This window comes from Saccharothrix sp. NRRL B-16348, assembly GCF_001280085.1.
Lineage (GTDB): Bacteria > Actinomycetota > Actinomycetes > Mycobacteriales > Pseudonocardiaceae > Actinosynnema.
Genome location: NZ_LGED01000232.1, coordinates 56,798 through 172,140, shown reverse-complemented (window position 1 = coordinate 172,140; position 115,343 = coordinate 56,798). Strand labels below are relative to the sequence as shown.

Sequence of the window (115,343 nt, the reverse complement as noted above, 5' to 3'; positions counted from 1 at the left end):
CGAGGCGTACATGCGGCAGCTGTGGCTGCGCAACGGTGAACTGCTCTCGGACGGGCGGATCGAGGAGTTGGTCAAACTGCGCAAAGCCCGCCAACAAGTCGTCACCAAGCGCGATGCCCCCATGATCCGCGCGGTCATCCACGAGTTCGCGTTGCGCCTCCCCGTCGGCGGACCGGCGATCATGCGCGAACAACTCCAGGTCTTGGCGGCTGCCTGCGAGCTGCCGAACGTGGAGATCCAGGTCCAGCCGATCGCCGATGGAGCGTTCCCCGGCATGGATTCGACGTTCTTCCTGCTCCGCTTCCCGGTCGGCGCAACGGGTGATGTCGTGCAGGTCTATGGCCAGACAGAGTCGTTCTACCGCGACCGCCGCGCGGTAACCGAGCCTTATAGGGTCGCCTGGGACCGCCGTAGGGTCGCAGCGCTGGACTTGCAGTCGTCCCGTGCCCTAATACTTGATGCTGCGGCTGACTTCGGCCGGGATGCAGCCCGGTAATCCCACTAGTCATGCGAGATGAGCGATGACCCAGCACCTGACGTGGCGCAAGAGCAGCTTCAGCACCGGCGAGGGCAGCGGAGGCGAGTGTGTCGAGCTGGCGGCGCTGCCTGACGGCGGCGTGGCCATGCGCAACTCCACGCTCGGCGACGCCGGCCCGGTCGTGACCTACACCAAGGCCGAGCTGAAGGCCTTCCTGCTCGGTGTGAAGGCCGGGGAGTTCGACGACCTGGCCTGATCTGATCACCGGCACTCGGCTCCGGACGCCGGAACCGAGTGCCGGGACGCCCAGCCCTACCCCAACACCTCGCGCAGCCGGACCGCGAACCGGTCCGGGTCGTCGGCGAAGCCGATGTGACCGCCCGGGAACCTGGTCGGCTCGATCCCGAGACCCTCGGCGAGCGCCTCCGACGTGCGCTCGCACAGCTCGCCGCCCGAGTCCTCGCCGATGCCGACCACGATCCGGCTCGACGCCGCCCGCAGCGCGTTCAGGTCGGGCACCCACCGCACGGTCGGCCGCAGCATGTGCTCGTACTGGAACCGTTCGTCGGCGAGGTCCTGCGGCGAGCGCTCCCCGCCGAACATGTGCTCAATCACCTCGTCGGGCAGGTGGATGTTCGCGATGGCCATGAACTGCCGCCATGCGCCCAGCGAGTCGCCCGCCAGGTAGGTGGCGATCATCTCGTCGGTCCGCCGGAGCAGGTCTTCCCGGTCCTCCACGAGCTGGTCGAGCGGCGGTTCGTGGGCGATCACGGTGTGCGCCAGCTCGGGGTGCGCCTGCGCGAGCGCCAGCACGCTGACCGCGCCGCCGCTGGAACCCAGCACGGCCGCCGGGCCCACGTCCAGGTGCCGGATCAGCCTGGCCAGGTCGTCGGCACGCAGTTCGGGCGTCGCGTCGCGGTCCGGGTCGTCGACCTTGCTGCGGTTGATGCCGCGCGGGTCCGTGGTGAGCACGGTGTGGTCGGCGGCGAGCAGGTCGGCCAGCGGCTCGAACGACCTGGCGTCCATCGGCGCGGCGGCGAGCACGACCAGCGGTCCCCGGCCGCGCACCTCGTAGTGCAGCAGCGCGTCGGGCACCCGCAGGGTGTCGGTAATGGCGGTCTTGGTCATCGCGGTCCTCCTGGAACGGCCTCTGAAGTGCTCGATCGCCGGTAGTGACTCCGCGGGTGGGGCAGAATCGTCGCTCGTGAGCGAAGTTTCTCCGGCGAGTTCCGCGACGGGCGTCGAGGAGCCCGACCTGGCGCGGGCCCGCGAGGGCGACGGCGAGGCGTTCACCCGCCTGGTCGAGCCGCTGCGCCGGGAGCTGCACGCGCACTGCTACCGCATGCTCGGCTCCACCCACGACGCCGACGACGCCCTCCAGGACGCCCTGCTGCGGGCGTGGCGCGGGCTCGGCCGCTTCGAAGGGCGCAGCTCACTGCGCTCCTGGCTGTACAAGGTGGCCACCCGCACGTGCCTCGACGCGGTGGAGAGCCGGGGTCGGCGGGCGCTGCCGGTGGACCTGGGGCCGGCCAGCGAACGCGCGGTGATCGACAACCCGCCCCGGACGGACGTCGCCTGGCTCGGGCCGTACCCGGACGAGGGCTTGAGCGACAGCTGCCCGGCCGGGCGCTACGCGCAGCGCGAAGCCGTCGAGCTGGCGTTCGTCGCCGCCCTGCAACACCTGCCCGGCAACCAGCGGGCGGCGTTGCTGCTGTTCGAGGTGCTCGGGTTCTCGGCGGCCGAGATCGCCGCCATGATGAGCACCTCGGCCACGTCGGTGAACTCCGCGCTGGCCCGTGCCCGCCGGGTGGTCGCGGAGAAGGTGCCCGCACGCACCCAGCAGCAGACGTTGCGGCTGCTCGGCGACGCGCGCCTGCGGCAGGTCGTGGCCGACTACGCCGGCGCGCTGGAACGCGGCGACGCCGACACCATGGTCGCGCTGCTGACCGAGGACGTCACCTGGTCCATGCCGCCGCTGCCGCACTGGTACCGCGGCATCGAGGCGGTCGCCGACTTCGTCACGCGGGTGCCGTTGGGCGACTGCCCGCCGTGGCGGCACCTGGTGACCAGCGCCAACGGCCAGCCCGCCGTCGCCTGCTACCTGTGGGACGACGGCGCGGGCGCGTACCCGGCGTGGGCGGTCAACGTGCTGACGCTGCGCGGCGACCGGATCCGCGACGTCACGTCGTTCGTCGGCGCGGAGCACTTCCCGGCGTTCGGCCTGCCCGCCTCACTGCCGTGACGTCACGTCACCAGCCGGCGGCGCGGACGACCTCGTGCGCGATCTCCTCGACCGACCTGCCGTCCGTCGCGATCCGGACGGTGCCGGGCGGGGCGTCCGCGTCCAGCAGGCGGGCCATCGCCAGGCTCCGCTCGATGTGCGGCGCGAGCTGCGAGCCGATCTCACGGCGGGCGAGGCGTTCCCGGACGGTCGCCTCCTCGGCGGTGAGCAGCACGCACGTCGAGCGGACGTCCCCCTCGCCCATGGCACGCCGGATCATCGGCTCCTCCAGCACGCTCACCGTGTTCGTGTAGACCAGCCGCGACTGGCCGAGCGCGGCGTAGTTGGCCCACACGGCGGCCAGGTTGCGCTCGGTGATCCCGGTGCGGTGCGGGTCGTCGGCGGGCGCCGGGTGGATCTGGTCCAGGAAGTCGCCCTCCACCAGGCAGTGCGCCGTGCCCCTCCCTTGGAGCACCTGGGAGACCTCCCAGCCGACGCTCGACTTGCCCACCCCGGCGCCGCCGCCGATCAACATCAGCTCACGCGTGATCACGGCGGTCAGACTGCCACGATCCAGCCTCCCGTGACACCGGGTTCCGGCCTGCTCCACGTACCGTCATGTGGCACGATCACGCACGTGACCAGCACCTCCGCCGCGACGCAGCACCTGCGCGACCTGGCCCTGCTGCGCCGGGTCCGCGACCGGATGGACCGCGAGTTCGCGCAGCCGCTGGACGTCGAGGCGCTCGCCCGCGGGGTGAACATGTCGGCCGGGCACCTCAGCCGCCAGTTCCGGCGCGCCTACGGCGAGTCACCGTACTCGTACCTGATGACGCGGCGCATCGAGCGCGCGATGGCGTTGCTGCGGCGGGGCGACCTGAGCGTCACCGAGGTCTGCTTCACGGTCGGCTGCTCGTCGCTCGGCACGTTCAGCACCCGGTTCACCGAGCTGGTCGGCGTGCCGCCGAGCGAGTACCGGCGCCACGCGACCGGCGCGACGGTCGGCATGCCCGCGTGCGTGGCGAAGCAGGTCACCAGACCGGTCAGGAATCGAGAAGCGCCCACTTCGGGCCTCACCTAGCGTGACCGTCATGGACATCAGCATTCACCAGACGTTCCTCCCGCAGGACGACCCGGACGCCGCGCTCGCCTTCTACCGCGACACCCTCGGCTTCGAGGTCCGCAACGACGTCGGCTACGAGGGGATGCGCTGGATCACGGTCGGTCCCGCGGGGCAGCCCGGCACGTCCATCGTGCTGCACCCGCCGGCCGCCGACCCCGGCGTCACCGAGGAGGAGCGCCGCACCATCGTCGAGATGATGGCCAAGGGCACCTACGCCGGGATCAACCTCGCCACCAAGGACCTCGACGGCACGTTCGACCAGCTCCAGGCCGGTGGCGCCGAAGTCGTCCAGGAACCGACCGAGCACCCGTACGGCATCCGCGACTGCGCGTTCCGCGACCCCGCGGGCAACCTGATCCGCATCCAGCAGCTGCGCTGAACCGCACCCCACCGCGAGCCGCCCCGCTCCGACGTCCGCAGGAGCGGGGCGACCGCGCACCCGCGAACGCGCCCAGCCCAACCCAGATGGAGACACGATGAGCAAGGCCACCAGGACGGACGCGCAGTCGCCCGAGCCGCACCTCGCCGACCGCCACGACCTGATCCGCGTGCAGGGCGCGCGCGTGAACAACCTCAAGGACATCAGCGTCGAGATCCCGAAACGCCGGCTGACGGTGTTCACCGGCGTGTCCGGCTCGGGCAAGAGCTCCCTGGTGTTCGGCACGATCGCCGCCGAGTCGCAGCGGATGATCAACGAGACGTACAGCGCGTTCGTGCAGGGCTTCATGCCGACGTTGGCGCGGCCCGAGGTCGACGTGCTCGACGGGCTGACGACCGCGATCATCGTCGACCAGGAGCGGCTCGGCGCCAACCCGCGTTCGACGGTGGGCACCGTCACCGACGCCAACGCCATGCTGCGCATCCTGTTCAGCCGGCTCGGCACGCCGCACATCGGCCCGCCCAACGCGTACGCGTTCAACGTGCCGTCGGTGAAGGCCAGCGGCGCGATCACGGTCGAGCGCGGCGGCAAGACCAAGGCCGAGAAGGCGACGTTCAACCGGCTGGGCGGCATGTGCCCGCGCTGCGAGGGCATGGGCTCGGTCAACGACTTCGACCTGACCGCGCTGTACGACGACAGCAAGTCGCTCAACGACGGCGCGCTCACCATCCCCGGCTACAGCATGGACGGCTGGTACGGCCGCATCTACCGCGGCTGCGGCTTCTTCGACCCGGACAAGCCGATCCGCAAGTACAACAAGCGGGAGCTGCACGACCTGCTCTACAAGGAGCCGACGAAGATCAAGGTCGACGGGGTCAACCTGACCTACTCGGGCCTGATCCCGCAGATCCAGAAGTCGTACCTGTCCAAGGACGTCGACGCGATGCAGCCGCACATCCGCGCGTTCGTGGAGCGGGCGGTGACGTTCACGACCTGCCCCGAGTGCGACGGCACGCGCCTGGCGCAGGAAGCGCTGGCGTCGAAGATCAAGGGCAAGAACATCGCGGACCTGTGCAAGATGCAGATCAGCGACCTGGCCGACTGGGTGCGCGACCTCGACGAGCCGTCGGTGGCGCCGCTGCTGGTGAACCTGCGGAGGGCCCTCGACTCGTTCGTGGACATCGGGCTGGGCTACCTCTCGCTCGACCGCCCGTCGGGCACGCTGTCCGGCGGCGAGGCGCAGCGCACCAAGATGATCCGCCACCTCGGCTCGTCCCTCACCGACGTCACCTACGTCTTCGACGAGCCCACCATCGGCCTGCACCCGCACGACATCGAGCGGATGAACGCCCTGCTGCTCCAGTTGCGGGACAAGGGCAACACCGTGCTCGTGGTCGAGCACAAGCCCGAGGTGATCGCGATCGCCGACCACGTGGTCGACCTCGGCCCCAAGGCGGGCACGGGCGGCGGCGAGGTGGTGTTCGAGGGCACCCTCGAAGGGCTGCGCGCGGCCGACACGCTCACCGGGCGGCACCTGGACGACCGGGCGTCGTTGAAGGAGACCGTGCGGACGCCGTCGGGTGCGCTGGAGGTGCGCGGCGCCGACACCCACAACCTGCGTGACGTGGACGTCGACATCCCGCTCGGCGTGCTGTGCGTGCTCACGGGTGTCGCCGGGTCCGGCAAGAGCTCGCTGGTGCACGGCTCGGTGGCCGGCCGCGAGGGCGTGGTGGTGATCGACCAGGGCGCGATCCGCGGCTCGCGGCGCAGCAACCCGGCGACGTACACGGGCCTGCTCGAACCGATCCGCAAGGCGTTCGCCAAGGCCAACGGCGTGAAGCCCGCGTTGTTCAGCTCGAACTCCGAGGGCGCCTGCCCCACGTGCAACGGCGCCGGCGTCATCTACACCGAGCTGGGCGTGATGGCGACCGTCGAGTCCACGTGCGAGGACTGCGAGGGCAAGCGGTTCCAGGCGTCCGTGCTGGAGTACACGTTGGGCGGCAAGGACATCGCCGAGGTGCTCGCGATGTCCGCGGTCGAGGCGGAGGCGTTCTTCGAGACCGGTGACGGTCGGGTGCCGGCCGCGCACAAGATCCTCGACCGGCTCGTGGACGTCGGTCTCGGCTACCTGTCGCTGGGGCAGCCGCTGACCACGCTGTCCGGCGGTGAGCGGCAGCGGCTGAAGCTGGCGACCCAGATGGCCGAGAAGGGCGAGGTTTACATCCTCGACGAGCCGACCACGGGCCTGCACCTGGCCGACGTCGAGCAGCTGCTCGGCCTGCTGGACCGGCTGGTCGACTCGGGCAAGTCGGTCATCGTCATCGAGCACCACCAGGCGGTCATGGCGCACGCGGACTGGATCATCGACCTCGGCCCCGGCGCGGGCCACGACGGCGGCCGGATCGTCTTCGAGGGCACCCCGGCCGACCTCGTCGCCAAGCAGTCCACCCTGACCGGCGAACACCTCGCCGCCTACGTCTCCTGACCAACCCGCGAGAGTCCTACGTCCAGCACGCGAGAGTCCTACGTTCACGACCCCTGAATTCAACGCTCAGCACGCGGAGCCAGGTGAGGCGCCCGCTGCGAACGTTGAATTCAGGGTGTCCGAACGTAGGACTCTCGCGACGTGAACGTAGGACTCTCGAAGGTTAGGAGGTGGGGGTGAGGCGCACGGCGGTCCAGGAGACGGGTGGCAGGACGACGTGCAGGTCGCCGTCGGCGATGGTGGCGGTCTGCGGTTGCGGCACGACGCGGTCCGGGTCGGATTCGGTGTTGGTGGCCGAGCCGTCCGGGTCGTGCACGGTCCACGCCTCGGCGACCTCCACGTCGCCGAACGCGGCCAGCGCGACCCGCAGGTCGACCGGCTCCGAGCGGTGGCGGTTGACCACGAACACCACCGTGTCGCCGGTCTCCTCGTCGTGCGTGGCGACCGAGTCGACCACCGGGACGTCACCGAAGCGCTTGGTCGAGTAGGTCGGCGAGGTGGTCTCCACCCGCAGCACCTTCCCCCGCGCCAGCCGCGACGTCAGCGCGAACGGGTGGAACGTCGTCTGCCGCCACGCCGGGCCGCCCGGCTCGCTGCGGATCGGCGCGATCACGTTCACCAGCTGCGCCTGGCACGCCACCGCCACCCGGTCGCTGTGGCGCAGCAGCGAGATCAGCAGGTTGCCGACGACCACGGCGTCGGTGACGTCGTACTGGTCCTCGATGACCCGCGGCGCGACCTCCCACTCCGTGCGCGCCTCGGCCTGGAACCGCTTCATGTACCAGACGTTCCACTCGTCGAACGAGAGCGTGATCTTCTTCTTGCTCTTGAGCCGCGCGCCGACCGCGTCCGCGGTGGCCACCACGCTGTCGATGAAGTGGTCCATGTCCGCGGCGGAGGCCAGGAAGCTGTCCACGTCGCCGTCGAGCACCTCGTAGTAGGCGTGCAGCGAGATGTGGTCCACCTCCTCGTACGCCAGCTCCAGCACGGTGGACTCCCACTCGCCGAACGTCGGCATGGACGAGCTGGAGCTGCCGCACGCCACCAGTTCCAGGTCCGGCTCCGCCTGCCGCAACGCGCGAGCCGTCTCGGCGGCCAGCCGACCGTACTCGTGCGCGGTCTTGTGGCCGAGCTGCCACGGGCCGTCCAGCTCGTTGCCCAGGCACCACAGCTTCACGCCGTGCGGCTTCTCGGAGCCGTTCTCGCGGCGCAGGTCGGACAGCTGCGTGCCGCCTTCGTGGTTCATGTACTCGTGCACGTCGAGCGCCTCGGCCACACCGCGCGTGCCGAGGTTCACCGCGTACATGACCTCGACGTCGGCCTTGCGCGCCCAGCGGACGAACTCGTCGACGCCGACCTCGTTGGTCTCCAGGCTGTGCCACGCGAGCTCACGGCGCACGGGCCGCTGCGCGACGGGCCCGACGCCGTCCTCCCAGCGGTAGCCGGAGACGAAGTTGCCGCCGGGGTAGCGGACCAGCTCGACCCCCATCTCACGGGTCAGCTCCAGCACGTCACCCCGGAACCCGTCCTCGTCGGCGGTCGGGTGGCCGGGTTCGTAGATGCCGGTGTAGACGCAGCGGCCCATGTGCTCGACGAACGACCCGAAGAGGCGGCGTCGCACGGGCGCGATGACGTAGTCGGGGTTGAGGGAAAGGGAGGCGTTGAGCACGATGCTCCTACTTCAGGGCACCCGCGGCCGCACCGCTGCGCCAGAAGCGCTGCAGCAGGACGAAGGCGACGATGAGCGGGACGATGGCCAGCAGTGAGCCGGTCACCACGAGGTTGAACAGCATTCGGGTGCCTGCCTCCTGCTGGGCGGTGTTGAACCAGGTGGTCAGGCCCACGGTGAGGGGGTACAGGTCGGCGTCGCTGAGCATCACCAGCGGCAGGAAGTAGTTGTTCCAGGTCGCGACCAAGGTGAACAGGAAGACGGTGACGAGGGCGGGCCGCATCATCGGCACCACGATCTGCCAGAAGATGCGCAGCTCCCCCGCCCGGTCGATGCGGGCGGAGTCGATCAGCTCCACCGGCACGCTCTCGTCCACGTAGACGCGGATCAGGTACGCGCCGAACGGGCTGAGCAGCGACGGCAGGATGACCGCCCACATCGTGTCCACGAGTTCCACTTCGGACAGGATAAGGTAGGTCGGCAGCACGAGCGCGGTGGCGGGCACCATGATCATGCCGAGCAGCGCCGTCTCGAACAGCCTCTTGCCGGGGAACCGGAACCGGGCCAGGCCGTAGCCCGCGGCCGCCGCCAGGGCCGTCGCGCCCACGGCGCTCAGCCCCGAGTACAACGCCGTGTTGACCAGCCACTTGCCGTACGCGCCGTCGTCCTCGCGGAACAGCTGCCCGATGTTCTCGACCAGGTTGAACTCGGCGAACCACAGCGCCGGGCTGTCGAGCAGGTCCGGCTGGCTCTTGGTGGCCGCGACGAGCACCCACAGCAGCGGGACGAGGAAGTACAGGATGCCCACGCCCATCAGCAGGTGCGGGAGCCGGGTGTTCACCTTGGGCCGGTTGTCGGCTTTGCCGAGGGTCATGCGCGCTTCCCCCGCCTGCGGTTGTTGACGAACACAAACACGTAGGCCACCACGAAGACGAGGAAGCCGAGCGCGAACGAGATCGCCGCGGAGTAGTGGAAGTCCGAGTAGGCGAACGCCTGGTTGTAGGCGTAGAGGTTCGGCGTGTACCCGGCCGAGATCTGCGGCGCGAACCGGGCCATGATCTGCGGCTCGGTGAAGAACTGCATGGTGCCGATGACGGTGAAGATCGCGGCCAGCGAGATCGCCTGCTTGATCGCGGGCACCTTGACCCGCAACGCGATCTGCACCGGCGACGCGCCGTCGATCATCGCGGCCTCGTACATCTCCCGCGGCACGCCCTGCAACGCCGAGTACAGGATGATCATGTTGTAGCCGGTCCACGCCCACGTGACGATGTTGCCCAGCGACACCAGCAGCAACGAGACGCTGAAGAAGTCGATCGGCTCGCCGCCGACCAGCGTCGGCAGGTCGGCGAACGGCCCGAACGTGCGGCTGTAGAGGAAGCCCCACATGAGCGCGCCGACGACGGCGGGCACGGCGTAGGGCATGAACGCGACGAGCCGGAACGCCAGGGCGAACTTCGTCGTCACGGCGTCCAGCGTGAGCGCGCCGGCCAGCGCGATGCCGAGCATGACCGGGATCTGCACGAGTCCGAAGAGGACGACCCGCAGCAGGCCGTCCAGCAGCAACGGGTCGGTGAACGCGCGCACGTAGTTGTCGATGCCGCTGAACCGCGTGCCGACGGCGAGGCTCTTGCTGGACAGGCTGAGCCAGAACGCGTACCCCAGCGGCACGATCAGGAACGCGACGACGACGAGGAAGAACGGCAGGACGAACAGCATCCCGGCCACGGGACGGGCGGTGACCCGGCGCGACCGCCGCCGCGCGCTGGACTCGACCGGTGCGGCCGGCGGGTCGTCGGCCTCGGGCGCCGTGATCGACGGGGACCGCGTCACGGTGGACCTCCTGACTTGGCCTGGGCGAGGGCTGACTGGGGACCGCGGGCCCGCCGCGCGCTCGACGCGGCGGGCCGGCGGGCGTTACTTGCCGACCTTGAAGCCCTGCTGCTCGGCGTACGCGACGACGTTCTCCTGCGTCTGCTCCAGCACCGTGCTCCACGGCCTGCTGCCCGACATCGCCTCGGCGCTGCGGTCGTTCAGCTCGCTGTACACGAAGTCCTGGAACGGCGTGAACTGGAAGTCGCCCAGCTTCTCCGACACCGGCACGAAGATCTCGTTCACCTTCTGGCCGTTGAAGAAGTCGTAGGCCTTGCCGGTGAACGCCGGGTCCGCCGCGACGTCCTTGACCAGCGGGTAGAGGAACGCCTTGTCCAGGCCGATCTGCCAGGCCGCGTCGGACTTGCCGAACAGCTCGCGCGCCACGGTGGTGGCGGCCTTCGGGTTCTTGGCCTGCTTGGTCACGGTGAACGTGGAGCCGCCCCAGTCGCCCTGCTCGTCCGCGCCCGCGGTCCACTGCGGCATCGGCGCGACCGCCCACTTGCCCGCGGTGTTCTTCAGCGAGCCCGCCAGGTAGCCGGGCGTCCAGCCGGCCGCGGCCCACGTCCAGTACTTGCCGGAGTCCAGCGCGGCGGTGGCGTCGGCGGTGAAGAACGGGTCCTTGGCCATGAGGCCCTTGTCGACCAGGTCGCCGACCAGGTCGACCACCCGCTCGCACTCGGGCGCGGTGAGGTTGATCTTCACCTGGTCCTTGGCGGTGGTGTGCGAGTAGCCGTACGGGCGGCAGCCGGACTGCCACATCAGGCCGTTGAGCCAGCCTCCGTCGCTGCCGAAGCTCGCGATGTGCGCGTTCGGGTCGATCGCCTTGATCTTCACGGCCGCTTCGGCGTACTCGGCCCACGTGGTCGGCACCGGGATGCCGTGCTGGTCGAACAGGTCCTTGCGGTACATCAACGCCATCGGTCCGCCGTCGACCGGGATCGCGTAGACCTTCTCGCCGTCGGTGGCCTGCTCCCACGCCCAGTCGGCGTAGAGGCCCTTGTCCTCGTTGGCGCCGTGCTCGCCCATGTCCGCCAGGGCGTCGAGGATGATGAACGTGGGGATCTGCTGGAACTCCACCATCGCCACGTCCGGCGCGCCCTTGCCCGCGGTGATCGCGGTCTTGAGCTTGGCGTAGTGGTCCGCCCCGGTGCCGGCGTTGGTCCACTCGACCTTGATGTCGGGATGGCTGGCGTTGAACGCCTCGACCACCCCCTTGAACTCCGGGTACCAGGCCCAGACGGACACCGTCACGGGTCCGTCGTCGCTGCTCGCCCCGCCGCACGCGGCCACGGCGAGCAGGCCGCAGGCGGCGAGCCCTCCTCGGAGTTTCGCCAACCAGGTGGTGCCGAGCATGAGTGCGCCTTTCCGTCGCGGCATGCGTCCGGGCATGCGCGACCGCGATCACGGTGCGTGAACGAGACGGACAAGGTAAGCGGCGACCCCACGAGGCGCGAACTGGTGCCTGGAGGCCGGGTCCGGGTGTCGCACCACGGCCGGAGGGTCCTGGGGACCTCACCGTGTCTGCCACCGTGGCACCGGGTCTTGCTGCGCTGCAAAGCACTATGTACGGGGTTTTGCCGCGCTGCAAGACCTCACCTGAAGTTAATTCAAACGAGATTTGAGACGGTTGCGCCGCGCCGGCGGGCCGGGGCTTGTCGTGGCGGGGGCCACGATGCACACTCCTTTGCAGCGCTGTAGCGGTGGGGCCGCCGCGCCGGTCCGACGGAGGAGAACGATGCGCGACGCCACTCTGCGTGACGTAGCAGAGCTCGCCGGTGTGTCCGCGCGAACGGTCTCGAACGTGGTCAACGGCTACGCCAAGGTCACCGCGCGGACCCGCGAGAAGGTGGAGCGGGCGATCGACGAGCTGGGCTACCGGCCCAACGTGCTCGCCCGCAACCTGGCCAACGGCCGGTCCGGGCAGATCGCCGTGGTCGTGCCCTACCTGGACACGCCCTACTTCGCCGAACTGCTCCAGGCGATCATCCCGAGGGCGCGCGAGCGCGGCTACAACGTGCTGATCGACCAGACCGACGGCGACCCGGCGCACGAGCGCGAGCTGATCCGGCGTGGCGCGCGGGCGCTGCTGTTCGACGGCATGATCTTCAGCCCGCTCGGGCTGGCCCAGGAGGACCTGGACGACGGCGATCCGACGCTGCCGCTCGTCGTGCTCGGCGAACGGTCGTCCAACGGCACGTTCGACCACGTCGGGATCGACGACGTGGCGGCGGCGCGGGAGGCCACCGCGCACCTGATCGGCCTGGGCAGGCGCCGGATCGCGGCCATCGGCGACCAGCCGTACCCGACCGGCGAGGCGGCGCAGCTGCGCACGCTCGGCTACCGGCAGGCGCACGCCGAGGCCGGGTTGCCGGTGGACGAGTCGTTGATCATCCACACGCCGAGGTTCAACCGGGCCGACGGCTCGGGCGCGATGCGCCTGCTGCTCGACCGGGACGACCCGCCGGACGCCGTGTTCTGCTACAGCGACCTGGTCGCGCTCGGCGCGCTGCACGAGGTGCTGGCGCGCGGGCTGCGCGTGCCCGAGGACATCGCCCTCATCGGGTACGACGACATCGAGGACGGCCGCTACTCCAACCCGACGATCAGCACCGTGTCGCCCGACAAGGTGACCATCGCGACCACGGCGGTGGAGCGGCTGCTCGCGCGCATCGGCAGCACGGAGCCGTTGCCGGGCATCGAGGTGCGCGCCGCGCACCGGCTCATCGCCCGGCAGAGCACCCTGGGCCGCGCCGCCTCACCCCGTCCTGAACGTTCAACTCACCTGTTCCGAACGTAGGACACGCGCGTTCTGAACGTAGGACACGCGCGACGCGAACGTAGGACTCTCGCGCGTGTGAAGAAAGCGCTTTCCCGAAGGCTTGACACCCCGCCTCCCCCGGCGGCAGCATCCTGTGTCGTCCTGTCGCTCTGCGAAGTTCTCTGATCGGTGTTGTTGATTAACGACGCGTAGAACCGGGGTCCAGGTGGACAGACACAGGCGTGTGCTCGTAGCGGCGGTCGTCGCGCTCCTCGTCGGGTCGGGCCTGGCGCCGAGCCCCGCCGCGGCGGATCAGATGGGCGGGCACACCGTCCGCAGCGAGAGCTTCGACGGGTCGTGGAAGTTCGCGCTGGCCAACACCTCAGGTGACGACGACCCGGCGTACGCCGACGCGGACGAGCCCGGCTTCGACGACTCGTCGTGGCGGACGCTGAACCTGCCGCACGACTGGTCGATCGAGCAGCCGATGACGCCGGCGGCGGGCAGCGGCACGGGCTACTTCCCCGGCGGCCTCGGCTGGTACCGCAAGACGTTCACGCTGCCGCGCTCGACCGCCGGCCAGGACGTCTCGCTGGAGTTCGACGGCGTCTACATGGACTCCGAGGTCTACCTCAACGGCACGCTGGTCACCGCGCACCCGTACGGCTACACGGGTTTCGCGGTCGACCTCACGGCGGCGCACCGGGACGGCCGGACGCCGAACGTGGTCGCGGTGAAGGTGCGCAACAAGCTGCCGAGCAGCCGCTGGTACTCCGGCAGCGGCATCAACCGGCACGTCGACCTCGTCGTCACCGACCGGGTGCACGTCGCCCGCCACGGCACGTTCGTGACCACCCCGGACGTCGAACGCGAAGTCGAATCCGGCTACGCCACCGCGCACGTCCGCACCGACGTGGTCAACGGCCGCGGAGCCGAGGACATCGCCGTGCAGTACCGCATCAAGGACCCCAACGGACGCGTAGTCGCACGGCACCGGGTCGCAACAGGCACGACCGTCGAGTCCGACATCCGCGTGCCCGCGCCGAAGCTGTGGTCGATGGCGCACCCGCACCTCTACACGCTGGAGACCGAGGTGACGGTCGCGGGCAGGCGCGTGGACGCCACCAGCACCCGGTTCGGCTTCCGCTGGGTCCGGTTCGACGCGAACGAGGGCTTCTTCGTCAACGGCGAGTACCACAAGATCCAGGGCGTCGACCTGCACCACGACCAGGGCGCGCTCGGTTCCGCGGTGCACCGCGACGCCCTGGCCCGGCAGCTGAAGCTGATGAAGGGCATGGGGGTCAACGCCTTCCGCACCTCGCACAACCCGCCGTCACCCGAACAGGTCGAGCTGTGCGAGGAGCTGGGCATCGTGATGATGGTCGAGGCGTTCGACACCTGGCGGCGGCCCAAGATCGCCTACGACTACGGCCGGTTCTTCGACGCCAACAGCACCGCGGACATCAAGGAGATGGTGCACGCGGCGAAGAACTCCCCCGCCGTCGTGCTGTGGTCGGTGGGCAACGAGATCCCGGACTTCTGGAACGTCCCGTTCGGACCGGACACCGCCAAGCGCCTGGCCGCCGACATCCGCTCGATCGACACCAGCCGGCCGATCGTGTTCGGCTCGGACGCCTACCGCCGCGTGCCGGCCACGGGCTCCGGCCCGGACCAGATCCTGAACGCGCTGGACGGCCTGGGCCTGAACTACAACACCGCAGGCGCGGTGGACGCGTTGCACGCCAAGTACCCGGACAAGTTCATCTTCGAGTCGGAGTCGTCGTCCTCGACTTCCACGCGCGGCTCGTACCAGGACCCGTCGCTGGTCAACACCGGTGAGAACCACACGCCCGGCAAGCGCGAGGTCTCGTCCTACGACAACAACATGGCGTCCTGGACGTTGAGCGGCGAGTACGGGTTGAAGAAGGACCGGGACCGCAAGTTCTTCCTCGGCCAGTTCCTGTGGGCGGGCATGGACTACATCGGCGAGCCGACCCCGTACGACGGGGTGTTCCCGGTGCGCACCTCGCACTTCGGCGCGATGGACACGGCCGGGTTCCCCAAGGACCTCTACTACCTGTTCAAGAGCCAGTGGACGACCGACCCGATGGTGCACGTCGTGCCGATGGACTGGACCGACCACGAGGTGGGCGAGCCGGTGCAGGTGTGGGCTTACGCGAACGTGGACACGGTCGAGCTGTTCCTCAACGGGACGTCGCTCGGGGTGCGGAAGTTCGACCGCAAGAAGACCACGTACGGCAAGGAATACCTGGAGACGACCGAGCCGTCCAACGACGACAAGAACGTGACCACCGGGCCGTTCCCGGGCAGCTACACCAGCCCGAACGGCAGCGCGGGCAAGCTGCACCTCACGTGGACCGTGCCGTTCCAGCCGGGTGAGCTGGTCGCCGTGGCGCGCAAGGACGGTCGCGAGGTCGCACGGGACGCGGTGCGCACAGCCGGTGCGGCGGCCGCGGTGGAGCTGACGCCGGACCGCGAGACCGTGACGGCGGACGGCAGGTCGCTCACCTACGTCACCGCCGACGTGGTCGACCGGAACGGCGTGGTGGTGCCGGGCGCGGCGGACCACGTCACGTTCTCCGTCACCGGTGGCAAGCTCGTCGGCGTCGACAACGGGCGTCCGGAGAGCGTGGAGCCGTACAAGGCGGACGGCATGACCGCGTTCCACGGCAAGGTGCTGGCGATCGTGCAGTCGGATTCGCGCGGCGGCCCCGTCACGATCAAGGCGACTGCGCCGGGCCTGCGGTCCGGCCACGCGTCCGTGCTCGCCGTCCGGCGGGGCGACCGGGGACCGGGTGGGTTGACGCCGGTCGGGTCGGCGCCGCCGCTCCCGGACGGCCCGGCGGTCGACGCGAGCTACAGCGGCCGAGCCACCACGCTGCCGGCGGCCATGGTGGACGGCGACCTGACCACGCGGTGGTCGAACTCGTACGCCAAGCAGGCGACCCAGGTGCTGCCCGCGGTGTCGTCGGCGCACGCGAGCGACTGGGTGTCGGTGGCGTGGCCGCAGGCTCGGGAGGTCCGCGGGGTGACGTCGCACTTCACCGTGGACGGCGCGCACCAGCTGCCCGCCTCGGTCCGGGTGGCGTACTGGGACGGCGCCGCGTGGGTGCCGGCGTCGAACGTCCGGGTGGACTGGGCGACCGCCGCGGGCGGCCCGAGCGGCATCACGTTCGATCCGGTGACCACGACGCGGGTCCGGATCACCATGACCAGCCGGGCGCCGGGCACGTCGACCGGCTTCCTCGGCATCGATGAGCTCCAGGTGGTCGGAGGCCCGTGATGGCAAAGGTGAACCGTCGTACGTTCCTGGGCGGGGTGGCCGCGGCCTACGCGCTCCCGTTCGGCGCGGGCCACGCCCAGGCCGCGGCCGAACCACCGCGCCAGGCCACGCTCGCGTGGCTCGAAGGCGGTGCGCCCGCCACCCACGCGGGCACCACGTGGGGTGTGCCGTGGCCGCGCGGCGCGTTCGCCAAGGACCAGGCGTTCTCGCTGGTCACGGCCACCGGCGAGCATGTGCCGGTGCAGTCCTGGGTCACCGGTGTGTGGCCGGACGGCTCGCTGAAGTGGAGCGCGCACGCGATCAGCGGACCCACCGCCGCCGACGGCTACCGCCTGGAACCGGGTCCGGCGAAGGCGCCGGCGCAGGCGGTCACGGTGGAGGACAAGCCGGAGCACGTCATCGTGCGCACCGGCGTGATCGAGGTGACCGTGCGCAAGAGCGGCGCGGACCTGATCGACCGGATCGTGCGCGGCGGTCAGCCGGTGGTGCGGCGCGGGCACCTGGTGTGCCTGCGCCAGGACCACGACGAGGACGAGGACACCGGCGGCGCGAAGCGGGAGAAGTTCGTCAGCGCCGTCCGGAACGTCATCGTGGAGCAGAGCGGTCCGGTGCGGGCCGTGCTGCGGATCGACGGCGTGCACCAGGCGAAGCGGCGCGAGTGGCTGCCGTTCACCGTGCGGTTCTACTTCTTCGCCGGCACGGACAGCATCAAGATGACGCACACGTTCGTGTGGGACGGCACGGAGGACGACTACCTGCGCGGCCTCGGCATCCGGTTCCAGGTGCCGCTGCGGGACGAGCTGTACGACCGGCACATCCGGTTCGGCGGCGAGGAGGGCGGGTTGCTGCGCGAAGCCGTGCGCGGCATCACCGGTCTGCGCCGTGATCCCGGCGCGGCGGTGCGCAGTGCCCAGGTGGCGGGGAAGAAGCTGCCGCCGGTGTCCACTTGGGACACCCGGGTCAGCAGCCGGCTGCACCTGATCCCGGCGTGGGGCGACTACAGCCTCAGCCAGCTCACCGCGGACGGTTTCGCGATTCGCAAGCGCACCAAGCCCGGCCACACGTGGGTGGACGTGGACGCGGGACGGAGGGCGCCCGGTTTCGGCTACGTCGGCGGCGCGAGCGGCGGCCTGGCGTTCGGGCTGCGGAACTTCTGGCAGCTGCACCCGACGCAGCTCGACGTGCGCGGCGCGGCCGGTGACGAGGCCGAGGTGACGGTGTGGCTGTGGTCGCCCGACGCGCGGCCCATGGACCTGCGGTTCTACCACGACGGCCTGGGCATGGACACGTTCCCGGAGCAGTTGGAGGGCCTCCAGATCACCTACGAGGACTACGAGCCGGGTTTCGGCACGGCGTACGGCGTGGCGCGCACCAGCGAGCTGACGTTGTGGGCGCTCGGCGCCACGCCGGACGACGCGAGCCTGGCCGCGATGGCGCAGGCCGTGCAGACGCCGCCGCTGCTCGTCGCGCCACCGCGGCACCTGCTCGCGGCGGGCGTGTTCGGCGACTGGTCGTTGGTGGACCGCTCGACGCCGGCGCGCGCGGCGATCGAGGACCGGCTGGACTTCCTCTTCGACTACCACCGCGACCAGGTGGAGCAGCGCCGCTGGTACGGGTTCTGGAACTACGGCGACGTGATGCACACCTACGACTCCGACCGGCACCAGTGGCGTTACGACGTCGGCGGTTACGCGTGGGACAACTCGGAGCTGTCGACGGACCTGTGGCTCTGGTACGCCTACCTGCGCAGCGGGCGGGCCGACGTGTTCCGGATGGCCGAGGCGATGACGCGGCACACCGGCGAGGTCGACGTCTACCACCTCGGCCAGTGGAAAGACCTGGGCACGCGGCACAACGTGCTGCACTGGGGGTGCAGCGCCAAGCAGCTGCGCATCAGCACGGCGGCGAACCGGCGGTTCCACTACTTCCTCACCGCCGACGAACGGGTCGGCGACCTGCTGCGCGAGCTGGTGGACGCGGACCGCACGTTCGTCGCGCTCGACCCGCTGCGCAAGATCCGCACCGAGCCGTACACGCCCGACCCGAAGGCGCTGGCGGTCGGCCTCGGCACGGACTGGGGCGCGTTGGCGGCGGCGTGGCTGACCGAGTGGGAACGCGGCGGCGACCCGGTGGCGCGGCAGAAGCTGCTGGGCACCGTGGCGGACATCGGGGCGTTGAAGAACGGCTTCGTCACCGGCGAGGCGCTCTACAACCTGGAGACGGGCCGGTTCGCCACCGACCGGGTGCAGGTGAGCGTGTCGCACCTGTCGGCGGTGTTCGGGTTGGCGGAGATCTGCAGCGAGCTGATCGACGTCCTCGGTCAGCCCGCGTTCGAGGAGGCGTGGCTGCAGTACTGCCGGCTGTACGGCGCGACGAGGGAGGAGCAGCAGGCCGAGGTCGGCGGCTCGTGGAGCATCGGCTTCCGCCAGATGCACTCCCGGCTCACGGCCTACGCGGCGGCGCGGACCGGGGACGACGCGTTGGCGCAGCGGGCGTGGAACGAGTTCTTCGCGGGCCAGGACGGGTACGGGCCGGGGCTGCCGTGGCGCTCGACCAGGGTCGAGGGGCCGAACGCGCTGCGCCCGGTGGACGAGGCGGTGTTCGTGTCGACCAACGCCTCCGCCCAGTACGGGCTCGCCGCGATCCAGAACCTGGCCCTGGTGGGCGACAAGCTGCCGCCGGACCGGGTGGACCGCTGATCGACCGGCCGCCTGCCCCGGGTGCGCGTTGGGGGACGCACCCGGGGCACGCCGGTCGCCACCCCCCCCCGTGGACCCCCTGGCGACCGACCCGGATCCCACCGGATCCGTCGGCACCCACTATGGGACACGGGTCCTGAACCCAGCCTGAATGAACCTGAAGCGGACTTCAGGCACGGCGTCCTATGCGCGGAAGCGGGGCACGACCAGGCCCGACTCGTAGGCCGCGACCACCGCCTGGGTGCGGTCGCGCAGGCCCAGCTTGTTCAGCACCCGGCTCACGTGCGTCTTCACCGTCTCCTCGGTGACCACCAGCCGCGCCGCCACCTCCGTGTTCGACAGGCCCTCCGCGATCAGCCGCAACACCTGCGTCTCGCGCGGCGTCAAGGTCGACAGGGCGGACGCGGGCGTGGCCGGCTCGGGCCGCAGGCGGGTGAACTCGCTGATCAGGCGGCGGGTGACGGTCGGCGCCAGCAACGCCTCACCGGCCGCGACGACCCGCACCGCGTCGAACAGCTGCTCCGCCGTCACGTCCTTGAGCAGGAAGCCGCTGGCGCCCGCGCGCAACGCGTCGTAGACGTACTCGTCCAGGTCGAACGTGGTGAGGATCAGCACCCGCGGCCCGTCCGCGAGCCGGCGCGTGGCCTCGATGCCGTCCACGCCCGGCATCCGCACGTCCATCAGCACCACGTCGGGTGACAGCTCGCCGCAGAGCCGCACCGCCTCGCCGCCGTCGGACGCCGTGCCGACGACGGTGAAGTCCGGCTGCGTGTCGAGCAGCGCGGCGTACCCGGTGCGGATCACCTGGTGGTCGTCGGCGACCACGATCCGGACGGCGCTCACCCGGCCGCCCCCGCCGGGAGGCTGGCCTCGACCAGGAAACCGCCCACGGCCGTGGTGCCCGTGTGCAGCCGACCGCCGACGGCCGCCGCCCGTTCCCTCATGCCGGTCAACCCGTGCCCGCCGGACGGCGCCGCGGCGCGCGGGCCGGGCCCGTTGTCCCTGATGCGCAAGCGCAACGCCTCCTCGGTGTAGTGCAGCTCCACGTCGACCGCCGCGCCGGGCGCGTGCCGCCGCGCGTTGGTGAGGGCTTCCTGGACGATCCGGTACGCGGCCAGCTCCACGCCGGGGTCCAGCGCGGCGGGTGTGCCGGAGACGATGAGCCGCGCGCCCGCGCCGGACGTGTCGCGCACGTCGTCCAGCAGCTCGTTGAGCTGCTGCAACCCGGGCTGCGGGCGCCGGTCCGCGACCTCCTCCGGCGCGTCCTCCCGCAGCACGCCGAGCAGCCGCCGCATCTCGGTCAGCCCGGCCCGCGCGGTGTCGCCGATCTCCGACAGCCGCTGCGCGCCGGCCGCGGGCATGCCGGGCGTGGTCAGCCGGGCCGTCTCCGCCTGCACCGCGATCATCGAGATGTGGTGCGCCACGACGTCGTGCAGCTCGCGTGCGATCCGGGCCCGTTCGCCCCGCGCGGTGTGCTCCAGCAGTCTCCCCGCCACGGCCTGCCGGGCGGCCCGGTGCACCAGCGCCTCACCGCGCGCCCACCGGGCGATCCCGACCCACGCCGCCGCCAAGCCCAACGACGCCGCCAACACCGTCACGGTGTCCGCGTCGCGCACGAGGGCCAGCACCAGGTAGGGCGCGGCCAGGCACGTCGCCAGGACCTGTCCGCCCACCCGTCCCAGCCGGTAGAGCACGAGGAGCTGCGCGCCGAGCCCCGCCGCCGTGAGGCCGTGGAACAGCCCGAGCGACAGCACGCCCGCCGCCGACACCGCGACCGCGGCGGGCGCCGCACGCAGGAACGCCGACGGCGCGGTGGTCGCCAGGGCCAGCAACCCGAGCACCAGGACGAGCTGCGGGTCGGCGCCGCCGGTCACCGCCCGCGCCACCGACTCCCCCACCGCGCCCGCGCCGAGCGGCACCACGGCGGCCACCGGCACGTGCGGACCGTCGGCCAACCGCCGCGCCCACCCCTCTTCGCTCACCGGATCATTGTCGTCGCCGACCCGCCGCCACGCGTCACCGCAGGTGGTGACACCGGAATCCCTCTCACGGGGGACGCGCCTCCCCCACGTCAGCGAGGCGGAGACGGCTCTCCCGCGTGACGACCGGACCGGGCCGCGCTCCCTAGCCTTCCCGGCATGGAAGCAACCATCGAAGTCTCCGGGCTGCGCAAGCGGTACGGGCCGACCGTGGCGCTGGACGGGATGACGTTCACCGTCGCGCCCGGCAAGGTCACCGGCTTCGTCGGCCCCAACGGCGCGGGCAAGTCCACCACGATGCGGGTGATCCTGGGCCTCGACTCGGTCGACGAGGGGCACGCGCTGGTCGGCGGCCGGCACTACCGGAGCCTGCGGCACCCGTTGCGGCAGGTCGGGTCGCTGCTGGACGCGTCAGCGCTCCAGCCGAGCCGCACCGGCCGCAACCACCTGCTGTGGCTGGCCCACTCGCAGGGCCTCGGCGCGCGGCGGGTGGACGAGGTCGCCGAACGGGTCGGCCTGACCTCGGCGATCCGGCGCAAGGCGGGCGGCTACTCGTTGGGCATGCGGCAGCGGCTCGGCATCGCGGCGGCGCTGCTCGGCGACCCGCCGGTGCTCGTGCTGGACGAGCCGGTGAACGGCATGGACCCCGAGGGCATCCGGTGGATGCGCGGCTTCCTGCGGTCGCTGGCGGCCGAGGGCCGGGCGGTGCTGGTGTCCAGCCACCTGATGAGCGAGCTGCAGGACACCGCCGACCACGTGGTGATCGTGGGCCGGGGCAAGGTCATCGCCGACGTCGGTGTGGCCGAGCTGATCGAGACCGCGTCCGGTGAACGGGTCACGTTGCGCACCACCGCCCGCACGCAGGCGATGACGGTGCTGGCGCGGGCGGGCGCGACGGTCGCCGTCACCGGGACCGACACGCTCACCGTCACCGGCCTGTCCGGTGAACGGGTGGTGGCGCTGCTCGGGGAGGACGCGGTGCCGTTCTCCGAGGTGTCGGCGCACCGCGCGTCCCTCGAAGAGGCCTACATGGACCTGACCCGGGACGCGGTCGAGTTCAACGCGGCGGGTGACGCGCGATGAGCGGGCGGGACGGGTTCGGGCAGGCGCTGCACGCCGAGTGGACGAAGCTGCGCACCGTGCGCGGCTGGGTGTTCGGCCTGGTCGCGGCGGCGCTGGTGATCGTGCTGATGGGGCTGTTCGCGGCGGCGGCGAGCAACTTCTCGTGCAGCGGCCCCGACGGCAAGCCGTGCGCGGGCAGCACGCCACCCCTCGGTCCGGGAGGCGAGCCGGTCGTCGACAACTTCTCGTTCGCGCACCAGGCGTTCACCGGCGACGGCAGCATCACCGCCCGCGTGACGTCGCTGACCGCCGTGTCCGCCGCGGACGATCAAGCGCCGGTCGAGGCCACCCAGCCGTGGACCAAGGGCGGCGTCATCATCAAGGAGAGCACCACCCCCGGGTCGCCGTACGCGGCGTTGACGCTGACCGGCGGGCACGGGGTGCGGTTGCAGCACAACTTCACCGGCGACATCGCGGGCACGCTGCGCGCGACGCCGAGCTGGCTCCGGCTGACCCGGTCGGGCGACACGATCACCGGCCACGAGTCCGCCGACGGCGCGACCTGGCACCTCGTCGGCACGGTCACCCTGCCCGGCCTGCCGTCGACCGTGCGCGCCGGGCTGTTCGCCGCCTCGCCGCACCACGAGGTGGTCACCGAGTCGTTCGCGAGCACGAGCGGCATGAGCTACCCGACGCGGGCGACGGCCGAGTTCGACCGGATCGACCTGGAGGGCACGTGGCCGGACCGGGAGTGGACCGGCGACGACGTCGGCGACCTCGGCGGCCCGGTCGACCGACCGGAGGTCGGGTTCGAGGAGACCGGCGACGGCGTCACGGTGCGCGGGTCCGGCAACATCGCGCCGGTCGTGGCCGGTCGCGGCGGGCTGGGCCGGACGGTCGAGGGCAGGCTGGTCGGCGCGTTCGCCGGGCTGATCGCCGTCATCGTGGTGGCGGCGACGTTCATGACGTCGGAGTACCGGCGCGGCCTGATCCGCACCAGCCTCGCCGCGAGCCCGCGTCGTGGCCGGGTGCTGGCGGCGAAGTCGGTGGTGATCGCGGCGGTCACGTTCGTCACCGCGCTGGCCGCGGCCCTGATCACGACACCGCTGGTCCGGGCGGTCGAGGTGGGCAAGGGGTTCTTCGAGTACCCGGTGCCGACGGCGACCGAGGTGCGGGTGATCGTCGGCACGGCCGCGCTGCTCGCGGTGGCGGCGGTGCTCAGCCTGGCCGTCGGCACGGTGCTGCGGCGCAGCGCGGGCGCGGTGACGGTGGTCATCGTGGCGATCGTGCTGCCGTACATCCTGGCGATCGCGTCCGTGCTGCCGACCGGGCCGTCGGACTGGCTGCTGCGCGTCACGCCGGCCGCCGCGTTCGCCGTCCAGCAGAGCCTGCCCGAGTACGCGCAGGTCACGGCCGACTACTCGCCCGCGGACGGCTACTTCCCGTTGAGCCCGCTGGGTGGGTTCGCGGTGCTGTGCGGGTACACGGCGGTCGCGTTGGGCGTGGCGTTCTCCGTGCTGCGGCGGAGGGACGCGTGAAGGAAGCGCTGCACGTGGAGTGGACGAAGCTGCGCACCCTGGCGGGCACGGCGTGGCTGCTGGCCGGCGTGGTGCTGCTGACCGTGGCACTCGGGGTGACGGCGTCGGCGGCGTGTGCCGACACGGGGTGCGGCGACCCGGCGAAGACCAGCCTGACCGGGATCGCGTTCGGCCAGGCCGTGGTCGCCGTGCTGGCCGTGCTCGCGGTCGGCGGCGAGTACAGCACGGGCATGATCCGGGTGACGTTCGCCGCCGTGCCGCGCCGGTCGACCGTGCTGGCCGCGAAGGCGGTCGTGGTCGGCGCTTTGGTGCTGGTGGCGGGCGTGGCGGCGGTGCTGGTGTCGGTGATGGCGGGGCGGTTCGTCCTGGCGGGCGACGGCGCGGCGCTGTCCCTGGCCGATGGTCCGGTGTTCCGCGCGGCCGTCGGCTCGGTGCTCTACCTGGTGCTGGTCGGTCTGCTGAGCCTCGGCGTGGCCACCGTGGTGCGTGACGCGGCGGCGGCCATCGGGGTGGTGCTGGGGCTGCTGTACCTGTTCCCGATCGTCGCCGCGGTGGTGTCCGATCCGGACTGGTTCAAGCGGTTGCAGCGGATCAGCCCGATGACGGCGGGGCTCGCGGTGCAGGCCACCACGAACCTCGACAGCCTGCCGATCAGCCCGTGGGCGGGGCTGGGCGTGCTCGGGCTGTGGGCGGCGGGTGCGTTGCTGGTCGGCGGTCTGGCGCTCCGGCTGCGCGACGCCTAGGACTTCGACGGCCTGGGCAGCAGGAGGTGCACGGCGAACCCGGCCACGGTCGTCAGCACCACCTGGTAGAGCAGCGATAGCCGCGCGTCGCCTCCGATCGTGAACACCGCGTCCAGCCCGGTCGTCACCACGCCGGCCAGGGCGAGCAGGCCGGTCACGTGCCAGCCGAAGAAGCCCGCGGACCAGGCGACCAGCGGCCAGCGGTTGCGGTCGGGGCGGCGCAGCACCAGGTAGCACGAGAACGCGGCGGCGACGTTGAACAGCAGGCCGATCACCCGGAGTTCGGCCAAGTCGCCGGACAACAGCGTGGAAAGCGTTTGCGCGACGACGAGCGCGAGCACCGACCAGCATCCGACCCGAATTTTGTCCACGGCGCGGATGCTAGGACAACGGGTGTTCGCGCGCGTGGACGGTGCGCGAGGCGAGAGCCGATCCCGGCCGCGTGGTCACCGCACTCGGGGGTCGGGCAAACGGTTCGCCCGGGCGCGGCGGGCAGACCTAAGGTGGATCAATGCGCGTGCTGTTCACCTTCATCGGCGGCGTGGGGCACTTCCAGCCCTTGGTGCCGTTCGCCTCGGCCGTGGTCGCCGCCGGGCACACCGTCGCGGTCGCGTGCGGTCCTCATCGGCGGGAGGCGGTCGAGGCCGCCGGGTTCACCGCGCTGCCGGTGGGCGAGGGACGGGCCGAGCCGTCGAAGGTCGGGCCGCTGCTCGCGCCCGACCGGGAGCGGGACGACGAGGAACTGCGGGACGGGTTCGTGCGGCGGGGTGCGGCGGAGCGGGTGCCGCGGTACCTGGAGCTGTTCGAGCGGTGGCGGCCGGACGTCGTGGTGTGCGAGGAAGTGGACTTCGGCAGCGTGCTCGCGGCCGAGAAGCTCGGGCTGCCCTACGCCAACGCGCAGGTGATCGCGTCCGGGGCGTTCGTGCGGCCGGCGGCGGTCGGCGAGGCGATCGGCGAGCTGCGCGCCGGGCTCGGCCTGCCACCCGACCCGGAGTTGGCGATGCTGCACCGGAACCTGCTGCTGTCGCCGTTCCCGCCGAGCTTCCGCGACCCGGCGTTCCCGTTGCCGGACACGGCTTTCCCGATCCGGCCGCCGGTGGGTCCGATCGGCCGGTCCGACCCGCCGACCGTCTACTTCACCCTCGGCACGGCGTTCAACGCCGAGTCCGGCGACCTGTTCTCGCGGGTGCTCGCCGGGCTGCGCGACCTGCCGGTGAACGTGATCGCCACCGTGGGGCGGCACCTCGACCCGGCCGAGTTCGGCCCGCAGCGGCCCGGTGTGCGCGTCGAGCGCTACGTCCCGCAGGACACCGTGCTGCCGCACTGCGACCTGGTGATCTCGCACGGCGGTTCGGGCAGCGTCGGCGGCGCGTTGGCGCACGGCCTGCCGACCGTGCTGCTGCCGCTGGGCGCGGACCAGCCGCAGAACGCCGAGCAGTGCGCGCGGCTGGGTGTGGGCCGGGAGCTGGACCCGATCGCCGCCACGCCGGAGAACGTGCGTGCCGCGGTCGCGGAGGTGTTGGCGGATCAGGACTACCGGCGGGCGGCGGCACGCGTGCGGGCGGAGATGCTGGACCTGCCCGAGCCCGCACGGGCGGTGCCGTTGCTGGAGCGGCTGGCCGGCTGACTAGCGGGGCCGGTCGCGGTGCGCGGTCGGCACGATGAGGCCGCTCTCGTAGGCGACCACGACGGCTTGCGCGCGGCTGGACAGGGCGAGCTTGCCCATCATCCGCTTGACGTGCGTCTTCACCGTCGCCTCGCTGAGCACGAGGCGTTGGGCGATCTGGCCGTTGGTGAGCCCGTTGCCGACCAGGCGGAGCACCTCGGTCTCCCGCGCGGTCAGGACGGTGAGCTGCGGCGCGCCGACGGCGGTCGCCCGGTGGTGCTGGGCGTAGGTCTCGATCAGCCGGTGGGTGATGTGCGGTGCGACCAGGATGTCGCCGGCGGCGATGGTGCGGACGGCGGAGATGATCCGCTCCGGCGGGGTGTCCTTGACCAGGAAGCCGGACGCGCCCTCGCCCAACGCGGTGTAGACGTACTCGGGCAGGTCGAACGTGGTCAGCACGACGATCCGGGGCGGGTCCTCGCGACCGGTGCCGGGCTCGCGGCCGGACTCGGTGCCGGACTCGGTGTCGGGCTCGCGGCCGGATTCGCGGTTTTGGTCGCGGTGCGCGGCCAGGATCTGCCGGGTGGCGGCGATGCCGTCCAGCACGGGCATCCGGATGTCCATCAGGATCACGTCGGGCGAGGTCCGGGCCGCCACCGCCACCGCCTGTCCCCCGTCGGCAGCCTCGCCCACCACCTCGAAGCCCGGCGCGGCGGTGAACAGGGCGACCAGGCCCGCACGGATGAGCGCCTGGTCGTCGGCGATGAGCACGCGGATCGTCACCGGGCCGCCACCTCGCCCATCGGCAGCCGCAGGACCACGCCGAAACCACCCTCGGCCGTCGGTCCCGCGGTGAGCACGCCCCCGTACAGCTCGGCGCGTTCCCGCATGCCCCGGATGCCGTGCGGCTCGTGGTCCGGGCCCGGCACGACCCGCGCCGCCCGGCCGTTGTCGGTCACCTTCACCACCAAGGTCTGCTCGCCGTAGTCGACGTCGACCTTCGCCTCGGCCGGCCCCGCGTGCTTCAGCACGTTGGTCAACGACTCCTGCACCACCCGGTACGCGCACAGGTCCGGCCCCGGCTGGAGTTCGCGCGCCGCGCCGGTGACGGCCACGTCCACCGGCAACCCCGCCCCGCGGGCACGGGCCACCAGCTCGTCCAGCGCCGCCAACCCGGGTTGCGGCCGGTAGTCGTCGTCGTGGTCCACGCGCAGCACGTCGAGCAGGCGGCGCAGCTCGGTCAACGCCTCACGACTGGTGTCCCCCACCGTCGCGATCGCCCGGCGCGCGGTCGCCAGGTCGGTGTCCAGCACGTACCGCGCCACACCGGCCTGCAACGAGATCACCGACATGTGGTGCGCGACGATGTCGTGCAGCTCGCGCGCGATGCGCACCCGTTCGTCCGCCACCGCCCGCGCCGCCTCCTGCGCCAGCCGCTCGGCGCGCCGTGCCCACCGCTTCGTGCCCTCGCCCAGCATCCAGGCGCCCGACACGACCAGCACCGACTGCGCCACCTCCGACCACGCGACCACACCGGGCAGCCCGAGGAACGCCACCACGACCACGGCCACCGCCGCCAGGAACACGACCGCGGCCACGAGCCGGGACCTCAGCGTGGCCACGGTGAACATGCCGATCAGCGCGCCGACGCCGCCGCTGGGCAGGCCGCCGAACTCGACCACGCCGTAGAGCGCCAACGCGCCCAGCACCACCGTCATCGTGACCACCGGCGCGACCTGGCGCAGCGCGATCGGCGCGACGGTGAACGCTGCCACCACGTACGCCGCCCAGTTGGACCCACCGCCGGTCTGGCTCACCGTGGTCGCCACGGTCAACGACGTCAGCACCACCGCGAGCAGCAGGTCGAGCCGGATCGGCTTGAGTTTGGCCAGCACCAGCCCAAAGTAGTCGCGGGCCCGCTCACCCGTCGCCACCCCGTGGGCGGATACCGCCCTACCCCCACGGTGGTAGCCCGGGATGCCGTCGTGGGGCGACGACGCCGGCCCGCTGCGTGCCTACCGTTCGGTGACATGAAACGACTCTGCGCAACAGTGCTGATCGCGACGCTGGGGCTCGCCACGGCGGGCACGGCCGACGCCCGCACCGACACCACCACCCTCCAGCGGCACGCCGACGCGCTGCTGGCCCAGGGCGCGCCGGGCGTGCTGGTCGAAGTGGACACCCCACGCGGCGACGTGCGGGTGCGCAGCGGCTACGGCAACGTCGACCGCCGCACGCCCGTGCCGTGGCAGGCGAAGTTCCGCATCGGCAGCTACACCAAGCCGTTCGTGGCGGCCACCGTGCTGCAACTGGTCGGCGAGGGCCGGCTGTCGCTCGACGACACCGTCGAGCGGTGGCTGCCCGGTCTCGTCGCCGGCAACGGCAACGACGGCACCAAGATCACCATGCGGCACCTGTTGCAGCACACCAGCGGGTTGACCAACTACCCTGCCAAGATGCCGGAGCTGTTCCTGGAGCGGGAGTTCGAGAACATCCGGTACCGGACCTTCCGGCCGGAACAGCTCGTCGCGCTCGCCGTGCGGTCTCAGCCGGACTTCCCGCCGGGCGAGCAGTGGAACTACTCCAACACCGGCTACGTCCTGGCCGGGATGATCATCGAGCGGGTCACCGGCCACACCTGGCAGCACGAGGTGCGCCACCGCATCGTCGAGCCGCTCGGCCTGCGCGACACCTTCCTGCCGGGCACGGCGCCGTTCGTGCCCAGGCCGCACGCCACGGCGTACGAGCGGTTCCGGGAGAAGGGCCTGGAAGCCGACCCGAACGACCCGCGGTGGGGCCGGCCGCTCGACGTGACGCACTACAACCCGTCGTGGGGCGGCGCGGCCGGTGACATGATCAGCACCACCGAGGACGGCAACAAGTTCCTCAAGGCGTTGATCGGCGGCGAGGTGCTGCGGCCCGCGCAGCTCGCCGAGATGACGAAGACGGTGCGCACGCCGCAACTGGACCCGGCGTGGGCGGGCGCCGAGTACGGGCTGGGGCTCGTGTGGGTCCCGAACTCGTGCGGCGGCTACTGGTCGCACGGCGGCGACATCCCCGGCTTCAAGACCCGCAACGGCGTGACCGCGGACGGCGAGCGCAGCGTGATGGTGTCGATCAACACCGACTCGATGGTGGCCGAGCCCGGCGCGCCGAAGCTCGACCAGGACGTCACCAAGGAACTGGTCGACCACGCGCTCTGCGACCTGAAGTAAGCGCAAGCAGGTGGTGGGACGCCCGAGTGGTGTCCCACCGCCGTGTCACGTCCGCGAGGCGTCCCGGACCAGCAGCGCCGCCTCCACCCGGTTCCGGCAGCCCAGCTTGGCCAGGATGCGGCTCACGTACGTCTTGATCGTGGCTTCGCTCATGTGCACGCGGTGGCCCACCTCGGCGTTCGACAGCCCTTCCGCCACCAGCGCGACGATGTCCGACTCGCGGGGTGTGAGCGCGGCGAGCCTGCGTGCCGCGTCCTCGTCGCGCCCGGCCGGCGTGACCATGCCGAGCACGTGCCGCGTCACGGCGGGCGACAGGTACGCCTCACCGGCGTGCACGGCCCGCACGGCGCGGATCAGCTCGTCCGGCGCGCAGTTCTTGAGCACGAACCCGTCGACCCCTTGGCGCAGCGCCAGCCGGACGTTGGCCTCGTCGCCGAACGCGGTCAGCACCACCACCCGCGGTCCGCTCAACGCGGCGGCCGCGGCCAGGCCGCCCATCACCGGCATGGCGAGGTCGAGGAGCGCCACGTCCACGCGGTGCCGTCGGGCGGCGTCCACGGCTTCGCGGCCGTCGGCGGCCACCGCGACCACGTCGACGTCACCGGCCGACTCCAGCACCGCCCGGATGCCCGCGGTGATGAGCGGTTCGTCGTCGGCGATCAGCACCTTGATCACGGGACGGCCTCCACCCGGTCCGGCGCCACGGGCAGCATCGCGACCAGCCGGAACCCGGCTGGCTCCACGTGCACGCGCAGCAGGCCACCGGCCGACCGGACCCGTTCGGACAGGCCTACCAACCCCGTCCCCCGTTCGTCGCGGACCGGACCACGGGTCGGGTTGGCCACGCCGACGAGCAGCGCGTCGGGCTCCCAGGTCAACGACACCGCCACCGGCTCGCCGGGCGCGTGCCGGGCCGCGTTGGTCAGCCCTTCCTGCACGACCCGGTAGGCGGCGTGGCCCGCGTCGCCCGTCGCGAGCGGCCGGGCCGGACCCGAGCGCTCGACGGTCACCGCGACACCCGCGCGCCGGAACTGCTCGACCAGCTCGTCGACGCCGTCGAGCCCCGGCGAGTCGCGCAGGGTGGCCACGACGGCGTGCAGCTCGTCCACGGCGGTGCGGGCGGCGTGCGCGAGGTTGCGGGCCACCGGGCGCTGGTCGGCAGGCAGCGGCGCCACCTCCAAGGCCGCCGCCTGCACCGAGACGAGGCTGAGCCACCGGCCGAGCGAGTCGTGCATGTCCACCGCGATGCGCAGCCGTTCCCGCAACCGCTCCCGCTCGGCGTGCAGCCGCCGTTCCCGCCGCAGCCGCTCGGCCTGCCTGGTCAGGTGCACGCCCGCGACCAGCGGCAACGCCACCAGCAGCGCGATGCGGGCCAGCGCGGGCCACGGCTCGTCCGCCAGGCGCTGCGTCGGCACCAGCAGCACGGCCGGGTAGGCGAACGCGGCGACGACGGTCAGGGTCAGGTCGCGGCGTGACGCCACGTGCCGGCCCGCCTGGTAGCTGGTGCACGCCAGCAGGGCCAGCGCACCGCCGGTGAGCAGCGCCAACGTCACCGCGAGCGGGAACGCCACGAGTGGCCGCCGGGCGGCCAGGACCATCACCACGGCGGTCAGCGCGGCGTGCGCGGCCAGTCCGCCGGCCGACGTCCCCTCCAGCCACGCCACCCCGGTGTCGGCCACCACCACTGCGAGCGGCAGCGCAGTCCTCGCCATGACCGCCACCCTAGCCGGCCCGGGTGGGCCGTCCACTTTGGTGGACAACGCCGACGACGATCGCGAACAGCGTCCGGCGGCCCGGTCTTCCTAGCGTGGGCCGCGTGATCAAACTCCTCCTGCCGCTGCTGCTCGTCGTGCCGCCGCACGCCGACCGGCCGCCGGACCACCTCGCCTGGCAACCCTGTCCCGGCGACAGCGCGGTCGCCGCCGAGTGCGCCGACCTGCCCGTGCCCGTGACCTCCGCCCGGACCGTCACGCTGAAGCTGGCCCGCCTGCCCGCCACCGGTGTCCGCCGGGGCACGGTCCTGGTCAACTTCGGCGGTCCCCAGGGCGACCAGATCGCCATCATGCGGTCCCGGCCGCAGGTCTTCGACCGGATCCGCGAGTCGATGGACGTCGTCACGTGGGACCCGCGCGGCTACCCGGGCCTCAGCGCCCCGGCGCTGGACTGCGACTGGCGGCTGCTGCGCACGCCCCGCTTCCCCGCCGACCAGGCCGGGTTCGACCGGCTCGTCGCCGACAACCGCGCGCGGGGCGACCGGTGCCGCGACACCGACCCCGACCTGTTCGACCACATGGACTCGGGCAGCGACGCCCGTGACGTCGAGGCCATCCGGGTGGCGCTCGGCGAGCGGCGGGTGAACTTCATCGGCACCTCGTACGGCGGCGTGATCGCGCAGGCCTACGCCCGGCGGTATCCGCACCGCGTGCGCACGGTCTACGTCGACGGCACGGGCAACCACAGCGCGCGTGATTGGGACCGTGAGCTCGACGCGATCGCCCGGGACAACGAGGCGTTCGCGCGGCGGTTCCTGGACTGGGCCGGGCCGGGTGTCGAGCAGCGCTGGCAGGCGCTCGTCGCCAAGGCCGACGCCGAGCCGATCCCGGCCCTCTCGGCCGGCGTCGCCTACGACGGCACCCAGTTGCGGGCGCTCGCGTTCGGCAAGCTCAGGGGTGGCCCCGACCGGTGGGACGAGCTGGTGCGGGCCATCGCGGCGGCCGAGGCGGGCGACGCGTCCGGGTTCGCGCCACCGCCGGGCCGTGACCCGAACCCCGGCCTGCCCGGCGGCGGGGTGAAGGAGTGCCTCGACTTCCCGCACTCCGACTTCCGGCAGGTCACGCGCGCCGTCGACCGGCTGCGGCGGATCGCGCCCAACACCGGCGCGTCGTTCCCCCTGGCCTGGCACCTGCCGCTGACGTGCACGGGCTGGCCGACCCCGACCGCCAACCCGCCCGCGCCGCTGCCGTCGACGCTGCCGCCGTTCCTGGGCGCGGGCACCTGGCAGGACCACGCGCCGACGAAACGGGTGACGGACCAGGTCGCGGGCAGCCGCACGATCTTCCACGACGGGCCGGGGCACAACCTGTTCGCGGCGATGATGAACCCGTGCGTCATCGAGCACGTGAGCGCCTACGTCACCGACCGCCGCCTGCCGCCCGCGAACGCCACCTGCCCCTGACGCCGACCGTCACACCGAGCCGACGGCGGAGGGGTCATGATGTACGGCGTGGAGTCCACCCGTGTGGACCGCTGGCTGTGGGCGGTCCGGCTGACCAAGACCCGATCCGACGCCGCGGCGGCGTGCAAGGGCGGGCACGTGCGCGTCAACGACAAGCCGGCCAAGCCCGCCACGTCCGTGTCACCCGGTGACGAAGTACGTGCACGAGTGGGTGACACGGTCCGGATCGTGGAGGTCGTTCGGGTGATCCAGAAGCGGGTCGGCGCGGCCGACGCGGTCGGCTGCTTCCTCGACCGCACCCCGCCGCCACCGAAGCCGACGGAAGCTCCCGCGCAGGTCGCCCGGCGTGACCGCGGCGCGGGCAGGCCGACCAAGCGGGAACGCCGGGTCCTGGACAAGTTCCGCACCGGCCAGCTGTGAGCGTGCACGGGTCCGCCACCAGCCGGCGGACCCGTGCACGGCCGGATGGCTCCCACGTCACGTGGACCGTTCGGGTGAATCGGTCAATGTCCGCCTAACGGGCTATCAAGTCGAGACGATCAAGGAGGAGGAACGGCGTTCTGACGTGGCGGCCGCACCCGCCGCGGCTGGGAGGTGCGGTGGCGCGGACAGGGCGGGACGAGCGGAACGGCCGGGTCGGGCTGGCGCGCTGGCGGCTGCGGGAGGGCGATTCGGCGCTGCTCGCCGGCCGGTTGCCGGAGGCCGCCGACCTGTACACCGTCGCCGCCTACGAGCTGGCCGGCCTCGACACCCGTGACCGCGAGGTCGCCGTGCTGCTCGCCAAGGCGTTGGCCGGGCACGGGCGGGTCGATCTGGGGCGCGACGCCCCGGACCGCGCCCTGGAGACCTTGACGAAGGCCCTTGACCTGGTCGAACAGGCCGAGCCGAACGGCGCGCTGCACGCCGAGGTGCTCGCCTGCCGTGCGTGCGCGCTGCGTGACACGGGGGCGTTGGACGACGCGGTCACGGCGTTCACCGGCGCGTTGGCCATCCTGCGGGCCGTGGGTCGGGCCGGCGAGGCGGTGGTCTGCACGCTCAACGACCTGTCCCACGCGTTCCGGTTGCAGGGCGAGGGGCGGGCCGCCGAGCACGCCGCCCGGGAAGCCGTCGAGCTGGCCGAGCGGATCGCGCCCGGCAGCTGCGCGGCGGCGGTCAGCCACCACTCCCTGCGGCAGGCGTTGGACGACCTGGGGCGGGCGGACGAGGCCGAGGCGCACCTCGTCCGGAGCATCGACCTCCTGCTGCGGCACGCGCCGGACCAGTCCGTGACGGCCGACGCCGTCGACCGGTGGTGCGAGGTGGTGCTGGCACGGCAGGGCCCGCACGACGCCCTGCCCGGCATCGACCGGCACCTCGCCGTGATCGAGCCGGCGGCGCCCGGCGCGCCGGTGGTCGGCGTGCTGCGGCTGTGGCGCGGCATCGGTCTGGCGTCGCTCGGTTCGGACGAGGCGGACACCGAGGCGTTGCGCGAGTTCGACACCGCCGAAGGCGTGCTGGCCGGGCACCCGGTCCAGGCGCGGCGCGCCGCCCTGGCCCGGGCCCACCGGACGAAGTTGCTGTCGTGGCACCAGGATCCGGAGTCCACCGAACGCCCGACCTTCTAGCGCCTCGTGAACCGGCGGTACTGCGCGGCCACCACCTCCGCCGACGCGGCGACGTCCAGGAACATCAGCGAATCCACCCGGCACGTGCACGGGTTCCGCTCCGCCGTGTCCTGCGGGAAGCTGCCGCCCACCTTGATGCCCCTCGGGTCGGTGGCCGACGTGCCGGTGCCGTCGACCCGCCACGGATCGCCGGGCACGGTGTAGAAGCCGGGCAGCGGCCGTCCGTCGCGGTAGAGCGCCATCCGACCCGTGGTGAAGTCGAACGTGGCCGCCAGGTGCACCCAGCGGTTCGGCGGCAGCACGTCCTGCCAGGCCACGTCGGCGGCGTAGGTCTGGGACGCGCCGCCGTCGATCCTCCGCCCGAGGGCGACCAGTCGGAGCTGCCCGTCGACCTCGAACGCCTCGATCAACGCGCGGACGGCGTGCCCCTCGGAGTCACCGCTCAGCAGACCCGCGAGCCCGACCGCGCCGTGACCGGGGGCGGGGTTGGCGCCGGTCTGCTTGAACCAGCCCATGATGGTGATCCCCTTGGCGCCGTTGAACGCCCGCAGCGACTCGGCGCCGTCCGCGTCCCACACGCCCGCCTTCCAGTCGTCGTTCGCGCCGGGTTGGGCGCGCAGTTCCAGGGCGTTGCCGGCGCCGGGGAACGCCGGGTCGCGGGTGCGCATGCGGTCGCCGCCGTTGACGAGTCGGAACAGGGTCCGCGACTCGCCGAGGTCGAGCTCACGGGCGTCGTCCACCGGGAACGGGTGCTCGAAGTCGTAGTGCGCCACCAGGTTCCGGGCCACGTCGGGCGTCACCTCGGACCGCAGGCCCTCGCGCGTGCCGACGACCTGCCGGATCCGACCGTCCGCTTTGGACAGGAGGTACAGCTCGCCTGCGGCGTCGGTGCCGAACCGCAGGTCGACGCGGCCGTCACCGACGATGTCCGCCATCCGCCGCTCGGTGCCGTCGGTGTCGAACACCTTCAGCTCGTGCAGCGGCGCCGGCGGCTCACCACGCCGCATCCGCGCCACGTCGGTGTAGAAGACGCGGCCGTCGACCAGGTCGCCGAAGACGTACTTGCCGTGCAGGCCCGGCACGGCGCTGCCCCGGTAGACCTGGCCGCCGGAGATGGCGTGGCCGCTGTCGGTGGTGCACGACCACCCGGCCGGCGGGTCGTGGTCGTAGGCGGCCACCGGGTAGGTGTAGCCGTGGCGGTCGTCGTCAGCCGGGAGCGGGTAGAGGTGGCACTGGTCCTCGTGGCGGTAGGTGAACGCGCCCTCCCGCTTGCTCCAGCCCAGGTTGTCGCCCGCGCGGACCTCGTACACGGCCTCGATCGAGTGCTGGCCGATGTGCCCGACGTACAGGGCGTGCCCGCCGCCGCGGTCCCAGGTGAACCGGTGCGGGTCGCGCATGCCGTAGGCGTAGATCTCGCCGAGCGCGCCGGGCCGGCCGACGAACGGGTTGGTGGCCGGGATGCCGTACCGCCCGTTCGGGCCGTTCGTGCCGGCGGGGTCGATGCGGAGGATCTTGCCCGCCGGGTTGCCGAGGTCCTGCGGCACGTCGGAGGTCACGCCGAGGCCGCCGTCGCCGACGGCCAGGTACAGCAGGCCGTGGTCGGGGTCGCCGGGCCGGGCGGTCGGGTTGAAGTCGATCTGCTGGACGGCATGGATGTAGGTGGCGAAGCCGTAGCGGAACAGCTCGCGGCGCGTGCCGCTGAACACGTCGGCGGAGGGGTCGGTGGCCGTCCACTCCCAGACGACGCTCTGCACGACGGCGTTCGGCTGGTTGGGGTAGGTCGGCGGCTGGGTGACGATCGCGCCCTCGCCCTCGGTGTGGACGGTGTAGAGCTTGCCGTTGCGGGCGAAGTCGGGGTGGAAGGCCACGAACCCGAACCCGCTCCCCATGCCGCGGCCGGAGAAGAAGTGGGGGAAGTGGGCGGTGAAGTCGAGGTAGCGGTGCTGCGCGTCGCCGTCCAGCAGGTACAGCGTCCCGTTGAGGTCGGGCACGTACCGCCGCCCGGACGCGTCCGGCACCTGACCGACGAAGTTGATCCGGTTGTACCGGTTGAGGCGCGTGTCGGTGGTGGGCGGCGTCGGGCTGGAGGCGGGTAACCGCGCCACTTCGTCGAGCACCAGCCCGAGCCTGGACTGGCGCGGGTCCTGCGGGATCGGATCGGCTATCGGCTCATCCACCACACCACCGGCCGGCACCGCCGTCGACACCACCACGGCCGCCGCGAGCACCGTTGCCCACCACCTGCTCTTGCCCATCGCTGTCCTCCCGACAGGACCCGAATTGTCGGACCCCTTCGATAGAATCGAATCCAGGGTTCCCCTGGGCGGCGACCCTTGCGAAGCACTGCGATTGCCCGGCGAAGGGTGCGAACGAGCGGCGGCGGGTGTTGATCACGGTGGGGACCCGTGGTGACTGCTACTGCCCTCTTGGCGATTGCCACCATTCGGGCATCCCGACGCTACCAGGATCCCGCCATGCCGTTCGGGTGATCGTGTGCGCCGGACCACTACCGTTCGAAGCCGATCCGCCGCACTTCAGCGAACCGGTAAGTCCGACCCTCGCGCCACAACTCGACCAGGGACACAGTCGGAAGGTGCACCGCAACCGGAGGCAGCTCACGAAGCTCGTGCAGCACTGCCGCAACGATGCGATCCGGACGGTCGTGTTCGCGTACGCGATACTCGGATGTGGCCGAAAATACCGGGTGTCCACAACGGTCCGACTACCCAATACCCGTGCGGTGGCCTCAGCCAGCCTACGGTGCATCGCCATGAGTGGCGCCCACGGGCGAGACGCTGAAGCGGAGCGCACCGCGCGAACCGGCAAGCGGCCCGATCTCCAAGGCGAAGCGGCACGAGGTCGAAGGCAGGCGACGCGATCCGGCCCTGACACCGCTTCGCCGGCTGGATCAGGTCAGGGTCGGCAAAGGTCAACATCCAGTAGTACGCCCGCGTGGCAGGCGTCCAGTCCGGCCACGCCCAGTGGTCGTCTGTCCGTTGAACTCCGGGAGAGCGGAGAACGCTGCGGCGTTGTTCCGGATCAGTTCGCAGTCGGCGGGAGTGCGGCGGTCCATGTGGTGTGGCTGGACGACGGAGAAAGCTGCGTTCACGACTCGTTCTTGGCCCGACCGAGGTAGAGGTCGCCCAGGCGGGGGTCGGTCAGGAGGGTGGCGGACGGGCCGCTCAGGTGGACGCGGCCCAGGTCGAGGACGCAGCCCAGGTCGGCGATCTCCAGCGCACGCCGCGCGTTCTGCTCGACCAGCAGCACGGCCGTGCCCGCGTCACGCATCCGCACGATCTGCTCGAACACGGTGGCGGTGGACTTCGGGTCCAGGCCCATCGACGGCTCGTCCAGCAGCACGACCCGCGGCCGGACCATGAGGGAGCGGGCGAATTCCACCTGCTTCTGCTGGCCGCCCGACAACGCGCCGGCCAGTGCGTCCCACCGCTCGCCGACCACCGGGAACAGGGTGCGCACGAAGTCGACCCGCTCGGCCACCACCGCCTTGTCCCGCACGGTGTACGCGCCGAGCAGGACGTTCTCCGCCACCGTCATCTCGCGGAACACGCTGTGCCCCTGCAGCACGTGCGACAGACCGTCCGCCAACAGCGCCTGCGGCCCGCGACCGGTGACGTCGCGACCGTCCACCACGATCCGGCCGGCACGCGGCGCGAGCAGGCCGCTCGCCACCTTCAACACGGTGGACTTGCCCGCGCCGTTCGGCCCGACCAGGCACACCACGGACGCCGGCGGCACGCGCACCGTCAGGCCGCGCAGCACCAGCGCCGCCCGACCGTAACCGGCCTCGACGTCCACCAGTTCGAGCAGGTCAGCCGCCAAGGTAAGCCGCCAGCACGAGAGGGTCGGCACGCACCGCGTCCGGCGGACCGGAGGCGATCGGCCGGCCACGGTCGAACACGACCACGTGATCGGACAAGCTCATCACCACGTCCATGTTGTGCTCCACGATCAGGAACGTCCGGCCTTCCGCGTTCAACGACCGCACCAGCTCGCCGATCCGCTCGACCAACGCCGGGTTCACGCCGCCGGCGGGCTCGTCCAGCAGGATCGTGTCCGGCTCGGCCATCAGCACGCCCGCCAGCTCCAGCAGCTTCTGCTGCCCGTACGACAGGTCACGCGCCTCGACCTCGGCCAGGTGCTCGATGCCCACTCGGGTGAGCAACGCCATCGCACGGTCCACATCGGACTTCCGACGCGCCGGGGCCAACGCCCGCAGCACCGAACCGGGCCGCACCGCCGCCAGCAGGTTCTCCACGGCGGTCAGGCGCGGGAAGACCCGGCACAGCTGGAAGCTGCGCCCGATGCCCGCGTGCGCGATCTTGTGCGCGGGCCGTCCGGTGATGTCACGACCGTGGTACGTGACCGTGCCCGCGTCCGGCTTGACCATCCCGGTGACGCAGTTGAAGAACGTCGTCTTGCCCGACCCGTTCGGCCCGATCAGCGCGTTGATCCGGCCGTGCTGGAACGTCACCGTCGCGTCGTCCACCGCCCGCACGCCACCGTACGACTTGGTGAGCCCTTCGACCCGCAGACCGGTCACCGGCGCACCAACTCCTCCTGCGTGACCTCGCGGATCGACGCCTGGCCCGGCCGCAGCCGCGCCACCAGCCCGCGCAACGCCGGGATGATCCCGTCCGGCAGGAACAGCACCACCACCGCCAGCAGCACGCCCATCGCGACCAAGTGCAGCTGCGTGTCGCCGTACTGCGCCTTGGAGAACTCCGTGGCGTAGCCGACGACGACCGCGCCGACCAGCGGCCCGAACAGGCTCCGCACCCCGCCGAGCAGGCTCATCAGCACCATGTTCGAGCCCACCAGGATGGAGAACTGGAAGATCGGGTCCAGGAAGCCGAACCACAGCGCGTACAGCCCGCCGCCCAACGCGGTGAAGAACGCCGACACCACGAACGCCGCCAGCTTGTACCGCACCGTCGGCACGCCGAGCGACCGCGCCTTGTCCTCGTCCTCGCGGATCGCCTTGAGCCCCATGCCGAACCGCGACCGGTCGATCACCCACCAGCACAGCAGCATCACGCCGAGCAGCACGGCGTGCAGGTGGAAGAACCGCTGGTGCTGCTCGGGCCGCAGCACGTCCGCGTCGAACGGTCGCGGCACGCGCAGCCCGTCCGAGCCGCCGGTCACCGATCCCCAGCTCTGGAACACCAGCAGCAGCACCAGCACCACCGCGATGGACACGATGACGAACGACGCGCCGCGCACCCGGAGCGCGGCGATGCCGACGGGCACCGCGAGCACCGCGACCACCAGCGCGCCGACCACCAACGCCACCCACGGGTTCAGGCCCGCGCGCAGGATCAGCAACCCCGTGGCGTAGCCGCCGAGGCCGGAGTACGCGGCGTGGCCGAGCGAGATGTAGCCGGTGAACCCGCCGACGAAGTTCCACCCCGTGGCCAGCACGGCGTAGCTCGCGATCACCACGCCGACCGACAGCACGAACGGGTCGGAGGCCAGGCTGGGGAACGCCACCAGGAACGCGGCGAGCACCACCAGCCCGACGGCCTTCACGAGAACCTCAGAACCGCTGCGCAAGGCGGCCTCCGAAGAACCCCTGCGGACGCAGGATCAGCGTCACGAACAGCGCGGCGTAGAAGAACGTCTGCGCCCACGTGGTGCCCAGCGGCAGTTGCAGCAGGTTCTGCCCGACGCCGAGCAGCAGCGCCGCGATGGCCGCACCGCCGACGCTGCCGAGCCCGCCGACGACGATGATCGCCATCAGCGGCCCGATCCAGGCCCAGTGCAGCGACGGGTAGATCGTGGCGTCCAGCGCCAGCGCGGTCCCGCCGACGGCGGCCGTGGCCAGGCCGAGCCCGAAGCCGTACCCGGCGACCCGGTCCGTGTCCACGCCCAGCAGCCGGGCCGCCTCGCGGTGCTGCATGGTGGCCCGCAGCGCCTGGCCGAACCGGGTGACCTTGAGCAGCACGTGCAGGCCCGCCAACGTCACCACGGCCAGCCCGAACGCGATCAGCTTGACCAGCGCCACGCTCGCGCCGAACAGCTCCAGCCGCGCGCCCGCGTAGGACAGCGGCAGGCGGCGGTGCGTGCCGGTGAACACGAGCCCGAGCGCGCCTTCCACCGCCAACGCCACCGCGAACGTGAGCAGCACCGACATCATCGTCATCGTGGCCGGCCGCAGCCTGGCGACCAGCAGCCGCTGCACGCCCACGCCCACCGCGAAGAACAACGGCACCGTGACCACCAGCGACAGCATCGGGTCCAGCCCGGTGCCCACGGTGAACGCCCACGCCAGGTACGCGGCCAGCACCAGGAACGCGGCGTGCGCGATCATCACCACGCGCATCACGCCGAAGTAGAGGGTCAGACCGGCGGCCAGCAGGGCGTACAGGCCGCCCATGAGCACGCCGAGCACGAGGCTCTGGAAGACGAGGGACACCCGGCCTCACCACGCGGGTTTCGGGTAGACCAGCTCGGCTTCCTTCGCCTCGGCGGGCAGCACGATGCGGATCTCGCCGCCCACGTACTGCTGGATCAGGTGCGCGCCCTGCGGCCGGCCCGCCGAGTCCCACCGCAGCGGGCCGACGACCGTGCGCACCTCGTTGGCGTGCAGCCAGTCGATCATCTTGCGCTGGCACTCCTTCGACGGGTCGGCGCAGCCCGCGGCCGTGACGGCGGCGGCGACGACCTGGCCGGTGGTCCAGGCGTTGGCCTCGTCCTCGGTGGGCGCGGCGCCGTGCTCACGGGCGTAGAAGTCCACGAACTCCTTGTTGGACGGGTAGTCCGCCTCGGGCGTGTAGCCGGTCGGCGAGAGGATGCCCTCGGTCTGCGCGCCGATCGCCTTGGGGAACTCGGGGTTGGTCGGCGCGGTGGAGAAGGCGGCCAGCTTCGGCTGGTAGTTCAGCTGCCGCAGGGCCACGATGAGGTTCACCGCGTCCTGGTACTGCGTGCCGCCGACCACGACGTCCGCGCGCGAGTCGGCGATCTTGGCGGCGATCGAGCCGAAGTCGGTGGTGTTGGGCGGGTACACCTCGTCCACCACGGTGCGGATGCCCGCCGCGGCCAGCTTCTCCTTGAGCCCGTTGGCCGTGCCCTGGGCGAACGGGTCGTCCATCGCCGCGTACGCCGCCGTTTTCGGCCGGGTGGCCTCGGGCATCGCGGTGATCGCCTCGGCGAGGTGGTCGTAGTGGTCCTGGGCGATGGCGGGCGCGGCGTAGAACAGGTTGTCGAAGCCCTGCTCGAACACCTCGCGCGCGGCGCCCGCCGGTTCCACGAACAGGAAACCGTAGTCGCGCGCCACCTGCGCGGCCGGGATGACCAGGCGGGTGGAGAACGGGCCGAAGACGAGGTCGACGCCGTCGGAGTTGATCAGCTTCTCGTAGTCGGCGGCCACGCGGTCGGCGTTGGACTGGTCGTCCAGGACGATCAGCTCGACCTGGCGGCCGAGGAGCCCGCCGTTCTCGTAGACGTGCTTCGCCCAGGCCTCGTAGCCGCGCTGCACGCCCTTGCCCGGTTCGGAGAAGTCGCCGGTCAGGGGCAACGAGACGCCGACACGGATCGGCCCGTCACCGCCCGCGCCGCCTTCGGCGGGCCTGCCGCCGAAGCACCCGGAGACCAGCAGCGCCACGGTCGCGCCGAGGGCGCCGATCCGGAGCCCGTGAGCGATGTCCATCGTCCACCCGTCGTCGAGGGATGAGGTAAGCGCTTTCCGAGCATAGGAAGCCCACGGTGGCGTGACAAGGACCCGAAATTATTCCACGCGACCCGTAATCATCCGAATTGCCGGTCGGCCACCGACCGCACTTTTCGTGAGCAACCCTCACAATGTCGCCGAATGCAGCAATACCCGTGGGCACGTAATCAGAACTCAACGGCAATGACACCCGGCCATAGACTGTTACCCACCGTCACCGCATTAGGCATCGCACATCGTGATCGACTTCAGGGTTCCGCTCGCAATTCCGCAGCCTTGAGGGCGTCCGCGGCCGAGGTTGTGACCAGGAGTGATGCAATGGTAACGCTGTCTCGATCACGGACTGTGTCGATCAAGATCGGTGGTTCTCACACGCTTTTCACGTGCCCACCGAGAGGTATTGGCGGAAGCCCGAAGCGCCCTGCCACACCGGTATTGCCGACGTACTGGACCGCGTGTGTGATGGGCGCGAAATCACGCCAGGCCGCACGTCGCACCGGAAGTCCGTGCTGCCGAAAACCGGCGGAATACAACATGGGGGAATACCAGTGAGCCTCGCCGCCCGGACGACCAGCTACTTCACCACTCCGCAGCACGAGCGGCTGCGCGCCGAGGTGCGCGCGTTCGCCGAGGCGGAGGTCGCGCCGGAGGTGGCCGGCATGGAGGAGTCCCGAGCCGTCCACGTCGAGCTGTCCCGGCTGATCGCGCGGCAGGGCTGGCTCGGTGTCACCGTCGAGCCGAGGTACGGCGGAATGGGTCTGGGCCACCTGGCCAAGACCATCATCATCGAGGAGCTGTCACGCGTCAGCGGCGCGATGGGCGCCATGGTGCAGGCGTCCCAGCTGGGCGTCGCGAAGATCGTGCACTTCGGCGACGAGGAGCAGAAGCGGCACTGGCTGCCGCGGGTGAGCGACGGCCGATGTCTGCCCACCATCGCGGTGACCGAACCGGAGGCGGGCGGGCACGTGCTCGGCATGGCCGCCACCGCCGAACGGGTGGGCGACGAGTACGTCCTCAACGGGCGCAAGGTGTTCGTCGGCAACAGCCACGTCGGCGACCTGCACGGCGTGGTGGTCCGCACCGGGCCCGGCTCGAGCGGCCTGTCCGCGTTCCTGGTGGAGGCGACCGCGCCGGGCTTCTCGCTGGCGCCGCACCGGCCCGCCATGGGCCTGCACGGCTTCAGCTTCGGCGAGCTGGTCTTCGAGGACTGCCGCGTCCCGGCGAGGAACCTGCTGGGCGCCGAGGGGGACGGCCTCGCCGTCGCCTACTCGTCCAGCGTCCTGTACGGGCGGCCCAACCTGACCGCCGTGTCGCTCGGCATCCACCGCGCGATCGTGGAGCAGACGGTCGAGTTCGCGAGCAGCCACCGGCGTTACGGCAAGCCGCTGTCCGACCTGCCCACCGTGAAGCAGAAGCTGGGCCAGCTGCAGTCCCAGCTGATGACCGCGCGGCTGGCCGCGTACCACGCCGCGCACCTGCTCGACCAGGGCATCCCGTGCGACGCGGACTTGATCAGCGCCAAGCTGCTCAACGTCGAGTCCTCTTTGGACTCCGCGCGCACCGCGATGGAGGTGCACGCGGCGTACGGGCTGGACCCCGGCCGCACCGTCGAGCGCCTGCTGCGCGACGCCAACCACATCTACTCCCCCGCCGGCACCTCGGACATCCAGCGGCTGCGGCTGGCCGAGGTGGCCCTGGGCACCTACCGGGACCAGTGGTCCGCCCGGCTGTCCGACAAGCTGCGCGCGAGCAGCGCGGGGCTGGACCGGGTGACGCTCGTGGCGGGCGAGCCGGCGAACCTCCCGACCGGGGAACCCGCGGTCGCCACGTCGCGCTAGCCGAGGCCGGGCTCTTCCGGGACGTCCCGACCGTCCCGGAGGAGCCCGGGCTTGACGCGGCGCGGCTCGCCCAGCTTCACGGCCACCACGCCACCGAGGATCAGCACGCCGCCGGCCAGCTGGATCAGGCCCGGCGCCTCGCCGAGCAGCAGCCACGCGAACACCAGCGCCAGCACGACCTCGGTCAACGCCACGAACGACGCCAGCCGCGAGCCGAGCCGCCTGGTCGCGGCGATGCCGGTGACGTACGCGAGCGCCGCCGTCACCACGCCGAGCGCGAGCGCCGGCAGCCACCACGCCACGGTGAACCCGTCGAACGCGACCGGCGCGGCCGACACCGCGAACGGGACGATCCCGACCGCGCCCGCCAGCACCAGCACGACACCGCCCAGCAGCAACCCGCCCGCGGCCAGCACGGTTCCCGGCAGCCCGTCGGCGTCACGCGCGTTCAGCACGAAGTACACCGCCGCGCCCACCATCGCGCCCAACGCCCACAGCACGCCCACGACGCTGACCTGCGCGCCGGACACGACGTCGAGCACCAGCAACAGCCCGGCCAGGCCCAGCACGCCGCCGAGCACCGTCAGCCGGGTGGGCCGCTGACCGTGCCGCAGCCACAACCAGCCGACGACGGCCACCGGCGCGGTGTACTCGACCAGCAGCGCGACCCCGACCTCCATGTGCGCGACGGCGTTGAAGAACGCCAACTGGCAGCCCGCCACCGCGACCAGCCCGTAAGCGGTGATCAGCGGCGCGGTGCGGCGCAGCAGGCCCCACCGGCCGCGCAGCTGCACGACCGCGATCGGCGCCAGCACCGCGGCGGCCAGCAGCACCCGCACCGCGACCGCGGCGGCCGACGACCAGCCCGCGTCCATCAGGCCGCGCGCCAGCGGCCCGGACAACCCGAAGGACGACGCCGACAGCAGCGCGAAGCCCAACCCGGCCCGCAGCCCGCCCACCCGCACGTCATGTGTCATCGTCGCCATGACTCATGACGCTATGGACCTCAGGAGTAATCTGTCAACATGCTTTTCACCCATGACACGACGGCGTCGCTGGTCGCCGCGGTCGCCTTGGTGAACTCGGCCGAGGAGCCGGACACGATGACCGACCAGGCGCAGCTGGACGCGTTCTACGCCGAGCACGGCTACACCGGTTCGCGCGCGCACGACGCGGCCGAGCTGGAGGCCGTCCGCGCGCTGCGCGGCCCGCTGCGCCGGCTCCTGACCAGCGACCGCGACACCGCCGCCGTGATCGTGAACGACATCCTGGCCGCGCACCACGCCGTGCCGCAGCTCGTGCGGCACGACGGTTTCGACTACCACCTGCACGCCACCGACCCCGCGACGCCGCTCGCGGACCGGATCGCGGTGGAGACGGCCATGGCGATGGTCGACGTGATCCGCGCCGACGAGCTGAGCCGCCTCGCCGTCTGCGCGGACGACACGTGCGACGGGCTCGTGCTCGACCTGTCCCGCAACCGCTCGCGCCGCTACTGCAGCACGGCGTGCGGCAACCGGATCGCCGTCGCGGCCTACCGCGCCCGCAAGAACTGAACCCTTCTCACACTTCGACCGCGGAGGGCACACCCGATCCGACATCAGTGAGCCACATCACTCGATTGGCGGCCTCGCCACCGGACTGATAATGATTACCATTCCTCAGTCCCGGTCCGACGCCCCCTCCGGAGGAGCACGCGTGGCGCACTTGTTGATGATCGAGAGCTGGGTCGGCGCGATGAGTTCGTTGCTGCCACGGGCGATCCACGAGTCCGGCCACCGGTTCACCTTCCTCACCCGCGACCTCCAGCACTACCTGCGCTCCGCGCCCGCGCACCCGCACCCGTTGCTGACCGCGGACAACGTGCTCACCGCCGAGACCAACGACGTGCCGTCGCTGCTGTCCTATGTGGAACGCGTGCACGGCGTGCTGGCGTTCGACGGCGTGATCTCCTCCTGCGACTACTACCTCTCCACCGTCGCCGCCGTGGCCGCGCACCTCGGCCTGCCCGGCGCGGACCCGAAGGCCGTCGAACGCGCCTACCGCAAGGACCTCACCCGCACGACCACTTCGGCGGCAGGCGTGCCGGGACCGCGGTTCGCGCTGACCCAGGAGTGGTCCGCGACCGCGAAGGCCGCCGCCGAGCTGGGCTACCCGCTGGTGGTCAAGCCGGTCGACCTGTGCGCGGGGATGCACGTGCGCGAGGTGCGCGACGAGGCCGCGCTCCGCGAGGCGTACCTGGCGCTGGAGGCGTTCCCGGTCAACGCCCGAGGGCAGGAGCGGGTGCCGACCGTGCTGCTGGAGGAGCTGCTGGTGGGCCCCGAGGTGAGCGTCGAGACGGTGACCGCGGCCGGCACGACGTACGTGATCGGGGTGACCGACAAGAGCCTGGCCGGGCGGCCGTGGTTCGTGGAGAGCGGCCACATGTTCCCGGCCGCGCTGAGCGACGCCGACCGGGACGCGGCCGTGGACACCGCCGTGAGCGCGATCGACGCGCTGGGCCTCGACCACGCGGTGGCGCACACCGAGGTCAAGCTGACCGCCGACGGCCCCCGGCTGATCGAGGTCAACCCGCGCCCGGCGGGCAACCGGATCACCGAGCTGGTCCGCCGGGTGACCGGCATCGACCTGCCCTCGGTGTTCGCCGACCTCGCCGTCGGCCGCCAACCGGACCTGCGGGCACGGGAGACCGGTGTGCGCAGCGCGGCCGTCTCGTTCCTGCTGCCGCCCCGCGCGGGCGTGGTGGCGGGGATCGACGGCGTCGAGGCCTTGGCCGCGAACCCGGAGGTGGTCGACTGGGCGGCGAAGTCGGCCGGACACCGCGCCGGCGAACCGACCAGCAACAACAGCTACCTCGGGCACGTCATGGTCACCTCCCCGGACACCGACGCCCGCACCCGCGCCGAGCGCGTCGTCGGCACCCTGGACGTCCGCTACGCGGAGACCACCGCGTGACCGCGCACGCCGAACGAGCCGCCGACACCCCTCCTGCGGCCGAACACCGCCCCACCGCGCGGGCAAACCGGCCCGCCGACACCCGGCACGCGGCCGGACACCGCCCTACCGCGCCGGCAAACCGGGCCGCCGACACCTCCGGCATGCGGGAACCGGCCGGACACCGCCCCACCGCGCGGGCAGGCCGAACGCCGGGAGGCGTCGCGTGACCGCGCAGGCCGACCGGCGGCCCCTGTCGGGCGTCACCGAGCTGATCGCGCTGGCACGGGCGGGTGCGTTGGGGCCGGACCCCACCGAGTCCCGGGTCAGCGTCGCGTTCACCACCAGGCAGGGCGCGCGGCACGTGTCGCGTGACCAGGTGTACCGCAACACGGTGATCAGCGTCCGGGTCGGTGACGCGGTCGGCTCGTGCGCGGTCGAGCCCGAGGGCGCGGACGACGCGACCGTGACCGAGTGCGTCGGCGAGACGGTCGCCGACCTGCTCGCCCACCCGGACACCGCGATCCGCACGGCGGTGCTGGACGCGTACCTCATGCACGCCCACCCCCACCACCTCGCCGCCGCGCGGCACGTCGTGATCGGCGCCGGCGACTCCCTGGCCAAGTCGATGGCCCGCGCGTCGGCGGTGGTCGACCTGCTCGACGCCGTGCCCGGCCAACGGGTCCTGGTCGTCGGCGTGGTGAACTCGCTGCTGCACCACCTGCGCGCCCGCGGCCTCGAGTACGTGCCGTGCGACCTCAAGGGCGGCCGCACCGAGTGGGGCGAGCCGATCGTCACCGACGCGCTCGCCGCCGTCGCCGACTGCGACCTGGTGCTGGCCTCCGGCATGACGGTCGGCAACGGCAGCTTCGAACCGCTGCTGCGCGCGGCCGTGGCCGATGACCGGCCGCTGGTGGTGTTCGCCCAGACCGCGAGCGCGATCGTGCCGTGGTTCCTCGGCTCGGGCGTCACGGCGGTGTCCGCGGAGCCGTACCCGTTCTTCTGGCTGCACGGCGGCCCGACCACGCTGCACCACTACCGCGCCCCGGGACGGGTCCGGTGACCGTGCGGCGCAACCCCCACCTGTTCGACCTGCTCGGCAACACCCCGGTCGCCCGCATCGACACGCCGCTGCCCCACCGGCACGGCGGGTTCTGGGCGAAGCTGGAGTGCCTGAGCGCGGGCGGCATGAAGGCCCGTTCGGCGGTCGCGATGCTGTTAGCCGCACGGGAGCGCGGCGAGCTGCGCCCCGGCGCGGTGGTCGTCGAGTCGACCAGCGGCACGCTCGGCCTCGGGCTGGCGTTCGCCGGCCAGGCGCTGGGGCACCCGGTGGTGCTGGTGGTCGACCACGAGCTGGAGCCGTCGATGCGCGCGTTGCTGCGTGCGCACGGCGCGCGGCTGGAGGTCGTGGACCGACCGCACCCGACCGGCGGCTGGCAGCAGGCCAGGCTGGACCGGCTGCACGACGTGCTGCGGGGGCTGCCCGGCGCGTACTGGCCCGACCAGTACAACAACCCGGACAACCCCGCCGGGTACGCGGGGCTGGCGCGGGAACTGGCGGCCCAGCTCGACCACGCGGACGTGCTGGTGTGCAGCGTCGGCACGGGCGGGCACAGCGCGGGCGTCGTCACGGCCCTGCGCCGGTACTGGCCGGACGTGCGGCTGATCGGCGTGGACACGGTCGGCTCGACCATCTTCGGCCAGCCCGCTCGGCAACGGGTCATGCGCGGGCTCGGCAGCAGCATCCACCCGCGCAACGTCGCCTACGAGGAGTTCGACGAGGTGCACTGGCTCGGCCCGGTCGAGGTGGTGGACGCGTGCCGCCGCCTGGCGCGGGACTGCTTCGTCACCGGCGGCTGGAGCACCGGCGCGGTCGCCCTGGTGTCGGCGTGGGTGGCGCGCGTCGAGCCGGGCGCGACCGTGGTGACGATCTTCCCCGACGGCCCGCACCGCTACCTCGGCACCATCTTCGACGACGACTTCTGCCGGTCACGGGGCCTGCTGGGGACGCCGGAGGACCGGCCGGTCGAGATCGCCGACACCGACGGGATCGAGGTCACCAGCTGGGCCCGGTGCCGGACCGTCTACGCGCCCAAGGCTGTCGGGGTGCCGGCGTGAGGCTCGACTGGGCGGTGTACGGGCTGGAGCTGCGGTCGCCGTTGCGCATCTCGCGGTCGGTGATGGCGCGTCGTGACGCCGTGCGCGTGGTCCTCGAGTGGGACGGGATCCGCGGCCACGGCGAGGTCGTGACCAGCCAGTACTACGGGCTGGACGTGGAGCGGATCACCGGGCTGCTGCGGGACCTGGCCCCGGTCGTCGCCGACTGCGCTGACCCCGCGGAACTCCGGGAACGCCTGCCCGAGCTGCCGCCGGGTGTGCTCGCCGCCGTGGACGCCGCGCTGCACGACCTGGCCGCGTTGCGCGCCGGGGTGCCGGTGCACGTGTCGCTCGGCGTTCCACAGTGGACGGACGTGCCGACGGCCTACACGATCGGCATCGGCTCGGCGCGCGACGCCGCCGTCGAGGCCGAAGCGCTGGCCGCGCGCGGGTTCACCGTGCTGAAGGTCAAGGTCGGCGCGGAGGACGACGTCGCCCGGGTCACCGCCGTGCGGGCCGCCGCGCCCGACGCCCGCCTCATCCTCGACCCGAACGGCGGCTGGACCGCCGAGGAGGCCGTGCGGGTGGTCGACCGGCTCACGGGTGTCGACGCGCTCGAACAGCCGCTCCCGCCCGGCCGGTGGGACGAGCTGGCGTGGCTGCGCGAGCGGTGCGCGGTGCCGTTGATCGCGGACGAGGACGCCGCCACCGTCGCCGACGTGCGGGCGCTCGCGGGCCTGGTCGACGGGGTGAACGTCAAGCTGGCCAAGTGCGGCGGCATCACCGCGGCCCGCGAGATCATCGACGTCGCGCGGGCGTGCGGGCTGGACGTGATGCTCGGCTGCCTGGTGGCCAGCTCGCTCGGCATCGCGCCGGCCGTGCACCTGACCGGCCACGCCCGGTGGGTGGACCTGGACGGCCACCTGCTGCTGGCGGACGACCCGTGGACCGGCATCGGTGGCGAGGACGGCACCCTCCGCCTGACCGGCGCACCCGGTCTCGGCGTGACGCCGGCCAACGCGGAACCCGCTACTGCCAAACCCACCAATGGGCCCACTACCACTCAGCCCACCACCGCCGAACCTACGACCGCCGAGCCCACCACCACCGCTGAGCCCACCACCCGGTCCACCACCGCTGGGCCCACCACCGAACGCACCGCTGGGCCCACCACCGCTGGGCCGGCCACGTTCGACCCGGTCGTGCGCCGATGAGGCGCTTCCCGTGGTCCGTGCGCCTGCTGCTGGTCAACCAGTTCGGCGTCAACACCGGCTTCTACCTGCTGATCCCCTACCTGGCCACGCACCTGGGCGACCTCGGCCTGTCGGTCGCGGCCATCGGCACCGTGCTCGGCGTGCGGACGTTGAGCCAGCAAGGGCTGTTCCTGTTCGGCGGCTCGGCGTCCGACCGGCTCGGGCCGCGGCGCGTCATCGTCGCGGGCTGCGCGGTCCGGGCCGTCGGGTTCGGCTTGTTCGCGGCGGGCGAGTCGGTGGCGGTGCTGCTGGCCGCCTCCGTCCTCAGTGGACTGGCCGGCGCGTTGTTCAACCCGGCCGTGCGCGCGTACATCGCCGAGGAGTCCGAGGACCGGGCGGGCGCGTTCGCGCTGTTCAACGCCTACGGGCAGGCGGGCGCGCTGGCCGGGCCGCTGCTCGGCGGCCTGCTGATGCTGTGGGACTTCCGGATCGCCGCACTGGTGGCGGCCGGGATCTTCGCCGCGCTCACGGTCGCGCAGGCCGTCGTGCTGCCCGACCGGCCGGCGGCGCCGCACCAAGGCACGGTGCTCGACGACTGGCGCGAGTGCCTGACCGACCGGCGGTTCCTGGCGTTCACCGGGGCGCTCACCGGCATGTTCGTGCTGCAGAACCAGCTGTACCTGGTGCTGCCGCTGGAGGCGCGGCGGCTGTCCGGCTCGGCGTTCGCCGTCGCGGCGCTGTTCCTGGTGTCCACGATCGCCACCCTGCTGTTCCAGGTGCGCATCACCCGGGCGCTGGACCGGTTCGCGCGCGGTCGGGCCATCGCGCTCGGGCTCGCGGTGATGGGGCTCGGGTTCGTCGCCACGGCGGTGAGCCACGTCGGCCCGCTCGGCGGCATCACGCCCGTGCTGGTCACCGCGCTGCTGTTGTCGGTCGGCGTGATGATCGCGCACCCGTTCGTCTACGAGCTGATCCCGGCGTTCGGCCGGACCGGCTTGGCGGGCACCTACTTCGGCGTGTTCTACCTGGTCTCCGGCCTCGCCGCGGCGCTGGGCAACGCGGCGATCGGCTGGGTGTTCGGCCGGTCGGCGCCGGTGGCGTCGCTGCTGTGCGCGGGCATCGGGCTCGGGTGCGCGGCGGCCGTGGCCTGGCTGCACCGACGTGGCGTGCTCACCGTGGAACGAGAGGTGGCCCGATGAAGCTCGGCGAGAACCTGCTGACCGACAACCCCGCGCTCTACGAGCACCAGTTCCCCGATCCCGACCACGTCGCCGCCCGGTTCACGCACGACGTCGTGACCAGGTTCGGCGGCGGCCGGTCCCTGCTCGACGTCGGCTGCGGCACCGGCCGCGACGCCGGGCACCTGGCGAGCCTCGGCCACGACGTGGTCGGGCTGGACAGCTCCGAGCGCATGGTCCAGTACGCCCGCACGCACCACCCGGCGGTCGAGTTCGTGCTCGGCGACATGCGGTCGTTCGCGCTGGGCCGGCGCTTCGACGTGATCACGTGCCTGGACAGCGCCCTGCTCTACTGCCACACGAACGCCGACCTGGACGAGTTCCTGCGCCGCTGCCGCGACCACCTCGAACCGGGCGGCGTGCTGGTGGCGGAGATGCGCAACGGCGCGTTCTTCCTCGGCAACACCGAGCTGCTCGACGGCGTCCGCACCCGCACGGTCACCTGGGAAGGCGTCTCCTACACCTCGCACACCAGGCTCTGGATCGACCACGCCGGCCAACTGCTGCGCCGCCGACGCGAGTGGTGGTGGCCCGGCGCGCAGCCGCTCGTGCAGCGCTCGGCGTGGCGGCTGCTGTTCCCGCAGGAGCTGCGGCACTTCCTCGACCACGCCGGGTTCGACGTGCTCGCCCTGTTCGACTCGCCGGGCCCGCGGACGGACGAGCCGTGGACCGCCGACGCCGACCTCGGCGAAGCCCTGTCCGGCGACCGCCTGCACCTCGTCGCGCGCCTGCGCCACTGAAAGGAACGCCATGCACCCCCTCAACCGCCGCGGTTTCCTCGGCCTCACCGCCGGCCTCTCGATCGCCGCCCTCGCCGGCTGCGGCACCGCCGAACCGGTCACCTCCGCGTCCACCCCGCGCACCGGCGGCCGGCTGCGCGCCGCGTTCGCGGGCGGCGGGGCGAAGGAGGTGCTGGACCCGCACCTGGCGAACCTGTTCGTGGAGGCCGCCCGGTCCAAGGCGCTGTACGACAAGCTCGCCGACCTCGGCCCGGACGTCTCCGCCCAGCCCAGACTCGCCGAGAAGTGGGAACCGGACGCCACCCTGACCCGCTGGCGGATCACCCTGCGGCAGGCCACGTTCCACGACGGGAAGCCGGTGCGCGCGGACGACGTGCTGGCCAGCTACGCCCGCATCCTCGACCCCGCCCGCGCGTTCCGGGCCAAGTCGAGCCTCGCGTTGATCGACCTGCCGAACAGCCGCGCGGTGGACGAGCGGACGGTCGAGTTCGCGTTGAAGCGGCCGTTCGTGGAATTCCCGAACGTGCTGGCGGCGTTCGGCGCCTACATCGTGCCCGCCGGCACGGAGGACTTCACCGCGCCGGTCGGCTCCGGTCCGTTCCGCTTCGTGTCGTTCGAGCCGGGCAAGTCGGTGCTGCTCAAGCGGCACGACGGGTACTGGGAGGGCGCGCCGCACCTCGACGAGCTGGAGTTCGTGATCGCCAACGAGGAGTCGGCGCGGGCGAACGCGCTGCTCGGCGGCCAGGTCGAGTACGCGCACGACCTCACCCCGACCACCGCGCGCGGCCACGCGGCCGGCGACCGGATGGCGATCCACCGCGCGCCCAACAGCGCCGTGCAGGCGTTCGCGATGAAGCTGGACCGGCCGCCGTTCGACAACCGGGACCTGCGCGAGGCGATGTTCCTGCTGGCCGACCGGCCGCAGCTGGTCGAGTCGGTGCTGGCGGGCTCCGGGCAGGTGGGCAACGACCTGTTCGGCAAGGGCTACCAGCACTACGCCGACGACATCCCACAGCGCACCCGCGACCTGGACAAGGCGAAGTTCCTGATCCGCCGCGCCGGCGCCGAGGGCCTCACGGTCAAGCTGGACACGTCCACCGCCGCGGCCGGCATGGTCGAGGCCGCCACGGTGTTCGCCGACCAGGTCAAGGGCTCGGGGCTGACCGTCGAGGTGGTCACCGGCAACAAGGACAGCTACTGGGCCGACACGCTCAAGAACGGCTCCATGTCGAGCTTCCGGTCCGGTGCGATGCCCATCGAGACGCACATCGCGCAACGGCTGCTGACCGGTTCGGGCACCAACGTGACCAAGTGGGCCCGTCCCGAGTTCGACGCGCTGTACGACAAGGCCGTGTCCACTGTGGACGACAAGCAGCGCGGCGAGGTGTACCGCGAGCTGCAGCGGTCCCTGCACGCCGAGGGCGGCTACCTGATGTGGGGCTTCGCGGACTGGATCGTCGGCGCCGCGCCCAACGTCGGCGGCATCTCCACCGCGCCCGCGAACACGCTCGACTGGGCGCGGTTCGACCAGGTGTGGCTGGGATGAGCTTGCGCCGGTACGCGGCCCGCCGGCTGGCCATCGGCCTGGTCCAGGTGCTCGCCGTCGTCACGGTGGTGTTCCTGCTGGTGCAGGCGCTGCCGGGGGACGCGGCGGTGGCGTTGGCCGGCGACAACCCGGATCCGCAGCGGATCGAGCAGATCCGGGCCGCGATGGGGCTGGACCGGCCGCCGCTCGAACGGTTCGGCGAGTGGGTCGGGGGGTTGGCGCGGGGCGACTTCGGCGTGTCGCTGATCTCCGGGCGGCCGGTGGCCGAGTTCCTGCACGACGGGCTGGGTCCGACGCTCGTGCTGGCGGTGCTCGCCCTGGTGCTGCTGATCCCGTTGTCGGTGCTGCTGGGCGTGCTGGCGGCGTTGCGCGAGGGCGGTCCGCTGGACCGGGTGGTCACGACGGTGACCGTGGGTCTGCACTCGATCCCGGAGTTCGCGCTGGCCGTGGTGCTGATCGCGTTGTTCGGGGTGCAGTTGCGGTGGCTGCCGCCCACGGCGGTGGGCGCCGACCTGCTCGGGCAGCCCGCCGTGCTGGTGCTGCCGCTGGTGGTGCTGGTCGCGCGGCCGTTGTGCTCGATCAGCAGGCTCGTGCGGGCCGGGATGATCGACGCGCTGGCGTCCGACCACGTCCGGCACGCGCGGCGGCTGGGCATCGGGGTGACGCGGATCCGGTTCGCGCACGCGTTGCCGACCGCGCTGGCGCCCGCCGTGCAGCAGGTGGCGCGGACCACCGACTGGCTGCTCGGCGGCGTGATCGTGGTCGAGGCGGTGTTCGTCATCCCCGGTCTCGGCACCGTCCTGGTGGACGCGGTCGCGGGCCGCGACCTGCCGGTGGTGCAGGGCCTGGCGGTGGTGTTCGCGGTGACCACGGTGGTGGTGAACCTGGTCGCGGACCTGCTCGTGTTCCGGCTCGCGCCGCGATCGGTGGCGATCGCGTGAGGGGCGTCGGGTGGCTGCTGGTGCTGGTGCCGTTGGCGCTGGCGCTGGTGGGGCCGTGGTTCGTGCCGGACGAGCTGACCCGCGGCGCGCCGTTCGTGGAGAACTCGTCGCTGGGCACGGACTTCGTGGGCCGGGACGTGTGGCACCAGGTGCTCGCGGGCGGCCAGACGGTGGTGCTCGTGGCGGTGCTGGCGACGGTGTTCTCGTACTTCCTCGGCGTGCCGTGGGGCGTGGTCGCCGCGATGACCCGCCTGCGGATCGTGGACGAGGTGCTGATGCGGCCACTGGACCTGCTGCTCGCGGTGCCGTCGTTGCTGGTGCTGATCCTGGTGGCCGCCATCGCCGGGCCGGGGCTGACGGTGCTCGTCGCGGTGGTGGCGCTGGTCAACTTCCCCGACGTGGCGCGGATCTCGCGGGCCGCCGCGCTGGAGATCGCCGGACGTCCGGCGCTGGAGGCGATGCGGTTGCAGGGCGAGACGTGGTGGCGGACGTCCATCGTCTACACGGGACGGTCGATGCTCCGGACGTTGGCTGCCGACCTGGGCGTGCGGCTGACGGGCGCGCTGTACCTGGTCGCGTCGGCCAGCTTCCTGGGCGTGGGTGTCGCGCCGGACGCCGCCGACTGGGCCGTCATGGTCGACCGCAACCGGGTGGGGCTGTTCCTCCAGCCGTGGGCGGTGGTCGTGCCCGCGTTGCTGATCGTGGCGTTGTCGGTCGGCCTGAACCTGGTGTTCGACCGGGCGCTGAAGGCGGAGGCGCGGACGTGACGCCGGTGGTGCACGTGGAGGGCCTGCGCGCGGTCGCCGGGTCGCACACGCTGGTCGACGGCGTCAGCTTCGCGCTGTCCGCCGGGCAGGTGGTGGCACTGGTCGGCGCGTCCGGCAGCGGCAAGACCACCACGGGACTGGCGCTGCTCGGCGAGCACGCGCCGGGTGTGACGGTGAGCGGGCGGATCACGGTGACCGGCCGGGTCGGGTTCGTGCCGCAGCAGCCGTCGGCGGCGCTGAACCCGGTGCGGCGGCTCGGTGGCGTGTTCCGGGAGATCGCCGCGCTGCACGCCGGCGACCGCGACGCGCTGATCACGTCCGCGTTGCGCCGGGCACGGGTGCCGGTGGAGCTGCTGCGCCGGTACCCGCACGAGTTGTCCGGCGGCCAGCAGCAGCGGGTGGTGCTGGCGCAGGCGCTGATCGGCGACCCGGCGGTGCTCGTCGCGGACGAGCCCACCACCGGGCAGGACCCGATCACGCGGGCGGAGGTCGTGGACGAGCTGTCGTCGGTCGTGGCGCAGGGGGTGGCGTTGGTGCTGCTCACGCACGACCTGGACGTGGTGCGCGCGTTGGCGGACGAGGTCGTCGTGCTGAGGGCCGGTCAGGTGGTGGAGGCGGGCCCGATGGCCGACGTGCTCGACCGGCCGCGGTCGGCCTACACCGCCGCGCTGGTCGCGGCACAACCCCGGGTCACGGTGTCCGCCGAACGGCCGGTCGCGCCCGCCCGGCTGGAGACGCGTGCGGTGACGGCCCGCCACCGCGCCACGACGGTGCTGCACGACGTGGCCGTGCGGGTGGGCGCGGGTGAGTGCCTCGCCGTCGTGGGGCGGTCGGGTAGCGGCAAGACCACGCTGGCCAGGTGCCTCGCCGGGCTGCACGCCGGGTTCACCGGTGACGTGCTGCTCGACGGTCGCCTGCTGCCCCGGTCGTTGCGCCGCCGTTCACGGGCCCAGTTGGCGGCCGTGCAGTACGTGTTCCAGGACGCTCGCGCGTCGTTCGACGCCTACCGGACGGTGCTGGACCAGGTCGGCCGGACCGCCGTGCGGCTCGGAGGCGTCGCCGACGCGCGTTCGGCGGCGTTGGCGGAACTCGCGGCCGTCGGGCTGGACGAGGCGACCGTGACCCGCCGGCCCGCCGCGCTGTCCGGCGGCGAACTGCAGCGGGCGGCGTTGGCGCGTGCCCTGCTGGCCCGGCCGGACGTGCTGGTGTGCGACGAGATCACGTCCGGTCTCGACACCCTGACCCAGGCGAGCCTGCTCGACCAGCTCGCCGCGCTGACCTGCACCGTCGTGCTGATCAGCCACGACTTGGCCGTCGTCGCGCGGCTCGCGGACCGCGTCGCCGTGCTGCACCAGGGGCACGTCGTCGAACAAGGGCCGGCGGGCGACGTCCTTGGCTCCCCCACCCATCCGGTGACCATCGGCCTGCTGGGCCGCTCCATGGAAGGAACAGAGGAGAGGAAGACATGACCGTGTACCACCGCGAAGTAGGGCCCTACGAGGTCCGCCTGGCTTCGCCCACCGATGTGGACGGCGCGCGCAGCGTCATGCTGGACACGTTCTACCAGGAGTTCGGCTACGGCTACCGGCCCGAGTGGCACCGTGACGTGGTCGACCTCGACGGCGCGTACCTGCGGCCCGAGCGGCACGCGTTGTTCGTCGCGGTCAAGGGGGACGAGGTGGTGGCGACCACCGGGGTCCGCGCCACGGCTCCGGCCAGCCCGCCGCACCCCGCGTGGCTGGCCGAGCGCTACCCGGACGGCAGCACGGCGCAGTTGTTCCGCGTGTACGTGCGGCCGGACCACCGGCGCTCGGGGTTGGCGCGGGCGTTGGTCGCGATGGCCACGGAGTTCGTCGCGGGCACGCCGGGCTACGAACGGCTGTACCTGCACACCGACACCAGGATCGCGGGGGCCGAGCCGTTCTGGCGTTCCGTGGCCGAGGAGGTGCACGACGCGCGTGACGGCGACCCGATTAGCTTCCAGACCGTCCACTTCGAGATCCCGTTGGCACGCTGAGATATCAGGTCACCCGTCACGTCGTCGGCGGAGCAGGTCCGCCAACGACGTGGCGGGGTGGCCGGTGAGGGTGGGCACGGCGTCGCTCACCTCGGACAGCTCGCCGTTCGCGATGGCGGTGTAGGTGGAGACCCAGGCGTCGACCTGCCAGTCGGGCGCGCCGTACCCCGCGCGTGAGCGGTAGGCCTCTTCGACGGTCTCGGGGTGGTAGGTGATCGTCCGGCCGGTGGCTTCGGACAGCACTCGGGCGACTTCGTGCAACGTCAGGGCCTGGGGGCCGGTGAGGTCGTACGTGCGGCCGGCGTGGGCCTGCGGGTCGGTGAGCACGGCGGTGGCGGCGTCCGCGATGTCGTCCTGCGCCACGGTGGCCACCCGACCGTCGCCGGCGGGGCCGCGCAGCACGTCGTCCGTTCCGACCATGCCGGGCAGGAAGTCGGCGTAGAGGTTGTCGCGCAGGAACGTGAAGGCGAGGCCGCTGGCCTCGATGTGCCGTTCGGTGGCCCAGTGGTCGCGCGCGAGCGTGAAGGTGGCGTCCGGCGCGGCGCCCGCGAACGAGATGTAGACGAGGTGGGCGACACCCGCGGCGGCCGCGGCGTCGATGAAAGCGCGGTGCTGGTCCACGCGGTCCACCGATTCGGAAGCCGAGACCATCAGGACGGTCGGGATGCCGTCGAGGGCTCGGCGCACGGCGTCGTGGTCGGCGAACCCGGCCTTGGCCACGGTGGCCCCGGGCAGGTCCGGCGCGCGGGACGGGTCGCGGACGAGCAGCACCTGGGCGTGCCCGGCGTCCGCGAGGCGGCGGGCGACACGTCCACCGAGGTGGCCGGTGGCGCCCGTGACGGCGATCGAAGGCATGCGGCGTGGTCCCCTCTCCCCTGATCACGCCGAGTCTCCCACCCCGGGCGGGACGCGGCTCGCCGTCAGGGCCTCGAACGCGGTCGAACCGAATTCGACGCTGGTGCCATGACCGGCACTGGCCGGATCGGTGGTGCGGGCGCGATCGACCCCTCGGACGACGCGCCCGCACCCACGATCACCAGTGCAGGTGCGGCAGCTCCGCGATCCGGACCAGGTCCGCCTCCGCCAGCGGCGGGTTCGGCCGGGTCGGGGCGTCGGACGCGCCGCCGGTGTCCGCGACGTTGGAGGTCTGGACGCTGATCCACGTGCCGTCCGCCGCCTTCGCGTTCAGCGACAGCCGGGTCACGCCGCCCTCCACGACGGTGTCCAGCGCCGCCTTGCGGCCACCCGACAGGTCGACCAGGCGACACGTCGCACGACCGCCGCAGTCCACCTCGCCGGCGCCGGGCTTCTCCAGGTTCACCATCACCCAGCCGGTGCCCGCCGAGTCGGTCAGGTTCGCGAGGGCGCGGTAGCCGCCCTGCCGGACGCGGAACATCAGCGCCTCGTCGGCGGGTGTCCGCTCGACCTTCAGACCGGGCGGGATGACGGCAGCCAGCACCGAGCCCAGCTGGGCCGCGCGCTGGTCCGACGGGGCGGGAGGCACCGGGCCGCCCGCCACCTGCACCTTCAGCTGCGGCGCGGCGGCGATGGCGGTCAGCTGGTCGTCGTCGAGGACCCTGGTCACCGAGCCCCTGCCGCCGGTCTCCGTGACGCGCACGTACGTGCCGTCGGCACGCCACACGTCGGCGCTGACCAGCGTCGCCTCCGCACCCGGCTCCACGGTGACCCGTGCCGTCGAACCGTCCGGCAGCACCTTGGCCGAGCACCGCGTCTCCGGCGTGTACAGGACGCACCCGGCGGGCGGCTGGCCGCCGAGCGGTCGGACGTAGACGAAGACCGACCGGTCGCCGGTGAGCCGGAAGTCGCCGCCCCAGCTGCCGTCGATGGCGCACAACCGCAGGGGCGTCGCCTCGACCCCCGCGGGCAGCGGCAGCGGGAACTGCCGGAACGCCTCGGTGAGCCGACCCGACTCGGCCAGCTCCGCCGGTGTCGCCGTGCCGCGCGGCAGGTCGGGGAAACCCCCGGTCATCGACTCCGTGACACAGCCGGGCGTTGCCGCGACGGACGACGTCACGGTCGTCGGCGACGTGGACAGCATCCCGGCGGGCGGGGCCGAGGTCGGCGCGAACGTCCCGCTCACCGCGACCGCGACCACCGCGACGACACCCACCGCCGCGGCGGTCAGCGCGCCGAGCCGCCGACGTGCCCGCCGCTTGCGCCCGTCCTCGACGACCTGCTCGAACTCCAGGCCCAACGCGGGCTCGTCCGCCAACGCCGACCTGATCATGTCCCGCACCTCGTCGCTCACGAGCCCTCCCACAGCACGGTCCGCTTGGTCGCCAGCGCACGGCGCAGGGCGCCCAACCCCTTGGCCACCTGGCTCTTCACCGTTCCCTCGCTACAGCCGAGCGCCGCCGCCGTCTCCGCGACCGGCAGGTCCTCCCAGTACCGCAGCACGACCGCGGCACGCTGCCGCGGCGGCAGCGCGGCCAACGCCCGCCGCACGTCCATGGCCTCCTCGACCCCCGTCGACGCCGCGGCCACCTCCGGCACCGCCTCGACCACCGTCTCCGGTCGCCGCCCCCGCCACCGCGACTCGTCGATCACGGCCCGCACCAACACCTTGCGCACGTACGCGTCGACCCGTCCGTCCCGGTCCAACCGCCCCCAGTGCACGTAGACCTTGGCCAGCACGGTCTGCGCCAGGTCTTCGGCCCGGTGCCAATCGCCGCACAACAAGAAAGCGGTCCGCCGCACGACGGCCGCCCGTGCCTCGAAGTACGCCCGGAACTCGCGGTCCCGATCGTGCACGTGACACCTCCTCCACTCGGTCACCTCCTATACGGCGTCCGCACGCACCCCGTTGCCCGTAACTTTGCGTGACCACGGCGAAGGGCCCGCGCGCCCCCGAGCGCACGGGCCCTTCGAACCGCCTGATCAGCCGGCGGGCCGCACCCCCATGGCGTCCACGACCCCCGTGGTCACGGCGGTGAACTCCAGCACGGTCCCGGCCTCGAAGTCCGCCACGTCGTCGGTGGCGACCAGCCGCTCGCCGATGAACCGGCCCGTCTCCGGGTCGATGATGATCTCCCGGCGCCGCTCGCCGTCGTCGACGCCCAGCGCGATGCCGACGCGACCGCCCAGGTTGGCCCGCTCCTCGGTCACCTCCAGGCCGTCGATCCTGGTCAGCGCCTGGTAGAGGGCGGCACGCACGTCCTTGCCGACCAGCCCGCTGCGCAACGCGTCGGCGGCGTAGGCGAACAGCGCGGCGTCACCTGTGTCGTTGACCGGCGCGTCGGCCCGCAACCGCGCGAACAACGCGTCCGGGTCGGTCGGCAGGCCCGCCTGCCACTCGGCGGTCGGGTTCTGCCAGGAACCGGGGTCCTCGCACTTCGACTCGCCGAAGAAGTCGCCGCACATCGCCCGCCACTCCCCCTCGGGCTGGCCGCCGCCCTGGCCGCCGGGCCGGCCGCCGGGCTGGCCGCCGCGCTGACCATCGCGCCGGCCGGCCACGCCGGCCGCCTCGGCCTCCTCCTTGGTGCCGAGGACCCACTGCTCGTTGCCGGTGACGTCCCGGCGCAGCATCCACTCGTCGCGCGGGTCCGCGGGCGCCCACGTCTCCAGCAGGTGCTCCGTGAGCCGGGCGAAGACCTTCCCCTCCACCGAGGAGGTGCCCATCCACCAGGCGTGCGTGGCGACGTAGCGGTACTGGCCGGGCCCGACGGGCTCGTCCACCGCGCCGACCGACTGGGCCGCCGCGCGGTCGAGCGTGCGCACGGCCTCGGCGGTCGCCGGCGCGGGAGGGCCGAACGACACGGTCTGCGCGATCAGCGCGCCGGCGACCAGCAGGACGACGACCGCCGCACCGGCCAGCCACCGCCTGGTCGACCGGCGAGGTCGGTGCTCCTGCGTCGTGGTCACTTCCGGCTCCCCCTGCTCGATGGTCGCGATCAGCGCCGCCCTGGTCCTGGCGAGCACCGGCTCGTCCGCGCGGACGTCGGCGTGCAAGGCGTCCAGCGCGGAGTCCAGCTCGTCCTCGGTCCAGACGCGGCGGATGTTGTCGTCACTCATCGCCGCTCCTCGTGTGTTCGGTGGTCGACGCGTGCGACCGCAGCCGCCGCCGCACGCGGTGCAGGCGGGAGCGGACCGTGCCGACGGGGATGCCGAGCGCCTCGGCGACCTCGTTCGAGTCCAGCCCGGCCCAACTGGTCAGCAGCAGCACGTCCCGGTCGCCGGTGTCCAGCTCGACCAGCGCGCCGGCCAGCAGCCGGGCCCGCGCCGAGGCGTCGACCTGGTCGGCCACCCGGTTCTCGTGGCCCTCCGCGCCCGCCGCCGACCCGGCCGCCCGTGCCGCCGCGCGCAACCCGCGCACCTCCTGCCGCACGTGTCTGCGCAGCAGGTTCGTGGCGATGCCGTAGAGCCAGGAACGCGCCGTGCCGCGGCCGGGGTCGTAGCCGGCGCGGGTCTGGAACGCGATCAGGAACGTCTCGCCGACCAGGTCGTCGGCCAGGTCGCCGACCCGGCGCGCCAGGTAGCGGTGCAGCGGCCGGGAGTGCCGGTCGAACAGCTGCCCGAAGAGCCGCGACGGGTGCGGTCCGGACAGGTCCGGCCGGTCGTCGGCGTCGGCAGCCCCGCCGCCGGCGTGCTCGGTCATGATCCTCACACCAGGTGTTGCCCGCAGCGCGCCGCCGCGTTCACGGCGCTGTGGGAGTGGCCGTGACTTTACGGTCGGCCGGCGACGGCGCGGGCGGGTGGTGGTGGCGCGGGCCGCGCTCGGGGGCGTTCGATGTGCGGGGGTCGAACGCACTGGCTCGACCAGGCGGAACGGTGTCGCCGAACACCGGTGGGGTCGGCCGGATCGTCGGTCAAGGGAACGTCAGCCGTTCCAGGTCAGCGGGAGCCGGGGCGGTAGGCGTCGTTCACGGCCACCGGACCCGCGCCGCCCGTGACGCCTCCGCCGGGGAGGTGGATCGTGCCGCCCACCGCGACGGCGGCCGTGCCGTGGCGCGGGACCGGCATCGGGGCCAGGCGCTCCCAGCGGTCGCGGGCCGGGTCGTACACCTCGTGCTCGGCGAAGACGCCGTTCGCGCCGGGCGCGTGGTTGCCCTCGCCGCCGAACGCGTGGATCCGGTGGCCGACGACGGCGGTCGCGATGCCGCCCCGGGCGGTCGGCATCGGGGCCCGCCCGGTCCAGCGGCGGGTGCGCAGGTCGAGCGCGTACACGGTGTCCCGGACGTTCGCCTGGCCCCGGTCGCGTCCGCCGAGCACGTAGAACGTCGACCCGAGGATCGCGCCGCCCACGTGGTCGCGTGCCTCGGGCAGGCTGGGCAACGACTCCCAGCGACCGGTCACGACGTCGTAGGACGACACCGCGTCGACGGTGTCCTGCAACCCGCCCGGCCCTGGCGTCAACGTCCGCATGCCACCGGCGAGGTAGATCTTCGTCCCCCGCACGCCCATGGCGGCGCTGCCGCGCTCGGTCCCGGCGGGCATCGGCGGCAGCGCGGTCCACCGGTCCGTCCGCGGGTCGTAGACGAAGCTGTCGCGCAACGCCCGCCACGACGTGCCGCCGGACAGCCCCCCGACGACGTAGAGCCGACCGCCCACCGCCGCCACGTTCGGGTGGTTCATCGCCACCGGCAGGGGCGCCGCCTCCGACCAGCGATCCGTCCGCGGGTCGTAGACCTCGACCTGGTCCGTGGTGACGACCCCGCCGCCGGCGTTCGGGACGACGCCGCCGATGACGTAGACCCTGCCGTCGAGCGCCGCGACGCTGTGCTCCTGCCGCGGCCCGCCGGCGATCGGCGCCAAGGGTTTCCAGCCGTCGCCGTAGACGGCCGCCGGTGGCGTGCCGCCGGGCGTCCCGTGTTCGGGGTGGGCGTGGGCCGTCGGGGCGGCCACCAGCGCCACGCCCGCGGCCAGGGCGGTCCATCGTCGCATCGCAACCTCCGCTTGCACGTCGTTACATCGCCTCTATAGCGACGTTAGACGCCTTCTATAACGGTGACAAGCACCGGTATAGTGCGGTTACATGAGTGACGGGCAGCAGGCGCGGGAGCGCATCCTGGCGGCGGCGGCGGCCCTGGTCGGCGAGGTCGGCATCGAGGGCACGTCGATCCGGGACGTGTGCGCCGCCGCAGGCGTCACGCCGCCGACCGTCTACCACTACTTCGGCGACAAGCGCGGCCTGCTCGACGCCGTGGTCGCCGACGGGTTCGAGCGCTACCTCGCGGAGAAGCGCAGGCGTCGCCCGTCCGCCGACCCGGTGGCCGACCTCCGCCGCGGCTGGAACGGGCACGTCGAGTTCGGGCTGCGCAACCCCGCGTTCTACGGGCTGATGTACGGCGGCGTGCGGACCGGGCAGCACCCGGCGGCGCTGGAGGGCGAGCGGATCCTCCGCCGGATCGTCGAGCGGATCGCCGAGGCGGGCCTGCTGCGCGTCACGGTGGACCAGGCCGTGCAGACCGTCCACGCCGCCACCGTCGGCACGACGATCCTGCTGATCGGCAACCCGGACGCGCCGGGCGCCGAGGGGCTGTCCGAGCGCAACCGCGAGGCCGCGTTCGACGCGGTGCTGATCACCCGGCCGGACGCGGACCACGGTGGCCTGCCCGCCGAGGCGGAGAAGCTGGTCGCGCTCGTGGCGCAGACCCCGGATGCCCCGCTCACCCCCGGCGAGCGGGGCATCCTCCTGGAACTGCTGGCCAAGCTCGCCCGGGCCAAGGCCTGAGCTACGCCTCCCTGGCCCACGCCTTGGCCAGCGCGAGCTTGCCGCCGGTGTGCAGCAGCGACCCCGAGTACACCCGGCTCGCCAGCAGCACGGTCAGCACGACCGTCCCGGCCAGCAAACCCATGGCCAGCAGCGGTTCCCACAGGGCCGCGTCGCCGGCGAACAGCCGCACCGGCATCGCGATCGCCGACGAGAACGGCAGGAACGACAGCACGGTGAGCACGGCGACGTTGTCGGAGAAGAACATCACGCCGAAGTACGGGCCCATCACCAGCAGCATCACCAGGCCCATGCTCGAACCCAGGTCCTCCTGCCTGCTGACCAACGACCCGGCGACCGCCCACATCGCCGCCAGCAGCACGAAGCCGAGCACCAGGAACGGCACGAACCAGCCCAGCGCGGGCGCCACCAGCGCCAGCAGCTCCGAGTGCCCGCCCAGCCGCAACGCCACCGGCGCGGCCACCGCGATCACCACCACCTGGCCGATCGTCAGCAGCGAGTGGCCCGCGATCTTGCCCGCCAGCAGCGCGCGCACCGGCACCGTCGACACCAGGATCTCCACGATCCGGGTCTGCTTCTCGGTGACCGTGCTCTGCGCGATGGCCGTCCCGCTCATCCCGAACATCAGGAACACCAGGGCGAACACCATGATCACGAGCTGCCGCTGACCCTGGCCGACCTCGGCCGGGTCGAGCAGGTCGACCGGCGGCGCGGTGCGCAAAGCGGCCACGACGTCGGTCGGCGGGTCGGCCAGCGCGACCACGCGGATGCCCGTGGCCGACTCGCCCGTGGTGTCCGGCACGACCGCCGCCTCCACCTCCTCCGAGCGGACCAACGCCTCGGCGGCGGCCACGTCGTCGACCGCGCGGACCTCCACACCGGTGTCCGTCAACGCCTCCGCGGCCCGCGTGCCGACCGTGGCCACCTTGGTCTCACCGCCGCCGAGCACGGTCGGCAGGATCGACATCGCGAACAACCCCACCACGATCACGCCCAGGCCGATCCAGAAACCCTTGGCGCGCAGGAAGGTCTTCATCTCCCGCTCCGCGACCAGCCGGGTGGCCGCCGCGAAACCCCGCTCGCGCGAACGCCGCCCGCCGGCAGGCTCCCGCTCCGTCACGCCGGTCATCAGATCGCCTCCATGAAGATCTCGTCGAGCGTCGGCACGACGGGGGTGAAGCTGCGCACGGAACCCCGGCGCAGGGCGGCCTCCAGGACCACCTGGTCCACGCCGGGGTCACCGTCCGGCTCGAACACCACGCGCGGACCGTCCACGTCGACCACCCGGACGCCCGGCACGTCGCGCACCCACCCGGCGTCGGACGCCACGACCAGCTCGAACCGCGTGGTGCCGTACCGGGTGCGCAGCTCGTCCCGCGCGCCGCTGACCGCGATCCGACCGCCGGAGATGATCACCACGTCGTCGCACAGCCGTTCCACCACCGACAGCTGGTGGCTGGAGAACAGCACCGGCACGCCGTCCGCGGCCCGCTCGCGCAGCACGCCGAGCACCGTCTCGACCGCGATCGGGTCCAACCCGGAGAACGGCTCGTCCAGGATCAGCATCACGGGGTCGTGCACCAGCGCGGCGGCGACCTGCGCGCGCTGCTGGTTGCCCAGCGACAGCTCTTCGAGCTTGTCCTTCGCCCGGTGCCCCAGTTCGAGCTGGTCGAGCAGCCGTTCGGTGTTGCGCCGCGCGGTGTCCTTGTCGAGGCCGTGCAGCTGCCCGAGCCAGGCGATCTGCTCGGCGACGCCCATCTTCGGGTACAGGCCGCGCTCCTCGGGCATGTACCCGAACCGCTGCCGCACCGAGCCGGTCACCGGCGAGCCGTGCCAGGCGACCGTGCCGCCGTGCGCGGCGAGGACGCCGAGGACGATGCGCATCGTGGTGGTCTTGCCGGACCCGTTCGCGCCCAGGAACCCGGTCATGCGGCCGGGTCGGACCTCGAAGGACACCCCGTCGAGGACTTGGTGGTCGCCGAAGCTCCGGTTCACCGACGTCACTGTCAACATGACCGCAACGCTAGGTCGCGGCCGGCTCCGGCACGTCCGGCGCGAGATCGACTCCGCGGGTCATCCTCGCGGAGGACCCCCTTGGCCCGGCTCCACGATCCCGTGCTCGTAGGCGAACACGACGGCGTGCGTGCGGTCGCGCAGGCCCAGCTTGGCCAGGATGCGCGACACGTGCGTCTTCACCGTCGTCTCGCCCAGGTACAGCGCGCCGGCGATCTCCGCGTTGCTCGCGCCGCGGGCGAGGTGGACCAGCACCTCGAACTCGCGGTCGGTCAGCTCCGCGGGCCGCCGCGCGGGCGTGGCGGGGGCAGGTCCGGTGAACCGGGCGATGACGCGCCGGGTGACTTCCGGCGACAGCAGGGCGTCACCCCGGGCGACGACCCGCACCGAGTCGACCAGGTCCTCCGGCGAGGCGTTCTTGAGCAGGAAACCGCTCGCGCCCGCGCGCAGCGCCTCGAACAGGTAGTCCTCGCGGTCGAACGTGGTGAGGATGACGACCTTGATCGGGTTGCCCGCGCCGTCCGGGCCGAGGATGCGCCGGGTGGCCTCCAGCCCGTCGACGCCCGGCATCTGCACGTCCATCAGCACGACGTCCGGCTGGAGCCGGCGGACCACGTCCACGGCCTCCGCGCCGTCACGTGCCTCGCCGACCACCTCGATGTCGTCCTCGGTGCCGAGGATCACCCGGAAGCCCGCCCGCACCAGGTCCTGGTCGTCGGCGAGCACCACGCGCAAGGGGGTCGTCATGCCGGGAACCTCGCACGGACCCGGTACCCGGCGTCACGGCGGGGTCCGACTTCCAGCTCGCCGCCGTGCACCGCGACCCGTTCCCGCATGCCGACCAGGCCGAACCCGGCCGTGCCCGCCGACGTGCCCTTCGGACCCCGGCCGTCGTCGGCCACCTCGACCTCCAGCGAGTTCTCCAGGAACCGCACCCGCACGTCGGCCTTGCGCGCGTCGGCGTGCTTCACCACGTTCGTCAACGACTCCTGCACGATCCGGTACACCGACAGCGCGACGCCCTCCGGCACCGGCCGCGGCTCGCCGTACACGCCGTGCTCCACGTCCAGCCCGGCCGACCGCGCCAGTTCGGCCAGCTCGGGCAGCTGGTCCAACCCCGGCGACGACGTCTCGCCCGTCTTCTCCGGCACGTCCTCCTGGTCGGCCCGCAGCACGCCCAGCAGGCCGCGCAGCTCGCCGATGGCCGTGCGCGCGGTGTCCTCGACGGTCCGCAGCGCCTCGCGGGCCAGCTCCGGGTCGCGGTCGAGCACCCGCCGTGCCGCGCCCGCCTGCACGCCCATCACCGACACGTGGTGCGCCACGACGTCGTGCAGGTCGCGGGCGATGCGGACGCGTTCGGCGACGATCGCGCCCCGCGTGTTCTGCTCCTGCGACCGGCGCAACTGCTCGGCCCGGTGCTCCAGCTCGGCCTGCCGACGTGCCGAGACCCACGCCATCTCGCCGAAGAAGTACGCGGACAGGAAGAACAGCACGTTGAACCCGATGCCGTAGAGCACCGTCGCGAGCACCGGGTCCAGCGGCCCGGCCGCGCCCTCGAACGGCGGCAGGGGGCTCACCAGGAACCGCACCAGCCCGAACCCGAGCCAGCCGAACATCGCCACGATCACCGCGATCCGCGCCCACCGCGCCCGCGTCCGGTCCTGCCCCCACGCGCCCGCGCTGAAGATGGCCAGGAACAACGCGACCGAGGGGACGAGGTTGTCCCCCACCTGCCTCGTCTGCACCACGATGAGCAGCGCGCCGACGACGAACATCACCGTCAACGGGTAGCGCCGCCGCGCCACCAGCGGCAGGGTCAGCGCGGCTCCCCAGGCCAGCTGCTCGGCCAGCGGCGGCCCGCTCTCCCACAGGCTCGCGCCCATGCTGTTGATCAGGACCGTCACCGCCACGGCGCCCGCCAACGCCGCGAGCGCCACCCAGACGTCGTTGCGCCGCTGTGCCGCGGTGGGCCCGGGACGCCGCCACCGCGCCCACACGGGCTCGTGACCGCCCTCACGCGACCGTTCGTCCGCCATGCCCGAGAACGTAACCCGACCGGCGTCCGCCCAGCGCGCCGGTCCGCTGCGGTGAGGCGTCCCCGCCCGACTCGCGGGGCGTCCTAGTCCGCGCCCGACCGCGTGGCCGTGACGACGAGGGCGGTGTAGCGCATCGTGAAGCTGCCGCCCACCGCGTCGACGGCGGCGGCGGTGGCGGCCAGGACCTCGTCCAGTTGGGTGGGCGTGAGCAGGGCGGTCGTGCCGGCGGTGGGCAGTTGGTCCAGCCACTCGTCGCGGGTGTAGGTCCGTTCCCAGTCGAACCGCCACTCCTCGGGGTCGCCGAACGCGCCGGACTGCCGGATGCCGTCGACCGCCTTGGTGGTGAACGGCGAGTGCCCGGTCGTCGTGGACGAGAAGGCGGCCAGGGAGTCCGGCAGCACGCGGCGGTAGACGTCGGCCAACGCCTCGGCCAGGTCGGGCGGCGGTTGGGCGACGTTCCAGAACACGGCCAGCCTGCCGCCGGGCCGCAGCACGCGGGCCGCCTTGGCCGCGCCCGCCACCGGGTCGACCCAGTGCCAGGTCTGCCCGGAGACGACGGCGTCGAACACGCGGCCGGCGGGGTCCCAGTCCTCGAACCCGGCCACCTCGACGTCCAGACCGCGCCGCCGGGCCCACGCGGCCATCCGCGGGTCGACCTCGACGCCGAGCACCCGGCACCCGGCCGCCTGGAACAGCCGGGCCGCGATGCCGGTGCCCGTGCCGACGTCCACCACGTCCGGCCCGGGGCTCGCGGCGACGATCGCCCGCACCATGGCGTCGGGGTAGGAGGGTCGGGCGCGGTCGTAGCGCTCGGGATCCGTGCCGAACGACTCGGCCAGGGCACGGGCGCGGTGTGGTTCCGAAGGTAGGGTGGGCATGCGCCCACTATGAGTGGGCACATGCCCACTCGTCAACCGAGAGGACCGCCGTGCCGACCGGTGTCGCCATCCGCGACGTGCGCGAACAGCTGTTCGACGCCGCCGACCGCATCCTGCTGCGCGCCGGGCCCAGCGCGTTGACCAGCAGGTCCGTCACCACCGAGGCGAACGTCGCCAAGGGTGTCCTGCACCGGCACTTCGAGGACTTCGACGCGTTCCTGGCCGAGTTCGTGCTCGACCGCGTGGACCGGATGGACGCCCAGGCCGCCGCCCTGCGCGAGGCCGCGGGCGCCGGCACGGTCGCCGACAACCTCACCGACGCGCTGACCGCCCTGTTCGGGTCGGTCGCGGTGGCGATCGTGGCGCTGGTGACGTTCCGGGACGACCTGCGGGCCCGGTTGCGCGAGACCTGGCCCGCCGGCGTCCCGGTGCTGACGGAGGCGGTGACCATGATCGCGGCCTACCTCGCCGCCGAACGCGACCTCGGCCGCATCGCACCGGACGCGCCGGTCGACGCGCTCGCACCCACCCTCATCGGCACCGCGCACCTGCTGTTCGCCGACCGCGGCGCACGGCCGGAGCGCGAGGCCGTGCACCAGGCCGTGACCGCGGTCGTCGGCGGGGCGCTGCGACACCCCTGAGTGCCCGTCGGCACCGCTGGGGCTGCCGGTGACAGCGGCCCGAGCGTCAGCGCGGCTGGACCCTGGTGGCCGTGTCGCCGAACACGAACGGGGACGGTTCGCACTCGGCGATGAAGTCGCCGGGGAACCCGAGCCGGAACTCCACCGCGGCCTCCAACCGGCGGACCGCGTCGTCGGGCAGGGTCAGGTCGAGCGCGCCGACGTTCTCGGTCAGCTGCTCGACGCTGCTCACGCCGACCAGCGGCAGCACCGCCCGGGACTTGGCGCGCGTCCACGCCAACGCCACCTGCGCCGGGCGTGCGCCCAGCTCGTCCGCGACCTCCCGGACGGCACGGGCCGCCGCACGGTCGCGTTCGGTGAGACCGGCCGGGTCCACGCGCCTGCCGGCCGCCCCGGACAGCTTGCCCGCCGCGAGCGGCGCCCAGGCGGTCACGCTCAGGCCCAGCGCCTCGGCCATCGGCAGCAGCTCGCGCTCGGCGTCGCGCTTGAGCAGGTTGTAGGGCACCTGGAGCCCGGCGAACGGGGTCCAGTCGCGCCACTGCGCGAGCGTGTTGGCGCGGGAGACGACCCAGGCCGGCGCGTCGGAGATCCCGGTGTAGAGGATCTTGCCCGCGCGCACGGCGTCGTCCAGGGCGCGCATCGTCTCCTCGACCGGGGTGTGCCGGTCCCAGATGTGCACCCAGTAGACGTCGACGTAGTCGGTGCGCAGCCGGCGCAGGCTCCGCTCCAGCGAGGCCGTCAGGTTCTTGCGGTGGTTGCCCGAGGCGTTGGGGTCGGCGGCGTCGCGCGACAACGTGTACTTCGTGCCGATGACGAACCGGTCGCGTCGGTCCACGATGGAGCCGAGCAGCTCCTCGCCGTCGCCGTAGGCCGACGCGGTGTCGAGCACGTTGCCGCCCGCGTCGGCGTAGGCGTCCACGATGCGGCGGGACTCGACGGGGTCGCTGAGGGTCATGGTGCCCAGCAGGAGTTCCGACACGCGCAAACCGGTCTGGCCGAACAGGCGGTACTTCATGGTCATGCCGCCCAGCCTGGGACGGCGGGCCGGCCGGAGGGAGGCCCTCGCGGGGTCCCCCTCCGCCTAGACTCGGCGACCATGAACGCGTTGGGCGGGTTCCTGCGCGCCCGCCGGGAGGCGATCGCCCCGGCCGAGGTGGGTCTCCCGACCGGGCCGCGCCGCCGCACGCCGGGTCTGCGCCGGGCGGAGCTGGCTTCGCTGGCCGGCGTCAGCGTCGAGTACCTGACCCGGCTGGAACGCGGGCGTGACCGCCACCCGTCGGCGCAGGTCATCGGGGCGTTGGCGGACGCGTTGCGGCTGTCGTCGCACGAGCGCGTGCACCTGCACCGGCTGGTGAAGGGAGGCGGCGCGGTGTGCCCGGCGATCCCGGAGCCGCGTCCCGTGCGGCCCACCGTGCTGGCGTTGCTCGACCGGCTGGAGCGGACGCCCGCGTTCGTCGCGGACGCCCGGGACGACCTGCTCGCCTGGACCGCCGGGTTCCGCCTGCTGGCCGCGCCTGCCGGCCTGCTCGACGTCGACCGGCCGAACTTCGCGCGGTTCGTGTTCGGCGACGACAGGGCGCGCACGGCGTTCCCGGACTGGGAGCGGGTGGCCGACGACCGCGCCGCCGCCCTCCGCACGGCGGCGGACCTGGGTGACGGCTCGGCGGCCGTGCTGGCGGAAGAGCTGTCGATCACGGTGGGCGCGGAGTTCGGCCGCCGCTTCACCGCCGGGTCGGTGCCGGGAGGCACGGGCGTCGAACGGTGGCGGCACCCGGAGGCGGGCGTGCTGCGCCTGGCCTACGAAACCCTGACCGTGCCGGGCGACGAGGACCACCGCCTGGTCGCCTACCTGCCCGCCGACGAGGCGACGGCGCGGGCACTGGACGCCCACGCCCACGCCGCCACCTCGTAACGCGGCGCGCGTCTACAGCACCGCGGCCAGCTCTTCGATCGCCGCCGACGGATCCGGCCCGATCGGGAACAGCACCGCACTGTCCACACCGGCCGCGAACAGCTCGGCCAGGCGCGCCTTCGCGTCCTCGGCCGTGCCGGTCACCGCGAGCTGCCGCACCCACTCCGCGGGCAGCCTGCGCACGAACTCCTCCCGGCTGCCGCACTCCCGCCGCAGCGCCGCGAACTCGGCCGCGAACGGCAGCGGGGCCAGGTGCGGCGCCCAGTCCGGCTCGCCGATCCACTCCAGGCCGGCCCGGACCGCGTCGATCGCGACCGACGCGTCGGCGTGCACCGCGGCCACGTTGTAGCCGACGAGGCGGTGCGGCCTGCTCGCGTCGATGTGCGCCAGCGCCGCCCGCGCGTACTCCGGTGTCGTCGGCTCGGCCAGGACCGTCCCGTCCGCCACCCGCCCCGACAACGCCAGCGAACGCGGCCCGCGCACGCCGGCCAGCACGCGCGGCGGGTCGTCCGGCACGCACGCGGCCTCCAGGGACACCCCGTCCAGCCGGACGTACTCGCCCGGCTCGACCGACTCACCGCGCACCAACGCGGTCACCGCGCCCAGGTACTCCTCCAGCAGCGTCAACGGGCTGGCGGGCCACTCGCCCACCGACCGCATCCACCCCGGCATGCCGTGCCCGATGCCGATGTCGACCCGGCCGGGGAACAGCTGGGCCAGCGTCGCCGCCTCCATCCCGGCGAACGCGGCGTTGCGCGCGCCGGCGGGCAGCAGCCCGATGCCGACGCGGATCCGCTCCGTCACCGCCAGCACCGCCGCGGCCTGGGCGATCCCGCCGCGGAAACCCAGGTCCTCCACCACCCACAGCTCGTCGAACCCCAGCTCGTCGGCACGCCGCGCGAACGGCAGCACTCGGGACGGCGCGAGGTCTCGGGGCAGCATCACCCCGACCGATCCGGAACGACTCACCACGACTCCTAGGTCCGCAGGTACGAAGCGCCGTTGAGGTCGAGCACCGCGCCGGACGCCCACTCGGCCGCCGGCGAGGCCAGGTAGACCACCGCGGCGGCCACCTCCTCCGGCTTCGCCACCCGTCCGAACGGGCTCTGCGCCAGCACCTCGTCGGTCACCATGTCGGCCACCCGGTCGGTGCCGACGAAACCGGGAGCCACCGACGCCACCGCGATGCCGTGCGGCGCCAGGGACACCGCCAGCGACTGCCCCATCGAGTGCAACGCCGCCTTGCTCGCGCCGTACGCGGGCATGTCCGGCTCGCCGCGGAACGCGCCGCGCGACCCGACGTTGACGATCCGCCCGCGGACGCCGCGCGCGATCATGTGCCGGGCCACGCAGTACGACATGTCGGCCGCGCCGAACACGTTCACCGCGAACGTGCGCCGCCACAACGCCTGCCACTGCGCGTACGGGAGGTCCAGCGACCCCAGCTCGACCAGGCCCGCGTTGTTGACCAGGACGTCGATGCCGCCGAGGGTCTCCGCGGCGGCGTCGACCACCCGCTCGATCGCCTCCGGGTCGGCCAGGTCGACGTCCGAAGAGGACAGCGCGACGACCTCGTCGCCGAGGTCCCGGAAGGCCCGCGCGATGGCCGCGCCGATGCCGCGGCTGCCGCCGGTGACCAGGACACCGCGGCTCACTTGGCGAACACCTGCGACTCGTCCTTGAACGCCTTGAACTCCAGCGCGTTGCCCGCCGGGTCGCGGAAGAACATCGTCCACTGCTCACCCGGCTCGCCCGCGAACCGCAGGTACGGCTCGATCACGAACTCGGTGCCGGCCGCGCGCAGCCGGTCGGCCAGCACGTGGAACTCCGGGATCGGCAGGATCAGGCCGAAGTGCGGCACGGGCACGTCGTGGCCGTCGACCGGGTTGCGGCCGGAGTCGCCGCGCGGGCCGGGCACGACGTGCGTCACGAACTGGTGGCCGTAGAAGTTCCAGTCCACCCACTTGTCGTCCGAGCGCCCTTCTTCGAGCTTGAGCACACCGCCGTAGAACTCGCGGGCCCTGGCCAGGTCGTCGACGGGAACAGCGAGGTGGAAACCGGGTCTCATGCCCCCACCTTGACCAACGGTCCGGCTGATGTCAACATTCGACATTATGCAGCTGCGCAAGGCCGACCGGCGGGGCCTCGCGGACGAGGCCGCCGACCGGATCCGGGACGCGATCTTCGCCGGCGTCTTCCCGCCCGGCTCGCCGGTGCGCGAGGTGGAACTGGCCGCGTCGCTGGACGTCAGCCGCGGCTCGGTGCGCGAGGGCCTCGCCGCGCTGGAACGCGAAGGCCTGGTGCGCAGCGCCTGGCACCGCGGCACCAGGGTCATCGACCTGACCGCGAAGGACGCCGAAGAGGTGTACTCGGTCCGCGCCGCGCTGGAAGGGCTGGCCGGACGCGGCGCCATCGGCCGCGTCGACCTGGCCGCGCTCGGACGGCTCGTGGACGCCATGGCGGACCGGCTGGCCGAGGGCGCGCCGAGCGACGAACTGCTCGCGCTGGACATGGAGTTCCACGACACGATCTACCGCGCCGCGGACAACCGCCGGCTGCTCGAAGCGTGGCACGCGGTGCGGTCGCAGGTGCACCTGTTCCAGCTCACCCGGATCCGGCTCGGCTACCACGGCTACCGCGCCGTGGTCGTGGACGAGCACCGCGAGATCGTCCGGCTCCTCGACGCCGGTGACGCCGCCGAGGTCACCCGCTTCGCCGAGGAGCACGTCCAGTCGGCGAAGCGGGTGCTCGTGGGTCAGCTCGACGACTCGACGATCGAGACCTCGGGGTAGCGCGCCGACGGCCGGTCCAGCAGCGGCTGCGGCTCACCGCGCAGGTGCAGGTCGAAGAACGCCCGCACGTACGCGCGGGTGATCGCCGCGCCGCGCTCCCAGCCCACCTCGCCGAAGTCCAGGCCCAACTGCCCGGCCACCACGCCGAGGTCGGTGAACGACGGGTGCTCCATGCCCGCCACCACCAGCCACCGCTTCCACCCGGTCAGCGACGGCCAGTGCTCCTGCCAGGTGTCGGCCGAGCCACCGGGCGCGCCGGGCTCGTAGGCGTTCTGCCGACCCAGGAGCATGACCGGGCGCGACAGCTCCGGTTCCGTCCCGAGCGTGATGATCGAGCCGTCGACGTCGATCGCGGCGCGGATGCGCTGGTCGGCCCGTGCCGCGACGAGGCTGCTCACGCCGCCGACGGAGTGGCCGCCCATGGCGATCCGCGAGGCGTCGACCAGGTTCGCGCCGGGCCGGTGGCGCAGCGGCCCGGTCAGCTGGTCCAGCACGAACGACACGTCCGCCGCCCGGCCCTCCCCGAGCTTCACCCAGAACGGGATGTCGTACTTGCCGCAGGCCGCGCACGGCGCGACCCGACCGTCCGGGAACGTGGTGGCGACGTTCTCGTAGGTGTGGTCGACCACGACGACGACGTAACCGTGGCTCGCCAGGTCCTCCGCCAACGAGGTGAGGGTGGCGCGCGGTCGCTTGAACCCCGGCGACAGCACGACCAGCGGCAGGCCGTGCCGGCGACCGGCCGGTCGCGCGTCCACGACGGCATTGGTCCGGACCGTGCTCAGCACGTCCGGCGGCACGGTGGTGATGCCCGCCTCTTCGAGCACCGCGGCCGACTCGGCGAGCGTCATGAACTGCTTCTTCGGGCCGCGCGCCGACGCCGCCGGGTAGAAGAGGGAGACCATCAGCTCCCGGTCGGTCGTCGGCACCCAGGGATCGAGGCGCGAGGTGTCCGTCAGGTGCAGCGACGTCGTGCCCACCGGGTGCCTGCCGGTCGGCGCGGGCAGGTACGGCGTCGCGTCGGACGGCTCGGGCTCGGACGCCGACGCGGGCGTGGCGGACAGGACGAGGGTCAGTGCGATCAGGAACGTGAGGCCGCGCATGGGTCTTCCTCTCACGTCGGGCATCAGCCGACGAAGGTGACTTCAGGTCAGGACAGGTGGCGCAGCCGGCGGAAGCAGAACCACGTCACCAGCGCCGACAACGCGAGGAACACCGCCAGCTCGACCCACTGCGCCGGCCAGAACCGGCTCGCCGGCTGGTAGGCGAGGTGCTGCCGGTAGCCGAGGTAGGACAGCCGGGCGAAGCACTCGCGCATCCGGTCGAGGTCCGCCAGGGTGGGTGGTTCCGTCCCCTCGGCAGGCATGCAGTCGCCCACCGCGGCGGGCAGCGGGCGCACCACGGCGCCGTTCGCGTCGACGGTCTCGTTCGCCAGCACCCAAGAGCCCGCGGGTTCCAACACCCGCAACGACTGGGGCACGTAGCCGTTCGGGCTCTCTTCCGTCTGGACGCCCGCGATGCTCCGGGCGGTGAGCGTCACGGACTCCTCGACCGGCGGCAGCACGTGCGGCCGCACCGCGAACGGGACCGCCAGCTGCACGGCGGCGTACACGACGAGCGTCACCGCCATCGCGGTCACCGTGCGGCGCAACAGGATCGCCACCGCGATGCCGAGCACGAACGCGAACGCGGCGTAGCCGATGGGCGCGATGCCCCGTGCGACGAACACCAGCGGCGTGATGCGGGGCTCGAAGCTCCGCTCGGTTTCGAGGGCCGCCGCCGAGTCGATGGGATCGGCCCACCAGGTGACGACGAGGCTGAGCACGCCGGCCGCGACCATGGCGGCCGGCACGCCGACGCCGAGCTTGACCGCGAGCCACCGGGAGCGGGTGACGCTCTGGTTCCACACCAGGTTGTGCGTGCCGGTCTCCAGCTCGCGGGTGATCATGGGCACGCCCCAGAACACGCCGAGGACGGCCGGCAGCAGCTGCACCGCCAGCAGGCTGCCGAGGTACGGGAACTCCTGGTCGCCGAAGCCTCCCCGGACCGGGCGGCTGACCGCCAGCCCCACCCCGATCAGCGCGAGCGCCGCGTACACCGACACCACCGGGAAGCGCAGCTGCCGCCACGTCAACCACGTCATCGGACGACCCCCAGGTTCGGGCGCTCGACGCCGGGATTGGTCAGGTAGGCCAGGATCAGGTCCTCCAGGTCGAGTTCGCCGACGTCCCAGGAGGGGTCGAGGATCGGCGCCTCCGTGCGCACCAGCACGGTCGTCTGGCGGTCGGTGTGGCGCACCGAGACGACCCGCTGGTCCGCGGGCAGGGTGTCGACGTCCCGGCGCGGCCCGGTCAGCCTGCGGTGCGTGGCGAGCAGGTCGTCGACGTCGCCGGTGAGCCGGATCCGGGAGTCCACCAGCACGATGAGGTGGTCGCAGACGCGTTCCAGGTCGGCGATCAGGTGCGAGGACATCACCACGCTCAGCCCGTGCTCGGCCACGGCTTCCATGAGGTCTTGCAGGAACTCCCGGCGCGCCAGCGGGTCCAGCGAGGCGACCGGTTCGTCCAGCAGCAGCAGTTCGGGCCGTTTCGCGATGCCGAGGGTGAGCGCGAGCTGGGCGCGCTGCCCGCCGGACAGCTTGCCCGCGGCCTGCGCCGGGTCGAGCCCGATCCGCGCGATCCGCTCGTGCGCCAGCTCGTCGTCCCAGCCGGGGTTGAGACGCGCGCCGAGGCGCAGGTGCTCCTCGACGGTCAGGTTCGCGTAGACCGGGGTGTTCTGCGCGACGAAGCCGACCTTCGCCAGCTGGGCCGGACCGCTGCCCGGCACGCCGCCGCACACCTCGATCGTGCCGCTCGACGGTTCGAGCATGCCCGCGGCGAGGCCGAGCAACGTGGACTTGCCCGCGCCGTTCGGGCCGACGAGCCCGGTCACGTGCCCGGCCGGGACGTCCAGCGTGCACCCGGTCAACGCCCAGCGCCGCTTGTACTTCTTGCCCAGCCCCTGGGCGCGCAGCACGGTCACGCTATGTCCTCCTTGGCCGCGGCGCGAAACGTGGTGAGGAACAACGCCTCGATGCTCTCCTCGTCCAGACCGGCGCGGCGGGCCTTGGCGAGCCAGCGCCGCAGGTCCTGGCGCAGCGGGGCGAGCGCGGCGAGCGAGGTGCCGGACAGCGTGCCCGTCACGAAGGTGCCCACCCCGGGCCGGGCGGCGACCAGGCCGTCGTGCTCGAGCTCGCGGTAGGCCTTGAGCACCGTGTTCGGGTTGATCGCGAGGTCGGCCACCACGTCCTTCACCTTCGGCAGCTGGTCGCCTTCGCTCAGCAGGCCGAGCCGCAACGCGTGCCGCACCTGTCGGACCAGTTGCTGGTACGGCGACAGCCCCGACTTGCCGTCCAGGTGGAACTCGATCACGACTACCTCCATTTAACTAGCTACCTAGCACTATAGGCACATGGGAGGGCCGCGTCGAGTCGGGGCGCTGCGGACAGGGGTCGGCGGGGCCGGGTGGTCACCCGGCCCCGCCGTTCGGTCGAGGATCAGTGCGACGGCGCTAGAAGCGCGCTCCCACGTCCGCGCCGTTGCTCGGGCGCAGGAAGGTGGAGGACGGGATCGAGCCGTCGGCGGTGCGCGGACCCGTGATCGTGCCCGGGTTCGTGCTCGCGAACGACCACGAGCCGCCGATGTCCCACGAGTTGCCGCTGCCGCTGGAGTTCGAGCCCAGCGAGACGTTCGAGCCGTTGGCCGCCGCCAGGTTCTTGGTCAGCGTGCTGTCGGAGCGGTCGAACTGGAACCCGGTCTTCGGGTTGTCCCACGCGGTGCTGCGCTCGATCCGGTGCTGGCCGGGGTTGTTGTTGTCGACGAAGCCGCCCGCCGCGTTGTCCCACGTCATCGTGTTGCGCACGGTGTGGTTGGCGGCGACGCCGTTGCCGCCGAGCTTGAACCCGTTGCCGTCGCCGGTGAAGTCGGGCAGGTTCCAGCGGTTGAAGCCGTTGCCCCACGCCAGGCTGTTCTCCAGCAGGATCGGCGAGGAGAACATCCAGTAGTCGAGGCCGTCGTCGGAGTTGTTCCACAGGCGGGCGCCGCGCACGACGTTGCCGGAGCCGGAGCCCTCCTTGATGGCCAGGCCGTCGGCGCTCTCGCCGTTCTTGCGCGGGTCGCGGTTGCCGTAGGCGTCCAGGTTGAGGATCTGGTTGTTGCTCGACGAGCCCTGGAGGTGCAGGCCGGACTCGTAGTTGTCGCGCGTGACGAGCCGGTCGAAGACGGAGTTGTTGGTGTCCAGGCCGAACACGCCGTACGGGCCGTGGACGATCTCCAGGCCGATCAGCCGCCAGTGGTCGCCCTCGATGTGCACGGCGCCGCGTTCCGGGCGCGGGATGCTGGAGCCGACGGCGCCCGGCGTGTGCGGCATGTTCTCGCCGTCGATCACCACGTGCTCGCCGTTGTGGTTGCGCAACGTGATCGGCTGGCTCGCGGTGCCGTTCTTGAGCAGCTGGATGTTGGTGCTCGGCGCGTACGTGCCGCCGCGGACGTGGATCGTGTAGCCCGGCTGGGCCAGGTCGACGCCGCGCTGGATGGTGCGCAGCGGCGCGGCCAGGGTGCCGGGGTTGCTGTCGTTGCCGTCGGTGGCCACGTACAGCGAGTCGGCGGGCGGCGGCGTGCCGTCCTGGGTGAAGTCCAGGTAGTCGACGTTCGGCAGGCCCGACGAGGTGGTGGGGCTGAGCCGGATCGTGGTGGCGCCCGACGGCACCGTGACGGACAGGGTCTTCGAGACCCACGTCGACCACGCGCCGGTCGCCTCGAACGACACCGACTGCACCGTGGAGCCGTTGACCACGAGGTCGGCGGTCCGGGCGGACGTGCCGCCGTTGGCGAACCGGACCAGGACCGTCGCGGCGCCCGCGGCTTGCGCGGTGACGGTGAACTGGGCGGAGGCGCCGACGGCGTTGTCCGCGTTGCAGAAGCCCGTGCCCGAGTAGCCGGACCAGTTGCTGTCGATCGTGCCCGCGCACACCGCGGGCGCGCTTTCGGCCTCGTGGTGCGTGGTCGCGGCGGTCGCCATGGCGCCCGGTAATGCGAGTGCCGCGACCACTGCGGTGGCGACGACAAAGGGGTTAAACCTCATTGTTTCTCCCTTGGTATGACGCAGAGCGGCCCAAGTTCACGCTTCTGAACTGCGGAAACTCGTTCTGGGAGCGGTCCCAGGCACGTTAACGCACACCTTTGGAAGCACGCAATGTCTCGCCCGGAGGAATCTGCGGATTCACAATTATGAACAAATTGCGACAACCGCGACGGGTCGGCCGCGGGCACGAATGCGGTCCCCGCACGGCACCGGCCCCGCGCCCTCAGCCTGGTTGGCTGTGGACGCGGGGCCGGTGGGACTACCGCGGTCAGGCGCTAGTGCGGGGCGTCTTCCGCCTTGCCCGCCTTGATCATGAACGAACCGGCCACCGCGACCAGCGACAGGATCGCCGCCAGCAGGATCGCGGCGTGCATGCCGCCCATCTCCGCGCCGAGCTTCGCCTCACCGGCCGTGGCCAGGTCGGCGGCACGGGCGCTCATCACGCTGACCAGCAACGCCACGCCCGCCGCGGCGGCGAGCTGCTGGGTCGTGCTGAAGATCGCGCTGCCGTGCGAGTAGAGCCGGGCGGGCAGGGCGCCGAGGCCGGACGAGAACAGCGGCGTGAACGAGAACGCCAGGCCCAGGCTCAGCACGAGGTGGAACGTCAGCACGAGCGGCGTGGGCGTGCCCTCGTCGAACGTCGTGGCGAACCACAGCGAGCCGCTGGTGGCGACCGTGCCGACGATGAGCAGGACGCGCGGCCCCACCCGGTCGTAGAGGCGGCCGACGAACGGCGACAGCAGCCCCATCAGCAGACCGCCCGGCAGCAGCAGGAGGCCGGTGGCGAGCGGGTCGAGCGCCAGCACGTTCTGGGTGTAGATCGGCAGGATCGTGACGACGCCGAGCAGCAGGCCCATCATCACCATCATCAGCGCGCTGGCCAGCGTGAACGTGCGGAACGCGAACGTGCGCAGGTCCAGCAGCGCCCGTTCGTGCTTCTGCAGCTGCACCTGGCGCAGCACGAACGCCGTGATGCCCAGCACGCCCACCGCGAGCGACGCCCACAGCGTGGCCGACGACCCGCCGCCGCTGTGCCCGATGCTCGACAGGCCGTAGACCAGGCCGCCGAAGCCGAACACCGACAGCACGACCGACAGGATGTCGATCGGCGCGCTGCTCGCCTCGCCGATGCGCGTCACCCAGCGCAGACCGAGCACCAGCACGGTCACCGAGATCGGCAGCACGACCCAGAACATCGCGCGCCAGCTGAACAGGTCCAGCACGACGCCCGACACCGTCGGCCCGATGGCGGGCGCGACGGAGATGACGATGGAGATGTTGCCCATCACCGCGCCGCGGCGGGCGGGCGGCACGAGCGTCATGACGGTCGTCATGAGCAGCGGCAGCATGATCGCCGTGCCGCAGGCCTGCACGACGCGCGCGGCGAGGAGCACTTCGAAGCCGGGCGCCAGCGCGGCGAGCAACGTGCCCGCGCTGAACAGGCCCATCGCCACGCCGTAGAGCACGCGCGTCGACACGCGTTGGATGAGGTAGCCGGTGATCGGGATGACCACCGACATGGTGAGCAGGAAGCCCGCCGTCAGCCACTGGCCGACGGCGGCGGTCACGTTGAGCTCGGTCAGCAGCACGGGCAGTGCGACACCCATGATGGTCTCGTTCAGGATGACCACGAACGTGGCCACCAGCAGCACCCCGATGACGGCGCGGTCAGCGCGGGTGAGCGCGGGCGGCGACGTCACGGCGTCGGACACACCTGCGGAAGTCATGCGTGGATCCCCCAGAGGAAAGACGGGCGCGACAAAGAGGCAACGGCGCCCCGAACGCACTAACCCTACCTCCGAGGATCCCGACGCCAACTCACTTTTTCCGTCAGCGAACCTCCCGCGCGCCCCTGAGCGTCGGCTCAGACCAGGTGCTCGACCGCGACGCCGCCCCAGTGCTCCGCCAGGTACTCCGCGACCAGCCGGCGGTGGCACTGGTGGGGCTTGTCCTCGCTGCAGAGCAGGACGGCGTTGTCGATCGAGTCGCGGGCGACGGCGTCCTCGACGCCGCGGTGCCGCATCAGCTCCAGGAACCGGCTCGCGTAGGCCGGCCAACCGATGCCCTGCTTCTTGTAGTCGTCGAGCATGGCTTGCGTGGGCGCCAGCTCGGTCCGGTGGACGTAGGACATGCCGCAGAGCTCGCGGAGGAAGTACTTCAAGTCGTCCCGCTTGGCGAAACCGGCCAATTGCGAGACGTTGTTCAGCCGCACGTCCACGAGCCCCACCGCACCCGAACCGCGCAGCAGTCCGAAGAACCTCTCCGCGGTCTTCTTGGTGAACCCGATGGTGTAGATGGTCATACTTCCGCCGCCCCGTCGTCGCGAAGCTCTTCGTTGACGTACGCGATCCGCGCCTCTTGACGACTCAGCGCCTCGACGAGCCGCTCCGCCCTCGTGCGGAACAGGTCTTCCTCGAGCAACCCGAACATGGCCATGAGGCGTTCCATCGCCTCGGCGTGACTCTCGACCCTGCCGTCGCCGTGGATGTGGTCGACCGCGACGCCGTGCCCGGCGAGCACTCGTGCCACGAGAATCGTCCGGTGGCAATCCAGCGGTTCACCCTCGGTGCACATGACCGCGATCCGTTCGACCCGCGCGCCTTTCAAGAGCCGTTCGACCCCACCGACGAATTCCGGCGTCTTGGCCAGCAGGTCGTACTGGACCCGGCCGTCGACGTAACAACTCAGATCTTCGGTGCGCGCTCCGAGTTCCTTGCCCAGGAAGGCGTATTTGATGCCGGCGTCCTGCAGGCCGCGCTCGATCGAGCCGCGGTTGAACTGCGGCGTGAAGCGGCTGAGCGGCACGGAGCGCACGTCGGCGACGGCCGTGACCTTGTGCCGGCGGAGCAGCCGCACCAGGTTCGCGAGGTCGTGCACGGAGTGCCCGATCGTCAGCACGGAACCGGGCGTCATCGCCTGCCACCGGACTCCGCGACCGGCCGCTCGACCACGGCGGCCACCACCTTGAAGAAGTTGTCCCGGAACGCCTCGGTGAGGCTCACCGTCAGGAACGACTCGCCCAGCCGGTATTTTCCGAGCCCTTTGGCCCGGAATCTCTCTTCATACACCGGATCGGTCACTTTCAGTGCGTACGCCGAGCCCGCGTAACGAAACCTCGCCTTGACCTCCGACGACTTGACGGAGAGCGGATGGGCGCGGCTCACCTCTATGGTCACCTCGGCGACTCGGATCAAGGTGATCGAGTCTACCACCAGCGGTTCCTGTTCGACCGGCACGCGGTCATTCAAGCCGGTGGACGTGTCGTAGCCGTCGACCCATAACATGTCGGGAGTTTCCTCGAAGTCGCATAACTCGTGCCACGCGATCCGGCCGACGCGCCGCCAGCGGATCGTCGGGTCGAGCAGCCAGTTCTCGCGATGGATGCCGAAAGGCCGAGCCCCGACGAGTGACACGGAGACGACGTCCAGCACTTGCGGTTCCACCCCGCCGCCGTATTGCCGCTCCGCAGGAGACACCTCGTGACCCGGCCGACCACTGACCGGGCGGATCCATTGTGGACCGTCACGCCCGATCGCGATGCCCGCGACACACCGACCCAGGTGTTTGCGGGAATTGGCTAAGCACACCATCAGCTTGGTCACCGCCACGCGCACCCCTCCGGAACCGCCTATCAGCTCTCGCCGATGCTAGCGCAGGAGGACTATGGGGAATTCGGTTACGGCATACCGGAATCGGATGTCGAGTAATGCTCAGCCCGTCACGCGCGAGAGGAAGGCGGTGAGCTTGGCCGTGGTCCGGTCGGCCAGTTCCGCCACGGTGAGCGACTCGTGCAGGCGCGCGCCGGGGCCGGCGTCCTTCTTGCCCCGCAGGTAGAGCGAGCACGCCAGGTCGGCGCACAGGTAGGCGCCGACGGAGTTGCCCTGCTGGCCGTCGCGGCCCGCCTTGCGCGCCGTCATCAGCGAGACGCCGCCGCCCGGGTGTGTGGTCAGGCACAGCGAGCACATGGTGCGCCGCGGCTGACCGGCGTGCGGGGAGGCGAGGCGCAGGGCCACGCCCACCAGACCGTCACCGGAGGGCGCCACCAGGTAGGCGCGCTGCGGTGACGCGGGATCGCGCCAGCCGAGGAAGTCCAGGTCGTCCCACGGCCGCGCGGACAGGTCACCCGGCACGGACAGGCGCTTGGCCTCGCCCTTGGTGCAGTTGACGAACGACGCGCGGATCTCGCGCTCGGTTACGGGTTCCATGCCCCCAAGCTACGTCAGCTAGGCGACAGGGACAAATGTATAAGTGATAGCCTAGAGCCTCTAGGTTCCGGGAGGACGACATGGCACGCGCGGGGCTGACCGTCGAACGCGTGGTCCAGGCGGCGGCGGAGTTGGCGGACGAGGTCGGCTTCGACAACCTGACCGTCTCGGCGCTCGCACGCCGGTTCGGCGTCAAGGACGCGAGCCTGTACTCGCACCTCAAGAACGCCCAGGACCTGCGGGAACGGGTGGCGGTGCTGGCGCTGGCCGAGCTCGCCGACCGCGCTGCCTCCGCCCTGGCCGGGCGCGCGGGCAAGGACGCCTTGGTCGCCTTCGCCAACGCCTACCGCGACTACGCCAAGGAGCACCCCGGCCGGTACGCCGCCATGCAGGTCGACCTGACGCCGGAGATCGCGGCCACGAGCCGGGCCGACCGGCACTCGGAGATGACCCGCGCCATCCTGCGCGGCTACCACCTGCCCGAGCCGGACGAGACCGACGCCGTGCGCCTGCTCCACAGCACGGTGCACGGCTACACGGCCCTCGAAGCGGCGGGCGGCTTCCGGCACCACCCGCGCGACACCGAGGCGTCCTGGTCGAAGACCCTCGACGCGCTCCACGCCCTCCTCGGCAACTGGCCGTCCTGACGCGCCGTTCGAACGCCACCGCCAGTCTCGTCCCATGTGGACGGACCGGCCCGGGTGTCAGCGCGACAGCTTCCGCCAGGCCTCCAGCCCTTGCAGGGTGAAGATGTCGTCCAAGGTGGCGATGTCCGACTCGACCCCGGCGGTGTGGCCGGCGCGGACGATCTCGCCGAAGGTGTGGCGCAGGGCGAGGACCTGCGCCCTCAGCCCCTGGTTGGCGTAGATGACGATCGCGGCGCCGGCGCGGTGCGCGTCCTCGGCGTGCCACGCCGGGTACGTCGTCGGCACCACCGCCACGGGGACGTCGCGCGCCCAGCGCGCGAGGAACGCCGCGACCTCGACCTCGGTGCTCTGCTTGGAGTGCACGAGCACGGCGTCGGCCCCCGCGTCGGCGTAGGTGTGGCAGCGCCGCAGTGCCTCCTCCAGCCCGAGACCCGCGATGAACGCCTCCGTCCTGGCGATCACCAGGAAGTCCTCGCCGCGCTGCGCCTGCTTCGCCACCGCGATCCGCCGCCCGAAGACCTCGGCGTCGACCAGGCGCTGACCCTCGCCGACGAAGCTGTTCATCTTGGGGAACAACTTGTCCTCGACGCAGACCGCGGTGATCCCGGACGCCTCGTACTCGTGCACCAGGTGCGCGAAGTTCAGCTCGTTGCCGAAGCCCGAGTCGCAGTCGGCCACGACGGGGACGCCCACGGCCCGCTGCATGTGCACGGCGGCCTCCAAGTAGTCGGTCATCGTCAGCAGGCTCGCGTCCGGCAGGCACCGGGCCGCCGAGACCTCGAAGCTGGACGACCACACCGCGTGGAAACCGGCCCTCTCGGCCAGCACCGCGCCGAGCGCGTTGTGCGCGCCGGCGACCTTCACGAGTCCGCCGCGCGCCAGGACGTCGCGGAAGGACGGGTGCAACCCTCGGATCACTCGGCGCTCCTCGTCGTGCGGGCCGGAACCGGCGTGGTGCGACCGAACGGGCCGCCGAGCGCGTCGGCGGCCCGTCCTGTCGCGTGCTCAGAAGTTGACGGCGAGCAGGCGCGCGTTGCGCCCGTCCAGCGCGGTGAACGTGTGCGAGACGTACGGGCTGATGTAGATGCTCGCCCCGGTGGGCAGGTCCGCGGTCTTCGGCGCGGCCTCGTCGCCCCACTGCATGTGGACCGAGCCCTCCATGACGTAGATGAACTCGTGCCCGGCGTGGCCGCCGTTGAACTCGGCGCGCTCCCGGTCGTCGACCAGGACGTCCACCACGAGGGGGATGAGCATCGGCACCGACGGGCTCCGGACCAGGCAGCGGTAGACGTAGTAGTCCACGCCGCCGCGGCTGCCGACGATGCTGGAGTCCTCGTCGGGCAGCTGGAGCCGGACGCCGTCGGTCAGGTCGTCCTCGGGTGCGGGCACCAGGTCGGCGATGCTCGTGCTCAGCGCGGTGGCGACATCGGCCAGGCCGGTGAGGTCGAGGGGCTGCGCGCCGGAGCCGGACTCCCAGCCCTGCACGACCGAGACGGGCACGTCCAACCTGCTCGCCAAGGCCGCCTGGTCCATTTTCACCAGAGCGCGGCGCTGCCTGATCCGGTTTCCCACTTCGGTGTTGAGATCTGCGCCCATGATGTGATCGACCCTCCTGGTGTCCGTTTCGAGCACCGACCTGGATTCGAGCCGGAAGCCTTGGCCGTCGCGTTGGGGCCGAATGAGGGACGACATCGGAAGTCGGGGCGGCGACATCGCGTCGGTCGGTTCTGCGCCAGGACGACAAAGCGGCACCTAGTGTCAGCACAGCCCGACCGGGCCGTCAAGGATGTTGGGCCGAAAGTTGGCTTGGCCGGTAACGCTAAACCAACAACACGCCTATCGGGTAAATTCTTTCCGAGCGGCCATAAGAGCGGTCACAGGAATTCCGCACGATCACCGGACGAATTCGAATCGATTTCCGGGAGGCGTGGTGGATCACGAAAACCTCTCACGCCGCCGGGCCCTGGCCGCGGCTCCTCTCGTTCGATCGGAGGATCGAACGACAGGCCGTTCGCGACTACTCTCGGTCCATGGTGCGCAACCGGATCGCCGCGGCGGTGCTGGGTTGCGCCCTGGCGGTTCTGATCGGCACGTGGGTGTTCGCCGGAACCAGCAAGACCGACGAGGTGTCGAGCATCGTCGCGGCGATTGTGGCGCTGCTGTCCGCGTTGTTCTGGGTGCTGCAGAACAGCTTGCCCGGCATGGCTAAGGCGGCGCGGGTCGACCAGGTCGACCTGGCGGTGCGCGAGCTGGCCGAGGCCGTCGTCGAGCAGTTGGAGGACGAGGTCCGACTGCAGGGCCTGCGCGACACCGTGCCCGCCAAGATCAGGTGGGAGGTGTCCGGCCGCGGACGCCGCGGACCGGCCGTTCCCGCCGCTCGGCGGCCACCCGACGAGGAGGTCGCGGAGCCCCTCAGCGAGTACGAGCGGGCGATCCTCGACCTCTACCTGTCCTCGCCGACCGGTCGCCGCCGGTTCGTCGTCGTCGGCGCGCCCGCGTCCGGGAAATCGGTTCTCGGGTTGTTCCTGGCGCTCGCTCTGTTGCGCGCGCGGTCGCGTTCCGACGCGGTTCCGGTCGTGCTCCGCCTGTCCGGCTGGAGCCCGGCTTCGGAAAGCTTCGGATCGTGGGTCGTGCGCACCCTGGGCGACCACTACACGTTCTTGAAGAACACGCCGATTTACGGTGCGAACGTCATCGTGCGCCTCATCCGGACGAAGCGACTGGCATTCGTCCTGGACGGTCTCGACGAGGTGGACGAGCACGACCGCGGCGCCGTCGTGGACCAGATCCACGATTTCCTGCCGAAGGCGACCTCGCTCGTCCTCACGTGCCGCACGGAGGACTACGCGAGCGCCGTGAAGAAGCGCTTGCGCGCGATGAACGTCACCGAGGTCGTTTTGCGACCGCTGGCGGTCGAGGACGCGATCGACTTCCTGAGCGAGGCGGAGGACGGTTACGACGCCACGCCGAGCACGGCCGAGTCGCGCCCCGAGGCGAGGTGGGCCAGGCTTTTCCGCATTTATCGGGTTTCCCCGGGCGCGAGTGACGACGCGGACGCCGTCGAACCCGGTTCACGGGTCCTGTCCACCCGCCCGGAGAAGTGGCGATCGCTGTTCCGGTTGCTCGAACAGCCCGGCCCGTCACCGGTCAAAGAGGTCATGACCGTGCCGCTTTACGCCTCCCTCGTGCGGAGCAAGTACGGCGACGACGAGTCGCGGCCGGCCGATTTCGTGCGGCGCGTCGACCACCTCGACGAGTCGGGGATCAAGGCCTTCCTGATCGAGGACCTGCTGGCCAAGCTCGACCCGGAACCCGCGCCGCGCGGGTCCGGGCCGCGCGGCAGCGGGCCGCGGGCGGACCCCACGCGCCGCTGGCTGCGCCTGGTCGCGGCGGACGGCAGGCCGAGGTTCGAGTGGTGGCGGGTCTACGAGTTCGTGCCCGCGACCTGGTGGTCGGTCGTCGCGGGCGTGCTGGCGGGCTTCGTCTACCTGTTGACGAGCGGCTTCCCGGAAGGGCTCAAGCGGGGCATCACGGTCGGCCTGGTCCTGGCCATGACGATCGGCCTGACCCGCGGCGCGCTGGGCGGGGTGCGGTGCGGCGCGTTGGCGGGCGTGACCACCGGGCTCAGCGTGCTCGCGGGCGCGCTGACCCTGTTGCGCCCCTTGGACGCCGTCTTCGTGGCCGCCGAACTGGGTGTCGCGATGGGCGTGGCCGTCGCCGCCGCGCGCAGCATCGAGCGCTCCACCGCGGCGGTGCTCAAGAGCAGCCTCGTCGCGGGCGTGATCACCGCGTTCGTCACCGCCGCCCACGAGTGGACGGTGAAGGACGCCCACGCGGGGCTGGTGCGGGGGCTGACGACGACGCTCGGCATCGGGCTCAGCGTGTTCATCGCGGGCGTCCTGCTGCGCCGGTTCGAGGTGGCCCGGCCGACCCGCCAGCCCGTGCCGCTCGACGTCGCCACCGCCCGGCGGGAACGCCGACTGCTGCCGTACCTGGCGCTGGGCGTGGTGAGCGGGCTGGGCATCGGCTTGGGCGGCGCGCTCATCGGCGCGCTGCGCTACGGGGCCGTCGGCGGTCTGCGGAGCGGTCTGGAGTACGGGGCCGTGGTCGGCCTCGTCTACGGCCTCACCGCGGGGCTGGCGGTCGGCCTCGCGGGCGGGTACGTGAGGTGGATGAGCGAGCCGACGCCGAAACCGGTCGCCTCGACCCCGGTCAGCACGTTCCGCTCGGCCCGCACGGTCGCGATGACCTACCTCGTGCTGCCCACCGTCGCCTCGGCGATCGTGATGTGGGCCTTCCACCTGGCCGCGGCGCGCCTCGGGGTGAGCGGCCTGCTGGCCGAGTACGCGGCGAATGTCTCGTGGCAGTCCGGCGCGGCCCTGGGCGGCTGCATCGGACTGGTGTTCGCCTTGTGCTTCTCGCCTTGGTGCTCGTACGTCATCGCCTCCGCATTGCTGTGGGCGGCGAGGCGGAGCCCTTTGCGGTTGATCGCCTGCCTCGAACGGGCGAAGAACCTGGAGATCCTGCGGCAGGACGGCGCGGCCTACCGATTCCGGCACGACGAGATCGGGCGATTGCTGGCCCGCGAGCACCGTTCCGAGTCGGCCGTCAATCCGTGAGGTCGACCGTCAATCCGCGGGAACGACGGTCCAGCGCGGCACCGCGCGCACCGAAGCGCGTTCACCGCCCGCGCCCATCCGGAATGTCGTGTACACCATTTCGTAAGACCGCTCGACCGCGTGGACCAGCGGACCCAGCCGGGTTTCCCACCGGCTGATGGTGTCCTCGCCACTGGCCGGCGCGAGGTCGAGCACGAACGGCGGATCGGCGTTCGGCGCGTCCCGTTGCGAGGCCAGCCAGCGCAGGCCGTCGTACTTCTTCCGCGCGTGGTCCAGGTACAGCGCGCCCAGCCCTTTCCGCGCCCGGTCGAGCTGCCGCGCGGTGAGCTTGCCGAGCAGCGAAGGCTTGGTCGAGTAGCCGCCGGTGGGGAACGTGCTCAGCGACAGCACGTGCGTGCAGCCGTCGTCGACCGCGAGGGTGTAGGGCAGCGCGGCCAGCATCGACCCGTCGACCGCCCGCTGCCCCCGGTACTCGGCCGTGCCCCTGACCAGCACCGGACGCCACGAGCCCGCGCGCAGCGCCTCCTTGAGGTCCGCCTTCGACTCGAAGGAGGTGACCAGCAGGGGCTCCATCCGGTCGACCAGCGTGACGGCCACCCCGAGCGGCACGGGCCCGCTCAGCACCTTCTCGTAGTCGAGCGGGCGGACGTGCTCCATCACGTCGTCGAAGAGCAGGTCGAGGTCGAGGATCGACTTGCCGCGCAGCACCCGCTTGAGGTCGATGAGCCCCCGGGCGGGCAGGTCCTGGTAGTACAGCGGCAGCGATTTCCACGTCTCGCCCGCGAGGAAATAAGCGCCGCTGATCGCACCGGCCGATGCGCCGTACACCGCGTCGAAACAATCGGCGATGCCGAATTCCTCCAGGGCGGCCAGCATGGCGGCGGACACCACACCGCGCATACCGCCACCCTCGACGGCCAGACCGACCTTGTGCGGATCCGTGCGCTGACCGGGTTTGCCGTTGCCCACCCGACGTTCGTGAAGAATTCTCAGCACCGGGTGGGTGACGGACGGGTCGGGCGTGCTGTCGGCGGACATCCCGCTCCTCGTTGGGCGCCGTGACGAATAGCGAATGGCTGATGGTAGTGCGCGACCGCCAAGGGCGGCAAGGAGCCCTTTTGTGCGATCACCGCCGAAATGCGGCCAGGTAGATGTCGCGGATGACCGTTTCCCCCACGTTCGGGATGGGATCGTTGTCGACATTCCCGGTGACGCCGCCCACCAACGCCGGTAGGTCGTCCGACGTGAAGCCGAACGAGTCCGGCGGCGCGCCGACGCCGATCGCGGTCGTCAACCGGTCCACCCCGTCGGCCACGTCGTCGACGCCCATCAGGCGCGCGACGGCGGCGAACCGCTCCCCCGCGTGGACGGTGGCGTGCGCCAGCCACGCGGGGTAGAGCAGCGCCAGGCCGCGGCCGTGCGACACCCGGACCCTCGGCACCGAGCCCATCGCCTGCTGGAGCCGGTGGGGCAGGCAGGTGCCGGCGTTGGCCACGGCGAAGCCGCCCAGCAGCGACGCCAGCGCGAGGTCCGCGCGTTGCTCCGCCCCCAGTGCCCCGGCCGCGATCTCGGGCAGCCGGCGCACGAGCAGCGGCAGGGCCCGTTCGGCGGCCCACCGCACCGCGTCGTCCGACCGGCGGGCGACGCAACCCTCGACCAGGTGGGTGAACGCGTCGAACCCGGACGCCACCGCGACGTGCGCGGGCACCGTCACCAGCAGGTCCGGGTCGACCAGGGCCACGCGCGGGAACAGGTCGTCGCCCCGGATGCCCGCCCGCAGCCGGCGGGACGTGTCGGTGATGATCGCGCCCTTGGTCACCTCGGCGCCGCTGCCCGCGACCGTCGGCACCGCCACCACCGGCACGGCACGCGGGTCGCGGTCGAGCGCGGGTGCGCCGACCAGCGGTCCGACCGGCCCGGCGCGCAGCCCGACGGCGGCGGCCTTCGCGGCGTCGATCGCGCTGCCACCGCCCAGCCCGACGACCACGTCGCAGGAAGCCGCCAGGCCCGCCCCGACGGCGGCGTCGACCTCGGTGTCCATCGGCCCTTCGGAGACCTGGTCGAAGACCGTCACCGCGACACCCGCGCCCGCCAACGAGCTCGCCGCGGCGGCGAGCAGCCCGTGCTCACGCGCCGCCGACCGGCCGCACACCAGCAGCGCGCGACCGCCCAGCGCCCTGGTCCTGGCCCCCAGCTCGGCGAACCGCCCGGCGCCGAACACCACCGCGGTCGGCAGGGACACGTCGAAGATCACCGCGTCACACCCCCGGTCCGGCGGAGCGCGTCGAGGACGGGCAGCGTCCCGTGGCCGAGGAAGTGCAAGGCGGCGCCGCCACCGGTCGACGCCGGGCCGTGCCACGGCAGTTCGGCGACCGTGTCGCCGCCGAGCAGCAACGCGTCCACCGACGGGGCGCGGAACGCGGCGAGCAGCACGTCGGCGCTTCGGCGAAAGCCGTGCGCGTAGAGGCACGGTGTGCCCGCGAGCAGCGCACGACCACCCGCGGCCAGGCGGTCGAGCCGGTCGTGCAGCCACGGTCGCGGCACGAAGTCCACGATCGACCACCCCGGCGGCACGCCGTCGCGCACCGGCACGACGGCGGAGCGGGTCAGGTCGCGATCGGCCACCACGACCTCGCGCGGCAAATGGATCTCGGCGCGGTTGTCCCGGGCCAGCACCCGTTCCGCCACGCTCGCGTCGCCGGGCGCTGACGCGCCGATCCGGTGCCCCGTCGCGCGCAGCAGGCCGTTGAGCACCGCGCCGCCGGGCACCACCAGGTCGTAGCACCGTGCCAGCGCGTCCAGCCCCGGCGTCGTCTTCTCGCGCTTCACACCGCCGAGCACGGCGACCGAGTACCGCGTCGAGGCGCCGGACCACGGCGCGAGCAGCGCGAGCTGCGCCACCACGCTGTCGGCCAGGTAGCCGGGCAGGTGGTCGAGCAGGCCGACGTTGGACGCGTGCGCCCGGTGCGCCTTCGAGAAGCCGCCGACGGCCACCGCGTCGCCGAGCGCCGCGAACCGCCGCGCCAGCCCGGGGTCGTTGCCCTCCTCCCCCGCGTGCTCGCGGGTGTTGCCGAACAGCACCGCCTCGCCCGGCCGCAGTCGCCGCGCACGGGCGACGGCCTCCGCGGTGTCGTTGCCCGGGTGGTGCTCCACCACCGTGCCGAGCCGGTCGGACAGGTACTTCGCCACGAAGTCGAGGGAGGTGGCGGAGCGGTCGCGGTGCGATCCCTGGTGCGACAGGATCGCGAGCCGCCCGCCGGCGCCCAGGATCCGGCGGAGGTCCGGCAGCTCCTCGTCGATCCTGGCCGTGGCGGCGAGGTCCGGGCGCACGTTGAAGCCCGCCGAGTAGATCCACCGGTCACCCGGCCGGATGTCCGCATCGGACAGCAGCGGCACGCCGTCACAGCGCATAGGCCCGCAGCCCGGTCGTCTCGGGCAGCCCGAGGGCGGCGTTCATGTTCTGCACGGCCGACCCGGCGGCGCCCTTGACCAGGTTGTCGGTCACCGCGACGACCTTCGCGATCCGCCGCTCCGGGTCGACGTCGACGCCGAGGTGGCAGAAGTTCGACCCGACCACGCTCCCGAGCCGCGGGTACAGGTCGTACTGCTTCTCGTCACGCGCGCCGACCTTCGGCCGGGTGTTCACCAGGACGAAGTGCTCCCCGTCGTGGTCCGCGCCGTAGGCGTCGACGTACCGGGCGAGCAGGTCCTCCCGGGACACCCCCTCGGTGAGGTGGACGTTGGCCTGCAGGTGGATCCCCCGGGCGAAGTCGCCGTGCGCGGTGTTCAGGTCGACCACGACCGGTTCCCCGGTCTCCGCCGCGAAGAACGCCTCCAGCTCGGGGGCGTGCCGGTGGCCCGACAGCTGGTACGAGAGCATGGACGCGGTCATCTCGGCGTGCATCACGGCGGTCTTGGGCTCGCTGCCCGCGCCGGTGCTGCCGTTGACCGCGTGGACCGACACCGGCGCGTCCCGACGCCACCACCCGGTGCGCAGCAACGGCGTGAGCGCGAGGACCGCGGTGATCGCGTAGCAGCCGGGGTTGGCGATCAGGCGGGCGTTCGCGATCTCCTCCCGGCGCAGCTCGGTCAGGCCGTAGACGGCTTCGGAGAGCAGCTCGGGATCGGTGTGCGCGCGTCCGTGCGCCTGCTGGAACGCGGTGGGGTCGCGGAAGCGGAAGTCGGCGCTCAGGTCGACGACCAGCACGTCCCGCTCGAGGTAGTGCCGCGCCTGGCGCATGGCCTCACCGGTCGGCGTGCAGAAGAAGACCACGTCCAGCGAGTCCGCCCGGTCCCGGAGCCCACCCTCGTCGAGGAACGCCAGCCCGGCGCCGAGGAGGTTGGGGTGCACGGCGTCGAACGCGCGGTCGCCGCGCGAGGTGGGCAGGATCGTCGCCACCTCGGGGTGGCCGAGCAGCAGTCGGCACAGCTCGCCGCCCGCGTGCCCGCTCGCGCCGACGACCCCGGCGGTCAAGCCGCCGGCCGGTCGCCGACCCGCGGACGTGGGTGTGCGCACGGGCGTCCCCCCTCGGCCGGGCCAGGAGTGCGGTGCTCGGACCCGAGGCTAGCGGCCCGCGCGGCGGGCTCGGCGGAAGTTCGTCGCACCGGCCGTGCGTGCTGCGGTGATCAGCGGTCAGGCCGTTGCTCCCGGGCCGCCGCCGGGATCGGCGACCCACCACCGAGGGCGCCGATGACCGTGTCGACCACGACGTCCCCGATGCGGCGTTGCGCGTCCACCGACATCGCGCCGATGTGCGGGGTGAGGACGACGTTGTCCAGCCCGGCGAACGGGCTGACGCCGCCCTCGGACTCGTGCACGTCGAGGCCGGCGCCCGCGATCGTGCCCTCGCGCAGGGCCGCCGCCAGGGCGTCCTCGTCCACCACACCGCCGCGCGACACGTTGACCAGGAAGGCGTGCCGCCTCATGGCACGCAGCTCGTCCGCGCCGATCAGGCGGCGCGTGAGGTCGGTCAACGGCACGGCGAGGCAGACGACGTCGGACTCGCGCAGCAGCGTCGGCAGGTCAACCACCTCGACGCCCTGCCGGGCGATCGCCGCACGCCGCGACGGCGTCGGCAGCCGGATCGCCGTGCGCAGGCGCGGGGAGAACCCGGCCAGCATCCGCGCGACGCGGGCGCCGATCTCGCCGAACCCCACGAGCCCGAAGTCCTTGCCGCTCAACTCGTGGCCCACCAGCTCCGCCTTCGGCCACCGACCGGCGCGCACGTGCCGGTCGGCGAGGGCGATCCGGCGCGACACCGCGAGCGTCAGCCCGATCGCGAGTTCGGCGACCGCGGTGGCGGAGGCGCCGGGGACGGTGAACACGCGCACCCCGGCACGCCAGGCGGCCTCCAGGTCGATGTTGTCCACGCCGGTGCCCGCCCGCACGACGACCTTGAGCTTCGAGGCGCGGCCCAGGACGGACGCGGTGAGGCGCACACCGCTGCGCAGGACGATCACGTCGGCGTCCGCCACGAGGTCCGGCAGCTCGGCGGCGGACGGCCGCGGGCGCACGAGCACGTCCGCCACGCGCCGCAGGCGGTCGACCGCCGTGCCGTCCATCGGGTCGACCACGAGGACCTTCGCCGTCTCGATGACCGTCCCCCTCACCCTCGACGTGACCGGGTCCATGGTCCCGCGGTCGTCACCGTTCGGAAGACCCCGTGCCCGTGGCGCGACCGTCCTTGGTCAACTTGGCTCCACCCACTCCGAAAGTTTCGGTACCGTTTGACATGGGCCGATTACCGCGCGTACGGCTCGACTGGCCCGCCAAAAGGCTGCACGGTTCACGACCGAATGGCCCCCACCAGCGAAGCATCCACGTTTTGAGACACGTCAGTACACCGGCAGTTCATTGACGCGACACCACAGTGGCCCCTATCGTTTCGATCGAGTTCCCGAAAGTTTACCTGAATATTCGAAAGTTTCGGCGACCGTCCTGCAGACCCCCGCCAAGAAGCGGGCGGTGCCCAGCCGACCTCGGCATGCGGCTGTAGGAGGAACGAACGAGATGTCCCAACTCGTCCTGTTCGCGATCGACATCTGCGCGGTGGCGCTGCTCGTCTTCGGGCTCTACTTCCCGCGACACCGCCGCCGCGACCTGGTCGTCGCCTACCTGGGGGTCAACATCGGCGTCCTCGCCGTCGCGAGCGCGCTGAGCACCGCCGACACCGGCGCGGGCATCGGGCTCGGCATGGCGCTGTTCGGCGTCCTGTCGATCATCCGCCTGCGCTCGACGGAACTCGACCAGCACGAGGTGGCGTACTACTTCTCCGCCCTCGCCCTCGGCCTGCTCGGCGCGTTGAGCACGACCTCGCTGTGGCTCAACGGCGGCCTCATGGGGCTCATCGTCGTGGTGATGTTCCTGGGCGACAACCGGAAGCTGTTCCGCCACTACCGGCACCAGGTCCTGGTCCTCGACTCGGCCATCACCGACCACGTCACGCTCGTCGCGCACCTGGAGCAGCTGCTCAACGCCAGGGTGCACTCCGTCACCGTGCAACGGCTCGACCTGGTGAACGAGACGACGATCGTCGACGTCCGGTACGCGCTGACCGAACGCGCCCTGACCACACCGCCCACCGCGCCCGCGCACTCGGGAGCGCGCCGATGACCACGACGACCTCCCTGCCCGCCCTCGCGCGGATGACCCCCGTCGGACTGGCCGAGCTGATCGAGCGGGCCGCGTTGCAGACCAGGGTCGACCGCAAGTACGTCGTGCCTGCCGAAGCGCTGCCCCATCTGCTGGAGCAACTCGCGCCGCACGCGCGGGTGCTCGACATCGGCGGTGAGCGCACGTTCCGCTACGAGTCGGTCTACTTCGACACGCCTCGGCTGGACAGCTACCACTCCGCGGCCTACCGCAGGCGGCGCCGGTTCAAGGTGCGCACCCGCACGTACCTCGACTCCGCCGAGTGCTGGCTGGAGGTCAAGATCAGCGGCGCCCGGGGCAGCGTCACCAAGCACCGGCTGCCGTACCACCCGGGCGACTGCGACACCGTGCGCCCGGGGCGTGCCTTCGTCGACGAGGCGCTGGCCCGCGAGTCGATCGCGCCCGGCGCCGACGGCGCGCTCGACCCGGTCCTGGTCACGGACTACCACCGCACCACGTTGCTGCTGCCGGAATCCGCGAGCCGGGTCACCATCGACACCGCGCTGTCCTGGCGGCACGACGGGGCCACGCTGCGGTTGTCCGGCTCCGCCGTGATCGAGACCAAGACCGCGTCGGCCGCGTCGCCGGTCGACCGCATGCTGTGGCAACGGGGGGTGCGGCCCGCGCGGATCTCCAAGTACGCCACCGGTCTGGCCGCGCTCCGCGTCGACCTGCCGGACGCGCCGTGGCGACGCACGCTGCGCCGCCACTTCCGCGGCACCACGTCGTCGGTGGGACCGGCACCGACCACCCTGTCCCACCGACCCGAACAGGAGGCATCGTGCGTTTGACCCCCCGCAGCAACGGCGCCGCGGCAACCCACCAGGCCAAGGGGCTCGCGGTCGCCGCCGTGCTCCTCACCGGACTGCTCGTCCCGTTGTCGGCCGGCGCCGAACCCGTCTCCCCCACCGGATCGACCGGCGGATCGACCGGCGGCACGGCCGCGGCCGACGCCATCGCCGCCGCGGCGGCCGCCGACGACCTCGTCGGCGACATCACGTTCTCCGTGCCCAGCGGCACGTTCCAGGGGCAGGTGTCGGTGTCGCTGAGCACCGCGATCGCCGGCGCCCAGATCCGCTACACCACCGACGGGCAGCTGCCCAACGCGCAGTCGGCGCTGTACCAAGGCTCACCGCTGCAGTTCACCCGCACCACCCAGCTGCGCGCGCAGGCCTTCGTCAACCAAGCGGCGTCCGGTCGGCCCGGCACGGCCATGTACGCCGCGCGCGACGTCACCACGGCGCACGACCTGCCGGTCGTCATGATCGACTCCTACGGCGCGGGCAAGCCGCAGCGCGAGTACTTCAACGGCGCCACCATGATCTTCGAGCCGCCCGCGGGCGGCACCACGTCGTTGGCCTCGACGCCCGCGGTCGCCACCCGCGCCGGGTTCAAGCTGCGCGGCCAGTCGTCGGCCTCGTTCGAGAAGACGCCGTACCGGCTGGAGTTCTGGGACAACGCGGGCGACGACGCCGACTACCCGGTGCTCGGCATGCCCGCCGACTCCGACTGGGTGCTGCGCGGCCCGTTCACCGACAAGGCCCTGATCCGCGAGGCGTTCATCTACGACCTCGGCCGCGAGATGGGGCTCAAGGCGCCGCGGTACAAGTTCGTCGAGTTCTACCTCAACACCGACGCGACCCCCGTCGGCGCCAACGACTACATGGGCGTCTACATGATGGTCGAGACCATCAAGAACTCGAAGAACCGGCTGGACCTCAAGGGTCTGGACGAGGACGACACGACCCTGCCCGCGATCCAGGGCGGGTACATCTTCAAGTTCGAGTGGATGGCGGCCGAAGAGCCGACGCTGCCGTGCACCGGGCCGACGAACACCTGCTGGAACTACCTCGAGGTGGCCGACCCCGACCCGTTGAACACCCAGCAGCGGGACTGGCTGCGCGGGCACATCCAGGAGTTCCACAACGTGCTGCGCGCGCCGAACTTCGCCGACCCGGCCACCGGGTACCAGAAGTACATCGACGTGCCGTCGTTCATCGACCACATGATCGTCAACGAGCTGAGCCGCGGCATGGACGCCTACCTCCGCAGCGCCCACTTCTACAAGGACCGGGACGGCAAGATCTTCGCCGGGCCGCTGTGGGACTTCGACCTCACGTTCGGCGTCGGCGGGTTCTTCCAGAACGACCAGGTCTCCGGCTGGCAGCACCTGCAGACCCGGCAGCCGACGGCCAACGACTGGCACGCGCAACTCCTGCGCGACCCGGCGTTCGTGAACCAGCTCAAGTCGCGCTGGCAGTCGTTGCGGCGCGGCCTGCTCTCCGACTCGTCGCTGACGACGCGGGTCGACGCGCTCTCCCGGCCGCTGACCAACGGCGCGCAGCGCAACTTCCAGCGCTGGCCCAACCTCAGCTCGCCGACGGTCGGCTTCTTCCGCACCCCGACCGCGCCGACGTGGCAGGGCCAGGTGCAGGCGATGCGGGACTGGATGCAGCGCCGCGTCACGTGGTTGGACTCGGCGCAGGGTTGGGGCGGTTCGACCACGCCGACGTCGACCACGACGCCGACCTCGACGACCCCGACCTCCACCACTACGACTACGACCACGCAGCCCGGCGGTGCGCGGTGCTCGGCGACGTACACGGTGGTCAACCAGTGGCAAGGCGGGTTCCAGGGCGAGGTCCGCGTCACCGCGGGCACGTCGGCGATCAGCAACTGGACCGTGTCGTGGACCTACACGAACGGTGAAACGGTCACCCAGTCGTGGAACGCCTCCGTGACCAGCCAGGGCTCGACGGTCACCGCCCGCAACGCCGCGCACAACGGCTCGGTCGGCGCGGGCGTCAGCACCACGTTCGGGTTCCTCGGCTCGGGGTCGCCCGGCGCACCGGTGCTCACCTGCACCGGTAGTTGACGGTTCGGCGGACGCGCGTGCCCGACACCACCCCGGTGTCGGGCACGCGACCGTGAGCGAATGATTTCGTGTTTCACCACGTGAATCCGTTCGGCGGATTCGACCGGAAAGTTTCGCAAACCGTTGACAGGTTCCGGGCGTCGACTTGATGCTCGTTGCCGTCGATCAGCAGCGCTGCTGAAAGGAATTTCGCCGATGTCCAGCAAGATCAGAGGCGGGAGATTGCTCCCGTTGACGGCGATCACCTTCCTGCTCATGGCAATAGTGACGTCGAACGCGCACGCGGCCGTGACCACCAATCAAGAGGGCACCAACAACGGGTACTTCTACTCGTTCTGGACGGACAGCCAGGGCACGGTCTCCATGGAGCTGGGGTCCGGCGGCAACTACAGCACGTCGTGGCGCAACACCGGCAACTTCGTGGCCGGCAAGGGATGGGCGACCGGCGGTCGGCGGACGGTGAACTACTCGGGCAGCTTCAACCCGTCCGGGAACGCCTACCTGACGCTTTACGGCTGGACCCGCAACCCGCTCGTCGAGTACTACATCGTGGACAACTGGGGCACTTACCGGCCCACCGGCACGTACAAGGGCACGGTCACCACCGACGGTGGCACTTACGACATCTACAAGACCACCCGGACCAATGCGCCGTCCATCGACGGCACGCGGACTTTCGACCAGTACTGGAGCGTGCGGCAGTCGAAGAAGACCGGCGGTTCCATCACGTCCGGCAACCACTTCGACGCGTGGGCCCGCCAGGGGATGAACCTGGGCAGCCACTACTACATGATCATGGCGACCGAGGGCTACCAGAGCAGCGGCAGCTCCAACATCACCGTCGACGGCGTGTCGGGCGGCAACCCGGGCAACCCGGGCACCGGCGGCTGCACCGCCACCCTGTCCGCGGGTGACCGGTGGAGCGACCGCTACAACCTCAACGTGTCGGTCAGCGGCTCGTCCAACTGGACCGTGACGATGAACGTCCCGTCGCCCGCGAAGGTCCTGTCGACCTGGAACATCAGCGCGAGCTACCCGAACGCCCAGACGTTGACCGCGAGGCCGAACGGCAGCGGCAACAACTGGGGCGTGACGATACAGGCGAACGGCAACTGGACCTGGCCTTCCGTCTCCTGCGCGGCCGGCTGACCCACCCTCCCGCGGCCTGTGGCGCGGCGGCCCCGGAGCCGCCGCGCCTCCGCGCTGCCCGCCCCTTGATCCGCCGCGCCGCCCTACCTCGCCGACACCGGCTCCGGTGCCTCCGCCGAGCGCCGCCGCTCGTACCACCGGCGGGACGCGGGCACCACGAGGAGGAGCAGGCCGCCCACGGCGCCGGCGAAACCGAACGGCACGTCGGCGACGTCCGCGAACCGCACGACCGGCGGCGTGGTGGCGGGGTCGAAGTAGGCGCTCAAGTCGTTCGGGTCGAGCGCGGCGCGGTCGCGCCAGCCGAAGGCGGGGAGGGCGACCGCGGTGAACAGCGCGTTCGGCACGAAGACGACCAAGGCCAAGGTCCGACCCCACGGCCGGTCACGCAGGAGGCCGACGACGGCCGTGCACAGCAGGACCGTGCTCAGACCCATGACGAGCAGCGAGAGCGCACCCACGCCCCACGTGTACAGGACGGCCACGGAGCCGTTCATGGAGTCGTCCTTCGTGCTCGCCGGCGCGAAGACCTCCACCATGTGCTCGTAGGTGTGGACGATCGTGACCGCGTCCAGGACGAAGCCCGTGACGAGCAGGAGCACGGCGACCGGCACGGACTTCACGGTCCACGGCTGCGACATGGCGCCAGCCTACGTCGCCGTGCGGAATTCCCGGAATCGCGCAATACGTTAACTCCCCATAGCCGCACGCATTTTCCCGGTGAAACGGCGCAGCTCTGGATCGGTTCCCCTCCCTTGAGGACAGTGGAAGCGCAATCAGTTTCCCATCCGTCCAAGGGAGTTCGACGTTGTCCAGTACAGCTGAAACGCGGGCCGGGCGGCCGGTCGCCGGTGGGGCGCGGAGTGGGCTCGTCCTGCTGTTGTTGTGCGCCGCGCAGTTCATGATCGTCCTCGACTTCTCCATCACCAACGTCGCCCTGCCGACGATCCAGACCGATCTCGGCTTCTCCGTCAACGACCTGCAGTGGGTGGTCAGCGCCTACGCCCTGACGTTCGGCGGCTGCCTGCTGCTCGGCGGCCGGGTCGCCGACCTCCATGGGCAACGGCGGCTGTTCATCGTCGGGCTGCTGGTGTTCGGCGTCGCCTCGCTGTTCGCCGGTCTCGCGCAGGACGCCGTGCAGCTGGTCGTGCTGCGCGGTGTCCAGGGGTTGGCCGCCGCGTTCGTGGCGCCGGCGGCCCTGGCGTTGTTGACCACCTCGTTCCCCGAAGGGCCGGCGCGCAACCGCGCACTGGGGGTGTGGGGCGCGGTGCTGTCGTTGGGGTTCGTGTGCGGTGTCATCGCGGGCGGTGTGCTGACCGACCTGTTGAACTGGCGGTGGGTGTTCTTCATCAACGTGCCCATCGGCGTGATCACCGGTGTCGCCGCGGTGCTGTTCATCACCGAGGCCGCGCGGCCCGCCAACCGCACGAAGCTCGACCTGCCGGGCGCGCTCACGGTCACGGTGGCGTTGATCAGCCTCGTCTACGGGCTGTCGGTGGCGCACACGCACGGCTGGCTGGGCGCGACGACGTTGACGGCGTTCGGGCTGTCCGCGGTCCTGCTGGTGGCGTTCGTGCTCATCGAGAACAGGGCGCCGCACCCGCTGGTCCCGATGAGCATCTTCAAGCTGCGGGCGCTGGTCGTGGCCAACGTGACGAACCTGGCGCTGATCGGGGCGTTCGTCGGCTCGACCTACGTCGTCACGCTGTACCTCCAGGTGGTCGAGCGGTACACGCCGTTGCGCACGGGGCTGACGTTCTCGGTGCTCGGTCTCACCGCCATGCTCGCCGGGTTCGTGGCGGGCCGGATCTCGGCGAAGATCGGCTCGCGCGCCACGATGGTCCTCGGCGTCGCCGCCCAGGCGGTCGGGTCGCTGGCGATGGCCGCGCTGCCCACCGGCACGGCGGGACTGGTCGCGGTGCTCGTCGGCACGGCCCTGGTCGGGTTCGGCAACATCACCGCCGTCGTGATGATCATCATCTCCGCGACGGCGGGCGTGCCCGACGACCGGCAAGGGCTGGCCGGTGGCCTGTTCAACACGTCCCAGCAGCTCGGGTCCGCGCTCGGTGTCGCGTTGTTCGCCGCCATCGCGGTCAGCCGCACGGCCGGTGAGCTGCCGGCGGGCACGTCCGTGGCCGATGCGCCGGTCGCGGCGCTGCTGTCGGGCTACCGGTTCTCGTTGCTCCTGTGCGGTCTGCTGGCCGTCGCGGCGGGTTTGTTCGCCGCCCTCGCCGACCGCCGCCGGGTGAACTGAGCCGGGCACGCGAAAAGGCTCGTAGGACCCGCACGTCCTACGAGCCTTTTCGCGTGCTCAGACTCGGGTGAGCCAGACCGCGGCACGGGCGGGCAGCGCCAGCTCCGCCACCGCGCGCCCGTCCTCCGGCACCGCCACGACCGCCTCGGGCGCGCCGACGCCGCCGAACTCCGCGGCCTCGGTGTGCAGCAGCACCTTCCACACCCCCGACGACGGCAACGGCAGCCGGAAACCGGGCCGCGGCTCGCCGAAGTTCGCCACGCACACCACGTCGGCCGCACCGGCGGCACGCCGCGCGTACGCCACCACGGCACGTGCCGGGTCGTCGTCCACCAGCCACTCGAAGCCGTCCGGCCGGTCGTCGTCCCGGTAGAGCGCCGGGTGCGCGGCCTGCACCCGGTTCAGCGCCGCCACCAGCCGCGCCACGCCCGCGTGCACGGGGTCGTCCAGCAGCTCCCACGCCAGCTCGCGGTGGTCCGCCCACTCGTGCGGCTGACCGAGTTCACCGCCCATGAACAGCACCTGGCCGCCGGGGTGCGCCCACATGTGCGCGAGCAGCACCCGCAGCCCCGCCGCACCGCCGGTCTTGGCGATCAGCGCACCCTTGCCGTGCACGACCTCGTCGTGCGACAGGGGCAGCAGGTAGCGCTCGCTCCACGCGTACTCCACGGGCAGCTTCAGCCGCTCGTAGTCGCCGTCGCGGAAGTACCGCAGCGTGTCGTGCATCCAGCCGAGGTTCCACTTGCGGTCGAAACCCAGGCCGGACGGCGCCGTGACGCCCGGCCAGGTGGTGGACTCCTCGGCGATCACCAGCGCGTCCGGGTGCAGCCTGCCGACGGTGGCGGTCAGCTCCCGCAGGAACGCCACCGCCTCCAGGCTCTCGTTGCCGCCGAACTCGTTGGGCTCCCACTCCCCCGGCCCGCGCGAGTAGTCGCGGTAGAGCATGGACGACACCGCGTCCACCCGCAGACCGTCCACGTGGAACTCCTCGAGCCAGTACAACGCGTTGGCCACCAGGAAGTTGCGCACCTCGGGCCGACCGAAGTCGAACACGTAGGTGCCCCAGTCCGGGTGCTCGCCCCGCCGCGGATCGGGGTGCTCGTACACCGGCACGCCGGTCAGGCGCCCCAACGCCCAGTCGTCCTTGGGGAAGTGCGCGGGCACCCAGTCCAGGATCACCCCGATGCCGCGCCGGTGCAGGACGTCCACGAGGTGCCGCAGGTCGTCCGGGCTGCCGTACCGCGCGGTCGGCGCGTAGTACGACGTCACCTGGTAACCCCAGGAGCCGCCGTACGGGTGCTCGGCCAACGGCAGCAGCTCCACGTGCGTGAACCCGAGCCCGGCCACGTGGTCGGCGAGCCGTTCGGCCGCCTCCCGGTAGCCCAGACCGGCCCTCCACGACCCCAGGTGCACCTCGTACACGCTGATCCGGTCGGGCCGGTGCCGCCACGCGCCGTCCGACCACACGTGCCGCGACCGCGCCACGACCGACTCGGTGGCCGGCGGCGGCGACGTGCGGAACGCCAGCGGATCGGCCTTGTCCCGCCACACGCCGTCCTCACCGAGGATGCGGAACCGGTAACGGTCCCCCGCACGCACGCCCGGCGCCACGGCCTGCCACACCGGGACCAGCGGATCGCGCACCAGTTCCGCCGAGCCCCACTCGCCGGTCACCCGCACCGCACGGGCGCCGGGCGCCCACAGGGCGAACCGCACGCCGTCGTCCACGACGTGCGCGCCCAACACCTCCCACAGCCGCTCGTGCCGCCCCTCGGCGATCAGGTGCCGGTCCAGGTCGGCCAGCGCGGGCGTGACGACGGCGGTCACGACGACCCGCCGACCAGCTCGCGCACGGCCCGCAACGGCACCGGCAGCCAGCCCGGCCGGTTCGCCGCCTCGTACCGCACCTCGTACAGCGCCTTGTCGAGCTGGTAGGCCCGCAGCACGGTGGACGCGGCCCGCAGGTCGAGGCCGGACTCGCTGGCGTACCCGGCGAGGAACGCGCGCTGCGTGTCGTGCACCCAGTGCCGGCTGCGGCGCTCGTCCTCCACCGACCAGTAGGTCGCGGTCAGCCGGTGGTGCCCGGCCACGTAGTCCAGCGACCGCAGCATCCCGGCCACGTCGCGCAGCGGCGAGTCGGGACGGGCCCGTTCGGCGGGCGGCGCGGACGGCTCGCCCTCGAAGTCCAGCAGCAGCCAGCGGCCGTTGCTGCGCAGCACCTGCCCCAGGTGCAGGTCCCCGTGGACGCGCTGCACCTCACCCGGCGCGGCGGCGCGCACCCGGTCGCCCAACGCCACCCGCAACGCCGCGCCGTACGGCCGCAACGTCGGCGCGACCTCAAGCGTCTCGGCCAGGCGGGTCAGGAACCGGTCGGCCAGCGCCTCGTGGTCCGCGGGCGCCGTGCCGAGCGATCGGCCAAGGTCCGCGTGCACGGCCGCGACGGCGACACCGAGGCGGCCCAGCTCGCCGACCAGGTCCAGCTCGCGGGGCGTGCCGGTGAGCGCGTGCCCCATGTCGGCCCGGGCCGCCTCCCAGCCCTCGACGCCACCGTCCACGAAGGACTCGACCAGCCCCAGCGTGTCCGTGCCGTCCAGGGTGATCGAGCCGAGCAGGCGCGGCACGTACAGGCTGTCGCGCAGCACCCGGTGCAGCGTGAGGTCGGGGTTCTCCCCCGGCCACACGCGCCGGAACGCCTTGAGCACGCTGTGCCCGCCGATCACCAGCGAGGTGTTGGACTGCTCGACGCCCATCGGCCGCACGTCTCCGGCGGGCTCGGGCAGGTCGACGCCGGGCTCGGCTCGGAACGCCACCGCGCCCGCCGTGCCGGACCGGGCGACCAGCTCGTACAGGCGCGTCACCAGCTCCGGGTCGGCGAGCGCGTCGTAGTGCACCTCGCCGGCCGCGACCCCGATCACCGCGTCCGCCAGGCCCGGGGGCAGGTCGGCGCGGATGCCGACGGGCACGTGGAAGCGACCGTGCGCGGTGCCGACGACGGCGATCACGCCGCGCACCGGCCCGTCGGCGAACGGCTCCACCCGTTCGACGATCACCTCGCCCGCGTCCTCGGCGGGGAACCAGCGCTGCCGCGGCAGCCAGTCGTCCAAGCCGGGTAGTCCGGTGATGGCAGCGGTCATCGCGACGGCACCTCCATGTGGACGGCGAACCAGTAGAAACCGTGGCCGGGCAACGTGATCTGGTACGGGGCCGCGCCGATCACCGGGAACTCGACGCCCCCGGTCAGCTCGGTCAGCTCGTGCCCCTGGAACTCGCGCAGGTCCAGCTCGACCGCCTGCGGGTGGCGGGACAGGTTGTTCACGCACAGCACGATGTCCTGGCGGCCGTCCTCGGAGACGTGCTCGCGCAGGTAGGTCATCACGGCGGCGTTGCCCGAGGGCAGCTCGCGGAACCCGCCGAGGCCGAACGCGCGGTGCCGGCGGCGGACGTCGATCATCCGCTTGGTCCAGCGCAGCAGCGAGCCGGGGCTGTCGATCTGGGCTTCCACGTTCAGGCTCTGGTAGCCGTAGACCGGGTCGGAGATGACCGGCAGGTAGAGCCGGCCCGGGTCGCCCGCGCTGAACCCGCCGTTGCGGTCGGGCGTCCACTGCATCGGGGTGCGCACGCCGTCGCGGTCGCCGAGCCAGATGTTGTCGCCCATCCCGATCTCGTCGCCGTAGTACAGCACCGGCGACCCGGGCAGCGACAACAGCAACGCGCTGAACAGCTCCAGCTGGTTGCGGTCGTTGTCCAGCAACGGCGCCAGGCGCCGCCGGATGCCGATGTTGGCCTTCATCCGGGGGTCCTTGGCGTACTCGGAGTACATGTAGTCGCGTTCCGAGTCCGTCACCATCTCCAACGTCAACTCGTCGTGGTTGCGCAGGAAGATGCCCCACTGGGCGCCGGCCGGGATCTCCGGCGTGGCCGCGAGGACTTCCGAGATCGGCACCCGCGACTCCTGCCGCACGGCCATGAAGATGCGCGGCATCAGCGGGAAGTGGAACGCCATGTGGCACTCGTCGCCGCCGACGCTCTGGTCGCCGAAGTAGTGCACCACGTCGGACGGCCACTGGTTGGCCTCGGCCAGCAGCACGCGCCCCGGGTACTCGTCGTCGACGACCTTGCGGCACAGCCGGAGGAACTCGTGCGTCTCCGGCAGGTTCTCGCAGTTGGTGCCCTCGCGCTCGAACAGGTACGGCACCGCGTCCAGCCGGAAGCCGTCGATACCGAGGTCCAGCCAGAACCGCAGGACGTCGAGCATCGCCTCCTGCACGGCCGGGTTGTCGTAGTTCAGGTCGGGCTGGTGGCTGAAGAACCGGTGCCAGTAGAACTGGCCGCGCACCGGGTCGTAGGTCCAGTTCGACGTCTCGGTGTCCACGAAGATGATGCGGGCGTCGGCGTACTTCGAGTCGTCGTCGCTCCACACGTAGAAGTCGCCGTACGGGCCGTCGGGGTCGCGGCGGGACTCCTGGAACCAGTGGTGCGAGTCCGACGTGTGGTTGAGCACCAGGTCCGTGATGACCCGGATGCCGCGCTTGTGCGCCTCGTCCAGCAGGTGCACGAAGTCCTCGATCGTGCCGAACTCCGCCAGCAGCGCCCGGAAGTCGCGGATGTCGTACCCGCCGTCGCGCAACGGCGAGTCGTAGAACGGCGGCAGCCACAGGCAGTCCACGCCGAGCCACGCGAGGTAGTCCAGGTGGTCGGCCAACCCGCGCAGGTCGCCCGAGCCGTTGCCGTCGGCGTCGTGGAACGCGCGGACCAGCACTTCGTAGAAGATCGCGGACTTGTACCACTCGGGCTCGACGCCGACGGGCGTGGCGACGGGCGCCGACTCGCCGCTGGGCAGCAACCGGCGCGGCATCAGGCCCTCACCGCCACGACGTGCGCGACGGCACGGGCGGGGTCGAGCCGCACGTAGTTGCTCTCGCCCCACTCCCACGTCCGGCCGGTCACCTCGTCGTGCGCGGTGAACGCGGGCGGCACGCCCAGGGCGGCGAGGTCGGGGGTCAACGTGCCCTCCTGCGGTCGGTCGGGGTCGAGGGTCACCACGGCCAGCACGGTGTCGCCGGTCGCGGGGTCGCGCTTGGAGAAGGCGATGAGCGCGGGGTTGTCGACGGTGTGGAACGCCAGGCCGTCCAGCGACCACAGCGCCGGGTGCGCGCGGCGGACGCGGTTGAGCAGCGTCAGCCACGGCTCCAGGGAGTCGCCCCTGGCCCGGGCGGCGGCGTAGTCGCGCGGGCGCAGCTCGTACTTCTCGGAGTGCCGGTACTCCTCGCTGCCGGGCGCGGCGGCCTCGTTCTCGTACAGCTCGAAACCGGAGTACACGCCCCACGTCGGCGACAGGAGCGCGGCCAGGGCGGCGCGGATGGCGAACATCGCCGGTCCGCCCTCCCGCAGGTGCCGGGGCAGGATGTCGGGCGTGTTCACGAACAGGTTCGGCCTGGCCTCGTGCGCGTGGGCGGCCAGCTCCTGGCCGAAGCCCTCCAGCTCCGCCTTGTCTTCACGCCAGGTGAAGTACGTGTACGACTGGGTGAAGCCGAGGCGGGCCAGGCCGTACAGGCGCGCGGGCCGGGTGAACGCCTCGGCCAGGAACAGCACGTCCGGCCGGTCCCGGTGCACCTCCTCGATCAGCCACGCCCAGAAGTCCGGCGGCTTGGTGTGCGGGTTGTCGACCCGGAAGATCCGCACGCCGTGGTCGACCCAGAGGTGCACCACCCGCAGGATCTCGGCGTACAGGCCCTTGGGGTCGTCGTCGAAGTTCAGCGGGTAGATGTCCTGGTACTTCTTGGGCGGGTTCTCGGCGAACGCCACGCTGCCGTCGGGCAGGCGGGTGAACCAGTCGGGGTGCTGCCCGACCCACGGGTGGTCGGGCGCGCACTGCAGCGCCAGGTCCAGTGCCACCTCGATGCCCAGTTCGGCGGCCCGCGCCACGAACGCGTCGAAGTCGGCGAACGTGCCCAGCTCCGGGTGGATGGCGTCGTGCCCGCCGTGGACGGAGCCGATCGCCCACGGCGAGCCGACGTCGCCGTCCAGCGCGACGAGCGTGTTGTCCTTGCCCTTGCGGTTGATCTCGCCGATCGGGTGGATCGGCGGCAGGTACACCACGTCGAAGCCCATCGCGGCCACCCGGTCCAGCTCCAGCGCTGCGGTGCGGAACGTGCCGTGCACCGGCCGTCCTGCCGCGTCCACGCCGCCCGTGGAGCGGGGGAAGAACTCGTACCAGGAGCCGAACGCGGCCTTCGGCCGGTCCACCCACAGCCGGTGCGGCACGCCCTCGGTGACCAGGTCGCGCACCGGGTGCTCGTGCACCTCGGCGAGCACGGCCTCGTCCAGCGCGGCGGCCAGCCGGTCCGCCAGCGGCAACGCGCCCGAGCGCAGCCGGGCCGCGGCGGCGCGCAGCAGCACCCCGTTCGCGTCCTCGTCCAGCGCCGCGCGTTCCAGCAGCCGTGCGCCCAGCTCCAGGTCGTTGGCGAGTTCGGTCGCACCCTGCCCGGCGCCGGTCTTGGCGCGGATCGCGTGCAGCCACGTCGACCACGGGTCCGACCACGCGTCGACCCGGAACTCCCACTCACCCACCGAGTCCGGCACGATCACCGCGACCCAGCGGTCCGCCCCCGCGTCCTCCAGCCGCATCCGGGTGCTCTGCCAGGCGCCGTCCGGGCCGCGCCACCGCACCGTGGCGGCGACCGCGTCGTGGCCCTCGCGCCACACCGCGGCCCGCACCGGCACGTGCTGGCCGACCACCGCCTTCGCCGGCCGCGCGCCCGACGACACCGCCGGGGAGACGTCGTCGACGACGAGTCTCCCCACTGTCGCGTCATCCATCATGGAATCCACCTCTCGGATTTCTCCGTGGGCTCGGAACACTTCGCCCACTCATCCGAGAATGACTTGGGATTACCCGTGGAACCACCATTGCGGAACCACTCGGAAAATTCGACGTAGTAGCCCGGAAAAGCACGAGACCCGGCACTCGACAGGGGTCGAGGCCGGGTCTCGTGCGGTGGTGCCCTACAGGTCGTCGCGGTAGCCCTGGCTCACCTCGACCACAACGCCGTCGGGGTCGGTCAGCCACACGCTCCGCCAACCCGGGATGAAGCCGTCGAAGTCGACCGGACCCAGGTTGACCTGCGCGTCGTCGCCCATCTGGGCGAGCAGGGCGTCCACGTCGTCGACCTGGAACGCCAGGTGGCGGACCGTGCCGACGTGGTCCGGGCCGTCGCGCTCCACCAGCGTGGGCGCGCCGGCCGCGTCCACCGCGGCGCCGCCGAACAGCTCCAAGTACGCCTCACCCGATTTCAGGAAGACGATGGACGTCTCCCCGAGGTCGAAGAAACGGGCGCGCTTGAACCCGAACCAGCGCGTGTAGAATTCTTCGGTCGCGGCCAGATCACGGCAGTTGAGCGCGACATGGGACCACTTCATGGGGATCGCCTTTCGGTGAATGGCAGTCGGCGACCCGGTTGCGCGTGGCGTCCGGCCGGGTGGCGTCAGGTCGCGGGCAGGCCGACCAGCTCGCTGCTGAGCCGCCACAGCCGCCGTCGCGCGGACGGGTCGTAGCACTGCGCGTTGGCACGGGCTTCGCGGACGCCGTCGTAGTAGCGCCCGGTGATCCCGGCGAGGTCATCGGAGAGCGCGAGGCGCAACGTCGCCTCGGCGCCCTCCGCCACGGTGCTCATGGTGTAGCCGAAGGTCTCGTGGACCATCTTGGTGCCCATCAGTGACGCCGGGTGCAGGCTGTTCACGGTGGCCTGCGCCGGGTCGAGCCGCTCGGCCAGCTCGAAGCAGGTCGCGATCTGGGCCAGTTTGCTCTGCCGATAGGCGCGCAGCGGCTCGTAACCCCGGTGCAGCATCACGTCGTCGAAGTCGATCGGGGACTGCCCGGCCGACGCGACCGTGACGATCCGCGCGGCGGGTGACAGCAGCGGGAGCAGCAGCCTGGTGAGGAGGAACGGGGCGAGGTGGTTCACGGTGAACCTGAGTTCGTGTCCCGCTTTGCCTTCCAGGCGCTGGTCGTCGCGGCGTCCCGCGCCCATCCCGGCGTTGTTGACCAGCACGTCGAGCCGCACGCCGTCGTCCGCGAGGCGTGCGGCCATGCCGCGCACCTGGTCGAAGTCGGCGAAGTCCGCCAGGTAGGTCCGCACGTCCCCGCCGACGTCACGCGCCGCGTTCGCGAGGCGTTGCTCGTCGCGGCCGTGGATCAGCACGGTCGCACCGGTCGCGACGAGCCTGCGGGCCAGGTCGAGCCCCAGGCCGTCGGTGGCGCCGGTGACCAGGAAAGTGCGGTCCTTCAACGGTGTTCTCCTTCGGTTCGACTCGCGACCGGGCCGCCGGTCAGGCCAGCTCGGTGACCGCGCGCACGCTCTGGGAGACGGGGTCGCCCACCAGGCAGGGCGCGAACTCCTCCCACACCGGGATGATCTTGGCGAGGTGGTCGTCGAGGTGCTGCTGACTCTCCCAGCGCTCGAAGAGGGTGAACTTGTTCCCGTCCTCTTCGTGGCGCAGCCAGACGAAGTCCACGCAGCCGTCGTCCAACAGGGACAGGCGCTGGATCTCGGTGAGCGTTTCGACGGCCTCGCGCTGGTGCTCGGGCTTGACGGTGATGTGCAGCAGGAACGTGGGCATGGTGATCCCCTTCACGGACGTGGTCACGGCAGCGGCACCCCGAGCTGGCGCAGCAGGCCCGCGGTGTCGGCCTGGACCCAGCGCTCGGCGATCCGGCCGCGCTCGAACCGGAAGACCTCGATGCTGGTCCAGGTGATCGGCTCGCCGGTGGCCCGCCGGCCGAGGAAGTCCTTCACGAACCGCCCGGTGAAGGTGATGTGGATGACGACCTTGTCGTCGCCCGCCGGGTAGATCAGGTCGTGGTGCGAGGTGAACGCCATCGCCTCGTGCGCCTCGGCGAGCAGCACCTTGAGCTCGGCGACGTCGCGGACGCTCCACGCGGGGTTGTTGTCGACGAAGTTGGGCGCGAACAGCTCGTCCATGTCGTCGTAGCGGCGCTCGTTGACGACGTCGTTGAGCGTGCGGATGGCGAGGACGTGCTGCTCCTCGACCCGCAGCGGATCTGTTGTGGTCACTGGGTTTCCTCCGGTGCGGAGTGGACTGTGCACCACTCAGCCTGCCGAGCGGGACCGGGCCGGACAATCAGCCCGGGTCCACTGTGGCAACTGCGCTCAGACGTGGTGGGCGCGCTCACCCGGTGAACGCGGTCGCGCCGATCTTCCCCGGCGCGTGCGCCCGCACGTAGTCGGTGAGCCCGGCGAGGTCGATGCCGTCGGGCGGGAACAGCACCAGGCGTTCCGCGCCGACCTTCTGGTACTCGCCGACCATCTCGGGGCGCAGGGCGCCGCGCGGCGGCGTGACGGTCACGCCCAGCGGCCCGAGTTCGTCCGGCCTGCCGTGGAGGTCGGCCTCGCGGCGCAGGCCCTCCTTCATCCAGGCGACCGTGGCCGGCGGCAGGCCGAAGCCGTACCAGCCGTGGGAGTGCGTGACGGCGCCCCGCAACGCCGCGGGCGCGTGCCCGCCGGTGATGACGGGCAACGGCGCCTGCACCGGCCGCGGGTGCGCGGCGATGTGGTCGAAGTCGACGAACTCGCCGTGGAACTCGGGCTTCTCGTCGTGCCACAGGGAGCGCATCGCGGAGACGTGCTCCAACGCCCGCGCGAGCCGCCGCCGGTACGGCACGCCGACCGCGCGGAACGTGGGCTCGATGTAGCCGACGCCGTAGCCGAACATCAGCCGGCCGCCGGAGAGCACGTCCAGCGAGGCGAGCTGCTTGGCCAGCACTACGGGATTGCGTAGGGGCAGGATCACAATGCCGGTGCCCAGCCTGATCCGGCTCGTCACACCGGCGAGGTAGGAGAGGTGGACGATCGGGTCCACGAGTTCCAGGTCCGGCGGGAACGGGCTGGCGGAGCCGGCCGGATCGGGCAACGCCGGGTGTTCGCCCACCCACAGCGATTCGTAGCCCAGGTCCTCGGCCAGGACCGCGATCCCGGCGAGTTCGGCGGGGCCGACGGTCGGCGCCATGTTCAACGCGAACAGGGCCACCGCCGGTGGTGCGTCGACGGTGCGGAACAACGTCACGACGATCTCCAGATGGTGGGAAGGGCGGCGCTGAGCAGGCCGTACGACCGCCGCGCCCGAATACGATGACCGGGTTCCAGCCGGCTCGGTGCGCCACCGGGTCCGGTGTGCCACCCCGCTCGGTGTACCACCCTGCACGACTTGACCGCGGAGACCCCGATGACAGACCACCGCAAACGTGAGCTGGGCGCGTTCCTGCGCGCTCGCCGGGAACGGCTCAAGCCGGAGGACGTCGGCCTGGCGACCGCCGGAGGACGTCGTCGCACCCCGGGCCTGCGCCGGGAAGAGGTCGCGCAGCTGTCCGGCGTCGGGCTGACCTGGTACACGTGGCTGGAGCAGGGTCGGGACATCCCGTCGTCCCGGCAGGTGATCGAGGCGCTCGCGACGGCGTTGCGGCTGAAGGACGACGACCGCGACCACATCTTCGAGCTGGCCGGGTTGCGCGCGGCCGAGCCGCGTTCGCCGGACGGCGAGCTGCCCGCGCTCGTGCAGCGGGTGCTGGACAACCTGATGCCGAACCCCGCGTACGTGTTCGACCAGCGGCTGGACATCCTGGCGTGGAACGCGGCGCAGGCGAGGCTGTGGGTCGACCCGGCGACGGTGGACCCCGCCGAGCGGAACCTGCTGTGGTTGATCTTCACCGACCCGCTCGTGCGTTCGCTGCTGGTGGACTGGGAATCGGCGGCGGGCAGCGTGATCGGCCAGTTCCGCGCGGCCGCGGGGCGCAACAGCGGCGACCACCGGTACGCCGAGATCGCGGGCCGGTTGCGGGAGGCGAGCCCTGAGTTCGGCAAGCGCTGGGACTCCTACCCCGTGGCGGAGTTCGACGTCGAGGTCAACCGGCTCGACCACCCGGAGGTCGGCCGCATCGACCTCGACCTGCTGCACCTGCGGCTGGTCGAGCACCCGACCCTGACGGTCGTCCTGCAGACCCCGGTGGGCCCGGTCGACTCGGCCCGCATCGCCACCCTCCTGGACCGCTTCGACTGACCCGCGCTCGACTGCCGCTCGTTCGACCGGCGCGCCTGCGACCGGCCTTGCTGCGACGGGACTTCCTGCCACCAGCCGTGCGACCGGCCCGTTCTGGGGCAGGCGTTCCGTTCCCGGGGCGGGCTCACGTTCGACCGGCCCGGTCGGCTGGTCGGACGCGGGGTGGTGGGTGTCCCCTGGGGGGAGGGAGACGACCCACCACCCGTCCTGGCCGAGCCAGGGGGGCGGCACGGCCAGGACGTCAGAGCGGCCCGATCAGGCGGCGGCGCGCTTGCGGGTCAGCGTCACGCCGATCACCGACGCGACCACGGACACCACCACCGCCACGATGAGCGCGTAGCGGAAGCCCGCCACCAGCGACGCCGGGTCGGCTTGCTCCAGCGGCGTGCCCTCGGTGAGCAACCCGCCGGTGACGCCGACCGCGATCGCGGCGAACGCCGCCGCGCCGAGCGCCGCGCCCAACTGCTGCGAGGTGTTCAGCAGGCCGCCGGCGAGGCCCTGCTGGTGGTCCGGCACACCGGACGTCGCCGAGATGCTCACGATCACGACCGCGGAGACGTGGCCGAAACCGATGATCGCCATGCCGACGAGGATCCACCAGATCGCGCCGGTCGCGGGCAGGATCGCCAACGCCACCGTGCCGACCGCCTGCATCAGCAGGCCGCCGACGAGCGTGGCCGTGCTGCCCAGCTTCCCGGACACCTTGCCCGCCGACATGCCCGCGACCACCGCGGTCGCGCCGAGCACCGCGAACGTCAACCCCGTCTGCAACGGCGTGAAGCCCTCGATGCCCTGCAGGTACAGGGTGAGGATGTAGGCGATGCCCACGAACGAGCCGATCAGCAGCACGTTGATCAGGTTCGCGGTCAGCAGCACGCGCTGCGCCACGACCTTGAGCGGGATCAACGGGTGCGGGCTGCGCTGCTCGATCACCAGGAACGCCGCGAACAGCACGATCGACACCACGAGCGAGACCAGCCAGCCGAGGCCGCCCTGGGTGATCGTGGACAGCGCGTACACCATGCTGATCACCGAACCGGTGATGGTGACCGCGCCCGGCACGTCCAGCTTGCGGTTGCTCTCCAGGCCGCGGCTCTCCCGGATCAGCTTCGGCGCCAGCAGCGCCGCGCCCAGGCCGATGGGCACGTTGACGAAGAACACCCACCGCCAGTTGAGCACGTCGGTGAGGATGCCGCCCAGCACCACACCCGACACGAAGCCGAACGACAGCACCGCGCCGTAGACGCCCAGCGCGCGGTTGCGCTCCGGGCCCTCCGGGAACGACGTGGTCAGCAGGGACAGCGCCGCCGGCGCGACCACCGCCGCCGCCAGGCCCTGCGCGCCGCGCAGCAACACCAGCTGCACGTCGTCCTGCGCGATGCCCGCGACCAGCGAGACCAGCGCGAAGGCGACGAGGCCGATGATGAACAGGCGGCGTCGACCGTAGAGGTCGGAGATCCGGCCGCCGAGCATCAGGAATCCGCCGAAGGTGATGGCGTACGCGCTGATGACCCATTGCAGGCCGGAAGTGGTGAAGCCCAGCTCGGCCTGAATGACCGGCAGCGCCACGTTGGTGATGGAAAAGTCCAGGGCGATCATGAACTCGGCCAGGCACAACAACAGCAGGACGAGACCGGCATTCGGACGCCGGCCCGCTCCGGTCGCCTCGGCCGTGCTCGTGCCGGTGGTGGTGGTCGCCGCATCCGACGCGGCGGTGCCCGTGGGCGGCCCTGCAGCCGTCTGGTCGGCAGTGTGAGACAAAGTCGGCTCCTTGATATCGCCGGCGTTACGCCGATGCGCTCACTCTCCCCATCCCGCAGCGTGGTAGCCAGACCAGGGTCTTTCCTAGTAGCCGGACTACCAGGCAACGGCGCGCCGCCGGTCGCGCGAGGCGCCGCGGGCCCATCACCAGCGCCGTGGCGGCGGTTCCAAAAACATCGCGTAACGGGAACGTCAACAACCCCCCTTCCGCAATTCCGTCAAGTCCACCCAGTTGCACCGGCTGCCTTGCACCGGACCAGTGGCGCAGATTGACTCATGTCGTCAATCACGACACCAAAGATGTCACAGCGGGTGACGGTCATCACGGTCCGTCCGCCACCGACACGGGCACACGGGAGAAATCAGTGGCAGCAACGCTCGACAATGATCTGATCAGCCGATTCGTCGGCGATTGGTACCGCGCGCTGGACGAGCACGGCACCGAGGAGGAAGTGCTCGGATATCTCGTCGACACCAATCTCCGGATGACGTTCCCGGAAGGCACGCTCACCACCACCGAGGAATTCCTGGGTTGGTACCGGACGGTCGTCAACCGCTTTTTCGACGAGGTGCACGAAGTCACCGAGGTGACGTCCTCCATTCGCGGCGACGTGGCCGACGTGAAGGTGCGCGTGAATTGGCAGGCACGTATCTGGAACCCGCCGGCGGCGACCAGCCTGTGGCTGGGTTTCGACGCCGACCAGACGTGGCAGGTCGTGCGCGACGACGCGGGGCGCCTGCGCATCCGCTCGTACGTCGTGGACGCCCTGCACCCGATGCCCGGCTCCGCCGAGCTCTGAGAACCCCTCACAACCAGGGAGTAGAGAAGTGACCCGACGAGTTCTCGTGGTGCTGTCCGAGTACGGCTACTGGGGAGAGGAGCTGGTCGGTCCGCTGGAGGCGTTCGACGCCCGCGGCTACCAGGTCACCTTCGTCACCCCGACCGGCAAGCGGGCGCACGCGCTGCCGCCCAGCATGGACGCCGACTACATCGACCCGCCGCTCGGCCGCACGGTGACCACGCCGGAGATGGCCCGCGCGGTCCGCGCCCTGGACGAGTCCGACCGGCTGGACAACCCGCTCAGCCTGGCCGACCTCATCCCCGAGCGGCCCTAC

The 115,343-nt window shown here is 72.0% G+C and carries 107 protein-coding genes (2 of these 107 running past the window's edge); 44 read left to right on the top strand and 63 right to left on the bottom strand.

Annotation, left to right across the window (positions count from 1 at the left end; translation table 11 throughout):
* Positions 1–496, top strand: the 3' portion of a protein-coding gene (locus ADK67_RS36320; protein WP_053721085.1) for a helix-turn-helix domain-containing protein. Its footprint begins 386 nt before the window's first position; 496 of the gene's 882 nt are visible here — the last part of the coding sequence; the start codon falls outside the window, past its left edge; it ends in the stop codon at positions 494–496.
* 25 nt (positions 497–521) lie between these two features.
* Positions 522–734 carry a DUF397 domain-containing protein gene (locus ADK67_RS36315; RefSeq protein ID WP_053721084.1) on the top strand — a complete coding sequence of 71 codons (213 nt, stop codon included), beginning with the start codon at positions 522–524 and terminating at the stop codon, positions 732–734.
* Positions 735–790: 56 nt separating this feature from the next.
* On the opposite strand, the gene ADK67_RS36310 is transcribed toward ADK67_RS36315, so the two are convergent.
* Positions 791–1,606 carry an alpha/beta fold hydrolase gene (locus ADK67_RS36310; protein WP_053721083.1) on the bottom strand — a complete coding sequence of 272 codons (816 nt, stop codon included), beginning with the start codon at positions 1,604–1,606 and terminating at the stop codon, positions 791–793.
* Between the two features lie 76 nt (positions 1,607–1,682).
* On the opposite strand from ADK67_RS36310, the gene ADK67_RS36305 reads away from it, so the two are divergent.
* Positions 1,683–2,720: a sigma-70 family RNA polymerase sigma factor gene (locus ADK67_RS36305; protein WP_053721082.1), complete on the top strand. Its 1,038-nt coding sequence runs from the start codon at positions 1,683–1,685 to the stop codon at positions 2,718–2,720.
* Positions 2,721–2,727: 7 nt separating this feature from the next.
* Here ADK67_RS36305 and ADK67_RS36300 read toward each other — a convergent pair whose 3' ends face one another.
* Positions 2,728–3,252, bottom strand: coding sequence for a hypothetical protein (locus ADK67_RS36300; RefSeq protein WP_053721081.1), 525 nt, complete (start codon positions 3,250–3,252; stop codon positions 2,728–2,730).
* 84 nt (positions 3,253–3,336) lie between these two features.
* Here ADK67_RS36300 and ADK67_RS36295 point away from each other — a divergent pair, with 84 nt between their 5' ends.
* The 3 genes from ADK67_RS36295 (at position 3,337) to ADK67_RS36285 (ending at position 6,686) form a co-directional block, all read left to right on the top strand.
* Positions 3,337–3,780, top strand: coding sequence for a helix-turn-helix transcriptional regulator (locus ADK67_RS36295; RefSeq protein ID WP_053721080.1), 444 nt, complete (start codon positions 3,337–3,339; stop codon positions 3,778–3,780).
* 10 nt (positions 3,781–3,790) lie between these two features.
* Positions 3,791–4,201 (top strand): VOC family protein, encoded by a 411-nt coding sequence (locus ADK67_RS36290; protein WP_053721121.1) that lies wholly within the window; start codon positions 3,791–3,793, stop codon positions 4,199–4,201.
* 97 nt (positions 4,202–4,298) lie between these two features.
* Positions 4,299–6,686 carry an ATP-binding cassette domain-containing protein gene (locus tag ADK67_RS36285; RefSeq protein ID WP_053721079.1) on the top strand — a complete coding sequence of 796 codons (2,388 nt, stop codon included), beginning with the start codon at positions 4,299–4,301 and terminating at the stop codon, positions 6,684–6,686.
* A 163-nt stretch (positions 6,687–6,849) separates the two neighbouring features.
* On the opposite strand, the gene arfA is transcribed toward ADK67_RS36285, so the two are convergent.
* The 4 genes from arfA to ADK67_RS36265 all read right to left on the bottom strand — a co-directional run bounded on the left by arfA (position 6,850) and on the right by ADK67_RS36265 (position 11,583).
* Positions 6,850–8,355 carry an arabinosylfuranosidase ArfA gene (gene arfA, locus ADK67_RS36280; RefSeq protein ID WP_053721078.1) on the bottom strand — a complete coding sequence of 502 codons (1,506 nt, stop codon included), beginning with the start codon at positions 8,353–8,355 and terminating at the stop codon, positions 6,850–6,852.
* Between the two features lie 7 nt (positions 8,356–8,362).
* Entirely contained in the window at positions 8,363–9,229 is an 867-nt protein-coding gene (locus tag ADK67_RS36275) for a carbohydrate ABC transporter permease (RefSeq protein WP_053721077.1), read from the bottom strand.
* A complete protein-coding gene (locus tag ADK67_RS36270) occupies positions 9,226–10,188 on the bottom strand; it encodes a carbohydrate ABC transporter permease (protein WP_231648518.1) in 963 nt (320 codons plus the stop codon). The genes ADK67_RS36275 and ADK67_RS36270 overlap by 4 nt, the downstream gene beginning before the upstream one ends.
* An 84-nt stretch (positions 10,189–10,272) precedes the next feature.
* A complete protein-coding gene (locus ADK67_RS36265) occupies positions 10,273–11,583 on the bottom strand; it encodes an ABC transporter substrate-binding protein (RefSeq protein WP_053721076.1) in 1,311 nt (436 codons plus the stop codon).
* A gap of 382 nt (positions 11,584–11,965) precedes the next feature.
* Between ADK67_RS36265 and ADK67_RS36260 the strand changes: the two genes are divergently transcribed.
* The 3 genes from ADK67_RS36260 to ADK67_RS36250 all read left to right on the top strand — a co-directional run bounded on the left by ADK67_RS36260 (position 11,966) and on the right by ADK67_RS36250 (position 18,991).
* Positions 11,966–13,027, top strand: a complete 1,062-nt coding sequence (locus ADK67_RS36260; RefSeq protein ID WP_053721075.1) for a LacI family DNA-binding transcriptional regulator — start codon at positions 11,966–11,968, stop codon at positions 13,025–13,027.
* Between the two features lie 205 nt (positions 13,028–13,232).
* Positions 13,233–16,292, top strand: coding sequence for a glycoside hydrolase family 2 TIM barrel-domain containing protein (locus ADK67_RS36255; protein ID WP_231648517.1), 3,060 nt, complete (start codon positions 13,233–13,235; stop codon positions 16,290–16,292).
* Positions 16,292–18,991 carry an exo-rhamnogalacturonan lyase family protein gene (locus ADK67_RS36250; RefSeq protein ID WP_053721073.1) on the top strand — a complete coding sequence of 900 codons (2,700 nt, stop codon included), beginning with the start codon at positions 16,292–16,294 and terminating at the stop codon, positions 18,989–18,991. Before ADK67_RS36255 ends, ADK67_RS36250 begins: the two co-directional genes overlap by 1 nt.
* Before the next feature lie 183 nt (positions 18,992–19,174).
* Here the strand turns inward: ADK67_RS36250 and ADK67_RS36245 are convergent, their stop codons facing one another.
* Together ADK67_RS36245 and ADK67_RS36240 are read right to left on the bottom strand one after the other, a co-directional pair.
* Positions 19,175–19,834 (bottom strand): response regulator, encoded by a 660-nt coding sequence (locus ADK67_RS36245; RefSeq protein WP_053721072.1) that lies wholly within the window; start codon positions 19,832–19,834, stop codon positions 19,175–19,177.
* Entirely contained in the window at positions 19,831–20,973 is a 1,143-nt protein-coding gene (locus tag ADK67_RS36240; protein ID WP_053721071.1) for a sensor histidine kinase, read from the bottom strand. The genes ADK67_RS36245 and ADK67_RS36240 overlap by 4 nt, the downstream gene beginning before the upstream one ends.
* Before the next feature lie 156 nt (positions 20,974–21,129).
* On the opposite strand from ADK67_RS36240, the gene ADK67_RS36235 reads away from it, so the two are divergent.
* Genes ADK67_RS36235 through ADK67_RS36225 form a run of 3 tightly spaced genes read left to right on the top strand, consistent with a single transcriptional unit; the run spans position 21,130 to position 24,313 of the window.
* Entirely contained in the window at positions 21,130–22,053 is a 924-nt protein-coding gene (locus tag ADK67_RS36235) for an ABC transporter ATP-binding protein (protein WP_053721070.1), read from the top strand.
* Positions 22,050–23,570, top strand: coding sequence for an ABC transporter permease subunit (locus tag ADK67_RS36230; protein ID WP_053721069.1), 1,521 nt, complete (start codon positions 22,050–22,052; stop codon positions 23,568–23,570). The genes ADK67_RS36235 and ADK67_RS36230 overlap by 4 nt, the downstream gene beginning before the upstream one ends.
* Positions 23,567–24,313, top strand: a complete 747-nt coding sequence (locus ADK67_RS36225; RefSeq protein ID WP_053721068.1) for an ABC transporter permease subunit — start codon at positions 23,567–23,569, stop codon at positions 24,311–24,313. Before ADK67_RS36230 ends, ADK67_RS36225 begins: the two co-directional genes overlap by 4 nt.
* Here the strand turns inward: ADK67_RS36225 and ADK67_RS36220 are convergent.
* On the bottom strand, positions 24,310–24,684 hold the full coding sequence (locus ADK67_RS36220) for a hypothetical protein (RefSeq protein WP_157621198.1): 375 nt from the start codon (positions 24,682–24,684) through the stop codon (positions 24,310–24,312). The two genes, ADK67_RS36225 and ADK67_RS36220, sit on opposite strands and share 4 nt — an antisense overlap.
* 140 nt (positions 24,685–24,824) lie before the next feature.
* Here ADK67_RS36220 and ADK67_RS36215 point away from each other — a divergent pair, with 140 nt between their 5' ends.
* Positions 24,825–25,940, top strand: coding sequence for a glycosyltransferase (locus ADK67_RS36215; RefSeq protein ID WP_053721066.1), 1,116 nt, complete (start codon positions 24,825–24,827; stop codon positions 25,938–25,940).
* Here ADK67_RS36215 and ADK67_RS36210 read toward each other — a convergent pair whose 3' ends face one another.
* Positions 25,941–26,702: a response regulator gene (locus ADK67_RS36210; protein ID WP_197289774.1), complete on the bottom strand. Its 762-nt coding sequence runs from the start codon at positions 26,700–26,702 to the stop codon at positions 25,941–25,943.
* Positions 26,699–27,814, bottom strand: a complete 1,116-nt coding sequence (locus ADK67_RS36205) for a sensor histidine kinase (protein WP_053721118.1) — start codon at positions 27,812–27,814, stop codon at positions 26,699–26,701. The genes ADK67_RS36210 and ADK67_RS36205 overlap by 4 nt, the downstream gene beginning before the upstream one ends.
* Before the next feature lie 135 nt (positions 27,815–27,949).
* On the opposite strand from ADK67_RS36205, the gene ADK67_RS36200 reads away from it, so the two are divergent.
* Complete coding sequence (locus ADK67_RS36200; protein WP_053721065.1) at positions 27,950–29,134, top strand: serine hydrolase domain-containing protein; 1,185 nt, start codon at positions 27,950–27,952, stop codon at positions 29,132–29,134.
* A gap of 45 nt (positions 29,135–29,179) precedes the next feature.
* Here the strand turns inward: ADK67_RS36200 and ADK67_RS36195 are convergent, their stop codons facing one another.
* Entirely contained in the window at positions 29,180–29,809 is a 630-nt protein-coding gene (locus ADK67_RS36195; protein ID WP_053721064.1) for a response regulator, read from the bottom strand.
* Positions 29,806–30,846, bottom strand: a complete 1,041-nt coding sequence (locus tag ADK67_RS36190; RefSeq protein WP_157621195.1) for a sensor histidine kinase — start codon at positions 30,844–30,846, stop codon at positions 29,806–29,808. The genes ADK67_RS36195 and ADK67_RS36190 overlap by 4 nt, the downstream gene beginning before the upstream one ends.
* Before the next feature lie 104 nt (positions 30,847–30,950).
* Here ADK67_RS36190 and ADK67_RS36185 point away from each other — a divergent pair, with 104 nt between their 5' ends.
* The 3 genes from ADK67_RS36185 to ADK67_RS36175 all read left to right on the top strand — a co-directional run bounded on the left by ADK67_RS36185 (position 30,951) and on the right by ADK67_RS36175 (position 33,913).
* Positions 30,951–32,309, top strand: a complete 1,359-nt coding sequence (locus ADK67_RS36185) for an alpha/beta fold hydrolase (RefSeq protein WP_157621192.1) — start codon at positions 30,951–30,953, stop codon at positions 32,307–32,309.
* A gap of 48 nt (positions 32,310–32,357) precedes the next feature.
* Positions 32,358–32,729 carry an RNA-binding S4 domain-containing protein gene (locus ADK67_RS36180; protein ID WP_197289773.1) on the top strand — a complete coding sequence of 124 codons (372 nt, stop codon included), beginning with the start codon at positions 32,358–32,360 and terminating at the stop codon, positions 32,727–32,729.
* Between the two features lie 179 nt (positions 32,730–32,908).
* Positions 32,909–33,913, top strand: a complete 1,005-nt coding sequence (locus ADK67_RS36175; RefSeq protein ID WP_053721060.1) for a hypothetical protein — start codon at positions 32,909–32,911, stop codon at positions 33,911–33,913.
* Here ADK67_RS36175 and ADK67_RS36170 read toward each other — a convergent pair.
* The 6 genes from ADK67_RS36170 to ADK67_RS36145 all read right to left on the bottom strand — a co-directional run bounded on the left by ADK67_RS36170 (position 33,910) and on the right by ADK67_RS36145 (position 41,579).
* Entirely contained in the window at positions 33,910–36,168 is a 2,259-nt protein-coding gene (locus tag ADK67_RS36170; RefSeq protein ID WP_053721059.1) for a PQQ-dependent sugar dehydrogenase, read from the bottom strand. The two genes, ADK67_RS36175 and ADK67_RS36170, sit on opposite strands and share 4 nt — an antisense overlap.
* A gap of 850 nt (positions 36,169–37,018) precedes the next feature.
* Positions 37,019–37,753, bottom strand: a complete 735-nt coding sequence (locus ADK67_RS36165; protein ID WP_231648516.1) for an ABC transporter ATP-binding protein — start codon at positions 37,751–37,753, stop codon at positions 37,019–37,021.
* Entirely contained in the window at positions 37,743–38,474 is a 732-nt protein-coding gene (locus tag ADK67_RS36160; protein WP_053721057.1) for an ABC transporter ATP-binding protein, read from the bottom strand. Before ADK67_RS36160 ends, ADK67_RS36165 begins: the two co-directional genes overlap by 11 nt.
* Positions 38,471–39,460, bottom strand: coding sequence for a branched-chain amino acid ABC transporter permease (locus tag ADK67_RS36155; RefSeq protein WP_231648515.1), 990 nt, complete (start codon positions 39,458–39,460; stop codon positions 38,471–38,473). The genes ADK67_RS36160 and ADK67_RS36155 overlap by 4 nt, the downstream gene beginning before the upstream one ends.
* Before the next feature lie 7 nt (positions 39,461–39,467).
* Entirely contained in the window at positions 39,468–40,346 is an 879-nt protein-coding gene (locus ADK67_RS36150) for a branched-chain amino acid ABC transporter permease (protein WP_231648514.1), read from the bottom strand.
* A gap of 6 nt (positions 40,347–40,352) precedes the next feature.
* Positions 40,353–41,579 (bottom strand): amino acid ABC transporter substrate-binding protein, encoded by a 1,227-nt coding sequence (locus ADK67_RS36145; RefSeq protein ID WP_053721055.1) that lies wholly within the window; start codon positions 41,577–41,579, stop codon positions 40,353–40,355.
* Between the two features lie 569 nt (positions 41,580–42,148).
* Between ADK67_RS36145 and ADK67_RS36140 the strand changes: the two genes are divergently transcribed.
* Positions 42,149–43,438, top strand: a complete 1,290-nt coding sequence (locus tag ADK67_RS36140; RefSeq protein WP_231648513.1) for an acyl-CoA dehydrogenase family protein — start codon at positions 42,149–42,151, stop codon at positions 43,436–43,438.
* Here the strand turns inward: ADK67_RS36140 and ADK67_RS36135 are convergent.
* Complete coding sequence (locus ADK67_RS36135) at positions 43,435–44,424, bottom strand: EamA family transporter (RefSeq protein ID WP_082404294.1); 990 nt, start codon at positions 44,422–44,424, stop codon at positions 43,435–43,437. The genes ADK67_RS36140 and ADK67_RS36135 overlap by 4 nt on opposite strands.
* Before the next feature lie 39 nt (positions 44,425–44,463).
* Here ADK67_RS36135 and ADK67_RS36130 point away from each other — a divergent pair, with 39 nt between their 5' ends.
* The 12 genes from ADK67_RS36130 to ADK67_RS36075 all read left to right on the top strand — a co-directional run bounded on the left by ADK67_RS36130 (position 44,464) and on the right by ADK67_RS36075 (position 56,911).
* On the top strand, positions 44,464–44,994 hold the full coding sequence (locus ADK67_RS36130) for a CGNR zinc finger domain-containing protein (protein ID WP_053721054.1): 531 nt from the start codon (positions 44,464–44,466) through the stop codon (positions 44,992–44,994).
* 142 nt (positions 44,995–45,136) lie between these two features.
* Entirely contained in the window at positions 45,137–46,393 is a 1,257-nt protein-coding gene (locus tag ADK67_RS36125; protein ID WP_053721053.1) for an ATP-grasp domain-containing protein, read from the top strand.
* 205 nt (positions 46,394–46,598) lie between these two features.
* Complete coding sequence (locus ADK67_RS36120; RefSeq protein WP_053721052.1) at positions 46,599–47,435, top strand: Rossmann-like domain-containing protein; 837 nt, start codon at positions 46,599–46,601, stop codon at positions 47,433–47,435.
* The gene (locus ADK67_RS36115) at positions 47,432–48,490 is read left to right on the top strand and encodes a PLP-dependent cysteine synthase family protein (protein WP_053721051.1); all 1,059 of its coding nucleotides are present in this window, start codon (positions 47,432–47,434) and stop codon (positions 48,488–48,490) included. The genes ADK67_RS36120 and ADK67_RS36115 overlap by 4 nt, the downstream gene beginning before the upstream one ends.
* The gene (locus tag ADK67_RS36110) at positions 48,487–49,683 is read left to right on the top strand and encodes a dipeptide epimerase (RefSeq protein ID WP_063797846.1); all 1,197 of its coding nucleotides are present in this window, start codon (positions 48,487–48,489) and stop codon (positions 49,681–49,683) included. The genes ADK67_RS36115 and ADK67_RS36110 overlap by 4 nt, the downstream gene beginning before the upstream one ends.
* Entirely contained in the window at positions 49,680–50,861 is a 1,182-nt protein-coding gene (locus ADK67_RS36105) for an MFS transporter (RefSeq protein ID WP_053721050.1), read from the top strand. Before ADK67_RS36110 ends, ADK67_RS36105 begins: the two co-directional genes overlap by 4 nt.
* Positions 50,858–51,640 (top strand): class I SAM-dependent methyltransferase, encoded by a 783-nt coding sequence (locus ADK67_RS36100; RefSeq protein ID WP_053721049.1) that lies wholly within the window; start codon positions 50,858–50,860, stop codon positions 51,638–51,640. Before ADK67_RS36105 ends, ADK67_RS36100 begins: the two co-directional genes overlap by 4 nt.
* 10 nt (positions 51,641–51,650) lie before the next feature.
* On the top strand, positions 51,651–53,186 hold the full coding sequence (locus tag ADK67_RS36095; protein WP_053721048.1) for an ABC transporter substrate-binding protein: 1,536 nt from the start codon (positions 51,651–51,653) through the stop codon (positions 53,184–53,186).
* Positions 53,183–54,127 (top strand): ABC transporter permease, encoded by a 945-nt coding sequence (locus ADK67_RS36090; protein WP_053721047.1) that lies wholly within the window; start codon positions 53,183–53,185, stop codon positions 54,125–54,127. Before ADK67_RS36095 ends, ADK67_RS36090 begins: the two co-directional genes overlap by 4 nt.
* On the top strand, positions 54,124–54,894 hold the full coding sequence (locus ADK67_RS36085) for an ABC transporter permease (protein ID WP_231648512.1): 771 nt from the start codon (positions 54,124–54,126) through the stop codon (positions 54,892–54,894). Before ADK67_RS36090 ends, ADK67_RS36085 begins: the two co-directional genes overlap by 4 nt.
* Complete coding sequence (locus ADK67_RS36080) at positions 54,891–56,363, top strand: ABC transporter ATP-binding protein (RefSeq protein ID WP_053721046.1); 1,473 nt, start codon at positions 54,891–54,893, stop codon at positions 56,361–56,363. The genes ADK67_RS36085 and ADK67_RS36080 overlap by 4 nt, the downstream gene beginning before the upstream one ends.
* Positions 56,360–56,911 carry a GNAT family N-acetyltransferase gene (locus tag ADK67_RS36075; RefSeq protein ID WP_053721045.1) on the top strand — a complete coding sequence of 184 codons (552 nt, stop codon included), beginning with the start codon at positions 56,360–56,362 and terminating at the stop codon, positions 56,909–56,911. Before ADK67_RS36080 ends, ADK67_RS36075 begins: the two co-directional genes overlap by 4 nt.
* 9 nt (positions 56,912–56,920) lie before the next feature.
* Here the strand turns inward: ADK67_RS36075 and ADK67_RS36070 are convergent, their stop codons facing one another.
* The 6 genes from ADK67_RS36070 to ADK67_RS36045 form a co-directional block, all read right to left on the bottom strand.
* The gene (locus ADK67_RS36070; RefSeq protein ID WP_053721044.1) at positions 56,921–57,766 is read right to left on the bottom strand and encodes an SDR family oxidoreductase; all 846 of its coding nucleotides are present in this window, start codon (positions 57,764–57,766) and stop codon (positions 56,921–56,923) included.
* Between the two features lie 178 nt (positions 57,767–57,944).
* Positions 57,945–59,180 carry a hypothetical protein gene (locus ADK67_RS36065; RefSeq protein ID WP_157621189.1) on the bottom strand — a complete coding sequence of 412 codons (1,236 nt, stop codon included), beginning with the start codon at positions 59,178–59,180 and terminating at the stop codon, positions 57,945–57,947.
* On the bottom strand, positions 59,177–59,683 hold the full coding sequence (locus ADK67_RS36060) for a SigE family RNA polymerase sigma factor (RefSeq protein ID WP_053721042.1): 507 nt from the start codon (positions 59,681–59,683) through the stop codon (positions 59,177–59,179). The genes ADK67_RS36065 and ADK67_RS36060 overlap by 4 nt, the downstream gene beginning before the upstream one ends.
* Positions 59,684–59,809: 126 nt before the next feature.
* Entirely contained in the window at positions 59,810–60,943 is a 1,134-nt protein-coding gene (locus tag ADK67_RS36055) for a CU044_5270 family protein (protein WP_053721041.1), read from the bottom strand.
* Positions 60,936–61,526 (bottom strand): RNA polymerase sigma factor, encoded by a 591-nt coding sequence (locus ADK67_RS36050; RefSeq protein ID WP_053721040.1) that lies wholly within the window; start codon positions 61,524–61,526, stop codon positions 60,936–60,938. The genes ADK67_RS36055 and ADK67_RS36050 overlap by 8 nt, the downstream gene beginning before the upstream one ends.
* A gap of 236 nt (positions 61,527–61,762) precedes the next feature.
* Positions 61,763–62,812: a Kelch repeat-containing protein gene (locus tag ADK67_RS36045; protein WP_053721039.1), complete on the bottom strand. Its 1,050-nt coding sequence runs from the start codon at positions 62,810–62,812 to the stop codon at positions 61,763–61,765.
* A gap of 91 nt (positions 62,813–62,903) precedes the next feature.
* Here ADK67_RS36045 and ADK67_RS36040 point away from each other — a divergent pair, with 91 nt between their 5' ends.
* On the top strand, positions 62,904–63,602 hold the full coding sequence (locus tag ADK67_RS36040) for a TetR/AcrR family transcriptional regulator (protein WP_053721038.1): 699 nt from the start codon (positions 62,904–62,906) through the stop codon (positions 63,600–63,602).
* A gap of 1 nt (position 63,603) precedes the next feature.
* Here the strand turns inward: ADK67_RS36040 and ADK67_RS36035 are convergent, their stop codons facing one another.
* The 5 genes from ADK67_RS36035 to ADK67_RS36015 all read right to left on the bottom strand — a co-directional run bounded on the left by ADK67_RS36035 (position 63,604) and on the right by ADK67_RS36015 (position 68,529).
* The gene (locus ADK67_RS36035; RefSeq protein WP_053721037.1) at positions 63,604–64,731 is read right to left on the bottom strand and encodes an ABC transporter permease; all 1,128 of its coding nucleotides are present in this window, start codon (positions 64,729–64,731) and stop codon (positions 63,604–63,606) included.
* Positions 64,731–65,615 (bottom strand): ABC transporter ATP-binding protein, encoded by an 885-nt coding sequence (locus tag ADK67_RS36030; protein WP_053721036.1) that lies wholly within the window; start codon positions 65,613–65,615, stop codon positions 64,731–64,733. Before ADK67_RS36030 ends, ADK67_RS36035 begins: the two co-directional genes overlap by 1 nt.
* Positions 65,616–65,675: 60 nt before the next feature.
* Positions 65,676–66,362, bottom strand: coding sequence for a response regulator (locus ADK67_RS36025; protein ID WP_053721035.1), 687 nt, complete (start codon positions 66,360–66,362; stop codon positions 65,676–65,678).
* On the bottom strand, positions 66,359–67,651 hold the full coding sequence (locus ADK67_RS36020) for a sensor histidine kinase (RefSeq protein ID WP_053721034.1): 1,293 nt from the start codon (positions 67,649–67,651) through the stop codon (positions 66,359–66,361). The genes ADK67_RS36025 and ADK67_RS36020 overlap by 4 nt, the downstream gene beginning before the upstream one ends.
* A gap of 83 nt (positions 67,652–67,734) precedes the next feature.
* Positions 67,735–68,529 (bottom strand): class I SAM-dependent methyltransferase, encoded by a 795-nt coding sequence (locus ADK67_RS36015; protein WP_053721033.1) that lies wholly within the window; start codon positions 68,527–68,529, stop codon positions 67,735–67,737.
* Between the two features lie 50 nt (positions 68,530–68,579).
* Between ADK67_RS36015 and ADK67_RS36010 the strand changes: the two genes are divergently transcribed.
* Positions 68,580–69,170: a TetR/AcrR family transcriptional regulator gene (locus ADK67_RS36010; protein WP_053721032.1), complete on the top strand. Its 591-nt coding sequence runs from the start codon at positions 68,580–68,582 to the stop codon at positions 69,168–69,170.
* A gap of 46 nt (positions 69,171–69,216) precedes the next feature.
* Here the strand turns inward: ADK67_RS36010 and ADK67_RS36005 are convergent, their stop codons facing one another.
* Positions 69,217–70,191: an aldo/keto reductase gene (locus ADK67_RS36005; protein WP_197289772.1), complete on the bottom strand. Its 975-nt coding sequence runs from the start codon at positions 70,189–70,191 to the stop codon at positions 69,217–69,219.
* Positions 70,192–70,266: 75 nt separating this feature from the next.
* Here ADK67_RS36005 and ADK67_RS36000 point away from each other — a divergent pair, with 75 nt between their 5' ends.
* On the top strand, positions 70,267–71,082 hold the full coding sequence (locus ADK67_RS36000) for a helix-turn-helix domain-containing protein (protein WP_053721031.1): 816 nt from the start codon (positions 70,267–70,269) through the stop codon (positions 71,080–71,082).
* A 12-nt stretch (positions 71,083–71,094) separates the two neighbouring features.
* On the opposite strand, the gene ADK67_RS35995 is transcribed toward ADK67_RS36000, so the two are convergent.
* The 3 genes from ADK67_RS35995 to ADK67_RS35985 are packed head-to-tail and all read right to left on the bottom strand — an operon-like array spanning position 71,095 to position 73,150.
* A complete protein-coding gene (locus ADK67_RS35995; RefSeq protein ID WP_231648511.1) occupies positions 71,095–72,051 on the bottom strand; it encodes an LLM class flavin-dependent oxidoreductase in 957 nt (318 codons plus the stop codon).
* Positions 72,052–72,059: 8 nt separating this feature from the next.
* Positions 72,060–72,737, bottom strand: a complete 678-nt coding sequence (locus ADK67_RS35990; RefSeq protein WP_053721029.1) for an SDR family NAD(P)-dependent oxidoreductase — start codon at positions 72,735–72,737, stop codon at positions 72,060–72,062.
* Positions 72,734–73,150: a VOC family protein gene (locus ADK67_RS35985; RefSeq protein ID WP_053721028.1), complete on the bottom strand. Its 417-nt coding sequence runs from the start codon at positions 73,148–73,150 to the stop codon at positions 72,734–72,736. Before ADK67_RS35985 ends, ADK67_RS35990 begins: the two co-directional genes overlap by 4 nt.
* Before the next feature lie 28 nt (positions 73,151–73,178).
* Between ADK67_RS35985 and ADK67_RS35980 the strand changes: the two genes are divergently transcribed.
* On the top strand, positions 73,179–73,874 hold the full coding sequence (locus ADK67_RS35980) for a GntR family transcriptional regulator (RefSeq protein WP_053721027.1): 696 nt from the start codon (positions 73,179–73,181) through the stop codon (positions 73,872–73,874).
* Here the strand turns inward: ADK67_RS35980 and ADK67_RS35975 are convergent.
* From ADK67_RS35975 to ADK67_RS35930, 10 genes are all read right to left on the bottom strand, one after another.
* Positions 73,838–74,977 carry an alpha/beta hydrolase family protein gene (locus tag ADK67_RS35975; protein WP_053721026.1) on the bottom strand — a complete coding sequence of 380 codons (1,140 nt, stop codon included), beginning with the start codon at positions 74,975–74,977 and terminating at the stop codon, positions 73,838–73,840. The two genes, ADK67_RS35980 and ADK67_RS35975, sit on opposite strands and share 37 nt — an antisense overlap.
* A gap of 47 nt (positions 74,978–75,024) precedes the next feature.
* Positions 75,025–76,017: an ABC transporter permease subunit gene (locus tag ADK67_RS35970; RefSeq protein ID WP_053721025.1), complete on the bottom strand. Its 993-nt coding sequence runs from the start codon at positions 76,015–76,017 to the stop codon at positions 75,025–75,027.
* Complete coding sequence (locus ADK67_RS35965; protein ID WP_053721024.1) at positions 76,014–76,895, bottom strand: ABC transporter ATP-binding protein; 882 nt, start codon at positions 76,893–76,895, stop codon at positions 76,014–76,016. The genes ADK67_RS35970 and ADK67_RS35965 overlap by 4 nt, the downstream gene beginning before the upstream one ends.
* Positions 76,892–77,284, bottom strand: coding sequence for a GntR family transcriptional regulator (locus tag ADK67_RS35960; RefSeq protein ID WP_053721023.1), 393 nt, complete (start codon positions 77,282–77,284; stop codon positions 76,892–76,894). The genes ADK67_RS35965 and ADK67_RS35960 overlap by 4 nt, the downstream gene beginning before the upstream one ends.
* A 139-nt stretch (positions 77,285–77,423) precedes the next feature.
* The gene (locus ADK67_RS35955; RefSeq protein WP_082404292.1) at positions 77,424–78,932 is read right to left on the bottom strand and encodes a right-handed parallel beta-helix repeat-containing protein; all 1,509 of its coding nucleotides are present in this window, start codon (positions 78,930–78,932) and stop codon (positions 77,424–77,426) included.
* Positions 78,933–79,270: 338 nt separating this feature from the next.
* Positions 79,271–80,722 carry a DHA2 family efflux MFS transporter permease subunit gene (locus ADK67_RS35950; RefSeq protein ID WP_053721022.1) on the bottom strand — a complete coding sequence of 484 codons (1,452 nt, stop codon included), beginning with the start codon at positions 80,720–80,722 and terminating at the stop codon, positions 79,271–79,273.
* A gap of 137 nt (positions 80,723–80,859) precedes the next feature.
* Entirely contained in the window at positions 80,860–81,297 is a 438-nt protein-coding gene (locus ADK67_RS35945; RefSeq protein WP_053721021.1) for a DUF488 domain-containing protein, read from the bottom strand.
* Entirely contained in the window at positions 81,294–81,893 is a 600-nt protein-coding gene (locus tag ADK67_RS35940; protein ID WP_231648510.1) for a DUF488 domain-containing protein, read from the bottom strand. Before ADK67_RS35940 ends, ADK67_RS35945 begins: the two co-directional genes overlap by 4 nt.
* 11 nt (positions 81,894–81,904) lie before the next feature.
* Positions 81,905–82,603 carry a dual OB domain-containing protein gene (locus ADK67_RS35935; RefSeq protein ID WP_053721113.1) on the bottom strand — a complete coding sequence of 233 codons (699 nt, stop codon included), beginning with the start codon at positions 82,601–82,603 and terminating at the stop codon, positions 81,905–81,907.
* Between the two features lie 102 nt (positions 82,604–82,705).
* Complete coding sequence (locus ADK67_RS35930) at positions 82,706–83,200, bottom strand: FBP domain-containing protein (protein WP_053721019.1); 495 nt, start codon at positions 83,198–83,200, stop codon at positions 82,706–82,708.
* 80 nt (positions 83,201–83,280) lie between these two features.
* On the opposite strand from ADK67_RS35930, the gene ADK67_RS35925 reads away from it, so the two are divergent.
* Positions 83,281–83,847 carry a TetR/AcrR family transcriptional regulator gene (locus ADK67_RS35925; protein WP_053721018.1) on the top strand — a complete coding sequence of 189 codons (567 nt, stop codon included), beginning with the start codon at positions 83,281–83,283 and terminating at the stop codon, positions 83,845–83,847.
* A 57-nt stretch (positions 83,848–83,904) separates the two neighbouring features.
* Here ADK67_RS35925 and ADK67_RS35920 read toward each other — a convergent pair whose 3' ends face one another.
* Both ADK67_RS35920 and ADK67_RS35915 read right to left on the bottom strand, forming a co-directional pair.
* Complete coding sequence (locus ADK67_RS35920; protein WP_053721017.1) at positions 83,905–84,765, bottom strand: isocitrate lyase/phosphoenolpyruvate mutase family protein; 861 nt, start codon at positions 84,763–84,765, stop codon at positions 83,905–83,907.
* An 87-nt stretch (positions 84,766–84,852) separates the two neighbouring features.
* On the bottom strand, positions 84,853–85,443 hold the full coding sequence (locus ADK67_RS35915; RefSeq protein WP_053721016.1) for a cupin domain-containing protein: 591 nt from the start codon (positions 85,441–85,443) through the stop codon (positions 84,853–84,855).
* A 434-nt stretch (positions 85,444–85,877) separates the two neighbouring features.
* On the opposite strand from ADK67_RS35915, the gene ADK67_RS35910 reads away from it, so the two are divergent.
* On the top strand, positions 85,878–88,466 hold the full coding sequence (locus ADK67_RS35910; RefSeq protein ID WP_053721015.1) for a hypothetical protein: 2,589 nt from the start codon (positions 85,878–85,880) through the stop codon (positions 88,464–88,466).
* Between the two features lie 9 nt (positions 88,467–88,475).
* Here ADK67_RS35910 and ADK67_RS35905 read toward each other — a convergent pair whose 3' ends face one another.
* The 5 genes from ADK67_RS35905 to ADK67_RS35885 form a co-directional block, all read right to left on the bottom strand.
* A complete protein-coding gene (locus ADK67_RS35905; RefSeq protein ID WP_053721014.1) occupies positions 88,476–89,504 on the bottom strand; it encodes a patatin-like phospholipase family protein in 1,029 nt (342 codons plus the stop codon).
* Positions 89,505–89,592: 88 nt separating this feature from the next.
* Entirely contained in the window at positions 89,593–90,720 is a 1,128-nt protein-coding gene (locus ADK67_RS35900) for an iron-containing alcohol dehydrogenase (RefSeq protein WP_053721013.1), read from the bottom strand.
* Complete coding sequence (gene pgk / locus ADK67_RS35895) at positions 90,717–91,877, bottom strand: phosphoglycerate kinase (protein WP_053721012.1); 1,161 nt, start codon at positions 91,875–91,877, stop codon at positions 90,717–90,719. The genes ADK67_RS35900 and pgk overlap by 4 nt, the downstream gene beginning before the upstream one ends.
* Positions 91,867–92,982, bottom strand: a complete 1,116-nt coding sequence (argC, locus tag ADK67_RS35890) for an N-acetyl-gamma-glutamyl-phosphate reductase (RefSeq protein ID WP_231648509.1) — start codon at positions 92,980–92,982, stop codon at positions 91,867–91,869. The genes pgk and argC overlap by 11 nt, the downstream gene beginning before the upstream one ends.
* A 110-nt stretch (positions 92,983–93,092) precedes the next feature.
* Positions 93,093–94,097 carry a hydroxyacid dehydrogenase gene (locus ADK67_RS35885; protein WP_053721011.1) on the bottom strand — a complete coding sequence of 335 codons (1,005 nt, stop codon included), beginning with the start codon at positions 94,095–94,097 and terminating at the stop codon, positions 93,093–93,095.
* A gap of 379 nt (positions 94,098–94,476) precedes the next feature.
* On the opposite strand from ADK67_RS35885, the gene ADK67_RS35880 reads away from it, so the two are divergent.
* From ADK67_RS35880 to ADK67_RS35865, 4 genes are all read left to right on the top strand, one after another.
* Positions 94,477–95,079 (top strand): DUF4956 domain-containing protein, encoded by a 603-nt coding sequence (locus ADK67_RS35880; RefSeq protein WP_053721010.1) that lies wholly within the window; start codon positions 94,477–94,479, stop codon positions 95,077–95,079.
* On the top strand, positions 95,076–95,909 hold the full coding sequence (locus ADK67_RS35875; RefSeq protein ID WP_053721009.1) for a polyphosphate polymerase domain-containing protein: 834 nt from the start codon (positions 95,076–95,078) through the stop codon (positions 95,907–95,909). Before ADK67_RS35880 ends, ADK67_RS35875 begins: the two co-directional genes overlap by 4 nt.
* A complete protein-coding gene (locus ADK67_RS35870) occupies positions 95,900–97,993 on the top strand; it encodes a CotH kinase family protein (protein WP_053721008.1) in 2,094 nt (697 codons plus the stop codon). Before ADK67_RS35875 ends, ADK67_RS35870 begins: the two co-directional genes overlap by 10 nt.
* Before the next feature lie 195 nt (positions 97,994–98,188).
* Positions 98,189–99,142, top strand: coding sequence for a glycoside hydrolase family 11 protein (locus ADK67_RS35865; protein ID WP_053721007.1), 954 nt, complete (start codon positions 98,189–98,191; stop codon positions 99,140–99,142).
* Between the two features lie 83 nt (positions 99,143–99,225).
* On the opposite strand, the gene ADK67_RS35860 is transcribed toward ADK67_RS35865, so the two are convergent.
* The gene (locus ADK67_RS35860; protein ID WP_053721006.1) at positions 99,226–99,780 is read right to left on the bottom strand and encodes a hypothetical protein; all 555 of its coding nucleotides are present in this window, start codon (positions 99,778–99,780) and stop codon (positions 99,226–99,228) included.
* A 167-nt stretch (positions 99,781–99,947) separates the two neighbouring features.
* Here ADK67_RS35860 and ADK67_RS35855 point away from each other — a divergent pair, with 167 nt between their 5' ends.
* Entirely contained in the window at positions 99,948–101,393 is a 1,446-nt protein-coding gene (locus tag ADK67_RS35855) for an MFS transporter (RefSeq protein ID WP_053721005.1), read from the top strand.
* 57 nt (positions 101,394–101,450) lie between these two features.
* Here ADK67_RS35855 and glgB read toward each other — a convergent pair whose 3' ends face one another.
* The 9 genes from glgB to ADK67_RS35810 form a co-directional block, all read right to left on the bottom strand.
* The gene (glgB, locus tag ADK67_RS35850) at positions 101,451–103,220 is read right to left on the bottom strand and encodes a 1,4-alpha-glucan branching protein GlgB (protein ID WP_053721004.1); all 1,770 of its coding nucleotides are present in this window, start codon (positions 103,218–103,220) and stop codon (positions 101,451–101,453) included.
* Entirely contained in the window at positions 103,217–104,527 is a 1,311-nt protein-coding gene (locus tag ADK67_RS54115) for a maltokinase N-terminal cap-like domain-containing protein (protein ID WP_053721003.1), read from the bottom strand. The genes glgB and ADK67_RS54115 overlap by 4 nt, the downstream gene beginning before the upstream one ends.
* Positions 104,524–106,248: a maltose alpha-D-glucosyltransferase gene (gene treS / locus ADK67_RS35840; RefSeq protein WP_053721002.1), complete on the bottom strand. Its 1,725-nt coding sequence runs from the start codon at positions 106,246–106,248 to the stop codon at positions 104,524–104,526. The genes ADK67_RS54115 and treS overlap by 4 nt, the downstream gene beginning before the upstream one ends.
* Positions 106,248–108,215 carry a maltotransferase domain-containing protein gene (locus ADK67_RS35835; protein ID WP_197289771.1) on the bottom strand — a complete coding sequence of 656 codons (1,968 nt, stop codon included), beginning with the start codon at positions 108,213–108,215 and terminating at the stop codon, positions 106,248–106,250. The genes treS and ADK67_RS35835 overlap by 1 nt, the downstream gene beginning before the upstream one ends.
* A 183-nt stretch (positions 108,216–108,398) precedes the next feature.
* Positions 108,399–108,812, bottom strand: a complete 414-nt coding sequence (locus ADK67_RS35830) for a VOC family protein (RefSeq protein WP_053721001.1) — start codon at positions 108,810–108,812, stop codon at positions 108,399–108,401.
* A gap of 65 nt (positions 108,813–108,877) precedes the next feature.
* The gene (locus tag ADK67_RS35825) at positions 108,878–109,681 is read right to left on the bottom strand and encodes an SDR family NAD(P)-dependent oxidoreductase (protein ID WP_053721000.1); all 804 of its coding nucleotides are present in this window, start codon (positions 109,679–109,681) and stop codon (positions 108,878–108,880) included.
* Positions 109,682–109,721: 40 nt separating this feature from the next.
* Positions 109,722–110,039: a putative quinol monooxygenase gene (locus ADK67_RS35820; protein WP_053720999.1), complete on the bottom strand. Its 318-nt coding sequence runs from the start codon at positions 110,037–110,039 to the stop codon at positions 109,722–109,724.
* Positions 110,036–110,467 (bottom strand): ester cyclase, encoded by a 432-nt coding sequence (locus tag ADK67_RS35815; protein WP_053720998.1) that lies wholly within the window; start codon positions 110,465–110,467, stop codon positions 110,036–110,038. The genes ADK67_RS35820 and ADK67_RS35815 overlap by 4 nt, the downstream gene beginning before the upstream one ends.
* A 115-nt stretch (positions 110,468–110,582) precedes the next feature.
* On the bottom strand, positions 110,583–111,476 hold the full coding sequence (locus ADK67_RS35810) for an LLM class F420-dependent oxidoreductase (protein WP_053720997.1): 894 nt from the start codon (positions 111,474–111,476) through the stop codon (positions 110,583–110,585).
* Between the two features lie 159 nt (positions 111,477–111,635).
* Between ADK67_RS35810 and ADK67_RS35805 the strand changes: the two genes are divergently transcribed.
* Positions 111,636–112,466: a helix-turn-helix transcriptional regulator gene (locus ADK67_RS35805; protein WP_053720996.1), complete on the top strand. Its 831-nt coding sequence runs from the start codon at positions 111,636–111,638 to the stop codon at positions 112,464–112,466.
* Between the two features lie 255 nt (positions 112,467–112,721).
* On the opposite strand, the gene ADK67_RS35800 is transcribed toward ADK67_RS35805, so the two are convergent.
* Positions 112,722–114,227 (bottom strand): MFS transporter, encoded by a 1,506-nt coding sequence (locus tag ADK67_RS35800; protein ID WP_082404282.1) that lies wholly within the window; start codon positions 114,225–114,227, stop codon positions 112,722–112,724.
* 365 nt (positions 114,228–114,592) lie between these two features.
* On the opposite strand from ADK67_RS35800, the gene ADK67_RS35795 reads away from it, so the two are divergent.
* A complete protein-coding gene (locus tag ADK67_RS35795; RefSeq protein WP_053720994.1) occupies positions 114,593–115,027 on the top strand; it encodes a nuclear transport factor 2 family protein in 435 nt (144 codons plus the stop codon).
* Between the two features lie 28 nt (positions 115,028–115,055).
* On the top strand, positions 115,056–115,343 hold the 5' end (the start) of the coding sequence (locus tag ADK67_RS35790) for a type 1 glutamine amidotransferase domain-containing protein (RefSeq protein WP_053720993.1). 540 nt of this gene lie beyond the right edge of the window; only the first 288 of its 828 coding nucleotides appear in the window; the start codon lies at positions 115,056–115,058; its stop codon lies off the right edge, out of view.

Coding starts and splice junctions, on each gene's coding strand:
- ADK67_RS36315 (WP_053721084.1), top strand. CDS start 522: ATGACCCAGCACCTGACGTGGCGCAAGAGCAGCTTCAGCACCGGCGAG.
- ADK67_RS36310 (WP_053721083.1), bottom strand. CDS start 1,606: ATGACCAAGACCGCCATTACCGACACCCTGCGGGTGCCCGACGCGCTG.
- ADK67_RS36290 (WP_053721121.1), top strand. CDS start 3,791: ATGGACATCAGCATTCACCAGACGTTCCTCCCGCAGGACGACCCGGAC.
- ADK67_RS36285 (WP_053721079.1), top strand. CDS start 4,299: ATGAGCAAGGCCACCAGGACGGACGCGCAGTCGCCCGAGCCGCACCTC.
- ADK67_RS36275 (WP_053721077.1), bottom strand. CDS start 9,229: ATGACCCTCGGCAAAGCCGACAACCGGCCCAAGGTGAACACCCGGCTC.
- ADK67_RS36265 (WP_053721076.1), bottom strand. CDS start 11,583: ATGCTCGGCACCACCTGGTTGGCGAAACTCCGAGGAGGGCTCGCCGCC.
- ADK67_RS36260 (WP_053721075.1), top strand. CDS start 11,966: ATGCGCGACGCCACTCTGCGTGACGTAGCAGAGCTCGCCGGTGTGTCC.
- ADK67_RS36250 (WP_053721073.1), top strand. CDS start 16,292: ATGGCAAAGGTGAACCGTCGTACGTTCCTGGGCGGGGTGGCCGCGGCC.
- ADK67_RS36235 (WP_053721070.1), top strand. CDS start 21,130: ATGGAAGCAACCATCGAAGTCTCCGGGCTGCGCAAGCGGTACGGGCCG.
- ADK67_RS36230 (WP_053721069.1), top strand. CDS start 22,050: ATGAGCGGGCGGGACGGGTTCGGGCAGGCGCTGCACGCCGAGTGGACG.
- ADK67_RS36215 (WP_053721066.1), top strand. CDS start 24,825: ATGCGCGTGCTGTTCACCTTCATCGGCGGCGTGGGGCACTTCCAGCCC.
- ADK67_RS36200 (WP_053721065.1), top strand. CDS start 27,950: ATGAAACGACTCTGCGCAACAGTGCTGATCGCGACGCTGGGGCTCGCC.
- ADK67_RS36190 (WP_157621195.1), bottom strand. CDS start 30,846: ATGGCGAGGACTGCGCTGCCGCTCGCAGTGGTGGTGGCCGACACCGGG.
- ADK67_RS36170 (WP_053721059.1), bottom strand. CDS start 36,168: ATGGGCAAGAGCAGGTGGTGGGCAACGGTGCTCGCGGCGGCCGTGGTG.
- ADK67_RS36145 (WP_053721055.1), bottom strand. CDS start 41,579: ATGGACATCGCTCACGGGCTCCGGATCGGCGCCCTCGGCGCGACCGTG.
- ADK67_RS36135 (WP_082404294.1), bottom strand. CDS start 44,424: ATGGCGACGATGACACATGACGTGCGGGTGGGCGGGCTGCGGGCCGGG.
- ADK67_RS36130 (WP_053721054.1), top strand. CDS start 44,464: ATGCTTTTCACCCATGACACGACGGCGTCGCTGGTCGCCGCGGTCGCC.
- ADK67_RS36105 (WP_053721050.1), top strand. CDS start 49,680: ATGAGGCGCTTCCCGTGGTCCGTGCGCCTGCTGCTGGTCAACCAGTTC.
- ADK67_RS36100 (WP_053721049.1), top strand. CDS start 50,858: ATGAAGCTCGGCGAGAACCTGCTGACCGACAACCCCGCGCTCTACGAG.
- ADK67_RS36095 (WP_053721048.1), top strand. CDS start 51,651: ATGCACCCCCTCAACCGCCGCGGTTTCCTCGGCCTCACCGCCGGCCTC.
- ADK67_RS36090 (WP_053721047.1), top strand. CDS start 53,183: ATGAGCTTGCGCCGGTACGCGGCCCGCCGGCTGGCCATCGGCCTGGTC.
- ADK67_RS36075 (WP_053721045.1), top strand. CDS start 56,360: ATGACCGTGTACCACCGCGAAGTAGGGCCCTACGAGGTCCGCCTGGCT.
- ADK67_RS36070 (WP_053721044.1), bottom strand. CDS start 57,766: ATGCCTTCGATCGCCGTCACGGGCGCCACCGGCCACCTCGGTGGACGT.
- ADK67_RS36055 (WP_053721041.1), bottom strand. CDS start 60,943: ATGAGTGACGACAACATCCGCCGCGTCTGGACCGAGGACGAGCTGGAC.
- ADK67_RS36050 (WP_053721040.1), bottom strand. CDS start 61,526: ATGACCGAGCACGCCGGCGGCGGGGCTGCCGACGCCGACGACCGGCCG.
- ADK67_RS36045 (WP_053721039.1), bottom strand. CDS start 62,812: ATGCGACGATGGACCGCCCTGGCCGCGGGCGTGGCGCTGGTGGCCGCC.
- ADK67_RS36040 (WP_053721038.1), top strand. CDS start 62,904: ATGAGTGACGGGCAGCAGGCGCGGGAGCGCATCCTGGCGGCGGCGGCG.
- ADK67_RS36035 (WP_053721037.1), bottom strand. CDS start 64,731: ATGACCGGCGTGACGGAGCGGGAGCCTGCCGGCGGGCGGCGTTCGCGC.
- ADK67_RS36030 (WP_053721036.1), bottom strand. CDS start 65,615: ATGTTGACAGTGACGTCGGTGAACCGGAGCTTCGGCGACCACCAAGTC.
- ADK67_RS36025 (WP_053721035.1), bottom strand. CDS start 66,362: ATGACGACCCCCTTGCGCGTGGTGCTCGCCGACGACCAGGACCTGGTG.
- ADK67_RS36020 (WP_053721034.1), bottom strand. CDS start 67,651: ATGGCGGACGAACGGTCGCGTGAGGGCGGTCACGAGCCCGTGTGGGCG.
- ADK67_RS36015 (WP_053721033.1), bottom strand. CDS start 68,529: ATGCCCACCCTACCTTCGGAACCACACCGCGCCCGTGCCCTGGCCGAG.
- ADK67_RS36005 (WP_197289772.1), bottom strand. CDS start 70,191: ATGACCATGAAGTACCGCCTGTTCGGCCAGACCGGTTTGCGCGTGTCG.
- ADK67_RS36000 (WP_053721031.1), top strand. CDS start 70,267: ATGAACGCGTTGGGCGGGTTCCTGCGCGCCCGCCGGGAGGCGATCGCC.
- ADK67_RS35985 (WP_053721028.1), bottom strand. CDS start 73,150: ATGAGACCCGGTTTCCACCTCGCTGTTCCCGTCGACGACCTGGCCAGG.
- ADK67_RS35980 (WP_053721027.1), top strand. CDS start 73,179: ATGTCAACATTCGACATTATGCAGCTGCGCAAGGCCGACCGGCGGGGC.
- ADK67_RS35975 (WP_053721026.1), bottom strand. CDS start 74,977: ATGCGCGGCCTCACGTTCCTGATCGCACTGACCCTCGTCCTGTCCGCC.
- ADK67_RS35970 (WP_053721025.1), bottom strand. CDS start 76,017: ATGACGTGGTTGACGTGGCGGCAGCTGCGCTTCCCGGTGGTGTCGGTG.
- ADK67_RS35955 (WP_082404292.1), bottom strand. CDS start 78,932: ATGGCGACCGCCGCGACCACGCACCACGAGGCCGAAAGCGCGCCCGCG.
- ADK67_RS35950 (WP_053721022.1), bottom strand. CDS start 80,722: ATGACTTCCGCAGGTGTGTCCGACGCCGTGACGTCGCCGCCCGCGCTC.
- ADK67_RS35945 (WP_053721021.1), bottom strand. CDS start 81,297: ATGACCATCTACACCATCGGGTTCACCAAGAAGACCGCGGAGAGGTTC.
- ADK67_RS35930 (WP_053721019.1), bottom strand. CDS start 83,200: ATGGAACCCGTAACCGAGCGCGAGATCCGCGCGTCGTTCGTCAACTGC.
- ADK67_RS35925 (WP_053721018.1), top strand. CDS start 83,281: ATGGCACGCGCGGGGCTGACCGTCGAACGCGTGGTCCAGGCGGCGGCG.
- ADK67_RS35915 (WP_053721016.1), bottom strand. CDS start 85,443: ATGGGCGCAGATCTCAACACCGAAGTGGGAAACCGGATCAGGCAGCGC.
- ADK67_RS35910 (WP_053721015.1), top strand. CDS start 85,878: ATGGTGCGCAACCGGATCGCCGCGGCGGTGCTGGGTTGCGCCCTGGCG.
- ADK67_RS35905 (WP_053721014.1), bottom strand. CDS start 89,504: ATGTCCGCCGACAGCACGCCCGACCCGTCCGTCACCCACCCGGTGCTG.
- pgk (WP_053721012.1), bottom strand. CDS start 91,877: ATGCGCTGTGACGGCGTGCCGCTGCTGTCCGATGCGGACATCCGGCCG.
- ADK67_RS35885 (WP_053721011.1), bottom strand. CDS start 94,097: ATGGACCCGGTCACGTCGAGGGTGAGGGGGACGGTCATCGAGACGGCG.
- ADK67_RS35880 (WP_053721010.1), top strand. CDS start 94,477: ATGTCCCAACTCGTCCTGTTCGCGATCGACATCTGCGCGGTGGCGCTG.
- ADK67_RS35875 (WP_053721009.1), top strand. CDS start 95,076: ATGACCACGACGACCTCCCTGCCCGCCCTCGCGCGGATGACCCCCGTC.
- ADK67_RS35865 (WP_053721007.1), top strand. CDS start 98,189: ATGTCCAGCAAGATCAGAGGCGGGAGATTGCTCCCGTTGACGGCGATC.
- ADK67_RS35860 (WP_053721006.1), bottom strand. CDS start 99,780: ATGTCGCAGCCGTGGACCGTGAAGTCCGTGCCGGTCGCCGTGCTCCTG.
- ADK67_RS54115 (WP_053721003.1), bottom strand. CDS start 104,527: ATGACCGCTGCCATCACCGGACTACCCGGCTTGGACGACTGGCTGCCG.
- treS (WP_053721002.1), bottom strand. CDS start 106,248: ATGCCGCGCCGGTTGCTGCCCAGCGGCGAGTCGGCGCCCGTCGCCACG.
- ADK67_RS35835 (WP_197289771.1), bottom strand. CDS start 108,215: ATGATGGATGACGCGACAGTGGGGAGACTCGTCGTCGACGACGTCTCC.
- ADK67_RS35830 (WP_053721001.1), bottom strand. CDS start 108,812: ATGAAGTGGTCCCATGTCGCGCTCAACTGCCGTGATCTGGCCGCGACC.
- ADK67_RS35805 (WP_053720996.1), top strand. CDS start 111,636: ATGACAGACCACCGCAAACGTGAGCTGGGCGCGTTCCTGCGCGCTCGC.